The 100,362-nt window shown below is 69.5% G+C and carries 78 protein-coding genes and 6 pseudogenes; 32 read left to right on the top strand and 52 right to left on the bottom strand.

What is annotated here, in order from left to right; all coding sequences use genetic code 11:
• Together ACFYR3_RS35340 and ACFYR3_RS35335 are read right to left on the bottom strand one after the other, a co-directional pair.
• On the bottom strand, positions 1-227 hold a 227-nt coding region (locus ACFYR3_RS35340; protein WP_389286014.1), incomplete at its 3' end, for a transposase.
• Between the two features lie 467 nt (positions 228-694).
• Complete coding sequence (locus tag ACFYR3_RS35335; protein ID WP_389286012.1) at positions 695-904, bottom strand: hypothetical protein; 210 nt, start codon at positions 902-904, stop codon at positions 695-697.
• 273 nt (positions 905-1,177) lie between these two features.
• On the opposite strand from ACFYR3_RS35335, the gene ACFYR3_RS35330 reads away from it, so the two are divergent.
• Entirely contained in the window at positions 1,178-1,735 is a 558-nt protein-coding gene (locus tag ACFYR3_RS35330; RefSeq protein WP_389286010.1) for a gluconokinase, read from the top strand.
• A gap of 896 nt (positions 1,736-2,631) precedes the next feature.
• Here the strand turns inward: ACFYR3_RS35330 and ACFYR3_RS35325 are convergent.
• Together ACFYR3_RS35325 and ACFYR3_RS35320 are read right to left on the bottom strand one after the other, a co-directional pair.
• On the bottom strand, positions 2,632-4,392 hold the full coding sequence (locus ACFYR3_RS35325) for a cation:proton antiporter (protein WP_389286008.1): 1,761 nt from the start codon (positions 4,390-4,392) through the stop codon (positions 2,632-2,634).
• A gap of 532 nt (positions 4,393-4,924) precedes the next feature.
• Positions 4,925-6,188, bottom strand: a pseudogene (locus ACFYR3_RS35320) (glutamate decarboxylase); the annotation flags it as partial.
• 259 nt (positions 6,189-6,447) lie between these two features.
• Between ACFYR3_RS35320 and ACFYR3_RS35315 the strand changes: the two are divergent.
• A pseudogene (locus ACFYR3_RS35315) lies at positions 6,448-6,612 on the top strand (type I restriction-modification system subunit M N-terminal domain-containing protein); the annotation flags it as partial.
• Between the two features lie 78 nt (positions 6,613-6,690).
• Here the strand turns inward: ACFYR3_RS35315 and ACFYR3_RS35310 are convergent.
• Positions 6,691-7,677: an aldose 1-epimerase family protein gene (locus tag ACFYR3_RS35310; RefSeq protein ID WP_389286006.1), complete on the bottom strand. Its 987-nt coding sequence runs from the start codon at positions 7,675-7,677 to the stop codon at positions 6,691-6,693.
• 348 nt (positions 7,678-8,025) lie between these two features.
• On the opposite strand from ACFYR3_RS35310, the gene ACFYR3_RS35305 reads away from it, so the two are divergent.
• From ACFYR3_RS35305 to ACFYR3_RS35290, 4 genes are all read left to right on the top strand, one after another.
• On the top strand, positions 8,026-8,868 hold the full coding sequence (locus ACFYR3_RS35305; RefSeq protein WP_389286004.1) for an SDR family oxidoreductase: 843 nt from the start codon (positions 8,026-8,028) through the stop codon (positions 8,866-8,868).
• Between the two features lie 6 nt (positions 8,869-8,874).
• Complete coding sequence (locus ACFYR3_RS35300) at positions 8,875-10,212, top strand: NAD(P)/FAD-dependent oxidoreductase (RefSeq protein WP_389286002.1); 1,338 nt, start codon at positions 8,875-8,877, stop codon at positions 10,210-10,212.
• 87 nt (positions 10,213-10,299) lie between these two features.
• Positions 10,300-11,799 (top strand): cytochrome ubiquinol oxidase subunit I, encoded by a 1,500-nt coding sequence (locus ACFYR3_RS35295; protein ID WP_389286000.1) that lies wholly within the window; start codon positions 10,300-10,302, stop codon positions 11,797-11,799.
• Positions 11,796-12,839 carry a cytochrome d ubiquinol oxidase subunit II gene (locus tag ACFYR3_RS35290; RefSeq protein WP_389285998.1) on the top strand — a complete coding sequence of 348 codons (1,044 nt, stop codon included), beginning with the start codon at positions 11,796-11,798 and terminating at the stop codon, positions 12,837-12,839. The genes ACFYR3_RS35295 and ACFYR3_RS35290 overlap by 4 nt, the downstream gene beginning before the upstream one ends.
• A 20-nt stretch (positions 12,840-12,859) precedes the next feature.
• Here the strand turns inward: ACFYR3_RS35290 and ACFYR3_RS35285 are convergent, their stop codons facing one another.
• From ACFYR3_RS35285 to ACFYR3_RS35275, 3 genes are all read right to left on the bottom strand, one after another.
• Positions 12,860-14,440, bottom strand: a complete 1,581-nt coding sequence (locus ACFYR3_RS35285) for a GMC oxidoreductase (RefSeq protein ID WP_389285996.1) — start codon at positions 14,438-14,440, stop codon at positions 12,860-12,862.
• A gap of 205 nt (positions 14,441-14,645) precedes the next feature.
• Entirely contained in the window at positions 14,646-15,587 is a 942-nt protein-coding gene (locus tag ACFYR3_RS35280) for a cyclase family protein (RefSeq protein ID WP_389285994.1), read from the bottom strand.
• Between the two features lie 3 nt (positions 15,588-15,590).
• Positions 15,591-17,414: a glycoside hydrolase family 15 protein gene (locus ACFYR3_RS35275; RefSeq protein ID WP_389285992.1), complete on the bottom strand. Its 1,824-nt coding sequence runs from the start codon at positions 17,412-17,414 to the stop codon at positions 15,591-15,593.
• A gap of 532 nt (positions 17,415-17,946) precedes the next feature.
• Here ACFYR3_RS35275 and ACFYR3_RS35270 point away from each other — a divergent pair.
• Positions 17,947-18,663, top strand: coding sequence for a hypothetical protein (locus ACFYR3_RS35270; protein WP_389285990.1), 717 nt, complete (start codon positions 17,947-17,949; stop codon positions 18,661-18,663).
• Here ACFYR3_RS35270 and ACFYR3_RS35265 read toward each other — a convergent pair.
• Positions 18,617-19,843 (bottom strand): cation:proton antiporter, encoded by a 1,227-nt coding sequence (locus tag ACFYR3_RS35265; protein WP_389285988.1) that lies wholly within the window; start codon positions 19,841-19,843, stop codon positions 18,617-18,619. The genes ACFYR3_RS35270 and ACFYR3_RS35265 overlap by 47 nt on opposite strands.
• A gap of 523 nt (positions 19,844-20,366) precedes the next feature.
• Between ACFYR3_RS35265 and ACFYR3_RS35260 the strand changes: the two genes are divergently transcribed.
• Together ACFYR3_RS35260 and ACFYR3_RS35255 are read left to right on the top strand one after the other, a co-directional pair.
• The gene (locus ACFYR3_RS35260) at positions 20,367-21,788 is read left to right on the top strand and encodes a glutamate decarboxylase (protein WP_389285986.1); all 1,422 of its coding nucleotides are present in this window, start codon (positions 20,367-20,369) and stop codon (positions 21,786-21,788) included.
• Between the two features lie 36 nt (positions 21,789-21,824).
• Positions 21,825-22,486, top strand: a pseudogene (locus ACFYR3_RS35255) (class II glutamine amidotransferase); the annotation flags it as partial.
• A 213-nt stretch (positions 22,487-22,699) separates the two neighbouring features.
• Here ACFYR3_RS35255 and ACFYR3_RS35250 read toward each other — a convergent pair.
• On the bottom strand, positions 22,700-23,653 hold the full coding sequence (locus ACFYR3_RS35250; RefSeq protein ID WP_389285984.1) for a DUF389 domain-containing protein: 954 nt from the start codon (positions 23,651-23,653) through the stop codon (positions 22,700-22,702).
• 743 nt (positions 23,654-24,396) lie between these two features.
• Here ACFYR3_RS35250 and ACFYR3_RS35245 point away from each other — a divergent pair.
• Positions 24,397-24,642: a hypothetical protein gene (locus tag ACFYR3_RS35245; protein WP_389285982.1), complete on the top strand. Its 246-nt coding sequence runs from the start codon at positions 24,397-24,399 to the stop codon at positions 24,640-24,642.
• Between the two features lie 295 nt (positions 24,643-24,937).
• Here ACFYR3_RS35245 and ACFYR3_RS35240 read toward each other — a convergent pair whose 3' ends face one another.
• The 4 genes and pseudogenes from ACFYR3_RS35240 to ACFYR3_RS35225 all read right to left on the bottom strand — a co-directional run bounded on the left by ACFYR3_RS35240 (position 24,938) and on the right by ACFYR3_RS35225 (position 27,980).
• Positions 24,938-26,467 (bottom strand): helix-turn-helix domain-containing protein, encoded by a 1,530-nt coding sequence (locus ACFYR3_RS35240; RefSeq protein WP_389285980.1) that lies wholly within the window; start codon positions 26,465-26,467, stop codon positions 24,938-24,940.
• Between the two features lie 230 nt (positions 26,468-26,697).
• The gene (locus ACFYR3_RS35235; protein ID WP_326784988.1) at positions 26,698-26,892 is read right to left on the bottom strand and encodes a DUF4236 domain-containing protein; all 195 of its coding nucleotides are present in this window, start codon (positions 26,890-26,892) and stop codon (positions 26,698-26,700) included.
• Between the two features lie 96 nt (positions 26,893-26,988).
• A pseudogene (locus ACFYR3_RS35230) lies at positions 26,989-27,372 on the bottom strand (carotenoid oxygenase family protein); the annotation flags it as partial.
• Between the two features lie 53 nt (positions 27,373-27,425).
• Entirely contained in the window at positions 27,426-27,980 is a 555-nt protein-coding gene (locus tag ACFYR3_RS35225) for a hypothetical protein (RefSeq protein WP_355851395.1), read from the bottom strand.
• A gap of 90 nt (positions 27,981-28,070) precedes the next feature.
• On the opposite strand from ACFYR3_RS35225, the gene ACFYR3_RS35220 reads away from it, so the two are divergent.
• Positions 28,071-28,583, top strand: coding sequence for a PadR family transcriptional regulator (locus ACFYR3_RS35220; RefSeq protein WP_389285977.1), 513 nt, complete (start codon positions 28,071-28,073; stop codon positions 28,581-28,583).
• Here the strand turns inward: ACFYR3_RS35220 and ACFYR3_RS35215 are convergent.
• The 11 genes from ACFYR3_RS35215 to ACFYR3_RS35165 all read right to left on the bottom strand — a co-directional run bounded on the left by ACFYR3_RS35215 (position 28,576) and on the right by ACFYR3_RS35165 (position 39,217).
• Positions 28,576-28,950 (bottom strand): hypothetical protein, encoded by a 375-nt coding sequence (locus ACFYR3_RS35215; protein ID WP_389285975.1) that lies wholly within the window; start codon positions 28,948-28,950, stop codon positions 28,576-28,578. The genes ACFYR3_RS35220 and ACFYR3_RS35215 overlap by 8 nt on opposite strands.
• Positions 28,947-30,188, bottom strand: a complete 1,242-nt coding sequence (locus ACFYR3_RS35210) for a TniQ family protein (protein WP_389285973.1) — start codon at positions 30,186-30,188, stop codon at positions 28,947-28,949. The genes ACFYR3_RS35215 and ACFYR3_RS35210 overlap by 4 nt, the downstream gene beginning before the upstream one ends.
• 9 nt (positions 30,189-30,197) lie before the next feature.
• Positions 30,198-31,220 carry a TniB family NTP-binding protein gene (locus ACFYR3_RS35205; RefSeq protein WP_389285971.1) on the bottom strand — a complete coding sequence of 341 codons (1,023 nt, stop codon included), beginning with the start codon at positions 31,218-31,220 and terminating at the stop codon, positions 30,198-30,200.
• Positions 31,217-32,962 (bottom strand): Mu transposase C-terminal domain-containing protein, encoded by a 1,746-nt coding sequence (locus tag ACFYR3_RS35200; protein WP_389286022.1) that lies wholly within the window; start codon positions 32,960-32,962, stop codon positions 31,217-31,219. The genes ACFYR3_RS35205 and ACFYR3_RS35200 overlap by 4 nt, the downstream gene beginning before the upstream one ends.
• Positions 32,856-33,341, bottom strand: a complete 486-nt coding sequence (locus ACFYR3_RS35195; RefSeq protein WP_389285969.1) for a TnsA-like heteromeric transposase endonuclease subunit — start codon at positions 33,339-33,341, stop codon at positions 32,856-32,858. Before ACFYR3_RS35195 ends, ACFYR3_RS35200 begins: the two co-directional genes overlap by 107 nt.
• 5 nt (positions 33,342-33,346) lie before the next feature.
• Positions 33,347-33,712 (bottom strand): hypothetical protein, encoded by a 366-nt coding sequence (locus ACFYR3_RS35190; protein ID WP_389285967.1) that lies wholly within the window; start codon positions 33,710-33,712, stop codon positions 33,347-33,349.
• 255 nt (positions 33,713-33,967) lie between these two features.
• On the bottom strand, positions 33,968-34,777 hold the full coding sequence (locus ACFYR3_RS35185) for a leucine-rich repeat domain-containing protein (protein WP_389285965.1): 810 nt from the start codon (positions 34,775-34,777) through the stop codon (positions 33,968-33,970).
• 60 nt (positions 34,778-34,837) lie between these two features.
• Entirely contained in the window at positions 34,838-35,011 is a 174-nt protein-coding gene (locus ACFYR3_RS35180; protein WP_389285964.1) for a hypothetical protein, read from the bottom strand.
• A gap of 518 nt (positions 35,012-35,529) precedes the next feature.
• Positions 35,530-36,582, bottom strand: a complete 1,053-nt coding sequence (locus ACFYR3_RS35175; RefSeq protein ID WP_389285962.1) for an ATP-binding protein — start codon at positions 36,580-36,582, stop codon at positions 35,530-35,532.
• On the bottom strand, positions 36,579-38,108 hold the full coding sequence (locus ACFYR3_RS35170) for a Mu transposase C-terminal domain-containing protein (RefSeq protein ID WP_389286020.1): 1,530 nt from the start codon (positions 38,106-38,108) through the stop codon (positions 36,579-36,581). Before ACFYR3_RS35170 ends, ACFYR3_RS35175 begins: the two co-directional genes overlap by 4 nt.
• A gap of 356 nt (positions 38,109-38,464) precedes the next feature.
• A complete protein-coding gene (locus ACFYR3_RS35165) occupies positions 38,465-39,217 on the bottom strand; it encodes a TnsA-like heteromeric transposase endonuclease subunit (RefSeq protein ID WP_389285960.1) in 753 nt (250 codons plus the stop codon).
• A 304-nt stretch (positions 39,218-39,521) separates the two neighbouring features.
• Here ACFYR3_RS35165 and acnA point away from each other — a divergent pair, with 304 nt between their 5' ends.
• Together acnA and ACFYR3_RS35155 are read left to right on the top strand one after the other, a co-directional pair.
• Positions 39,522-42,236: an aconitate hydratase AcnA gene (gene acnA / locus ACFYR3_RS35160; protein ID WP_389285958.1), complete on the top strand. Its 2,715-nt coding sequence runs from the start codon at positions 39,522-39,524 to the stop codon at positions 42,234-42,236.
• A 471-nt stretch (positions 42,237-42,707) separates the two neighbouring features.
• A pseudogene (locus ACFYR3_RS35155) lies at positions 42,708-44,230 on the top strand (sensor histidine kinase).
• 114 nt (positions 44,231-44,344) lie between these two features.
• Here ACFYR3_RS35155 and ACFYR3_RS35150 read toward each other — a convergent pair.
• Positions 44,345-44,731: a hypothetical protein gene (locus ACFYR3_RS35150; RefSeq protein WP_389285956.1), complete on the bottom strand. Its 387-nt coding sequence runs from the start codon at positions 44,729-44,731 to the stop codon at positions 44,345-44,347.
• Positions 44,732-45,072: 341 nt separating this feature from the next.
• Here ACFYR3_RS35150 and ACFYR3_RS35145 point away from each other — a divergent pair, with 341 nt between their 5' ends.
• On the top strand, positions 45,073-46,218 hold the full coding sequence (locus ACFYR3_RS35145) for a lytic polysaccharide monooxygenase (protein ID WP_389285954.1): 1,146 nt from the start codon (positions 45,073-45,075) through the stop codon (positions 46,216-46,218).
• 239 nt (positions 46,219-46,457) lie between these two features.
• On the opposite strand, the gene ACFYR3_RS35140 is transcribed toward ACFYR3_RS35145, so the two are convergent.
• Entirely contained in the window at positions 46,458-46,652 is a 195-nt protein-coding gene (locus ACFYR3_RS35140; protein WP_389285952.1) for a hypothetical protein, read from the bottom strand.
• A gap of 167 nt (positions 46,653-46,819) precedes the next feature.
• On the opposite strand from ACFYR3_RS35140, the gene ACFYR3_RS35135 reads away from it, so the two are divergent.
• Positions 46,820-50,098 (top strand): GH92 family glycosyl hydrolase, encoded by a 3,279-nt coding sequence (locus tag ACFYR3_RS35135; protein WP_389285950.1) that lies wholly within the window; start codon positions 46,820-46,822, stop codon positions 50,096-50,098.
• A gap of 488 nt (positions 50,099-50,586) precedes the next feature.
• Here the strand turns inward: ACFYR3_RS35135 and ACFYR3_RS35130 are convergent, their stop codons facing one another.
• Positions 50,587-54,411, bottom strand: coding sequence for a GH92 family glycosyl hydrolase (locus ACFYR3_RS35130; RefSeq protein ID WP_389285949.1), 3,825 nt, complete (start codon positions 54,409-54,411; stop codon positions 50,587-50,589).
• A 487-nt stretch (positions 54,412-54,898) separates the two neighbouring features.
• Here ACFYR3_RS35130 and ngcE point away from each other — a divergent pair, with 487 nt between their 5' ends.
• From ngcE to ACFYR3_RS35085, 9 genes are all read left to right on the top strand, one after another.
• The gene (gene ngcE / locus ACFYR3_RS35125) at positions 54,899-56,350 is read left to right on the top strand and encodes an N-acetylglucosamine/diacetylchitobiose ABC transporter substrate-binding protein (protein WP_389285948.1); all 1,452 of its coding nucleotides are present in this window, start codon (positions 54,899-54,901) and stop codon (positions 56,348-56,350) included.
• Positions 56,351-56,432: 82 nt separating this feature from the next.
• Positions 56,433-57,365, top strand: coding sequence for a sugar ABC transporter permease (locus tag ACFYR3_RS35120; RefSeq protein WP_355851371.1), 933 nt, complete (start codon positions 56,433-56,435; stop codon positions 57,363-57,365).
• Between the two features lie 15 nt (positions 57,366-57,380).
• Entirely contained in the window at positions 57,381-58,319 is a 939-nt protein-coding gene (locus ACFYR3_RS35115) for a carbohydrate ABC transporter permease (RefSeq protein WP_389285947.1), read from the top strand.
• A gap of 240 nt (positions 58,320-58,559) precedes the next feature.
• Positions 58,560-59,759: an ROK family transcriptional regulator gene (locus ACFYR3_RS35110; RefSeq protein ID WP_356782655.1), complete on the top strand. Its 1,200-nt coding sequence runs from the start codon at positions 58,560-58,562 to the stop codon at positions 59,757-59,759.
• A 121-nt stretch (positions 59,760-59,880) separates the two neighbouring features.
• Positions 59,881-60,987 carry a sugar ABC transporter substrate-binding protein gene (locus tag ACFYR3_RS35105; protein ID WP_389285946.1) on the top strand — a complete coding sequence of 369 codons (1,107 nt, stop codon included), beginning with the start codon at positions 59,881-59,883 and terminating at the stop codon, positions 60,985-60,987.
• A 247-nt stretch (positions 60,988-61,234) separates the two neighbouring features.
• The gene (locus ACFYR3_RS35100) at positions 61,235-62,026 is read left to right on the top strand and encodes an ATP-binding cassette domain-containing protein (protein WP_328552899.1); all 792 of its coding nucleotides are present in this window, start codon (positions 61,235-61,237) and stop codon (positions 62,024-62,026) included.
• On the top strand, positions 62,023-63,345 hold the full coding sequence (locus tag ACFYR3_RS35095) for a sugar ABC transporter permease (RefSeq protein WP_389285945.1): 1,323 nt from the start codon (positions 62,023-62,025) through the stop codon (positions 63,343-63,345). The genes ACFYR3_RS35100 and ACFYR3_RS35095 overlap by 4 nt, the downstream gene beginning before the upstream one ends.
• A gap of 227 nt (positions 63,346-63,572) precedes the next feature.
• Positions 63,573-65,504: a 1-deoxy-D-xylulose-5-phosphate synthase gene (gene dxs, locus ACFYR3_RS35090; RefSeq protein WP_355851356.1), complete on the top strand. Its 1,932-nt coding sequence runs from the start codon at positions 63,573-63,575 to the stop codon at positions 65,502-65,504.
• Between the two features lie 147 nt (positions 65,505-65,651).
• Positions 65,652-67,175, top strand: a complete 1,524-nt coding sequence (locus ACFYR3_RS35085) for an amino acid permease (protein WP_356782645.1) — start codon at positions 65,652-65,654, stop codon at positions 67,173-67,175.
• A 348-nt stretch (positions 67,176-67,523) separates the two neighbouring features.
• On the opposite strand, the gene ACFYR3_RS35080 is transcribed toward ACFYR3_RS35085, so the two are convergent.
• Complete coding sequence (locus tag ACFYR3_RS35080) at positions 67,524-67,898, bottom strand: NTP pyrophosphohydrolase (RefSeq protein ID WP_389285944.1); 375 nt, start codon at positions 67,896-67,898, stop codon at positions 67,524-67,526.
• Positions 67,899-68,012: 114 nt separating this feature from the next.
• Between ACFYR3_RS35080 and ACFYR3_RS35075 the strand changes: the two genes are divergently transcribed.
• Positions 68,013-69,029, top strand: a complete 1,017-nt coding sequence (locus ACFYR3_RS35075) for a hypothetical protein (protein ID WP_389285942.1) — start codon at positions 68,013-68,015, stop codon at positions 69,027-69,029.
• Positions 69,030-69,328: 299 nt separating this feature from the next.
• On the opposite strand, the gene ACFYR3_RS35070 is transcribed toward ACFYR3_RS35075, so the two are convergent.
• The 5 genes from ACFYR3_RS35070 to ACFYR3_RS35050 all read right to left on the bottom strand — a co-directional run bounded on the left by ACFYR3_RS35070 (position 69,329) and on the right by ACFYR3_RS35050 (position 76,215).
• On the bottom strand, positions 69,329-71,464 hold the full coding sequence (locus tag ACFYR3_RS35070) for a 3-hydroxyacyl-CoA dehydrogenase NAD-binding domain-containing protein (protein WP_356782642.1): 2,136 nt from the start codon (positions 71,462-71,464) through the stop codon (positions 69,329-69,331).
• On the bottom strand, positions 71,461-72,687 hold the full coding sequence (locus ACFYR3_RS35065) for an acetyl-CoA C-acyltransferase (protein ID WP_356782641.1): 1,227 nt from the start codon (positions 72,685-72,687) through the stop codon (positions 71,461-71,463). The genes ACFYR3_RS35070 and ACFYR3_RS35065 overlap by 4 nt, the downstream gene beginning before the upstream one ends.
• 458 nt (positions 72,688-73,145) lie before the next feature.
• Positions 73,146-74,423, bottom strand: a complete 1,278-nt coding sequence (locus ACFYR3_RS35060; RefSeq protein ID WP_355851339.1) for a ribonuclease D — start codon at positions 74,421-74,423, stop codon at positions 73,146-73,148.
• A gap of 170 nt (positions 74,424-74,593) precedes the next feature.
• Complete coding sequence (locus tag ACFYR3_RS35055) at positions 74,594-75,256, bottom strand: response regulator transcription factor (protein WP_019073943.1); 663 nt, start codon at positions 75,254-75,256, stop codon at positions 74,594-74,596.
• Positions 75,257-75,537: 281 nt separating this feature from the next.
• The gene (locus ACFYR3_RS35050) at positions 75,538-76,215 is read right to left on the bottom strand and encodes a DUF3000 domain-containing protein (protein ID WP_355851336.1); all 678 of its coding nucleotides are present in this window, start codon (positions 76,213-76,215) and stop codon (positions 75,538-75,540) included.
• Positions 76,216-76,400: 185 nt separating this feature from the next.
• On the opposite strand from ACFYR3_RS35050, the gene hemE reads away from it, so the two are divergent.
• On the top strand, positions 76,401-77,468 hold the full coding sequence (gene hemE / locus ACFYR3_RS35045) for a uroporphyrinogen decarboxylase (RefSeq protein ID WP_355851333.1): 1,068 nt from the start codon (positions 76,401-76,403) through the stop codon (positions 77,466-77,468).
• A 19-nt stretch (positions 77,469-77,487) separates the two neighbouring features.
• On the opposite strand, the gene ACFYR3_RS35040 is transcribed toward hemE, so the two are convergent.
• Positions 77,488-78,306: a rhomboid family intramembrane serine protease gene (locus ACFYR3_RS35040; RefSeq protein WP_355851330.1), complete on the bottom strand. Its 819-nt coding sequence runs from the start codon at positions 78,304-78,306 to the stop codon at positions 77,488-77,490.
• 212 nt (positions 78,307-78,518) lie between these two features.
• Between ACFYR3_RS35040 and ACFYR3_RS35035 the strand changes: the two genes are divergently transcribed.
• The gene (locus ACFYR3_RS35035; protein ID WP_355851327.1) at positions 78,519-78,851 is read left to right on the top strand and encodes a hypothetical protein; all 333 of its coding nucleotides are present in this window, start codon (positions 78,519-78,521) and stop codon (positions 78,849-78,851) included.
• 402 nt (positions 78,852-79,253) lie between these two features.
• On the opposite strand, the gene ACFYR3_RS35030 is transcribed toward ACFYR3_RS35035, so the two are convergent.
• Together ACFYR3_RS35030 and ACFYR3_RS35025 are read right to left on the bottom strand one after the other, a co-directional pair.
• Positions 79,254-80,693, bottom strand: coding sequence for an FAD-dependent oxidoreductase (locus ACFYR3_RS35030; protein WP_389286018.1), 1,440 nt, complete (start codon positions 80,691-80,693; stop codon positions 79,254-79,256).
• 33 nt (positions 80,694-80,726) lie between these two features.
• Positions 80,727-81,785, bottom strand: coding sequence for a DUF4349 domain-containing protein (locus ACFYR3_RS35025; RefSeq protein WP_355851479.1), 1,059 nt, complete (start codon positions 81,783-81,785; stop codon positions 80,727-80,729).
• Positions 81,786-82,064: 279 nt separating this feature from the next.
• On the opposite strand from ACFYR3_RS35025, the gene hemG reads away from it, so the two are divergent.
• Together hemG and hemQ are read left to right on the top strand one after the other, a co-directional pair.
• Positions 82,065-83,555, top strand: coding sequence for a protoporphyrinogen oxidase (gene hemG, locus ACFYR3_RS35020; protein ID WP_389285937.1), 1,491 nt, complete (start codon positions 82,065-82,067; stop codon positions 83,553-83,555).
• A 4-nt stretch (positions 83,556-83,559) separates the two neighbouring features.
• Positions 83,560-84,291, top strand: a complete 732-nt coding sequence (gene hemQ, locus ACFYR3_RS35015; RefSeq protein WP_355851321.1) for a hydrogen peroxide-dependent heme synthase — start codon at positions 83,560-83,562, stop codon at positions 84,289-84,291.
• A 217-nt stretch (positions 84,292-84,508) separates the two neighbouring features.
• Here hemQ and ACFYR3_RS35010 read toward each other — a convergent pair whose 3' ends face one another.
• From ACFYR3_RS35010 to ACFYR3_RS34975, 8 genes are all read right to left on the bottom strand, one after another.
• Positions 84,509-86,089, bottom strand: coding sequence for an alpha/beta hydrolase (locus ACFYR3_RS35010; RefSeq protein WP_389285935.1), 1,581 nt, complete (start codon positions 86,087-86,089; stop codon positions 84,509-84,511).
• 121 nt (positions 86,090-86,210) lie between these two features.
• Positions 86,211-87,026, bottom strand: coding sequence for a TIGR04222 domain-containing membrane protein (locus tag ACFYR3_RS35005; RefSeq protein WP_356782638.1), 816 nt, complete (start codon positions 87,024-87,026; stop codon positions 86,211-86,213).
• 133 nt (positions 87,027-87,159) lie between these two features.
• Entirely contained in the window at positions 87,160-87,927 is a 768-nt protein-coding gene (locus ACFYR3_RS35000) for a DUF4142 domain-containing protein (protein WP_389285933.1), read from the bottom strand.
• A gap of 302 nt (positions 87,928-88,229) precedes the next feature.
• The gene (locus ACFYR3_RS34995) at positions 88,230-89,609 is read right to left on the bottom strand and encodes a DUF692 domain-containing protein (protein WP_389285932.1); all 1,380 of its coding nucleotides are present in this window, start codon (positions 89,607-89,609) and stop codon (positions 88,230-88,232) included.
• A gap of 153 nt (positions 89,610-89,762) precedes the next feature.
• The gene (locus ACFYR3_RS34990; protein WP_355851307.1) at positions 89,763-90,551 is read right to left on the bottom strand and encodes a DUF4142 domain-containing protein; all 789 of its coding nucleotides are present in this window, start codon (positions 90,549-90,551) and stop codon (positions 89,763-89,765) included.
• Positions 90,552-90,664: 113 nt separating this feature from the next.
• Positions 90,665-91,276 carry a TIGR03086 family metal-binding protein gene (locus tag ACFYR3_RS34985; RefSeq protein ID WP_389285930.1) on the bottom strand — a complete coding sequence of 204 codons (612 nt, stop codon included), beginning with the start codon at positions 91,274-91,276 and terminating at the stop codon, positions 90,665-90,667.
• 204 nt (positions 91,277-91,480) lie between these two features.
• The gene (locus ACFYR3_RS34980) at positions 91,481-92,125 is read right to left on the bottom strand and encodes a TetR/AcrR family transcriptional regulator (protein WP_389285928.1); all 645 of its coding nucleotides are present in this window, start codon (positions 92,123-92,125) and stop codon (positions 91,481-91,483) included.
• 70 nt (positions 92,126-92,195) lie between these two features.
• The gene (locus ACFYR3_RS34975; protein WP_355851299.1) at positions 92,196-92,567 is read right to left on the bottom strand and encodes a DUF4267 domain-containing protein; all 372 of its coding nucleotides are present in this window, start codon (positions 92,565-92,567) and stop codon (positions 92,196-92,198) included.
• Between the two features lie 86 nt (positions 92,568-92,653).
• Between ACFYR3_RS34975 and ACFYR3_RS34970 the strand changes: the two genes are divergently transcribed.
• Positions 92,654-93,232 carry a TetR/AcrR family transcriptional regulator gene (locus ACFYR3_RS34970; RefSeq protein WP_389285926.1) on the top strand — a complete coding sequence of 193 codons (579 nt, stop codon included), beginning with the start codon at positions 92,654-92,656 and terminating at the stop codon, positions 93,230-93,232.
• A gap of 133 nt (positions 93,233-93,365) precedes the next feature.
• Positions 93,366-94,184 carry an SAM-dependent methyltransferase gene (locus ACFYR3_RS34965; RefSeq protein WP_355851293.1) on the top strand — a complete coding sequence of 273 codons (819 nt, stop codon included), beginning with the start codon at positions 93,366-93,368 and terminating at the stop codon, positions 94,182-94,184.
• A gap of 178 nt (positions 94,185-94,362) precedes the next feature.
• Here the strand turns inward: ACFYR3_RS34965 and ACFYR3_RS34960 are convergent, their stop codons facing one another.
• On the bottom strand, positions 94,363-95,286 hold the full coding sequence (locus tag ACFYR3_RS34960) for a helix-turn-helix transcriptional regulator (protein WP_355851290.1): 924 nt from the start codon (positions 95,284-95,286) through the stop codon (positions 94,363-94,365).
• A 128-nt stretch (positions 95,287-95,414) separates the two neighbouring features.
• Positions 95,415-95,645 carry a DUF397 domain-containing protein gene (locus ACFYR3_RS34955; RefSeq protein WP_355851287.1) on the bottom strand — a complete coding sequence of 77 codons (231 nt, stop codon included), beginning with the start codon at positions 95,643-95,645 and terminating at the stop codon, positions 95,415-95,417.
• A gap of 283 nt (positions 95,646-95,928) precedes the next feature.
• Here ACFYR3_RS34955 and ACFYR3_RS34950 point away from each other — a divergent pair, with 283 nt between their 5' ends.
• The gene (locus tag ACFYR3_RS34950; protein WP_355851284.1) at positions 95,929-96,402 is read left to right on the top strand and encodes a hypothetical protein; all 474 of its coding nucleotides are present in this window, start codon (positions 95,929-95,931) and stop codon (positions 96,400-96,402) included.
• A gap of 115 nt (positions 96,403-96,517) precedes the next feature.
• Here the strand turns inward: ACFYR3_RS34950 and ACFYR3_RS34945 are convergent, their stop codons facing one another.
• The 5 genes and pseudogenes from ACFYR3_RS34945 to ACFYR3_RS34925 all read right to left on the bottom strand — a co-directional run.
• Complete coding sequence (locus tag ACFYR3_RS34945; RefSeq protein ID WP_355851281.1) at positions 96,518-97,267, bottom strand: peptidyl-tRNA hydrolase; 750 nt, start codon at positions 97,265-97,267, stop codon at positions 96,518-96,520.
• 175 nt (positions 97,268-97,442) lie between these two features.
• Positions 97,443-97,649 (bottom strand): hypothetical protein, encoded by a 207-nt coding sequence (locus ACFYR3_RS34940; protein ID WP_389285923.1) that lies wholly within the window; start codon positions 97,647-97,649, stop codon positions 97,443-97,445.
• 89 nt (positions 97,650-97,738) lie between these two features.
• Positions 97,739-98,605 carry a polysaccharide deacetylase family protein gene (locus tag ACFYR3_RS34935; protein ID WP_389286016.1) on the bottom strand — a complete coding sequence of 289 codons (867 nt, stop codon included), beginning with the start codon at positions 98,603-98,605 and terminating at the stop codon, positions 97,739-97,741.
• Between the two features lie 27 nt (positions 98,606-98,632).
• The gene (locus tag ACFYR3_RS34930) at positions 98,633-99,805 is read right to left on the bottom strand and encodes an aminoacyl--tRNA ligase-related protein (protein ID WP_389285921.1); all 1,173 of its coding nucleotides are present in this window, start codon (positions 99,803-99,805) and stop codon (positions 98,633-98,635) included.
• Between the two features lie 181 nt (positions 99,806-99,986).
• Positions 99,987-100,362 (bottom strand): annotated as a pseudogene (locus ACFYR3_RS34925) (slipin family protein); the annotation flags it as partial.

The following is a 100,362-nucleotide window of genomic DNA, read 5'->3' as shown; positions in this document are numbered from 1 at the left end:
GGCTCCCATCGCAGCCGCCCCGGCGGCACAGTCTTGACCAGGGAAATGATCCGGGACCGCTCCTCCTCGGTGATCCGCCGCTTGCGGCCCTGCCCACCCAGATCATCCAGTCCCTGCAGACCCGATCGGTTGAAGCGGTGCACCCAGCATCGGACCGTCTTCTGGCTACAGTCCAGCTCCACCGCGATCGCCGGCACCCGCAGCCCCGACCAGCTCAGCTCGATCATCCGGGCCCGTATCACCACATCCCGCGGTGCCTTCCGTGCCCGCGCCAGGCGACGGACGACAGCCCGCTCGTCCTCGTCACGCTCCGGCCGTGCCCATAAAACCATCGCCCAGCACCCGCCCCCGAGCACCCTCAACTACCCCGCCACCAGGACATATACCCAGCTAAAGAGGAATCCAGCACTAGCGGTGTTATGCGCTACGCGGATGGTGGGGGCCTGACGGCTGAGCGACGGGCTGCACGTGAACGGATCCGGCTGGAGGCCGGGCGGAGGTTCGCACGAGGTGACAGGTCCTCGGACATCGCCAAGGACCTGCGGGGGCTCAGTCAAGATTTCCGTGACGGGGTGACGAAGCGTCATTCCGGTGGCACGGTCTGTCGTGTGTGATGACTTGCTGGGCATCGTGTTCCCGCACCTGGAGAAGGTGCAGGTGGAACGCGTGTGGGTGGAGGACGGCGTGGTGCGGGTCAAGGCCGGCACCCTGGACGGTGCGCTTCCGTGTCCGGCGTGCGGTGTTTGCTCGCCCGGGCGTTGCAGAGCGTGACCTCCGGAGCCACGTGCGGCAACAGGTCCTCCACCCCCGCGCTCAGAGATTGCACCACCCGCAGCGTCGGCAGCCGCCCCAGCACGGGCACCGCCGCGCTGGTGCGGGTGTACGGGACGACGAAGAACTCCACGGCCTCCAACGCGCTGTCCGCCGGGGCAGGGCCACGGCCGTCCCAGACGACGGCTCGCTACCCCTCGGGCAGCCCGCCGAGCTCCCGCGGTGCGAACGGCAGCAGCGCCCTGGCGCCGGTGGGATCGCCGGCTGCATCCGTCATGCGGACCTCCATGCCCCGGCCGCCCGGCGATCCACTTCTCGGGGTGTCAGGCGGCGGTCGGGCTTCGTTAGGACGACAGTGGATATGACACCAATGTTCCGGCAGTCGACGCAGGGAGGCCCACGCAGCATGGTCAGGGAAGTCCTCGGCAACCGGGTGGTGATCGTGATGGGCGTGTCCGCCTGTGGCAAGACGACCGTCGGCCGCCGGCTGGCGGAGAGGCTCGGCGTGCCGTTCGTCGACGCCGACGACCTCCACTCGGCCGCGAACCGCGCCAAGATGGCCTCCGGGCGGCCCCTCGACGACGCCGACCGCCGTCCCTGGCTGGCCGCTGTCGCCGAATGGATCCGCACCACCGCCGACCGGAGCGGCGGCGTCATGGCGTGCTCGGCGCTACGGCGCGAGTACCGGGACCGGCTGCGACCGCCGGGCGCCGAGGTGTGGTTCCTCTACCTGTCACTCGACCCCGCCGTGGCGCTGGAGCGGATCACCGCCCGGCGCGGGCACTTCATGCCCCCGGAGCTGCTCGACTCGCAGTACCGGCTCCTGGAGCCGCTCCAGCCCGGTGAGCCGGGCACCACGGTGGATGCCTCCGGCAGCACGGAACAGACCGTCCGGGCGGCGCTGCGTGTGCTTGCCCAGTCCTCCCACGGTCCGGCCGCCCCGGCCCACCCGCATCGTCCGTGAGATGCCGGCCGGGCAGGCCTGTTGTAATTTGCAAGAGACGGGACTTGTTCTGCCGGGCGGTCTCGGGTGCTCCAGATCGATACCCTCAGTAGCCGGAGATCAGCGCTACGACGTCATCATCATCGGCACCGGCGCAGGCGGCGGCACCCTGGCCCACCGACTGGCCCCGACCGGGCGAGCGCATCCTTATCCTCGAACGCGGTGACTACCTGCCCCGCGAGCGCGACAACCGGGACCCACCGCGGTCTTCGTCAAGGGAAAGTACCGCGCCCCGGAATTTTGGTACGACAAGGAGTTCCCGCCGGAAGGCAACTACTACGTCGGCGGTAACACCAAGTTCTACGGCGCCGCACTGTTCCGGCTGCGCCCAGAGCACTTCGGCGAACTGCACCACCACGGCGGGATGGCCAGGTGATCTGCGTCGATCCGGCCCTGGAACACGACAACGTCTCGATGATCACCCGCGCCGACGTGCGCCGGCTGTGACCGACCTCTGAGGCCGGACCGTCACCGTCGTGGTCGCGAGCTCGGCGACGGCACCACCGCCACCTTCTCCGGTGACGTCGTGGTGGTCTCCTGCGGTGCCGTCAAGTCCGCTGTCCTGCTCCTGAGGTCGGCCAACGACCGGCACCCGGACGGGCCTGGCCAACAGGTCCGGCATGGTCAGCCGCCATTACATGCGGCACAACAACCTCGCTCTGATGGCGGTTTCGAAGGAACTGAACCCCAACGTGGCCGTCCTCGTGATCGTCCTCGCCCTTCGCCTGCAGCGGCGGTTCTGGCGGCGCGCGACTCGTCGAGCCACGGCCGCGGGGCATTGATCATAGCTCCACCCCGGCGGTACGTCTGAGAGCACCGGGCGCAGTCACCCACCCCAGGACATGTACGTCAGCGGCCTACGCAGAGCCGTGCGGTACGGGCCCGAGGAGCACGAGATTGTCGCTCTTCGCCGGAATGACCGCCTGCGCCGCGGTGACCGGTTCAAGTCGGCCGTCGGCCCGGACGACGAACAGCAGCTCGTGACCTGGGGGGACCGGTTCGGCGGCCGGGTGCACGAGAAAGCGGGCCCCTTGCTCGTGGCGAGCCTCCAGTGCGGTCCGGACGAGGCCGGGTCCGAAGAGCACGCCGCCGCCGGTGTACGGGGCCATGATGCCCTCACCACCGGGCGGCGCCCCGATGCGGTACACCGGGCCGTCAAGGCTGTCCTGCACGACCACCGAGGCGAGCGCGTTGAGGTCGTCATCGTCCGTGAGCAGCAGGGCGGTGGTGACGCCCTCCAGGCTGGCTGTGGGGTCGGTCGCCGCGGCGAGGAGTTCCCCGGCGGCCAGCTCGATTCCCGCCGCCTTGATCCGGGCCCTCTCCCGAGGGAGTCCGGACCACATCAACACGTCCAGGCCGGCCGCACCGAGCGACCGCGCGAGGTCGATCACCCAGGGGGCGGCGCCCACCAGCAGGGGCCGGGTTCGGGCGGACTGGCCGACGCCCAGGCGCACGGCCACCGGCCTGGCGGTCAGCGCGTAGACCAGGACGGTCCCGACGATCACGAGGAAGGTGATCGGAAGGATCTTGTTGGCACCGGACAGCCCCTTGTCGACCAAGGCGCCGGAGAACGTGGTGGCGGTGGCGGCGGCGACGATGCCCCGGGGTGCCATCCAGCCGATGAACGCCCTCTCCCGGGAGGCGACGTCCGTCCCGGCCGCCGCGACGAGGGAGACCACCGGTCTCACCACCAGGACGAGAGCGGCGACGAGGGCCAGCGAGGGGAGGAGTACGGAGGCGACGGCCTCCGGCGCGACCGAGGCCGAGATGGAGATGAACAGCAGGCCGATGACCAGTTGGACGACGGTCTCGAAGAACGGGCGGCGCGCCGGCATGTCGTACCCGGGCAGGTTCGCCACCGCGACGCCGGTGAGGATCGCCGCGATGAGCCCGGTGTCGTCCAGCAGCGCGTCGCAGCCCGCGGATACCGCGACCACCGTGGCCAATTGCGCGAGCGTCCCGAGCGTCCCGCCGAGCCGAAGTCGGCGCAGCGTCAGCCACAGCAGTGCGACACCGACCAGGCCGCCGGCCAGCCCCACGGCCATGCTCCCGAAGAACATGCCGAACCGGTAGCCCTGCCGTTCCTGGGATCTGATGACGATATGGAAGACGACGGCACCGAGGATCCCGCCGAGCGGGTCGATCAGGGTCCCTTCCCAGGTCAGGATCCTCCGCACCCGGTCGGTCGGCCGGGCGTGGTCGAGCAGCGGGCCGACGACCGTAGGCCCCGAGACGACGAGGATCACCCCGATCATGGCCGCCACCTTGAACGGGACGTCGAACAGCGCGGCGGCCAACCCGAGACAGGCTCCGGCGGTGATGGGGATGCCCAGCACGATCAGCCGCGTCACCACGCTCCGGGTCTCGCCCCTCAGATTCTGCAGATCGAGGCCCAGCCCCGCGTCGTAGAGGATCACGGCAACCGCGAGCGACACCAGGGCCGAGAAGTCGGGAGCCAGCCGATCGGGGTGGACGATGTCGGTGAGCGCCCCGGCCGTGAAGCCGACGGGCAGCAGCACGATCAGTGAAGGGAGGTGCAGCTTGCTCGCCAGGATCTGCGAGCCCACCGCGAGTGCGACGGTCAGTCCGATGCCCAGCAGGATCTGCTCTTCGGCCACGACGGTTCTGTTCCTTCCGGAAGCGAAAAAGGCTCCGCACTGGTCTGGGCCCGCGCGCTCACCACGTTCCTGCGTTCCCGCCACCTGGCGCTGTAGGCGATCAAGGCGTCCGCCACGGGCCTTCCGGAGTACACAGCCCACAGCCCTCTCCAACGCCCTGCCGCCCTGAGCAGACAGACGGCCGCCACACCCTTGGTCCACAGCCCACAGCTGGCTGCCTCCTCACTCCGCTCACCCGGCCGCGCCCGGAAGTCCGGCTGAAGCCGGAGGAGATTGAGGCGTCGAAGCAGGTATGCACCGACGGACGCGGCATCCACCTGCCGATGGTCGCTGGCGTCGATCTCGTGCTCGATGCGCCGACCATCGCCGGCCGCACACGATCGAGGGGCAGTCCCCTGAGGATCGCCCCTGACCGCCCTGGCCCATTAGACCCACCACACAGCCTCTGACCAGGCAAAATTCCGAAGCCCAGCTGGAGTGCCAGGCGCCGGTCGGGCGCATGGCGGCTGACACCCGCGCCGCCGGGCTGACAATGGTGGAAGCTAGTGCGGTCGGCGTCGTGCGGGTTGCCCTGGTCGAGGCGCTTGATAGCTCCGCGCATGTCGTCGACGAGGAGTTCGATCTCGTCGCGGTCGACGCCGTGCCGGGCCAGGACTCGCTGGATGATGGTCTCCTGGCGGTCCGGCGGCAGCGGGTACGAGGGCACCTGCCAGCCGCGCATCCGCAGCTGGTCGGAGAGGTCGTACAGGCTCCAGCCGACCGAGTCGGGCCCGTCTCGGCGACCTGCCGTGCAAAATGCTGCGCGCCGTGTCCGCGCAGGCCTGGTAGACCCGCCGGTACCCCTCGCGGCCGAGCCGCAGGAACATGAAGTACTGGGTGACGACCTGCCCGCCGGGGCGGGAGAGGGCCAGGGCCGGCATGTCCGCCCAGGTAGTCGACGTGGAAGACCAGGTCGTCCGGGAGGGCTGCCCCACAGCGCCCAGCCGACGCCGAGCGGGGCCATCCCGTACTTGTGGCCCGAGGCGTTGATCGAGGAGACCCGCGGCAGCCGGAAGTCCCAGACCAGGTCGCGGTGGAGGAAGGGCGCAATGAACCCGCCAGAGGCCGCGTCCACGTGCAGCGGCACTTTAGGCGGTCTCCACCTGCAGGCGGTCCAGCCTGGCCACGATCTCCGCCACCGGCTCGTAGGTACAGGTGTAGGTGACGCCGAGGATCGCGACGACGCCGATGGTGTTCTCGTCGACGTACTCGCGTAGCCGGTGCGGCTGCAGGCCGGTCGCACCGGGCTCGACCGGGACCTGGCGCAGTTCGACGTCGAAGTAGCGGGCAAAACTCTCCCAGCAGACCTGCGCCGGGCCACAGACCAGGTTCAGGCGGTCGGTCGACTGGCCGGCGGCGCGCCGCCGGTCCCGCCACCGCCACTTCAGGGCGAGGCCGCAGAGCATCGCCGCCTCGCTGGAGCCGGTGGTCGAGCAGCCGGCCGCGTTGGCCTCGTCGGCGCCGACAGGGTGCGTGCCACAGGTCCGCGAGGATGTTCACGCAGCGCGACTCGATCTCCGCGGTCTGCGGGTACTCGTCCTTGTCGACGATGTTCTTGTCCAGGCACAGGTCCATCAGCCGACGGACCTCGTCGTCCGACCAGGTCGTGCAGAAGGTCGCGAGGTTCTGCTCGGCGTTGCCGGCGGCGCAGGGGAGTCCGGCATGGACCGCTTCGGCAGCGGGCGCTCGCTCAGTGGCGAGGCGAAGATGTCGACGGCCGGGTCGGCCTCCGGTTCCTGAGCTTTGTGCAGTGCCACCGGCCACCTCACGTATCGATCCACAGGTCCGTATCGGACACTACGGACAGGTTCAACGGGTGGCACGCGGGTCTAGGCCATCTCGGGGCGTGGCGCGGCCGGAAGCGGGCCGGCCCGCGGTCCATGTGAGGGATCAGTTTGCCCGTATCGCGGTGCCGCTCCATGAGCGAGCGGACGCGGCACTTGCGGAAAATCGGGTGCTTGAGGCTCTAATCACAACGGAATTGACGCAGATGGCCGAGCAACCGAAGGGCAAGAGGTGAGGCCGGTGCCGTCTCGGGGAGAACCCACGCCGGTCAGGGAACTGATCTGGAGAGCTGCGGACAAGCTGCGCGGCCGCATGGATGCGGCCGAGTACAAGCACGTCGTACGCGGACTTCTCTATCTCCGGTACCTCTGTGTCGACTTCGAGGAGTCTCGTCGACAGCTTGGCGAGGGCGTCGCGGATGATCCGGTTTGCCAGGCGAAGCCCACGCCGGCCCGCCGCCCGACGGGGGTGCGGTCACCTGCGCCACGGAGTGATACCCCAGCGCATCGTGTGGTGGTCACCTGGCTCGAGGGCGACGATCGAGGTCCCGCTGGCAAATGCGTTCGGCGGGCAGGACATAGGTTCGACGGCGAGGGCACGGCGCCTCTCCGGCCCCGGGAGCGTGTCACCGGTGTAGATCTGGAGGTACTCAGCGCCCTCGCCGAGCCAGAGGTCCGCACCGTGCTCGCCGGAGGGGTGAGCCAGGCGGACCACTGCCCGCCCCTGTGCATCCCGTAGAAGCGAACCGAACGGGCTGTCCAACCGCGTGGCGCCGATGGCCCGCGGCTCGCGGAAATCGTACGGGGTGCCGGCGACGGGCTCCTCCGCCACCGGAAGCCCGCGTTCGTCGGTGCGCAGCCATGTCTGCGCCGGCACGGTCAGCACCACATCGTCGACCGTGCCGGTGCCTACGGTGAGGTAGGGGTGCTGGCCGACACCATAGGGCGCGACGTTCTCGCCCCTGTTCCATGCGGTCAGGGTGACCTCGAGGCCGGCGTCATCCAGCACGTACTGGGCGCGGACCTGGAGGTGAAACGGATAGCCGGGCTGCGGCCACACACTGGCCTCGCACACGGCGCGACTGGTATCGGATTCGACGACCTGCCATGAGACCCAGCGAAGCAGTCCGTGAATGGCGTTTCCGTGCTCGGGCTCGGACAACGGCAGCTGCAGATCCTCGCCACGCCACTGGTAGCGTCCGGCCCCGACCCGGTTCGGCCACGGTACGAGGATCTGGCCACGCCCGCCGGTGATTCGGTCATGGGCGTCGAACCCGTGGAGCACCTGGCTGTCGCCGATGGTGTATGAGCGCAGGGCTGCTCCGAGTTCCACCACGACCGCAGTGTGGTCGCCGTGTCGCAAGGTCAGCTGACGTCCGGTCTGGTTCGCGTGCACGTGTCGAGAATGCGAACGCTTCCGGGCCAGTGCAAGCGAGACGCGGGACACCGGCGGAATCGTCATCGGTGTTCACCTCATCGGGCTGCCGCCGAACGGCCTGCACCGGCCGCACCGCAGGCGTCCCGCACACATACGGACGGGCGGAGGCGCAGTGCCGCAGCACCCCTCTGATCCTGCTCCCGGCCTGCGTAGCCGAGGTCGATGGGGATTGGTCCGTCCCGGTGACGCGGCCGGACGAAAGTGCGCCTGCCTGGTGCGCCTGTCCGTCTGCCGCCCGCACAAAGTGCTGTTGTTTGGGTTCTGCGCCGCGGCGGCTCGGATGCCTGCCCTCGAGCGCCCGGCCAACCGAATGCCCATACCGGGCACGCGCACATCGAACTATGCCCTCTGAATTACACCCAGGGAGAGATCATGGCCGCAGGAAACGCCGACGAGCCCCGGGGGACGTCGTCCGCACAGCTCCTCAAGGGGCAGAGGGCCCTGGTGACCGGTGCCAACTCCGGCATCGGCCTGGCAACTGCTGTTGCCTTGGGCCGGGCCGGAGCGGATGTCGTAGTGAACTACGTGGTCGACGCGGACGCGGCCGAGAAGGTCGTCGAGCAGATCAAAGGGTTTGGGGTCCGCTCCTACGCTCATGAAGCCGACGTGTCCAACGAGGACCAGGTCGTCGGCATGGTCGACCGGATGGTGAACGACTTCGGCACCATCGACATCATGGTGGCCAATGCCGGCCTCCAGCGGGACGCGTCGGTGACGGAAATGACGCTCGCCCACTGGCAGAAGGTCATCGACGTCAACCTCACCGGCCAGTTCCTGTGCGCACGGGAGGCTGCCAAGGAGTTCATGCGGCGCGGAATCGTCCCGGAGGTCTCGCGGTCGGCCGGCAAGATCATCTGCATGAGCTCGGTCCACCAGATCGTTCCCTGGAGCGGTCACGTCAACTACGCCTCCTCCAAGGGCGGTGTGGGCATGCTGATGCAGACCCTTGCCCAGGAGTTGGCCCCCAAACACATCCGGGTGAACGCGGTCGCGCCCGGCGCGATCCGCACGCCCATCAACAAGGACGCCTGGGATACCCCGCAGGCTGAGGCCGACCTGCTCAAGCTGATCCCGTACCGCCGCGTCGGCGACCCGGAGGACATCGCCAACGCCGTCGTCGCCGTCGCCTCCGATCTGCTCGACTACGTCGTGGGCACCACCTTGTACGTCGACGGCGGGATGACGCTCTTCCCCGGCTTCGCCACGGGCGGCTGAGCGCTGATGGAAGATCATGTCACGCCCCGACGGGTGGTGATCATCGGTGGTGGGTTCGCTGGACTGTTCGCTGCCCGTGCCCTGCGACGTGCACCGGTCGCGGTGACCGTGGTCGACCGCCGGGCCCACCACCTGTTCCAGCCGCTGCTGTACCAGTGCGCGGCCGGGATCCTGTCGGAGGGCCAGATCGCGCAGCCGCTGCGTGCGGTCCTGCGCCGCCACCGCAATGTGAGCTGCCTGCTCGCCGAGGCCACCGACGTGGATCCGCGTGCCAAGGTGGTGCACGCGCGGCGGCCCGACGGTGGGGCACTCGAGCTGCCCTACGACGATCTGATCGTCGCTGTCGGCATGCGCCAGTCCTATTTCGGGCACGACGAGTTCGCCGCGCACGCGCCTGGCATGAAGACCCTGGATGACGCCCTCGACATCCGCCGCAGGCTCTACCGGGCCTTCGAGATGGCCGAAACGGCCACCGACCCCGAGGAACGCCGGCGGTGGCTCACCTTCGCACTCGTCGGGGGCGGTCCGACCGGTGTGGAACTCGCGGGACAGATCAGGGAGATCGCCGGTCACACGCTCGACCGGGAGTTCCGCACGATCGACTCCGCCCAGGCCCGGGTGCTGCTCTTCGAAGGATCCGACGAGGTGCTGGGCGCTTTCGGACCTCACCTCGCCGACCGTGCGGCCCGGACCCTGCAGCACCTCGGCGTGGAGATCCACTTGGGCACGATGGTCACCGCCGTCGATGCGGACGGGCTGACCGTGAAGGACAGGAGCGGCGGGAGCACCCGGTTCGCGGCGCGTACGGTGCTGTGGACGGCGGGTGTCGAGGCCCCGCCCATCGCCGGGGCGCTGGCGCGGGCCACCGGAGCGACCCAGGACCGGGCCGGGCGCATCGCGGTCGAACCCGGCCTGACCCTCGAGGGGTACCCGAACATCTACGTCACGGGCGACGTGATGAGCCTCGACCGGCTGCCCGGCCTGGCCGAGGTCGCCATGCAGACGGGTGCGTACGCCGGCCGTGCCGTGCGCCATTTCGTGGAGGGCAGGAAGCAGCCCAAGCCCTTCAAGTACGTGGACCTGGGCAGTGCCGCCTACGTCTGCCGCGGGAGAGCCGTCGTCAAGGTCGGCCGGCTGCACCTGTCGGGCCTGACGGGCTGGCTGACCTGGCTCCTGATCCACATCGCCTTCCTCACCGGATTCCGCAGCAGGCTGGGAGCGGTGCTGAGCTGGGGTGTCACCTTCGCCTCGAGCGCGAGGCGCGAACGCGCCTTCACGATGCCCGACCGGGACGCGCCGAACGGATCCCTCCCCGGAACGAGGGCGTCGTCCCCTCCCTCCTGACGTTGTTCCTGGCCGGTCCGCGCCGGCGGTTCCTTGGCCGTTCCTCCTGAGCCCCCACTGCGCGCGGGGCAGACCATCGAGGCGCACATGCTCAGCACGCTTGTCCATCTGGCGGAAACCACCACTCCTCCCCAGCTCCTGCCGGCTCGTGAGCAGATGGCCTTCACACTGGCCATGCACATCCTGCTCGTACCGTTCGGAGTCGCGCTCCCGTTCATCACGGTCCTGATGCACTACCGGGCGCTGCGCCGCAACGATCCCGTGGCCCTGCTCCTCGCCCGGCGTTGGTCCGCGGTGATGGCGGTGCAGTTCGCCATCGGCGTCGTCACCGGCACCGTCCTGTCGCTTGAGTTCGGCCTGCTGTGGCCCGGGATGATGGGCCGCTGGGGCGACGTTTTCGGCCTCGGCTTCGGCGTGGAGGCGTGGGCGTTCTTCCTCGAGGCCGTCCTGATCGCGGTCTACCTGTACGGCTGGCGCCGGCTCAAGCCGTGGACGCACTGGTGGCTGGCCGTGCCTCTGCCGTTGACCGCGATGCTGGGGGCGTTCGGCATCGTCGCGGCCAACTCCTGGATGAACACCCCCCAGGGCTTCGACCTGGATTCCCAGGGAAACCCCGTAAACGTCAATGTGCGGCAGGCGATCTTCACGCCGATGTTCGGCCCCGAATACTGGCACTTCGTAGTTGCCATGTTCATGACCGCCGGTTATGTGGTCGCCGGCGTGTACGCGGTCGGATGGCTGCGTGGGCGACGCGACCGCTACCACAAGCTCGGCTTCACCGTCCCGTTCACGGTCGCTGCGATCCTCACCCCCGTCCAAGCCTTCCTCGGCGACTCGGCCGCTCGCGCCGTCTTCCACAAGCAGCCGACCAAGTTCGCTGCCATGGAGATCGTCTGGAAGACCGACACCCACGTGCCCGAGTACGTCTTCGGCCGACTGAACGGCAACGGGACGATCTCCGGCGGGATCAAGATCCCGCAATTGGACTCCATGCTCGCCGGGTTCAAACCCAGCACCCAGGTGACCGGTCTGACCGCCGTGTCCGCCGCCGACCGCCCCACGCCGACGCAGGCGACCATCGTGCACTGGACCTTCGACATCATGGCCACGATCGGCAGCGTGCTGATCCTGCTCGCACTCTGGTACGCCTGGCTCTGGTGGCGCCACCGGGATCTGCCGCTGAACCGCTGGTTCTTCTCCTGCGCCGCGCTCGCGGGAGCAGCGTGCCTGGTCACGGTGGAATGTGGGTGGATCACCACGGAGGTCGGTCGCCAGCCGTGGATCGTCTACCACAACATGCGGGTGTCGCAGGCCGTCACCTCCACCCACGCCAGTGGGATCTGGACCATGTTCGGCATCGTGATCGTCGTGTATGTGGCCGTGTTCGCGGCCTTTCTGGCAGTCGTTTTGAAGATGCGCAACCGCTGGCGCATGGCCGACGAAGGCGCGGCGATGCGGGGGGCGATGCGGGGAGCGCTCGATCCCGAGGCCGACACGCCTTACGGGCCCAGAGGAGAGCCGGTACCCGAAGAAGCCGGGGCAGCGCTCAGCGGCGGGTCCGGTACGACGTCGGGCGGCACCCGATGATGGCCAACGTCATCGCCTGGCTGCTGGTGGTCGCGATCGCCGCCTACGCCTGTGCCGGGGGCACCGACTACGGCGCCGGCTTCTGGGACCTGCTGGCCGGCGGCGCCGAGCGCGGCAAACGGCCCCGATGGCTGATCGACCACGCCATGGCACCGGTCTGGGAGGTCAACAACGTCTGGCTGATCTTCATCCTGGTCATCATGTGGACGGGCTTCCCCGCGATGTTCCAGGCGGTCTTCGAGGCGCTGTGGCTGCCGATCGCCCTTGCAGCCGTCGGTCAGGTACTCCGTGGCGCCGGATTCGCCCTGCGCAAGCCGACCCGTCGACTGGCCCAACAGCGTGTCTACGGTGCGATGTTCGCGATCTCGTCGCTTCTCACGCCGTTCTTCCTCGGATCGGTGCTCGGAGGCATCGCCTCCGGGCGGGTAGCGGTGGGCACCCCCGCGTCCGCGGACGCCTGGGCCAACCCGACCTCGCTCCTCGCGGGCCTGCTGGCCATCGCCGCCACCGCCTTCCTCGGTGCTGTGTTCCTGTGCTCCGACGCCCGGCGGTTCGGGGCGGAAGACCTCATCGACTACTTCCGCCTGCGGGCGTGGATCGCCTTCGCGGCCCTCGTCATCCTGGCTCTGGTGGCCCTGCCCGTCACCCGGGACGACGCACGGTACGTCTGGGACGGCCTCACCGGCGGCCTCGGACTGCTGATGGTGATCCTGGCCGCTGTCTGCGGCCTGGCCACGGTGCTGCTCCTGGCGCGCCGGTTCCACGGCTGGTCCCGCTACACATCGGTGGCGACCGTCGCACTGGCCGTGCTGGCCTGGGGCTTCGCCCAGCGGCCCTATCTGCTGCCGACCTCGCTCACGGTGTCCCAGGCCGCCGGGGCCTCGCACAGCATGCGCTGGCTGGTGATCGTGTCACTCGTCGCGGTCGTGCTCGTCGGGCCGGCACTGGTGCTGGTCTACCGGCTCGACACGAAGGGCCGGTTGGAAGAGCTCACCGACACCGACACCTCGGCTGCGGGGATGCCCGGGGACAACGTGTAGTGCAGCCCCGGGCACATCCGTCACTTCATCCGCTCGATCAGGTGGTCGCCGACCCGCAGGGCGTTGGCGATGGCGGTCAGGGACGGGTTCACGGCCCCGATGCTGGGGAAGAAGCTCGTGTCGACCACGTACAGGTTGTCGAGGTCGTGGGCCTTGCAGTTCAGGTCGAGGGCCGAGCTGTCGGGGTCCGTGCCGAAGCGGACCGTGCCGGCCTGGTGGGCGGTGGCCCCGATGGGCAGGCCCTTGTGCAGGTAGATGCTGTGGTCCAGCAGGCGGTGCGGGTGCATCCCCAGGTGTCCGAGCATCTTCTCCAGTTTGTGCTGGAGGCGTTTGACCCCAGCGATGTTGTTCTTCTCGTCCAGCGCCAGATGGATGCTGTCGTCCTTGCCGAGGGTGACCCGGCTCTCGGCCAGCGGGAGGTCCTCCCCGCACAACCAGAAGTCGACGGCGTGGTGCGCGAGCACCTCGAACGGCATGTCGGGCGAGATCGCGGCGGCCCAGCGCGGCGCATTGCCTCGGACCTGGTCGGCGTCGGACTTGCCGAGCATCTGGATGCCGCCGAGCGGGTAGTCCCAGTCGTCCGCTCCCAGGTACCAGTCGTTCAGCGCCAGGGTCTTCTGGAACTTCGTCGGATTGGGCTCCTTGGACACGGCCATCAGCGCCACGTTGTTGTGCCGCATGTAGTGCCGCCCGATCACGTCCGAGCTGTTGGCCAGGCCGCGCGGGTGCTTGTCGTTCGCCGAGCGCAGCAGCAGGACTGCGGAGTTGACGGCGCCGCACGCGACGACCACGATGTCGGCGCTGAACGTCTCGGTCGTCCCGTCCGCGAGTTCGGCGACGACCCCGGTGACGGTGCGTCCGCTCGGGTCGGTCTCCAGGCGCCGCACGTCGGCGTTGGTCACCATCGTGACGTTGTCGTATTTCAGCGCGGGGTCGACGCAGAGCACCTGCGCGTCGGACTTGGCGCCCATCAGGCAGGGAAAACCGTCGACCCGGTCGCAGCGGATGCAGACGCTGTCGTGGGTGGCCCTGCCCTTGTCGTCCTGGGTGAGGTTCACGCCGATGGGCAGGTGGAAGGGGTGCAGCCCCTGTTTCTCCAGGTCATCGCTGAGCTGCTGGATGCGCGGTTCGTGCTCCACCGGGGGGTGGGGGTAGTCACCGCTGACGGGTCCCTCGGTGGGGTCCTCGCCGTGCCGGCCGTGCACCAGGTACAACTGCTCGGCCTGTGTGTAGTACGGCTCCAGGTCCTCGTGGCGGATCGGCCAGGCGGGTGAGATGCCGTCATGGTGGCGGATCTCGCCGAAGTCCTCCGGGCGGAGCCGGAACAGAGCGGCCCCGTAGAACTTGGTGTTGCCCCCGACGTAGTAGTTGGTCTCCGGGGGGAACTGCTGGCCGTGCTTGTCGTACCAGAACTCCGGCGCACGGTACTTGGCCGTGATGAAGACGGCGGTGGAGTCCCAGTTGTCGCGTTCCCTGGGCAGGTAACCGCCGCGTTCCAGGATCAGGACCCGCTTGCCACTGGGGGCCAACCGGTGGGCGAGCGTGCCGCCGCCCGCGCCGGTGCCGATGACGATCACGTCGTAGTGCTGCTTGTCGGCCATGCGAAAGTTCCGTTCTGAAGAAGTCGATCGGCCAGCTGTACCCAGCGCCTCCCGATCGGCCCTGGTGGAATGCCGTGCCGACCCGTATCGCCCCCTCGCGTTCCATCTCTGTTTTCAACGTATCGGGTGGCGCATGCGGCGGCGACCCGAGGAAGACGGCGTGGGGGCGTACTCGTCTGGTTCACGACGGCCGAACCGGACGGCGTCACAGGACAGCGATGGGGTTGACCGGCGAGCCGGTGGCGTGCGGCAGCCTCAGCGGGGCGATCACACACAGGAACGACCACCGTCCCTCGGCTTCGCACGCCGGTGCCAGGTCCTCGAACTGCAGGTAGTCCAGAAGGTGTAGGCCCATGGCGTGGACGGCGACTACGTGGACGGGGAAGTCGATGCCCTCGACCGAGCTCGGGGCGGTGTCGTTGTTGCCGTCGCCGCCGAGCACGGCGACCCGCCGGTCCGCCAGGAACTCCAGCGCGGCCGGATGGAGACCGGCGCGGGCTTCGGCCGCGTGCCAGGCCCCGAGTTCTGCACGGCGCAGGCGGTGGCCGACCCGGACGAACAGCAGATCACCCGCGCCCACCCGGACGTCCTGGGCGGCTTCAGCTCCTTCCAGGTCGTCGGCGGTCACGTCGTCGCCCGGTTCGAGCCACCGCACGCCCCGCAGCCGCGGGATGTCGAGCAGCACACCGCGCCCGACGATGCCATCGCGTGCCACCTCGACGGACAGCGCCGCGGCCCCGCCTTGCGAGACGGTGCTCGCTGACACGTCACCATGCAGCGTGCCGTCGTAGACCACATGGCACAGGGCGTCGAGGTGGCTGTCGGCGTCGCCGTGCACGTTCATCGCGAAACTGTCCCTCGCGAATGCGAGCCCGCTCGCTGCGGGATCCGGCTGACCGAGCATCACATGTCTCGCGGGCTCGGGATTGTCCGGGCCCGGTGACCACTCCACCGGAGCGGCGAGCGTGACCGTCCGGCCGGTGCGCACCTCACGGGTCGCGGCCACCACCTCCGCAGGAGTCACCGCCACCAGGGCACCCCGGTCGCCCGCGGCCCACGCATTACGAGCAAGCAGGTTACGGCGAAGGGTGTTGAACTCGGCCGCCCCCAGCCTCCGCCGTCCCGCATGAACGGTACGGTTTGCCATCGGTCAGCGCCCGTGCTCCGCGTCGAGCGCGGCATCGAGGGTGGTGGCGGCCATGATCAGCGACAGGTGGGTGAACGCCTGGGGGAAGTTGCCCAGTTGCTCACCAGTGGGACCCACCTCCTCGGCGAAGAGACCGACGTGGTTGGCGTAGGTCTGCATCTTCTCGAAGGTGTAGCGGGCCTGCTCCAGCCGTCCGGCGCGGGCCAGCGCATCGACGTACAGGAAGGTGCACAGGCTGAAGGTGCCCTCCGAGCCGCGGAGCCCGTCCGGGGAAGCCGCCGGGTCGTAGCGGTAGACGAGGCTGTCGGAGACGAGTTTGCGGTCCATCGCATCCAGGGTGGACAGCCACATCGGGTCCTTCGGAGCGATGAAGCCGAGCATGGGCATCATGAGCAGGGAGGCGTCCAGGACATCACCGTCGTAGTGCTGGACGAAGGCCCCCTCCTTCTCGCTCCATCCGCGGTCCATGACCTGCTCGAAGATCGTGTTTCTCGCGGAACGCCAGGTCTCCAGGTCAGCGGGCCTGCGGAAGCTCTCGGCCAGGCTCACTCCATGGTCCAGGGCGGCCCAGCACATCACCCGGCTGTAGGTGAAGTCCTTGCGACCGCCGCGGGTCTCCCAGATGCCCTCGTCCGGCCGGTCCCAGGCACCCGACAGCCAGTCCAGCGTCTTCGTCAGTGCCTTCCAGCCGTGGTAGGTGGCGTGCGGCCAGAGTTCGCGGCCCATGGACAGGGCGTAGAAGGTCTCTCCGTAGATGTCCAGCTGGAGCTGGTCGGCGGCGCCGTTGCCGATGCGTACCGGGGAGGAGCCGCGGTAGCCCTCGAAGTGCTCGAGCGTCTCCTCCGGCAGGTCGGGACTGCCGTCGATCCGGTACATCGTCTGGAGCGGTTCCCCGTCCACCTTGCCCTCACGTTCGCGCAGCCGGTCCACCATCCAGTGTGTGAAGGCGGTGGCCTCGTCGACGAAGCCGAGGTCCAGCATGGCCCGGACCGACAGTGAGCCGTCGCGTATCCAGGTGAACCGGTAGTCCCAGTTGCGCTCACCGCCGACCTGCTCGGGCAGGCCCATCGTGGCCGCGGCGATCAGGGCCCCGGTGGGGGCGTAGGTCAGGAGCTTCAGAGTGATCACCGAGCGGTGCACCAGCTCCGGCCAGCGCCCGCGGTAGCGGGACTTACGCAGCCAGTCATGCCAGAAGCCGGTGACCTCCTTCATCTGCGCCCTGATTCCTTCGGGCGTCGGGGGCTCCGGCGCCTCGCCGCCCGGTGCGCAGACGGTGAAGACGACGCCACCGGACTCACCGGCGTTCAGCCGCACCCTGCCCCGCACGTCCTGGCCGTCCCGTTCCAGAGGGAAGGTGCTCTGCAGGTGGGCGTCCATCGACGGAGCACGGAACAGGGAGCTGTTTCCATCGACTTCGAGCCGGTGCTCGGCCCGGGCGTAGTCGAAGCGGGGTCGGCATTCCAGCGTGAATTCGACAGAGCCCCGCACGACCCGCACCAGGCGGATCAGGGTGTGGCGGTCGGTGGCCTTGCCGGCCCGGTCCGGCGGCATGAAGTCGACCACCTCGCCGACACCGTCCGGCGACATGAACCTGGTCACCAGGACGGCCGTGTCGGGGTAGTAGAGCTGCTTGCAGGTTCCCTCGGGGTGCTCGGGTGCCAGCCGGAAGAACCCGCCGCCGTCGTGGTCGAGCAGGGCGGCGAAGACGCTGGGTGAGTCGAACCGGGGAGCTGCGAACCAGTCCACGACGCCTTGCGCCGAGACCAGTGCGGCGGTTTGCAGGTCACCGACCAGACCGTGATCAGCGATGGGGGGATAGCGATCCATGGCTGCTCCAATGTCTCGATCCCCCCTCTCCACCATCGAACAATCCGGTGAACCCTGCTACCCGACACGGTCGGCCGCCCATCCCGCCGACTACCCGGGCGCGACACCTGTGTGGCGCAAGGTGTTCGACCGCGGGACTCGCTGCGGCCCGCATCGGCGCGGGCCGAAGCGACCGCGCCCCCAGCGGCGGCACCACTCTCGTCTTGCCGAGGCCGTCCGACCGGTAGTTACCGACCGTGTCCGCTCATGCGCAGAAACGAAGCCAAGGGATCACGGGCAGCGGTGCCGGACCAAAAACGGAGGCTGTCGATGGGGATGCTGCACGTCCGCCTGGTGACCCCCTCTGACCTCACCCCGCACGTTCTCACCTTGCTGACCGGCGGTGAACACGTCTTCCACCTCCTCGTCCTCCCCGGAGCAGTGCGCAAACCCGAGGGGGACGCGATCGAGTGCGACGTCCTGGTCGGCGCCGCCGACACCGTGTTGCGCGGTCTGCGCGAACTGGGACCCCAGGACCGCGGGTCCCGTCGGAGTGGGCTTCCTGGCCGGCGTCGGCACCGGAGTAGTCGGCGGCGCGGCCGGTATCGCCCTACTGTGGGGAATGTTCCGGGTGTTGCAGCTCGGCGAGGTGCTCGGCACGACGGCTCAGCTCGCAGCCGTCATCGGTGTGGCGGCGTTCTGCGACGTCCTGCGTGACGACTCCGGACTCATCGCCGCCGTGATCATGGGTTTGGCCGTCGCCAACCTTCCCGGTTTCGACGTCCCGCCGCGGCGACCGTTCTTCGAAACCATCGTCAGCCTGATTCTCGGCCTGCTCTTCATCTCGATCTCGGCCACCGGCGCCCTGCATTCGCTTCGCCACGTCGTGTGGCCCGCACTCGGACTTACGGCCTTCCTGGTCCTGATCGTCAGACCGTTGGTCGTGCCGATCGCCGGCACGGACCTGACGCGCGGAGACCGGGCATTCATCGGCTGGATGGCCCCGCACGGCATCGTCGCGGCCTCCACCGCTTCGACGTTCTCCGCCAGCCTGGCGGCCAAAGGCATCGGTGGCGCATCAAAGATCCTTCCCGCGACGTTCATCGTCATCGTCGCGACGGTCACGCTCTACGTGCCTGTTTCCGAAGTCCTTGAAGTGATCCCATGGTGGGACCGGGCAGTCGGAACTGCTCGAGCTCTCCCCGCGGCGGCGGGCACCGCGTTCAGCGCGACTTTTCGTCTCGGTGCTCGTCAGCCTCCGGGGCGGTGACGCCCAGTCGCCGGGCGACGGGGACAGCTGTCAGGCCGTACAGCGCGACCGTCGCCGCGATCACCAGGAACGTGGCGGGGAGGATCTTGGAGGCGCCTTTGATGCCTGCGTTGACGAGGCCTTCCGAGAAGGTGGTTGCGCTGGCCGCGGCCACGATGCCGCGCGGTGCCATCCACGCGATGAAGGTGCGTTCACTGCCTGGGAGACCGCTACCGAGCGTTGCCAGCGAGGCGGCGAGAGGGCGGGTGAGCACTACGAGGACCGCGACGAGTCCGAGCGTCGGGAGAACCACGTGGTGCAGGGACGCTGGGGTGACTGTGGAGGAGATGGAGACGAACAGCAGCCCGATGATCAGTTGGACCAGCGTTTCGGAGACAGGGCGGCGCTCGAACCGTACGACGCCGGGCAGGTGGACGACCGCCAGTCCCATGATGATCGCGGCGATGAGCCCTGTGTCGTCGCGGACCATGTCACAGGCCGCGGCCACGGCGACGACGGCCGCAAGCTGCCCGCAGTTGCGGAGTACGTCGCTGAGTTGGAGCTTGCACAGCAGCAGCCACAGCAGCATCGTCCCTACGACGGCGCCGGCCAGGCCGACGCCGAGGCTGATGGCGAATTGCGCCACCTGACCGCCGAAAGAGTCGCTGTGGTCGAGAACGGCGGCGAATACGACGGCTCCCAGGAGCCCCCCGATCGGGTCGACCAGGGAGCCTTCCCAGGTGAGAATCTGCTGGAGTCGGTCCTTCGGCCGGACGAAGGCGAGCAGCGGGCCGACGACCGTCGGCCCCGAGACCACGAGGATCGCACCGAGCACCACCGCCGCATCTCCGGACATTCCGAGCAGGGGCACCGCGAGCAGAGCGGCGGTTGCCCAGGACAGGCCCACACCGAGCATGATCAGCCTGATGACGACGCGGCGCATGCCGCCCGGGAGCTTGCGCGGGTCCAACCCGAGCCCGGCATCATAGAGGATCAGCGCCACGGCCAGTGACACCAACGGCTGGAAGGCGGCGCCCAGCAGCCGGTCGGGATGGATGTCGTCGGTCAGCGCCCCCGCGATGAAGCCCGCCGGCAGCAGGACGATGAGTGCCGGTACGCGTACAAGGGCTGCGATCACTTGTGAGCCGACCGCGAGCACGAACGTCAGGCCCACGCCAAAGAGGATCTCGTCAGTGGTCACCGCTCGCTCCTCTCCTCACCGTGCGGGTCATCGGGCCCACGCAACAACGAGCCTCCGCCTCGCTGGCCGGCTTTTGGCGTCACGGGGCCCGTGGCTCGATGAATCGCCACCTGATGGGACCAACCAACCGGGCGCGCTCGCCATGGCGATGCCCAGCTCCGGATGATGAGCAGTGGGTGGGGCAGGTCGGCCGCCCGGGAATATCCCGGGGCTCGACCAGAGAGGCGGGCGGGTGCAGGCGACCGGCTGGGACGCCTCACGTTCCGTCAGGTGGGCGGCTGTCGCGTCAGGGGGGCGGTGTCCAGAGCGACACGGACATTATTCGCAATTAGCCCCATTGTTTGCGTTATGGTCAGCGTGTCATGGAAGTGATGTCCGAGCCGGCCGGCCCGGGTGGACGGCGCACCTCGGACGGCAGTGCTCATCCGGGTTGGCGGGTGCGCTGCCGGGGGCCCGAAATGCCATACCGATCAGCGAACCCGCAGAACACCACGGGGACAGCGCAGAAAGGGCGGAAACGCGTATGACCGTGAGGCACCCGCGCAAGGAGAGCCGGGACCTGGAGATCAACCCGCTCTTCAGCCGAGAACCCCTTCGCGTGCCCCGGTACGCGCTGCCGGCCGGGGAGATGCAGCCGGACACCGCCTACCAGGTGGTGCACGACGAACTGATGCTCGACGGCAACGCCCGGCAGAATCTGGCAACCTTCGTCTCGACCTGGGCCGAACCCCAGGCGCTGCGCCTAATGGCCGAGTGCGCCGCGAAGAACATGATCGACAAGGACGAGTATCCGCAGACCGCGGAACTTGAGACCCGGTGCGTACACATGCTCGCAGGGCTCTGGCACGCCCAGGACCCGCACCAGGCGATGGGCTGCTCGACCACCGGATCCAGCGAGGCGGCCATGCTGGGCGGGCTGGCCCTCAAACGGCGCTGGCAGCACCGCCGCCGCGCCGAGAACAAGCCCACCGACCGGCCCAACCTCGTCATGGGCATCAACGTCCAGATCTGCTGGGACAAGTTCGCCGACTACTTCGAGGTCGAACCCCGCTACGTGCCCATGGAGGGCGACCGCTACCACCTCACGCCCGACAAGGCGGTCGAACTGTGTGACGAGAACACCATCGGCGTCGTCGCCGTGCTCGGTTCCACCTTCGACGGCAGTTACGAGCCCGTGGCCGACATCGCCGCGGCCCTGGACGACCTCCAGTCCCGTACCGGCCTGGACATTCCCATCCATGTCGACGGCGCCTCAGGAGCGATGATCGCACCCTTCCTCGACCCGGACCTGGAGTGGGACTTCCGGCTGCCGCGGGTCGCCTCGATCAACACCTCCGGCCACAAGTACGGCCTCGTCATGCCGGGCGTCGGCTGGGCGCTGTGGCGCGACAAGGACGTCCTCCCCGACGACCTGGTCTTCCACGTCAACTACCTCGGCGGCGACATGCCGACCTTCGCACTCAACTTCTCCCGGCCCGGCGCCCAGGTCGTCGCCCAGTACTACAACTTCTTGCGCCTGGGCTTCGACGGCTACCGGCGGGTCCAGCAGACCTCCCGTGACGTCGCCACCCGGCTCTCGCGGGAGATCGCCGGCCTCGGCCCGTTCGAACTGATCACCGACGGCAGCGAAACCCCGGTCTTCGCCTTCCGGGTACGCGAGGGCATCGACCACTTCACCGTCTTCGACGTCTCCGCCGCGCTGAGCGAACGCGGCTGGCTCGTGCCCGCCTACACCTTCCCCAAGAACCGCACCGACCTCGCCGTCCTGCGCATCGTCGTACGCAACGGCTTCGGCCACGACCTGGCCGACCTGCTGCTCGAAGACCTGCGCCGCGTCCTGCCCCGGCTGGACAAGCAGCACGCACCGCATCACGACGAGGATGACACCGGCAGCTTCGCTCACGGCGCGGAGACCAAGAACCCACTCCACCCGGGCCGGCACTGACCGGGGCCGCGGATCCCCGACCTGCACGCTGATCATGTGACAGCAGCGGCAGGCCGCCCGTCCACCACGAGGAGGAACCCACGTGCCGGCTGCGGTCTCAGCAGCGCCCCGCAGCGCGCCCACGCCACCTTCTCGCTGCTGGACGCCCCCGACAGCCTCAGCCGGCAGAGCCGCCGCGACCCGGACGGCACCGGTCTTGGGTAGTTCGCCGCCGACGGGACCCCGCACGTCGACAAGGCACCCATCGCCGCCTACCGGGACCGCGCCTTCGCTCAAGAGGCCAGGCAGGAAGAGTCGGCGACCTTCCTGGCGCATGTGCGCTTCGCCTCCACCGGCAGCCTGGTACACCCGCAACACCCAACCCTTCGAGCAGGACGGGCCGCTCTTCGCGTACAACGGGGTCATCGAGGGCCTCGCCACGCTCGACGACCACCTGGCCGAGGACCGGTCGCTGGTCCACCGGCGACACCGACTCCGAGCGGTTCTTCGCCCTCATCACCCGCGAGACCCGCAAACACGGGGGCGACGTCGGCGCCGGCATCCGGCACGCCGCCCGCTGGATCGCCGAGAACCTGCCCGTCTACGCACTTAACCTGATCCTCATCACCTCGGACCAACTCTGGGCACTGCGCTACCCGGACACTCATGACCTGTACGTCCTCCAGCGCCCGGCGGGCGGACAGCACGGCAGCCGGCATCCCGGCCGCCGCTGTCGCTCGCAATTCCGACGGCCCGCAGTGGACCTCAAGGCGTACTACTCGCAGTGACCGCGAGGACCGCTGGGTGCGTCACGCACGGCAGCACGGCCTACTGCCCTGATTAGGCTACGCCGGGGACTCGACGTAGGCCTGCTGAGCCGGACCCGCGCCACCTCCAGGCCGTCGGCCGCTGACGTGCCCTTTCGCCTCCTGCTACTTCCCCGGCGCTGCGGCGGTGCGGCGACTCGCACGCCGCCAGAGCCGTCGTTGCAGGCGGAGGGTGAGGAAGCCGACGATCACGAGGACGGCGACGTTCAGGAGGAGCTGGAGCAGCGAGCCCCATGCCTCGGACCAGTTGGCGAAGGCGAGCGAGACGGCGATGTCCGAGGCGGCAGGAATCGTGGTCACGGAGATGAAGACGCCGAGGAGGGCACTCGCATGAGCCTCGGTGAGCGAGACGATGCCGACGATCCCGGCGAGGGCGGCCACGACCAGTGAGAAGAAGTTGGGCGTGTCGATGAGCTGGGAGACAGGCCGCACGCCCCGCTGGAATGCGTCCGACTCGAAGTGAGCACCCCGCGACAACACGGCAAAACCGAAAGTGACGATGATCGCCAGCAGGAAACCGACCGTCAGCGCGCGTGTGCCGTCGCGCACCCTGCGGCGGTTGCCGCGGTCGAGCCCGAGGGCGACGCTGGAGATCGCGTTGTACTCCGGGCCGACCACCATGGCGGCCACGACGAGGATCTGGGAGTTCGACATGATGCCGACCGAACCGATGACCCCGGCGATGACCAGGAACAGGTAGAAGGAGGGAAGGTAGGTCCCCTCCGCCCGGATGTGGGCCTCGACCGCGGCCCACAGTGGTGTGTGGACGAGCGTGCTGGGCTCGTCGGCCTCGACCTGCTCCGCACGCCGCGAGAACATCATCTCGACGTCATCGACGGCGATCGACCCCATGCGGTCGATCTCCAGTTCGCGCAGGCTGCCCAGTACTGCGTTGGCGGCGCCCTTCATCACATCGCATTCGAGCGCGTCGCCGTCCGGCGTGTGCGCCGACCCCCTCAAGACCACGAGGTTGAGAACGTGAGGGTCGGCGGTGAGCAGGTCGATGGCCCGCTGGGTCAGCACGGGTGGCATCACCATCCTGAAGTGGATCAGGTCCATCCCGGCCTCCAGCTGTCGGGAGCCAACGCTGCCGACGTCTTCGCAAGGTGTATGAGATTGCCGGTGCGAGACGGTCGGCATGGAGCCGAACCGGCGTGCAGCCGAGCAGCCCCTAGACATCCCGCTCCTCGTGCCGCAGGACGGCAGACTCGGCGAGGGGAGCCCACGCGGTCGGCGCGGGTGCGTGGCATCCTCCCGGCGAGTGTCATCGCGAGGACGGAACTCCGCGGCGACGACGAATCACGGCACGTCCGACGAGCAACTTCAGACACCCGTCATGCTAGGCACCGCTCGAACGCGCGTGGGCGGTACGCCCCGGCATCGGCGGTGCCGTTCATCCGATCGGCCGTATGGCCGCGGGCAAGGACTCGGTCGCTGCTGGGGCCATGGTGCCAACGAGTGGCTGAAGGTCAAGGAGTCGACGCTCAGCGCGCTGGCGCGGAAGCTGGCGGTCCCGAGTGGATGCGCGCCGCGCTTGGGCGAGGCGGCAAGGAGTGCGAACGGGCAGGAAGCGACTCGGGAACGCGCTGCTCACACGACTTGGAAGTCATCGCCGAGCCGGGGACAGACCGGGGACTTTTCGGGGACTTTCCGCCGCGTAAGCAGGGAAGGCCCTGACAGTGCTGAAAGGCGCGAACGCGCTGGTCAGGGGCCACCTCCTCAGCACTCGATGATGTTCACCGCGAGCCCGCCCCGGGCTGAGAGCGGACGCGTACGTCGAGGCCAGCAAGGTCATCAAGCCCATGAAGGAATCCTGCGCGGACATGTTCGTCAAGTACAAGGAGACGGCCCATTCCGTTGGCAGGCCCGACGACGGCAGCACGCGTTTCCCTGCTCGTCTCGACGCGCTCCCGGGCAGGGGCGTCGCGAATGCTGTCGGCGGGCCCCTCGGTCAGCAGATCGCCGACCCAGACGTGGGAGTCAGCCGGATGATCGAAGGAGCGCCGGTGCGCGTGGAGTCCGGGCTGGAACTGGCCGTAGCGGTGTAGTGCGCTTGATGCGCGTGCGCGGCGAAGGCTGAACTCCGAATCTCAGGAACGCCAGTGGCGCCGTCGGTGCGGACATTGCGAGGCCCCTTTGGTGAGCACTCTCCGTGAAGGCTGACGGGCACTCAGATAGCTCTGATGCATCGTCACCAATTTAAGATCATCTTGCACGCGCGTTGCGCAAGGGGATGAAAAACGGCGATGATCAATGGAGGGACCCGTAAGTGTGTAACGGCAGGTCAGCAGGCATTTAGGAGTGTCGTGCCCCTCATCTCCTAGGGGCACGACACTCCGCCGATCAGATGTCCCGGAAGATCTCGATCTGCGCGCCGATCGAGTTCAGGCGCTCGGCGAGATCCTCGTAGCCGCGGTTGATGACGTACACGTTCCGCAGGACCGAGGTGCCGTCGGCCGCCATCATCGCGAGCAGGACGACCACTGCGGGCCGCAGCGCGGGCGGGCACATCATCTCGGCGGCGCGCCAGCGGGTCGGGCCCTCGACGAGCACCCGGTGCGGGTCGAGGAGCTGGAGCCGGCCGCCGAGGCGGTTGAGGTCCGTCAGGTAGATCGCCCGGTTGTCGTAGACCCAGTCGTGGATCAGCGTCTTGCCCTGCGCGGAGGCCGCGATGGCCGCGAAGAACGGGACGTTGTCGATGTTGAGGCCCGGGAACGGCATCGGGTGGATCTTGTCGATCGGCGCCTCCAGCTTGGAGGGCCGTACGGTCAGGTCGATCAGCCGCGTACGGCCGTTGTCCGCGAAGTACTCGGGCGTACGGTCGTGGTCGAGGCCCATCTCCTCCAGAACCGCGAGCTCGATCTCCAGGAACTCGATCGGCACCCGGCACACCGTCAGCTCCGACTCGGTGACCACGGCGGCGGCGAGCAGGCTCATCGCCTCGACCGGGTCCTCGGAGGGCGAGTAGTCCACGTCGACGTCGATGTTCGGCACACCGTGCACGGTGAGCGTCGTGGTACCGATGCCCTCCACCCGTACGCCCAGGGCCTCCAGGAAGAAGCACAGGTCCTGGACCATGTAGTTGGAGGACGCGTTGCGGATGACCGTGGCGCCGTCGTGGCGGGCGGCGGCGAGCAGCGCGTTCTCGGTGACCGTGTCCCCGCGCTCGGTCAGCACGATCGGCCGTCCGGGTGTGACGGACCGGTCGACCCGGGCGTGGTAGAGCCCCTCGGTCGCGGCGATGTCGAGGCCGAACCGGCGCAGCGCGATCATGTGCGGCTCGATGGTCCGAGTGCCCAGGTCGCAGCCGCCCGCGTACGGCAGTTTGAAGGCGTCCAGGCGGTGTAGCAGCGGGCCGAGGAACATGATGATGGACCGCGTACGAATGGCGGCCTCGGCGTCGATCGCCTCCATGTCCAGCTCGCTCGGCGGCACGATCTCCAGATCGACCCCGCCGTTGATCCACCGGGTGCGGACACCGATCGAACCGAGGACCTCCAGAAGGCGGTACACCTCTTCGATCCGGGCCACCCGGCGCAGCACCGTGCGCCCCTTGTTCAGGAGCGTCGCGCACAGCAGCGCGACACAGGCGTTCTTGCTGGTCTTGACGTCGATCGAGCCGGACAGACGACGCCCGCCGACGACGCGCAGATGCATCGGACCCGCATAGCCGAGCGAGACGATCTCGCTGTCCAGCGCCTCACCGATTCGGGCGATCATCTCAAGGCTGATGTTTTGATTGCCGCGCTCGATGCGAGTGACGGCGCTCTGACTGGTGCCGAGCGCCTCGGCAAGCTGCGACTGTGTCCAGCCCCGGTGTTGCCGGGCGTCACGGATGAGCTTGCCGATACGTACGAGGTAGTCGTCTGCCATGGCGCGACCGTATATCGGATGTGAGATAAAGAAAAATGGAGCGCGGCCTTCCGTGTGGCCGGGTTCACGAGGCGGTGTTCGAGGGGGAGTTCGGGTGCCCCGCACCGGCGCGGCGGCGACGCCCGCGGCGTGCCGGGCGCCGCCGCGAGCCCATGTCGCCGCCGATGAGTGCCGCGAAGGGGCGCTTCCGTGACGGTTCGTCGATACTGGTGCTCTATGTCGCTATTGGGTCACTTTGCCTTGCGCGTCGTCTTGCGCCACCCGAACGGCCCCGGCAGGTCCATCGACGTCGTCCGGCGTCCGGTGCTGCTGTGTGTGCGCCTCGGCCCGTTCTTTCCGCCCGAGGTGATGGACCATGACTTGCGGTTGATGTTGAGCCGCAGTCCCGGAAGGATGCGGAAGCTCTTGCGGAAGGTGAGCGGCATGGGTGCCCCCTGCGGGTCGGTCGCGCCGGGACGTTCCCGGCGGACACCGGGTACCCCGAAACGGCTCCGATGTGCCTGCTCCTCGGTTTCGGTGCGTCAACCTCCGCCTCGAGGGGACGAGTTGCCCCCTGGGGTGGTGTCGGATTCCGGCCCGGGGGCTGGGGCGGGCATCCGGAGGGCGGCGAGGGTCCGGCCCGCGTGCCGGATGACGTGGGTGTTGGCCGGGTCCGCGGCGAGGTCGCGGTGGCCCTGGCCGTCGTAGGTCCGGGCCCCGTCGGTGAAACTGCGGGTGCGCACCCGGCGGTTGAGGTACGAGACGGCCCGGCCACCCTCCAGCCGGACGCCGTGGATCATGCCGTCGCCGAAGAACCGGTGTCCGGAGGTGGCGTCGGCCGGGTTCGGACCGTTGCGGAGGTACCAGCCGGTCGGCGCGGCCGGGATCCGCCCGGTCACCGGCAGGTCGTACGCGGTGAGTTCTTCGCCGACCGGGGCTTAGTTGCCCGCCAGGTGGGGCCGGCCCTGTTGCGCGGAGGTCATCGGGCAGCGGCCTTGGCCTGGACGTGGGCGACGTAGCGGACGGTGAAGATCATCGGGAGGGCGAAGCCGGCGACCTGGACGAGCGTGGCGGGGGTCGAGTGGGCGTTTCCGGAGTGCGCCACGAAGGCGAGCACGACAGCGGTCAGAGCGAAGGCCGCGGTCCAGACGGCGGTGATGATGACGTTGGTCCGGATGAACGGCTTGAGCCCCCAGACCTCGCGCGGGGTGGTGCGCTTGGCGATGCCCAACGTGAACGGCTTGCCGATGGCCAGCGAGACCCCGGCGATGACCGCCAGTGTGCCCGCGGACAGTGCCGCCGAGTAGTCGTGCACGTCCGAGTCCGGGTTGGCGAAGGCGATGGCGGCCAGCACGGCGAAGAAGACCGCGGAGCCGACCTCGATGATCAGCGCGTCGAATCCGGCACCTGCCCGTACCTGCTGGACGATCACCGCCACCGCGACCACCAGGGCTGCCAGCGCCGCCCACTGCCAGTTCCCGGAGGGCAGCACGGCGAAGACGATCCACGGGAGGAAGGTGCGCAGGTAGGACATGAGGTCTCCGCTTCAGTGTTTCCGTTCCGACGTGTCGAAACTAGAAGGTCTACTACCGACATGTCAATAGTGGAATGTAGACTGTGGGGCATGAGCCTTCGACACGCGCTGCTCGGGCTCCTCTCCGAGCGCCCCGCCAGCGGCTATGACCTGCTGAAACTGTTCGAGACATCGCTGGCCACCGCCTGGCCGGCGACCCAGAGCCAGATCTACACCGAGCTGACCAAGCTGGCGGGCGCAGGGCTGATCACGGTGGCGGCCGAGGGGCCGCGAGGCCGCAAGGAGTACGCCCTCACCGACGAGGGGCTGGCCGAACTGCGGCACTGGCTGACCGAGACCAAACCGCAGCGGAACACCCGCAGCGACATTCTCCTGCGGGTGTTCTTTCTCGGGGTGTTGACGCCCGAGCAGGCCCGGGGCTACCTCGCCGAGCTCATCGAGCTGTCCGACCAGGGGTACCAGGGTCTGCGGCGGCTGGAGGAGTCCGTCGACTGGGATGACGGCAATCTTTCGGTCTACGGCCGGATCGCCCTGGAGTACGGCCTGCGGTTCAACGCCATGCGCCGCGAGTGGGCCGAGTGGGCGGCCGGTCGGATCACCTGACGACCGGCGGACCGGCGGGAGTGCTGCGGGGACCGGACTCCCGGTCTGCCAGGGCGTGGTGGGCCACCTCGCTCGTCTCCTCGGCGAGGCGGACGAGTGTCACGGGCGACACCTCGGCGTACGGCGTGACGGGCCCGGGGCCCCAGCCGGTGCGGCCGATCGGCACCCCGGCGTGCTCATCCCGCACGACCGGGTTCACTGTGCTGGAAGCCGAGAAGGCCGGGATCGCCGTCAAGTCGCGATGGGCCGCCGAGACCGGGAGCCGCCGGTCCTGCCCTCGCCGCTCCGTATCGGGCAGGCGTGTCGCCGTGACCGGCTGATGCCGGGCGATGCGGGCCTTCTTCGCACGGCCGGTGTCCTGTGTCACCGAGTCGTCCCTGACGCGGTCGCTCTGACCTGCGATAAGGAATCTTGAATGGCGAAGTGGCCTTGAACTGCGGGTGCCGCCGCTCGGAGATGCGGAGAGTTTTCGCCAGTGGATCTTGCTGGATCGGCAGGATGCTTGGCGAGTACTGCTGCAGCGAGTCCGATGGCGTCGGGGTAGATCGCGGCGTGTGTGTAGGTGTCGAAGTTGGTCGGGATGCCGCGTTGGTGATTGTGGGTCTGCAGTGCGAGGAGCCGGTATCTCCAGTGGTGCGGGACGGCGGCTGGGGAGGCTGGCCAGGGTGGGACGGCTTCGACCGCGGTTTGGTGGGCGAGGGTGAGTTGCTGGGGTGTGCAGTGGCGTAGGAGGCGGTTCGCCCGGTGTTGGGCGGTGGTGATCTCTGGGCATATGGAGAGGTCGAGGTGGGGTTCTCCGAGATCGCTGAGCCAGATTCCGTGCCGTGTGCAGACCTTGTGGTGGATCGGGAGGTGGACGGGGACGGGCTGGCGGATGCCGAGGCGGGCCGTGCACTGGTGGCAGGCGGTCGTGGCTCGGGCGGGGCTTTCGTCGGTGCCGAAGGCGGGTAGTGCGTGGGCCAGGCCGGCCGGTGTGGTGCTGGTGAGGTGAGCGAGTTCGTGCAGGGCCTGGGTGGCTGCGGGGGCGAACATGTGGTGCTGGGCTCGGTCGTCGATGTTGTTGGTCTTCGTGGAGAACCAGGTGGGTAGTGCTGCCAGTACCTCGGTGACGGTGAGGTGGTTGGCGTGGGCGATGCGGGCCAGGTAGGAGTTGAGGGTTTCTCCTGTGATCGGGGCGACTCGCTGCGGCAGCACCGGTGTGCGCTCCGGCCTGCGGGCGAGCGTGCGGGACGCCCCGGATGGGATCTGGGGACCTTCCTCCTTGGAGTTGGTGTCCTGGCGGTCGGCCAGGACCGGCAGGCGGTGCCGGCGGGTCAGCTCGCGGTAGAGGGTTGCTCGGCTTCCCTGAAATCCGAGGTCGGCTACTTCTTTGAACAGGGCACTGGTCCGCAGGTGCGGATCTTCGGCGAGTCGCTGACGGCAGTATCTGGCGAGGGGTTCGGTGAGCAGGCTTGACCGTGGAGTCCGAATTCCCGGCGTTCTGAGGCCGCTGATGTAGTCGCGGACGGTTTGGTGGCTGTGACCGATGTGGTCAGCGATGGCCTGCACCGGCCATCCGGCCGCGTGCAGGGTGAGGATTTTCTCGGCTCGTTCTCGGGGCAGCATGGGTATTGATCACGTGGCGGGCGGCCGTGGGGACTGGGAAGTGAAATCGGCGTCGACGGCGTCGAGGCCCTTCTTGGTGATCTTCTCGCTGCCGTCCAGGACCGCGTTGATGGCGGCGCCGCGGATCAGCCAGAGCAGGCTCCCGATCATCCCGTGGGTTCGCTGGTGCAGGTAGCGGTCGAGCTTGGTGAGGGAACCGGGCCGCTGGCAGTGGAGCCGCAGGCTGTCCTCCAGGGCGGCGATCAGCGCGGTCCACTGCTGGTCCTGGCCGAACGGTCCGGTGCGGACCATGCCGAACCGGCCGGCGATCTGTTCTCCGCGGGCGCCGGAGAGCAGTCCGGTGCGTTCCAGGCTGATTCCGGCGTAGACGAAAGTGGCCGGGATACGTTCGGAAAAGTACTTCAGAGTGTCGGAGGCTTCGGCACCGGCGCGTGTGGCGGTGTTGAGGTTGTGGAGTTCGTCGACTGCAACGAGGGTCACATGGGCGTCTGTACTGACGCCGCAGACCGCGTCGGCGATGTCGGTGATGTTGCTCCTGGCGGAGATCGGCAGGTCGAAGAACCGGGCGAACTCCATCGCGATCATCTTGGGGGTGGCTGCGGGTGGGACGGTGGTGTAGATGACCGGGATGTCGCTGGAGGAGTTCGGGTGACGCCGTCGGTGGATCACCTCGACGGTCTTGCCGAGCTGGGTGAGCGCGGTGGTCTTGCCGGTTCTGGCGGGGCCGGACACCATCAGGCCGCATCGTCCGTAGTGGGCGTTCTTGTTCATCTGGATCAGGCGGCGGCCCGAGGTGATGACCTGGCGGATCGCGGGAGTCTGGACCACCAGCAACCGTGAGTGGTGGTCGATGCGGTCATCGTCGTAGCAGGCTCGTTTGTCGTCCGCGAGACCTGACCAGATCGCCTCGGGCAGCAGCTCCGGCACTGCGGGTATCTCGGTGACGAACCCGCGCCAGCCCGGCAGGGTCGTCAGCTGCAGATGCCCGTACCCGTCTGCGGGATCCCCGCCCTGCCCCGTCTCCTGGTTCACCACCGCTTGTCCGCTTCGGTAAACGGGTCGAAGATCGGCATCGGTATCACCTTGGCGATGTTCTCCTCGGGAGCGTCGTCGGCCGGGTCCGCTTGGCCGTCGGCAACGCGGTCGGCAGGGGGCACCTTGGGCGCGATCGGGGTGGAGGGCGGACTGGACTTGGTGCGGGCGGCGACGCGCCGGTCCCGGCGGCTGAGTCCGGCTCTTTTGCCCGCGTCACCACGGTCAGCGGGTCCCTGATGGGCTCGTCGCAGCAGATCTGCGACGGCGTCGGCGAGTTGCTCCTCACTCGCTCCGGGCAGGGTGCGGCGGGTGTGGTCCCAGGCCAGTTCGCCGAACGGGGCGGCGACGCGGTGCAGTTGTTTCCAGAACAGGGTGATCCAGCCGCTCTTCCGGTGGTCACGGACCCAGACGCGGGACACGTCGTAGGGGTCGTAGTGGATCTCCCACAGATCCTTGCGGTCCTTGACACCTGACCGCTGCTGCCGCAGCGGGTTGAGGGCCTGGTCGTCGTAGGTCCGGTGTTTGATCTTCACGCCGTAGGCGTTGATCGCCCGCCAGGTCGCGGGCAGCAGCTCGATGTAGTCGTCGGCCGACAACGCGACCGGGACATAGCCGGCTGTCTCGACGAGGGCGGCGTACTTCTCGTTCGGGCTGAACATCCGCCCCGGGTGAAGGGGGTCGCGCAGTCCGTCGTGGGGCCGGCTCTGCCAGACCACGATCCACTCGTCCAGGAGTTCCTGCAGTTCCAGCAAGGACCAGAGCGGCTGCTGTTCGACGTGCCGGCCGCGGCGTTCGGCGTTGAAGCCGGTGTAACCGGCCAGGAACTGGGCGAACAAAGTTCCGACCGAACCCAGCATCCGCTCGATGTGGCCCTTCTCCCAGCCCGATGCGTCGTGCACCGGCTGGAAGTTGATGCCCAGGAAGTTGCAGGAGGCCCGGAAGTTGCGGGAGATGAACACCTTCCCCTGGTCGACCACGATGGTCTCGGGGACGATGACCGGCCGGGCGGCGGCGTGCTCCAGACGCGCGTCGATGTCTAGCAGCCGCCTGAACGGCAACGCCGAGCGAGACATCGCCAGAGCCTGGGCCCAGCCGGGCCGCATCGGCTCGGGGGTGACGGTGCGGGCCAGCAACACGCTGGCGTCCACGGACTTGGTCGTCGGCCGCAGCACCGCCGCGGTCAGGCTCCTGGTGGCCACATCGATCATGCCGGTCAGATCCACTCGGGCGGGGACCCCGTCGTCCAGGCGGACCAGTACGTCCAGCGGGGTGGAGTCCATTTGCATCAGCTCGCCCGGCGCCGCCGCACTTCTTTCGCCGAAAGGCCCGTCGGGGCGGTCCGCCAGCGACCGGCGGGTGCGGGCCGATCCGGTGGTGTGCTTGCCCGCCGACAGTTTCTCCAGCAGCCGGTAGAGACTGCGCTGGGACGGCAGCTCCACCGCACCCCGGCCGTGCTCCGCCTCCAGGATCTGACCGGTCCGCCAGAACAGGTAAGTCGCCGTCCGGGTGGAGCCCTGGGCAGCCTCGGCGACCGCCTTCTGCATCGCCTCCACCACCAGCGTGTCCACCCGGCCGTGCGCGCTGACGGGCTTGGCGGACCGGTGGTCAACCATGCCGACCACTCCGCGGGCCTCATAGCGGCGGCGTCGCTTGGTGATCGCACTTGGCGTCACCGGCCGCCCCGCAGCGGTCAGTTCCGCTGCCTTGGCCTGCTCGCGGCGGGTCAGCGGCACGGACATCGACCACGCGAGCACGGCCGTCGGCAAGCCGAACGAAGTAGTCCGGGGCATGGCGCCGCTTCTCCTTCCCGTCATGCCAGTGCAGCCAGAACGGCTGCGAAGCGATCCCCACAACATCAGGATCGAAGTCCAGCAGGATCAGCCGGTCCTGCTCCAGCCACGACTCGAACCCCACATGGCGTCCCGTTGATGCCGCCCACCACCAGCCTGGGAAATGCCCGAGTCCGCGCGACCAGCGAAACGACCGGACCGGAATTGCCTCCTCCCACGCCAGCCCGTGGCACTGAGGCAACGGGACAACCCGCTCGTCGTAGCCCCCAGTACCGCCGAAGCGGAGCGTGAACCCACCTCCGGCCGCTTCACGCTCCGATGCAGCCACGACGCTCACCCGATCAGCTCGCCCAGCAGTTCGTCATCCACCCGCAGCGGCGCGAGCAGGTCGCGGACGTATGCCTCCCGCTTGATGACGGACGCGACTGTCCACCATTCGCCCAGTCCGGCCAGGTGGCTGCGGATCCTCTCCACCCTCTCCGGGTGCCCGGCCGCGTCACGCCAAGCGGCCCAGTTCTTGGCCGGCTCCGCCGCTTCCAATGCGTCCACCAGCTTGTGCTGGACCGAAGCGATGAACGGGCTCCCGAAGTACACATCCTCCGGACCATCAAACTTTCGGTCGAACAGCATCTTGTGCACGGCCCGGACCTCGTCGATCGAGTCCAGATGTACCAGCGGTATGACACCGTCTCCGGCCACGAGCCCACATCCCCGGTCTGAGCAACCACGTACCGAGGAAACCGTAGTGGCAACAGAGTGGGTTTGAGCAAGATTCACTGACAAAGAGGAAGATCGACTGTCACAGGACAGCCGGACAAATGACTCCGGGCGGACATGAGGGCTGTCCTTTGACAGTGAAGTTAGTCGTCTGGGTCGCGCTGACCTGCCGCGACTAAGTTGGTTGGCAAACGATCACGTGAGATGGGTCGCGGTGTCGGCGGTCACGTCGGCTGGTCAGTCCCAGTCGGACGCCGGCTGATCGACTCGTCCGCCTGTGTGTGGTGTGGGGATGTAGCCCTTCGCACCGGCGGGCAGTTCGGCGACACACGCCGACGAGCAGGCGCTGACCAGCAAAGGAAGCACGTCGGTGGCCACTCGTAGCGAGATCCACACCTGATGGAGTCCGCCTTGTGCGATCGGATGGTCGCAGACACTGCAGCGATGGATAGCGGTGTCGCCCCATCGCCGGGGATCCAGGTTCTCCAGATCGAGGTCCGTGACGGAGTCGTGGGCAGGCTGAAGTCTCGGGAAGGGCGGCCGCAGCTTCTCGTTGCCGAACAACGCGCGCGTGCTCACTGTGCTGCGGGTCAGCTTCCGGCATCGGGTGATCTCGTAGGGGAACCAGTGCAGCCGGTATGAGGTGTAGGGGGTGAACTCCTCCAGGCTGGTCATGGATCCGATCTCGGGCGGGATGCGAACCAAGTTGCTGCCGTAGAGCACCAGGTGTTTGACAGCCGTCAGCTTGGCGATGCTCGGGGGCAGGGTGATGACCTGCCGCCGCTCTTCCGGGCTCAGCTCGGTGAGGGGACGGAACTCTTCGCGCCCGTCGGCGATGGCCTCATCGACCAGCTCTAGCAGCTGCTGCCAGCCCGGGGCGGAGGTGTCCTGCCGTTCGGTGTGGAACCCGACGCGGGCTCGCGGTTGCGGCCTGGACTGGTCGAAGCACGAGCACGCGTCCTGGCGGGGCCCCCGCCGCTCCGGGGCTGGATCTGATGTGTCGCCCCAGCGGTTCACGTAGAGCCTCGGTTTTTCCTCGTCCGTCATGGCTCCCAAGATACGGAGGTTGCTGGGGGCCGCTTCAGTGACTATGCGGGCGAGAGAGACTCAGGGGCGAACGCTTGCGCGGAGAAGCTGGCGCTGCTGATGGGGAATTGCGTGACGTTCCACATGCGGACGGGACCGGAAGTAGACGTTGATGGAGGAGTAGGACACGGAGACGTCGTGGTCGTCCATCAGCCGGTTCCAGATCTCTCGGAGATCGAGGCGCTGGGCGAGCATGGCGTCAATCAGGGTTCGTGTTGAGTCGTTGATCGCGGGGGCGGGCCGTCTGACTGGCTGCCCCGTCTTGGGACCTTTCCTGGACCTGTAGGGGCTCGGAGCTGGCATTTCCAGGATGGTGCGGATGGTCTGGGAGGGCAGTTGGTGGCGTCTGGACAGGTCGCGGATGGTCGCGGTCCCGGACTGGGCAGTCTCGTGGATGCGGAGGGCCAGGTCCGGGCGGTCGGCCAAGGGGACGTTGCTGGGGTAGCGGACGTTCGGCTTAGTGCGTCGGCGTGGCGATGCGACGTCGGCCAGGGCTCGTTCGAGTGAGCGTCTGGGGCGGCCGGAGACTGCTGCGAGGCGGGAGAGACTGGGTTTGCCGAACCAGAACGGTGGGCCGCAGAGGAAACGGTGCAGGTAGCTGGGCTTGAGGTGGTTGGCTCGAGCCAGGCGCCGGATGAAGGAGTCGGTTGTCTCTCCGAGCCGCGGCGGAACCTGGATGGGAAGCAGGGCAGGTCGGTCAGTTGGCACGCGGGTCACTTTCGGGCCGTCTTCTTGGACGGGGACGTCGTCGCGGTCTCCGCGGCGTGGTCCAGGGGGATCGCGTCGATCGCTTCTTTGGTCACACGCTCGGTGCCATTGAGGATTGCGTCGATCGCGGCGCCGCGGATCGCGTGAGACAACGCTCCGATCATGCCGTCGGCCCGGTTGTGGAGGTGGCGGTCCAGCTTGACCAGGCTCCCCGGCGGGTGGTCGTGCAGGAGCAAGGTCCCCTCCAAGGTTGCGACCAGCCTCTTCCATTCGTCTCCGTAAGAAAACGGGCGGGTGGGAACGAGGGTGAACCGGCCCGCGATCTGGGCGCCCCGCGTGCCGGCCAGGAGTTCGCTTGTCTCCAGGCCGATGCCGGCGTAGACGAACGTTGCGGGGATGCGCTCCGAGAAGTACTTCAGGGTGTCGGAGACCTCGCCGCCGGCCCGCGTGATCTGCGAGACATTGTGGATTTCGTCGACGAGCACGAGGCCGGTGCGAGTGTCGGTGCAGACGCCGACCACTGCCTCGATGATGTCCGTCATGTTCGAGCGGCCTCGGACGGGAAGGCCGAGGAAGCGGGCGAACTCAGCGGCGACCATGCGGGCGGTGGCCGCGGGCGGGACGGTGATGTAGAGAACCGGGATGCGGTCGGCGATGTTCGGGTGCCGGGCCCGGTCGAGGAGTTCGTGGGACCGTCCGAGCTGGGTGATGGCGCTGGTCTTGCCCGTGCCGGGAAGCCCGGAGACCATCAGGCCGCGGCGGGCACTGATCGCATGCCGGTTGAGCAGGACCAACCTGCGGCCACAGATCACCGTCTTCTCGACGAACGAGGTGGCGACCGTGAGCATGCGGGCGTGATGGCCGAGTCGATCGTCGTCGTAAAGGTCCCGGGCGGTGGGAGAGAGCTGTTCCAGGTCCCCGGGAGACAAGAGGACCGGGGGCTCGGGGGAGCTGTCGATGAACCTCCGCCACCCGTCCAATGTGGTGAGCTGCCGGTTGGCATCGGCGTCGACCTCCAGCAACGCGGTGTGTCGGGCCGCTAGTTCAGGGGTGGTCACGAACGCCTCCAGGGATTGGCGAGCGGGTCGAACAAGCCCAGCGGGACGACCTTGGCCAGGCCAAATTCCGCATCGTCCTCTGGCGGCACCTCGGTGACTGGCGGGTCAGGATTCGACCGGTCGGTCGTGGTGGCCCGGGTGCGGGCAGCGACGCGGCGGTCTCGCCGGGAAGCCCTGGCCGGACGGCCGTTCTCCTCTGCGGGGCCGTCGTGGGCTCGCTGCAGAAGGGCAGCGGCGGCATCGGCGATCTGTTCCTCACTCCCACCGGCCACTTGTTCACGGGCGTGGTCCCAGGCCATCTCGCCGAACGGGACGCCGACGCGGTGCAGGTGCTTCCAGAACACCGTGATCCACCGGTTGGACTCGTCGCGGCGGTTCCGTACCCAGATGCGGGAGACGTCGTAGGGGTCGTAGTGGATCTCCCATAACCCCTTCTTCGCCGCCACCCCGGAGTGCTGACGGCGCAAGGGAGTTAACTCGCAGGCGTCATAGGTGCGGTGGTTGATCCGGATGCCGTAGGCGTTGATCGCCTGCCATCGTTCGGGCAGCAACTCGATGTAGTCCTCGCCGCTGAGCGGGGCCGGAACGTAGCCGCACGACTCCAGCAGCGTCGCGTACTTCTCGTTTGGCGAGAACGCCCGCTTCGGGGAGTCCGGGTCCCGCAGTGCATCGTGCGGGCGGTTCTGCCAGACGGCGACGGTCCACTCCTCCAACAAACTCTGCAGCTCGGGTAGGGACCACAGCGGCCCGTTCTCCAACCCCCGGCCCCGACGGTCCACCGACCGGCCGGTGTAGCCCGCGACGAACTGCGCGAACAGTGTCGCCACCGACCCCAGCGTCTTCTCGATCGCGCCCTTCTCGAAGGGCGAAGCCTTGTGAGTCGGCTGAAGACTGATGCCCAGGTAGCGGCAAGAGGCACGGAAGTTGTTCGAGATGAAGACCTTCCCGTGGTCGCAGACGATCGTGTCTGGCACGATCACCGGCTTCGCAGCTGCGCGCTTCAGCCGATCGTCCAAAGCCAGCAGCCGCCGGTGCGGCATCGCCGACCTCGACATCCGAAGGGCCTGCGACCAGCCAGGACGCATCGCCTCTGGAGTGATGCTCCGGGCCAGGAGAGCAGAAGCGTCGGCCGCCTTCGTCGTCGGTCGCAGCACCACAGCGGCCAGTGACCTGGTCGCCAGGTCGATCATGGCCGTTAACTCGACCTTCTCGGCAATCCCGTGGTCCAGCCGCACCAGGACATCCAGCGGAGTGGAGTCGATCTGCATCCACTCGCCTGGCGCGCAGGCCGGCACCTCGCCGAACGGACCGGCCGGACGCGCGTTCACCGAACGGCGCGTGGTCGCCGAGCCCGTCGTGTGAGTGCCGGCCGCCAGCTTGTCGAACAGCCGGTAGAGCGTGCGTTCGGACGGCACCTCGACACCTTCCGCGTCGTCGCGTGCGGTCAGGATCTGTGTCGCCCGCCAGACCACGAAGCCGATCGTCTTCGACGACGCCTCGGCGGTCTCCTCGATCGCCTCTCGCATCGCCTCGACCACCGCCGGGTCGACCCGGCCGAACGACGGCATCTGCTTGGCCGACCGGCCATCGGCCAGGCCGACCAGTCCGTCGCGCTGGTAGCGCTGGCGCCGCTGCTTGACGCCGCTGGCCGTCATCGCGTGCCCGGCCGCCGTCAGCTCGGCGGCCTTGGCCCGCTCCCGCTGAGCCAGCGAGTTCCGTTGCGGATCGAACTCCGGCCGTCGCACCGTCCCCGCAGGAGCATCCGCCGGCAAGCCGTCCAGAACCTCCAGAATGTGCATCTCCCACCAGCGGGCCTGTTCAGCAGCAGTCTCCGGGAATTCCGCGATCCTGCCCGTCGGAGGAACCCGCCGCCCTTTCCCCGTCACCGTCCACCTCCGTCCGCCAAGCGCACGATGGTGGACGGCCCCAGCAACTCGACCGCCAGTCCCTCGGCGGCCACTTCCTGGAGCCAGAGGAGATGGAACAGGGCGGGGAGCGTCTCAAGCCGGTCGCCGGCCGCATCCGCCCCGGACATCAACGGGACCGGGGCCGCGAGAACCTCCCGGAGCCGGTCCACGACCGGTTCGCGCCAGCATCGCGGGTTCCGGTAGCGCGACAGCCACCGGACATTCGCCACCAGCACCGCCTCCGGCACCCCGACCCGCTCGAAGCCCCAACCGGCCAGGCCGCAGGCCATGCGCGTCACCTCGAACGCCTCCGCGTCCTTCGGCTCGATCCGCTCATCGGCGCGGACATCGACGACCATCGCCGAACCGTCCGCGCGGCGTACGAAGTAGTCCGGCGCGTGACGACGCTCACGCTCGCCGTCGTGCCAGTGCAGCCAGAACGGCTGCGAGGCGATCCCCACCACCTCGGGATCGAAGTCCATCAGCACAAGCCGGTCCCGCTCCAGCCACGACTCGAAACCGACGTGCCGCCCGGTCGTCGCCGCCCAGTACCAGCCCGAGAAGTGACGCTCGCCACGCGACCAGCGAAACGGTCGTACTGCGGGCACGTTCTCGAATCGCGCCGTCGCGCAGTCCAGCAGCGGACGCCGCCGACGCTCGCGTACGGCATCCACGTACGACAAATCGACGTACGGCTCCGCAAGATCCACCCCGACCGGTACGGCCACCCAGCACCCCCAGTGCGTCCCCTCGTACGACTAGGTTCACTGGCAAAGAAGGCGAAACGACTGGGTTCGTTGTCAAACGACTCGATTGGATGACAGCGGACAAGGGCGCCCGGACATGACCTGTCCGCCCCCATGCATTAGAGTTATCTCGACATCGAGATATCTGCCGAGGCGTACCGCAGCCGCACTGCGTCGTCCATCCAGCGGTAAGGGTTACCTAACTTAGCCTTACCTTAGCGGATCGGCCATGACGTCGTGGCGGCAGGATGCGGTGGGAACGCGCACATCAATGAAGGAGACTGTCGTGTCGGCGAACAGCTTCGACGCCCGCAGCACGCTGCAGGTGGGCGACGAGTCGTACGAGATCTTCCGGCTGGACAAGGTGGAAGGCTCGGCTCGCCTTCCGTACAGCCTGAAGGTGCTGCTGGAGAACCTGCTCCGCACCGAGGACGGCGCGAACATCACCGCCGACCACATCCGGTCCATCGGCAACTGGGACTCCCAGGCGCAGCCGAGCCAGGAGATCCAGTTCACGCCCGCCCGCGTGATCATGCAGGACTTCACCGGCGTGCCCTGCGTCGTCGACCTCGCCACCATGCGTGAGGCCGTCAAGGAGCTCGGCGGCGACCCGGCCAAGGTCAACCCGCTCTCCCCGGCCGAGCTGGTCATCGACCACTCCGTCATCGCCGACAAGTTCGGCACGAAGGAAGCCTTCGGCCAGAACGTCGAGCTGGAGTACGGCCGCAACAAGGAGCGCTACCAGTTCCTGCGCTGGGGCCAGACCGCGTTCGACGACTTCAAGGTCGTCCCGCCGGGCACCGGCATCGTCCACCAGGTGAACATCGAGCACCTGGCCCGTACGGTCATGGTCCGTAACGGCCAGGCGTACCCCGACACCCTCGTCGGCACCGACTCGCACACCACGATGGTCAACGGCCTGGGCGTGCTCGGCTGGGGCGTCGGCGGCATCGAGGCCGAGGCCGCGATGCTCGGCCAGCCGGTCTCCATGCTGATCCCGCGTGTCGTCGGCTTCAAGCTGACCGGTGAGCTCACCCCGGGCACGACCGCCACCGACCTCGTGCTGACCATCACCGAGATGCTGCGCAAGCACGGTGTCGTCGGCAAGTTCGTCGAGTTCTACGGCGAGGGTGTGGCCGCCACGTCGCTGGCCAACCGCGCCACCATCGGCAACATGTCGCCGGAGTTCGGCTCCACCGCCGCGATCTTCCCGATCGACGGCGAGACCATCAAGTACCTCAAGCTCACCGGCCGCTCCGAGCAGCAGCTCGCGCTCGTCGAGGCGTACGCCAAGAAGCAGGGCCTCTGGCTCGACCCGGCCGCCGAGCCCGACTTCTCCGAGAAGCTGGAGCTCGACCTCTCCACGGTCGTCCCCTCGATCGCCGGCCCGAAGCGCCCGCAGGACCGCATCGTCCTCGCGAACGCCGCCGAGCAGTTCAAGAGCGACGTGCGCAACTACGTCGCCGACGACGACGAGGCGGGCAAGGAGTCCTTCCCGGCCTCCGACTCCCCGGCCGCCGCCAACGGCGTCCCGTCCAACCCGGTCACGGTCACGGCCCCCGACGGCTCGACCTACGAGATCGACCACGGTGCGGTGACGGTCGCGGCCATCACCTCCTGCACCAACACCTCGAACCCGTACGTCATGGTCGCCGCCGCGCTCGTCGCGAAGAAGGCCGTGGAGAAGGGCCTGACCCGCAAGCCGTGGGTCAAGACCACCCTCGCCCCGGGCTCCAAGGTCGTCACCGACTACTTCGACAAGGCGGGGCTCACCCCCTACCTCGACAAGGTCGGCTTCAACCTCGTCGGTTACGGCTGCACCACCTGCATCGGCAACTCCGGCCCGCTGCCGGACGAGGTCTCCAAGGCCGTCAACGACCACGACCTCGCGGTCACCTCGGTCCTCTCGGGCAACCGGAACTTCGAGGGCCGTATCAACCCCGACGTCAAGATGAACTACCTGGCCTCCCCGCCGCTGGTGGTCGCCTACGCCATCGCGGGCTCCATGAAGGTGGACATCACCCGCGACGCGCTCGGCACCGACACCGAGGGCAAGCCGGTCTTCCTGGCCGACCTCTGGCCCTCCGAGGCCGAGGTCAACGACGTCGTGGCGAACGCCATCGGCGAGGACATGTTCAACAAGTCCTACCAGGACGTCTTCGCGGGCGACGCCCAGTGGCAGGCGCTGCCGATCCCCGAGGGCAACACCTTCGAGTGGGACCCGCAGTCCACGTACGTGCGCAAGCCCCCTTACTTCGAGGGCATGACGATGGAGACCACCCCGGTCTCGGACATCGCCGGTGCGCGCGTCCTCGCCAAGCTCGGCGACTCGGTCACCACCGACCACATCTCCCCGGCCGGTGCGATCAAGGCCGACACCCCCGGAGGCAAGTACCTCACGGAGCACGGTGTCGAGCGTCGTGACTTCAACAGCTACGGCTCGCGCCGCGGCAACCACGAGGTCATGATCCGCGGTACGTTCGCCAACATCCGCCTGCGCAACCAGATCGCGCCGGGCACCGAGGGCGGCTACACCCGCGACTTCACGAAGGACGGCGCCCCCGTCTCCTTCATCTACGACGCCTCGCGCAACTACATCGAGCAGGGCATCCCGCTGGTCATCCTGGCCGGCAAGGAGTACGGCTCCGGCTCGTCCCGCGACTGGGCCGCCAAGGGCACCGCGCTCCTCGGCGTCAAGGCCGTCATCGCCGAGTCGTACGAGCGCATCCACCGCTCGAACCTCATCGGCATGGGTGTCCTGCCGCTCCAGTTCCCGGAGGGCGCCACGGCCGAGTCCCTCGGACTGACCGGCGAGGAGACCTTCTCCTTCACCGGCGTCGAGGAGCTCAACAACGGCACCACCCCGCGCACGGTGAAGGTCACCACCGACACCGGCGCCGAGTTCGACGCGGTCGTCCGCATCGACACCCCCGGCGAGGCGGACTACTACCGCAACGGCGGCATCATGCAGTACGTGCTGCGCAACCTGATCCGCAACTAAGCGGTCCGGTAAGGCAGTTGCAAGGCCGCCCTGCGGCAGTCGCAGGCCGGCTCCAAGGCAGTTGAGGGCCGCATCCCCGGTGACGGGGATGCGGCCCTTCGCCGTTGCCTTCGCCGTCGCCCCGAAGTCGGTTTCAGGACATCGGCGTTGCTCAGGTGGAACACAGGGTTCCCCCAGCGGGCCGGGACAGGATTGCCCCATGTCTGGTGCTTCCGGGGTCCTTGTCGGCCGTGTCCGTGTCCGTGTGTCGATCGTCCACGACGAGCCGGTGCTCAACGGACCGCTGTCCGCCGCCGTGACGGCGGCGGGCGGGAGATGAGTCCCCTCCCCGTCACGCGCCGACTGCGGGAGCTGCTGCGCGGGCGGTTCCCACACACGCGGTCCTTGCGTACGCGACCCCCGCACACGCGATCCCTGTGCACGCGCCTCTTTGTCCTCATCGGGCTGGCACTCGTCGCCGTGTGCGCGACCATGGCGTTCACCACGGTCCTCGCGCAACGCGCCTACCTGCTCGGCGACTTGGACCGACGGGTCGGAGACGCGGCCGAGCGCAGCCGGGACGGCGTCCTTGGCGGTCCGGGCGTGGGTCCGGGCGTGGGTCCCGGCGTCGGGACGGACCTCGGGACGGACCTCGGGTTCCCCGACGCACGGGGGCAGCCCGTCGGCACGATCTCCGCCCGGCTCGACGACGGCGGGGCCGTCGTCGAGGCCAAGGTGGTGAGCCGTTCCGGCGCGCCGCGCGATCTCGGCGTCGCTCAGCGCTCCGCCCTCGCCGGCATCGAGCCGGACGGCTCCCTGCACACCCGGACGGTCCCCGGGCTCGGCACCTACCGTGTCACCGCGCTCGGCGGCGGACGGCCCGTGCTCACCGCCCTCCCGATGGACGACGTACAGGACATGATCAGTCGTCTGGCCGTGGTCGAGGGCGTGGTGGCGGCCGCCGGTCTCACCGTCGTGGGCAGCGTCTGCGCGGTCGTCGTCCGGCGTCAATTCCGCCCGCTCGGACGGGTCGCCGCCACGGCCGTCGAGATCTCCCGGTCGCCGCTGGGACACGCCGAGATGACCGGCCTGACCCGGGTACTCGAACGGGACGCCGGCGCCGGCAGCGAGGCAGGCCAGGTCGGCGCCGCGCTCAACCGCCTGATCGACCACGCCGAGACCTCCGTCGCACAACGCCTGCGAGGCGAGGAGGAGTTGCGGGAGGAGAAGCGCCGCGGCGAGGAACGCATGCGCCGCTTCCTCGCCGACGCGAGCCATGAACTCCGTACGCCGCTCGCGTCCATCGCCGGATACGCGGAGCTGATGGACCGGGGCGCCCAGTGGCTCGAACCGGCGCTGGCCTGGCGGCGGGTGTCCGCCGAGTCGGCGCGGATGACGGGTCTCGTCGAGGACCTGCTGCTGCTCGCCCGGCTCGACGAGGGGCGGCCGTTGGGGTCGTCGGAAGTGGACCTGGCGGCGCTGGTCACCGAGGCGGTGTGGGAGGCGCGGGCCACGGGGGAGGACCACACCTGGCAGCTGGACCCGCTCCCGGACTCCCCGGCCCTGGTGGCCGGCGACGAGGCCCGGCTCCACCAGGTGGTGGCGAACCTGCTGGCCAACGCCCGCGCGCACACCCCGGCGGGCACGACGGTCGTCGCCACAGTGGAGGCCACCGGCATGTACCGCACGATCCGGGTCCGCGACGACGGCCCCGGAATCCCGCCCACCCTGCTGCCCAGCGTCTTCGAACGCTTCACCCGCGCCGACGCCTCCCGCTCCCGCGTCTCTCCCGGACACGGCGGCTCGGGCCTCGGCCTGGCCGTCGCCGCGGCGATCACGACGGCCCACCACGGCCGTATCCACGCCGAGAGCGCCCGGGCCGTACGGAGTTCACCGTCGAACTCCCGGCCGCCGCAGCCCGTGCCCCCGTCGCGGGCCCGAGGGGTCCGGACCCGGAGGAGTGCGTACCCGTGCCCCGGACCGCTGGGGAAGCCGTCGTCTTCCACCGGAGGTGAGCGCGAACGGCTGACGGGCCCGTCAGCCGTTCCGCACGGACCCAGGGAGACACCCCCTGACGCCCCGGTCCGCAGGGGCCGTCGCGCGGCAGGTCCGGACCGACGGCCCCGTCCTCAGAACCAGCCCACCGCCTGCCCGAGCAGGAAAGGAGCCGGGACGAGAGCGGCCATGCCGAGCCAGGGACCCACCGGGCGGCCCTCCTGGAAGGGCATCAGGACGTCCACCACCAGCACCATGCCGAGGACGAAGCCGCCGCCCAGCACGGCGCCGGCGATCAGGCCGAGGGCGTTGTCGGGTGTCTCCCGGTGGCAGCCGAAGGGGCCACCGCAGTCGACGGACGGGAATCGGGTCAGCAGCCACCGCACGCACAGGCCGGGAACGATCCCCACCCCTCCGATCAGCAGGTTCGCGAACGCGGCCGCCGACAGGGCGCGGCCACCGCCGCGGCCGGCGCACACGGTGCCGCTCCGGCGACCCCAGCCACGGTACGAATCCCGCACCGGTCCACCTCCTCCCGAACTCCCGTTGATACGACCCGTTTTCACAGGTAGAGGGCGCGGGCCCCCGCGAGGTTCCGGGAACGCGGACTCGCGCCACGGCCGCACCCGCCACGTGAGGGGATGCAGGCCCACGTGCTGCCCACGTGCGGCCCACGTGCGGCCCACGTGCTGCCCACGGGCGGGCCGCGTGCGTGCGCCGTGCGCGAGGCGTTTACAGGGGTTCCTGTGCGCGCTACGTTCCGCATGAGGTGGGAGCGCTCCCATATGGGCGGACCGGAACCTGCTCCCGGGGCCGCTCCCATCTCGCCCGACCCGCACGGTCCCGCGAAGGAGTGGTTGTCATGCACTTAACAAGACCGCACTTAACGAAACCGCATTTAGCGAGGCCGCATTCGGCGAGCCCGCAGTCGGCAGGACTTCGACGGCCGCTCTCCCGATCGCGGCTCGCCGGCCGCCACCCGTCCCCCTTCCTCGTCCTGCTCGCCCTGCTGGCCGTGCTCCCGGCCCTCGCCCTGATCGTCGTGACGGGCGGCCGGGCGGAGGCGCACGGCACCCCCATGAAGCCCGGCAGCCGCACGTTCCTTTGCTGGCAGGACGGGCTCACCGACACCGGCGAGATCAAACCGGTGAACCCGGCCTGCAAGGCGGCGCAACAGGTCGGCGGGACCACGCCGTTCTACAACTGGTTCTCGGTGCTGCGCTCGGACGGCACGGGGCGCACCCGCGGCTTCGTCCCGGACGGTCAGTTGTGCAGTGGCGGCAACCCCAACTTCTCGGGCTTCGATCTGCCGCGCTCGGACTGGCCGTTGACCCATCTCACCGCGGGCGCGACCGTCGACTTCGCGTACAACGCCTGGGCGGCGCACCCCGGTTGGTTCTACGTCTACATCACCAAGGACGGCTTCGACCCGAACGAGGCGCTCACCTGGGACGCCATGGAGGACCAGCCGTTCCTCACCGTCGACCACCCGCCGCTCAACGGCACCCCGGGCACGGTCGAGGCCAACTACTCCTGGAGCGGCAAGCTGCCGGCGGGCAAGTCCGGCCGGCACATCATCTACATGGTGTGGCAGCGCTCGGACAGCGCGGAGACCTTCTACTCCTGCTCCGACGTCGTCTTCGACGGCGGCAACGGCGAGGTCACGGGCATCCACGATCCCGGCAACCCGACCGAGCCCCCGCCCGGCGTGTGCTCGGCGCCCCGGCGCACCACCAACAGCTGGCCCGGCGGCTATCAGGCCGAGGTGACGGTCACCAACACCGGCGATGTCCCGATGCTCGGCTGGATGGTCGACTGGTCGCTGCCGGGCGGTCAGTCGGTCGCCAGCCTGTGGAACGGCAACGCGACCTACAGCGGTCAGGACGTGATGGTGCACAACGCCGACTGGAACGGCTCACTGAATCCCGGCGGCAGCTCCACGTTCGGCTACGTCGTTTCGGGCTCGGGTGACGATCCGTCAACGACCCTGCCCTGCCGGGTCGGTTGAACAAGCAACGCTCGGGGCGGACCGGGTGGGTGGGTTCGGACCCGCCCGGTCCGCGAGCCCGGACGGGTCGGGGGAGGCCCTGCCCGGGATGGTGCGGCTTGTGGCGACCGGCGTGCACGACAACGTTGTCGAACGGTCTGCGCAAGACTCTATCGCCTCAACGGACAACGATGTCAAGCAAGTTGACAACCGGCTCGGGCGCCGCGGGCCGCGTCGACGGGGTGCGTCATCACGGTGTGTCACCGGGATGACGCGGCGGGCGAGTCCTTGGTGGCGCAGGCGGGATGTGCGGCGGGCGGGTCCTTGGTGGTGCGGGCGGTGTGTGCGGTGAGCGTGTCCCTGGCGGCGCAGGCGGTGTGTGCGGTGAGCGTGTCCCTGGTGGCTCCGTAGGTGCCCGTGTACCCGTGCGCCCGGCGCGACGCCCGCGGCCCCATCGGGGTGCGTGCTGGGGTCCCGACGCCCGCGGTGCCATTGGAGTGCGTGCCGGGCGCGTCCCCGGTGGCGCAGGCGGTCTTCCGTGGTACCCGTGGCGCACGTTACTGTCCCTGCGGCTTGTGCGACCTGTGGTGCGCGACCCGTCCGAAGGAGGAGGGGCCGCGTCATGCGTTTCCGTCCGTCATCCATCCTGCTGGCCGTCGCCCTGACGGTCGCCGGCGCCACTCCGGCGCTCGCCGCACCCCCGTCGGGTCCACCGGAGCTCGTCCAGGACCCCACCGCGTACGTGGACCCGCTCATCGGCACCAAGAACGGCGGCAATGTCTTCCCAGGTGCCGTCACGCCCTTCGGCATGCTCTCCTGGAGCCCGGAGAACACCCGCGGGGACGCCACCCGCACGGCCGCGCCCGGCGGTTACCAGTACGACTCCACGCGCATCCGCGGCTTCAGCCTCACCCACATGTCCGGAACGGGATGCGCGGGCGGCAGCGGCGACATCCCGTTCTTCCCGTATGCCGGTGAGGTCACCTCCTCCCCGGCGAGCGACGCCAAGGACGCCGTCTACGCTTCCGGGTTCGCGCACTCCGACGAGCGGGCCGAGCCCGGCCACTACAAAGTGGGACTCGCCTCCGGAGTGACCGCCGACCTCACGGCGACCGCGCGCACCGGCTCGGGCCGCTTCACCTTCCCCGCCGACAAGCCCGCCTCGCTGCTGATCCGCACCGCCAACTCCGAGGTCGGGTCGACCGACTCGACCGTGCGGATCGACCCGGCGACCCGTACCGTCTCCGGTTCGGTGACTTCCGGGAACTTCTGCGGCTACCTCGACCCAGAGGGCCAACGCTCCTACTACACGCTGTACTTCACCGCGCGCTTCGACCGCGACTTCAAGACCACCGGCACCTGGCAGGACGACCGGCTGAGCCCGGGAGCCACCGAGGCGACCGGCGGCACCGGAGGGTTCGGACAGGGCGGCCGTCCCGTCGCGGGCAAGGGGGCGGGCGGCTATGTGGAGTTCGAGCCCGGCACCGACCCGGTGAACGTCAAGGTCGGTATCTCGTACGTCAGTCAGGAAGGCGCCGCAGCCAACCTCGCGGACGAGAACCCGCCGTCCCGCTCCTTCGCCTCCGTCCAGCGCGCCGCCCACCGTGCCTGGCGCGATCGGCTCGGCGCGATCGGCGTCGGCGGCGGCACCGACAGCGACCGCACCACCTTCTACACCGCGCTCTACCACGCCCTCCTGCACCCGAACGTCATCAGTGACGCCGACCGCAGATACCGGGGCCCCGACGACAAGGTGCACACCGTGAGCCGGGGCCACGAAGCGCAGTACGGCACCTTCTCCGGCTGGGACGTCTACCGCTCCCAGGTCCAGCTGCTGACCCTGCTGAACCCGGACACCGGCTCCGACATCGCACAGTCACTGCTCGAACTCGCCCGGCAGAACGGGGGAGTCTGGGACCGCTGGCTGCACGGCGCGAGCGGCACGCACGTCATGAACGGCGATCCGTCAGCCCCCGCCCTCGCGGGCATCCGCGCCTTCGGCGGCACCGACTTCGACCTGCGCGGCGCGCTCGGCTCCCTGGTGAGGGCGGCGACCGTACCGACCGAAGGGGACCTCTCCGCGGCGGGCAAACCGGTGCTCTCGGCCGGCCAGCGCCCCTCGCTCGACAAGTACCTCGAACACCACTACATGCCGTCCGTGTCCAACGCATGGGGCGGTGCCGCCGAGACCCTGGAGATGTCCGGAGCGGACTTCGCGATCTCCCAACTGGCCAAGGCAGCCGGGGAGAAGAAGACCGCCGCCGACTTCGCCGAGCGGTCCCAGTACTGGCAGAACAACTTCAACATCGCGGCCGACCCCGGCGGCGGCTACATCGCCAACCGCAAGGCCGACGGAAGTTGGGTCACCGGCTTCACCCCTTCGACCGGCAACGGCTTCGTGGAGGGCACGGCGGCCCAGTACACCTGGATGGTGCAGCACGACCCGGCGGGCCTCTTCGCCGCCATGGGCGGGCGTGCCAAGGCTCTCGACCGCCTCGACACGTTCTTCCACGACGCGGACGGCGGCTGGGCGTTCACCGGCAGCGGCGGCGACAAGTCCGAACTGGACAACGAGCCTTCGGTCAACGTGCCGTACCTGTACGACTACGCGGGCGCGCCCTACAAGGCTCAGGAGACCGTCCGCGCGGCGATGACCCGGCTGTGGTCGACGCAGCCCGGCGGCATCCCCGGCAACGACGACCTCGGTGAGATGTCGTCCTGGTACGTCTTCTCCGCGCTCGGTATGTACCCCCAGGTGCCCTCGCGCGCCGAACTCACCCTGTCCTCACCGCTGTTCCCGAGGATCGAGATCGAGCGCCCCGGCGGCGCCGACATCGAGATCCGGGCCCGGGGCGCGGCGGCGGACGCCCCGTACGTCCAGTCGCTGCGGGTCGACGGCCGTAGCAGCGAACGGCCTTGGCTCCCGGCCTCGTTCGTCCGTGACGGCGGCACGCTCGACTACACGCTGTCCGCCACGGCCGACAAGAGCTGGGGCGGCACCGAGACGGCCGCGCCGCCTTCCTTCCGCACGGGCGAGCAGCCGTACCAGATCGGGGTGGGCCCGACCGCGGCGACGCTCGCGCCCGGCGGCAGCACCGCGCTCGACATCCGTGCCCTCGCCCTCGGCGGTGGCGCCGGGCCCGAGGTCCGCTTCCACGTGGACGTGCCCGCCGGCGTGACGGCGACGCCCGCCGAGGGCACCGTGACCGACGGCGCCCAGCGGATCGCCCTCACCGCCGCCGACGACGCCGAGCAGGGGTTCTACGACGTCAAGGTGTCGGTGACCTCCGCCGACACGTCGTACGCGCAGCCGGTGGCCCTGACGGTCGCGGCCCCGGGATCCCTTCTCGCGGCCTACAACAACACCGGTGTCTCCGACGACACCGGCGACCACGCCGAGGCCGACTACGACGGCGGCGGCTGGAGCTACTCCCGTCAGGCCCTCGCCGACGCGGGCCTCACCCCGGGCAGCACGGGCACGGTGGACGGTCTCGCCTACACCTGGCCGAAATCGCCGTCCGGCCGCCCCGACAACGCCTCGGCGACCTCGCAGAGCATCGAACTGACCGACCCGGCAAGCCGGTTGTCCTTCATCGGCAGCGCCGTGAACGGCAACCAGGAGACCAGGGCGACCGTCACCTACACCGACGGCAGCACCGACTCCGTCGACCTGTCCTTCACGGACTGGACCGTCGGCGGCGGGGGCGGCACCGTCCAGTACGGCAACGAGACCATCGCCAGGACCGCCTACCGCAACGTCGCCGGCGCCGACAAGGACCCGGTGGCCACCTACATCTTCGCCACCAAGCCCTTCACGGCACCGGCGGGCAAGACCGTCAAGAGCGTCACCCTTCCGGATGACGCGGATCTGCACGTCTTCACCCTCGCGGTGAGCCCTTGAACCGTTCCTCAAGACTGAGCAGGAGTGAGCCCTTTCAGCCGCACGCTCCGAACGGTCTTGAACGTACTGGTCCCCGGCGTACTCAACCTCGGGGCGGCGACACACATCCTGTGCGTGGTCCAATCCCGAGAGGCCAGTTCCCTGCACGATCTGGCCAATTAGGTACGGCCAGAGGCGACGGGGAGGCCCTGAACCATCTCTCTGGTGGAGCAGGGGCCCCGCACGCCGACGCCGTACCTGACTTCCCACATCGCACGATCACGCTAACCCGGTCGGCCCAGGACTCCGCAAGCCCGCGAGCCGACCACCACACGAACGAGCTAATTCGGCCTCGTGCGCACTCCCCGACGAGCAGTTGCCAACCCTTCGGTCCTTGAACCCTTCAGCCGGTGCCCCCTTGGGCCGGTGAACCGGTGAGCTGATCCATCCGTGAACGCGGGGCGGGCCCGGAGTCTCCTCCGGGCCCGCCCCTTTCCCTTCGGTCCGGCTCAGGCCAGCAGTTCCACCTCCGCGAGGGTCGACTCGCCGTCGAGAACGAGCCGGTAGTGGGCGTACGAGCCCGGGTCCGCGACGGTGAACGCCCGGGTCTGTCTGTCCCAGGGGAAGGACTCACCGGAGCGCTTGTCGAGGTCCGTCCACGTCGTCCCGTCCGAGGAACCCTGCAGGGTCCACCCGGTCGGAGCCTTGGTGTGGTCCGAGCACGTCAGCGTGTACTGGACACCCTGGGTGGCGGCGCCGACCGGCAGGTCCACCGAGGTGACGGAAGCGTCCGTCGCCGAGGTGTTGTCGAAGAGCGCGCCGTCTCCCTTGAGGACGTCCGCGCGCGGCGACGGCACCTTGTCGTCCTCGGTGACCGACACCGGTGCCGCGTCCTTGCCGGTGCCCCACGAGGACGGCGTGGCGCCCATCTCGAACTCCAGCACTCCGCCCCGGGTGATCAGCGAGTGGGGGAGCGAAGTCGAGTTCCACCGCTTGCCGTTGAACCGCACGCCCTGCACGTACACGTTCTTCGCGCTGTTTCTCGGGGCCTTGATCACCAGGTCGTGACCGTTCTCCAGGTGGACCGTCGCCTTCGTGAACAGCGGGGAGCCGATGGCGTATTCGCCGCTTCCCATCACCAGCGGGTAGAAGCCGAGGGAGGAGAAGAGGTACCAGGCCGACTGCTCGCCGTTGTCCTCGTCGCCGTGGTAGCCCTGCCCGATCTCGCTGCCGGTGTAGAGCCGGGAGAGGACCTCGCGGACGTTCTTCTGGGCCTTCCAGGGCTGCCCGGCCGCGTCGTACATGTAGTTCACGTGGTGGGCCACCTGGTTGGAGTGCCCGTACTGGCCCATCCGTACGTCCCGGGCCTCGGTCATCTCGTGGATGACCCCGCTGTACGAGCCCACGGTGTCCGGCGAGGCGGTCTCGGGAGTCGCGAAGTACGTGTCGAGCTTCTGCGCGAGCGCACTGCGGCCGCCGTACAGGTTCGCGAGGCCCCGCGAGTCCTGCGGCGCGGTGAACGCGTATCCCCAGCCGTCGGTCTCCGTGTAGTCGTAACCCCACACGCGCGGGTCGTACTTCGCGGAGTCGACCCGCCAGTCGCCCTTGGCGTCCCGGCCCTGGAAGAAGCCGGCCTTGGAGTCGAAGAGGTTCACATAGTCCTGGGAACGGTTGAGGAAGTAGTCCGACTCCTCCTTGTAGCGCTTCTCGCCGGTCTTCCTGTAGAGCGCCTTGCCCATCTCGGCGATGCCGTAGTCGTTGACGTAGCCCTCCATGGCCCACGACAGGCCCTCGCCCGTGGCGGTGCTCGTGTAGCCGAGGAAGGGGGAGGTGGTCATTCCCTTGCGGCCCACGCCGGAGGTCGGCGGGACGACCGTCGCGTTCTTGAGCGCCGCCTCGTACGCCGACTTCGCGTCGAAGTCGACGCCCTTGACGTACGCGTCCGCGAACGCCACGTCCGACGAGGTGCCGGTCATCAGGTCCGCGTAGCCGGGCGAGGACCAGCGCGATGTCCAGCCGCCGTCCTTGTACTGCTGCACGAACCCGTCGACCATCTCACCCGCCTGACCGGGCGTCAGGAACGAATACGCCGGCCAGGTCGTCCGGTAGGTGTCCCAGAAGCCGTTGTTGACGTACACCTTGCCGTCGACGATCTTCGCGCCGGTGTGGGTCGGGGTGTCCGGACCCGGCATCGGGGAGAACGGCGAGGCGTACTGGTACTTCGAACCCACCTTCTCGAAGCCGGAGTTGGGGTACAGGTACAGCCGGTACATGCTGGAGTACAGCGTCGTCAGCTGGTCCGGCGTGGCGCCCTGCACCTCGACCTTGCCGAACAGCCGGTCCCACTGCTTCCGCGCGCCCTTCCTGACCGCGTCGAACGACGTGCCGTCCGGGATCTCCTGGCTCAGGTTGTCCTTGGCCTGGTCGATGCTGATGAGCGAGGTGGCCAGGCGCAGGGTGACGGTGTGGTCGGATCCGGGCTTGAACTTCAGGTAGCCCTTGACGCCGCTGGAGCCGCCCTCGGTCACCGGCGCGTCGAACACTCCGTAGACGAAGAGCCGGGTGGCGCCGGTCGACAGGCCGGACTTCACGTCCGAGTAGCCGGTGACGACACCCGCCGAGGTGTCCAGCGTCAGCCCCGCCTGCTCGGTCACGTTGTCGAAGATCACGCTCGCGTCCGCACCCGGATAGGTGAAGCGCAGGGCGGCGGCGTGATCGGTCGGCGCCATCTCCGCCTTGAGACCGTTCTCGAAGGTCACGCCGTAGTAGTACGGCCGCGCGGTCTCGTTCTCGTGCCGGAAGGCCAGTTCGCGGGCCGTGCGGCCGGTGTCCGGGGCGCCGGAGGCGGCCGACGGCATCACCTGGAAGGTCTGCCGGTCACCCATCCAGGGGCTCGGCTCATGGCTCGCGCTGAACGCCTGGATGGTGGGCAGATTGTCCGCGTTGTTGGCGCGGGCGTAGTCGTACAGCCAGCTCAGCGAGCCCGCGTTGGTCACCGGCGTCCAGAAGTTGAAGCCGTGCGGGACGGCCGTCGCCGGGAAGTTGTTGCCGCGCGAGAAACCGCCGCTGGAGTTGGTGCCGCGGGTGGTCAGCGCGTAGTCGGCCAGGTGCGCCTTGGGCTCCTCCGGGGCGGCCCGCTTCAGGGAGACGTCGTCCAGCCAGCCACGGAACTTCGCGGGGCCCTTCGGCGAGTCGTACGCGAGGAGGATCCGGTCGACGGTCTTCCCGGCCGCGACGGAGCCGATCCGCGAGGTCACGTTGTTCCACTGGTTGACGTACAGCACCTTGGACGCGCCCTGGCCCTGCGGCGTCAGGGCGAATCCGTGCTGGTCCACGGCGTCCAGATCGCTCAGCGAGGTGCCGTCGGTGAAGACCAGGTCCACGGACACGTTCGTGGCGTCGTAGTCCCGGTCGCCGTCCGCCATCGAGGGGAAGATCCGGTAGGCCAGTTCGGTGTCGCGCCGGACGGCGACGTTCACGTCGAAGACCTTGTTGTACGAGTAGGCACGGCCGTCACCCTTGTGGGTGCCGGCGTAACGCAGCGCCCGCTTGCCGGTGAAGCCCGCGCCCGCCTTGGCGGTCGGCGAGCCGCTCGGCCCCCGGTCCACCAGCGAGAGCATGTCCTTGGGCGTCGGGTCGTCGCTCTGGCCCGTCGAGAACTGGACATCGGCGATCTGGAGGATGTCGCCGCCGTTGTTCTTGGTGACATCGAGCCGGAAGTGCTGGTACTCGACGGGGCTTTGGATGTCGTACGTCTTGGTCTGGAACCGCTCGCCGAAGGACACGCCGGAGCGGGTGTCGAGGGCCTTCCAGTCCTTGCCGTCGGTGGAGCCCTGGAGGGTCCAGTCCTGGGGGTCGCGCTCGTCGTGGTCGTTTGCGGAAGTGATCGCGTACGTGACCACCTTGACCGGCGCGTCCAGGTCGAACTCCGCCCAGCCGGTGGGCTCGAAGGTCAGCCACTTGCTGCTCGACTCGCCGTCGACGAGGTTCTCCTTGACCTCGCCCGCGCCGGTGTTCTCGCCACTGGCCCGCACGTCGGTGACATGGTCGGTCACATTGCCGGGGATGCCGGTGCTGTAGCCGCCGTCGACCCCGGAGGATCTCTTCGTCCCGTCGGGCGCCGTATCCACCGTGTTGAGCCAGTCCGGGGCCGGATCGCCCGATTCGAACGAGGAGCTGAATTCCCGGTCGGCGGCCGCCGTTCGGGCGGGCAGGGCGACCGCCACGCCCTGCGAGGCCACTAACAGCGAGAGGGCTGCCACCCCCAGCGCCGTCGAGGAACGCCGTCCGGTCCGACGCGTGGAACTCTGTCTGTACCGAGCTCTGTGCTGCATGCGCGAGCACCCTCCCTGCACCTGGACAACGTTGTCAAAATCGATGCGCAAGGACCATTTGGGAGCCAAGTTGACAGCGCTGTCAAGGGTGTTGGGTGTGGCATCCGGGGCCAATACCGCGTGACGAACCGTGCATTGAGTTCATTGCGGGAGGTTGGCCTCCTGTGGATCTTCGCCGGGGTGGTCCGGGGCTGCCCCATATTTCCGGGAGGTCTCAACTCGGAAAAGACCGACGGGCAAACCTGCATTCGATCTTGCTCCGCTGGCGGGAAGTGGACTATACCTGTCGCGTCCGGCAAGTCGATCGACTGGCGCTGGACAGGCAGGACCCAGGGGGGAATTTCGAGGGACGGCGGACCGTGGTCCATACACCTACTGCCGATTCGTCCCACTGAATCCCCCATGCACGACCCCAGCTTGACCTAACCGCGGTGCCGGGGAGGATCCGGTTCACCGCCTGAGTCCTGGAGAAGGCGAGGACTTGAGCATGGGATCCACTTCCGCCGAGAACAGCAACCCCGAGGGTGTCGGCCGGCGTGACCTGATCAAGAGGTCGGCCGCACTCGGTCTGATCACCGTCCCGACGATGAGTTTCCTGTCCGCTTGTGCGAGCGGCGGGGGCAATGACGACAACTCCGGCGACAAGGGCACCGGCAAGACCAGCAAGGACAACCCCTTCGGCGTGAAGAAGGGCGGCGGCAAGCTCGACGTCGTCGTCTTCAAGGGCGGCTACGGCGACGACTACGCCAAGGCCTGGGAAGCGGCCTTCGACAAGAAGTGGGGCTCCAAGAGCGCCCACACCGGTACCCAGGAGATCACCGGCAAGCTCCAGCCGCGCTTCAACGGCGGCAACCCGCCGGACATCGTCGACGACTCGGGCGCCCAGCAGATCAAGCTGGACGTGCTCTACAAGAGCGGCCAACTCCTCGACCTGGCCGCGGTCCTCGACGCCCCGTCCATCGACGACCCGACCAAGAAGGTCCGCGACACCCTGATCCCGGGCACGCTCGACCCGGGCCTGCAGGGCGGCAAGGTCGTCTCGCTGAACTACATCTACACGGTGTGGGGCCTGTGGTACTCCGGCAAGCTCTTCAAGGAGAAGGGCTGGGAGGTGCCCAAGACCTGGGACGCCTTCCTCGCCATCTGCAAGGACGCCAAGTCGCAGGGCATCGGCGGCCTCGCGCACCAGGGCAAGTACCCGTACTACATCAACGTCGCCATCATGGACCTGATCGCCAAGCAGGGCGGTCTGGACGCCATGAAGGCGATCGACAACCTCGACCCCAAGGCCTTCGTCGGGTCCGACGCCGCCCAGGCGGCCGTCGAGGCGATCTACGAGGTCGTGGAAAAGGGCTACTTGATGGCCGGCACCAACGGCCTGACCCACACCGAGTCGCAGACCCGGTGGAACCAGTACAAGGCCGCGTTCATCACCTGTGGCTCCTGGCTGGAGAACGAGCAGCTCAAGCAGACCCCGGCCGACTTCGACATGAAGTTCATGCCGATGCCCAGCCTGTCCGGCGACAAGCTGCCGTTCGAGGCGATCCGGGCCGGTTCCGGCGAGCCGTTCATCATCCCGGCGAAGGCCGCGAACCTGCCCGAGGCCAAGGAGTTCATGCGCTCCATGCTCTCCAAGGAGTGGTCGACGCTCTTCGCGCAGAAGGCCAACTCGCTCACCATCCTCAAGGACGGTGTGTCCGACGGCGTGACGCTGCGTCCCGGCACGCAGTCCACCGTCGACGCGTCCAAGGCGGCGGGTGACAACACCTTCAACTACCTGTACCCCAACTGGTACAGCGAGATGGACGTCTCCATCCAGAACGCGTCCAACGAGCTGATGTCCAAGCGCATTCAGCCGAAGGAATGGCTGAAGCGGGCCCAGGCAGCGGTCGACAAGGCGGCCAAGGACCCGGAGTCCAAGAAGAACCACCGCGACTGATCACGTAAAACCCGGAACATCAGGGGCACGCGCACCCGGAGCACCCGGGTCACGCACACCCGGAACACCAGGGCAGGATGCCATGCGAAAAGGGCAGTACCGGTTCGTCGCGGGGTTTCTCCTCGCACCTTTGGCGCTGTATCTGATCTTCGTGATCTGGCCTTACATACAGACCATCGGTTACTCCTTCACCGACTGGAGGGGTCAGTCGCAGACGTTCAGTTTCGTCGGCCTGGACAATTACAAGGCGTTGTTCCAGGACGACGTATTCCTCGAAGCGATCTGGCACAACATCCTGTTCCTGGTGTTCATCCCGGTGATCACCATCCTGCTCGCCCTCTTCTTCGCCTTCATGGTGAACGCGGGCGGGCGGGGTGGCGCCGGTGGCGTACAGGGCGTCGCCGGCTCCCGCTTCTACAAGATCGTGTACTTCTTCCCGCAGGTGCTGTCGCTCGCGATCGTGGCGGTGCTCTTCGGGGCCCTCTATCGCAGTGACAGCGGCGGTCTGCTCAACGGCCTGCTGATCAAGCTCGGCCTGGTCGACGGGAACAACCCCGTCGAGTGGATGAACGAGCCCAACCTGGTGCTCTGGTGCCTGATGGCGGTCGTCGTCTGGCACGGCGTCGGCTTCTACCTGGTGCTGTTCTCCGCCGCCATGCAGTCCATCCCGCGGGACATCTACGAGGCCGCGCTGCTGGACGGCGCGAGCCGTGCCCACACCTTCTTCCGGGTCACCCTGCCCCTGCTGTGGGACACGGTGCAGACCGCCTGGGTCTATCTCGGCATCATCGCGATGGACATGTTCGTGCTCGTCTCGACCACGACCCAGGGCACCGGGTACGGCGGCGGGCCCGACCACCACAGCGAGGTCATGGCGAACGTCATGATGCGCAACTTCCTCTACTTCGGAAAGAGCGGCTACGCCTGCGCCATGGGCGTCGTGATGCTCCTTCTCACCCTGATCCTGTCCGTGGTCACGCTGCGCGCCACCCGCCGCGAGCGCATCGAGTTCTGAGCGGGAGACACGACTATGAGCGCACCCATCACCGAGCCGACGAAGGTCGACGGCGCCGGAGTACCCCCGCAACGAACCGCCAGGAAGGCCCCGCCCCGGCCGGGTGACAAGCGCACCGAGGGCATGGCCCTCAACGTCTTCTCGCACGGGTTCCTCGCCCTGTGGGCGGTCCTGATCATCCTGCCGCTGCTCTGGCTGGTCCTGAGCTCCTTCAAGACCGACGCGCAGATCGGCGGCTCGGCCCTCGGCTGGCCCTCCAACTGGCAGTTCGACGTCTTCACCCGGGCCTGGAACAAGGGCATCGGCGACTACTTCGCCAACACCCTGATCGTCCTGGTCTTCTCGGTCCCGCTGACCATGCTCCTCGGCGCGATGGCGGCCTACGTCCTGGCCCGCTACGAGTTCCCGGGCAACCGGCTCGTGTACTACTTCTTCGTCGGCGGGGCCATGTTCCCCGTCTTCCTGGCCCTGGTGCCGCTGTTCTTCATGGTCAAACGTCTCGACATGCTGAACACGTACCAAGGCCTGATCCTGGTGTACGTCGCGTACTCGCTGCCGTTCACCGTGTTCTTCATGCACGCCTTCTTCCGGACACTGCCCACGGCGGTGTTCGAGGCGGCGGTGCTCGACGGGGCCTCGCACACCCGGGCGTTCTTCCAGGTCATGCTGCCGATGGCCAAGCCCGGACTGCTCAGCGTCGGCATCTTCAACGTGCTGGGTCAGTGGAACCAGTACATCCTGCCCTCGGTGCTGATGCAGCCGCAGACCAGTTCGGATCCGGAACGCTACGTTCTGACCCAGGGGCTCATCCAGCTCCAGCAGCAGCAGGGGTACGCCACCGATCTTCCCGTCCTGTTCGCCGGCGTGACGATCGCCATGATCCCCATGCTGATCGTCTATCTGTCCTTCCAGCGCCAGGTCCAGGCAGGTCTCACCTCGGCGACCCTCAAGTAACGATTCGCCCCGTTCTTCGCCTACGCCACCTCCGCTCCGGGGGTGGCGTACGCGTGTCCGGCTGCGGCCGGAAATCGAACCTGAGGATGGACCCGATTTTCGTCAAGGACTTGACTGCGGTAACCCGTTCAGCGGAGCTTGGAGTTCACAACTTGTAAGTGACCGGGGTCCCGTTGTCGTGACCCAGATCACACGGGTGGCATCGGGGCCGCCCGGCTGAGGGCAGGAGTGGATGAGTCGATGGAGACTCCGGGGTCGCAGTCTTCGCTGCACCGAGCCAATTTGGAGCGCGTCGTGCGAGCGGTGCGCCTGGCGGGCTCGCTCACACAGGCGGAGATCGCGAGGGCGACGGGCCTATCGGCCGCGACCGTTTCCAATATCGTCCGTGAACTCAAGGACGGGGGAACGGTCGAGGTCACACCCACTTCGTCCGGCGGTCGCAGAGCGCGCAGCGTGTCCTTGAGCGGGGACGCGGGCATCGTCATCGGTGTCGACTTCGGGCATACGCATTTGCGCGTCGCGGTCGGGAATCTGGCCCATCAGGTGCTGGCCGAGGAGTCCGAGCCGCTGGATGTGGACGCCTCCGCCGCGCAGGGCTTCGACCGGGCCGAAGAGCTGGTCAGCCGCCTGATCGCGGCAACCGGGGTCGACCGTTCCAAAATCGCCGGCGTGGGCCTCGGCGTGCCGGGCCCCATCGACGTGGAGTCGGGGACTCTGGGGTCCACGTCGATCCTGCCGGGCTGGACCGGCGCCAGGCCCGCCGAGGAGCTGCGGGGGCGGCTCGGCGTGCCCGTCTACGTGGACAACGACGCCAATCTGGGCGCGCTCGGCGAGATGGTCTGGGGCAGTGGGCGCGGGGTCAGGGATCTGGCGTACATCAAGGTCGCCAGCGGTGTCGGGGCGGGACTGGTGATCGAAGGCAAGATCTACCGCGGTCCGGGTGGCACAGCGGGAGAAATCGGGCATATTACACTGGACGAATCAGGCCCCGTCTGCCGTTGCGGCAACCGCGGCTGCCTGGAGACCTTTGCGGCGGCGCGCTATGTGCTGCCGCTCCTCCAGTCCAGTCACGGGACCGATCTGACCATGGAAGGCGTGGTCAGGCTGGCGCGGGACGGAGATCCGGGCTGCCGTCGGGTGATCGCCGACGTCGGCCGACATATCGGCAGTGGAGTCGCCAATCTCTGTAATTTGCTGAACCCGAGCCGGGTGGTCCTCGGCGGCGATCTCGCCGAGGCCGGAGAGCTCGTTCTCGGGCCCATCAGGGAGTCTGTCGGCCGCTACGCGATCCCCAGCGCCGCACGTCAACTCTCGGTGCTGCCAGGGGCGCTCGGGGGGCGCGCGGAGGTGCTCGGAGCGCTCGCTCTCGCACTCAGCGAGATGGGCGATTCGACCCTTTTGGACGGCTCGCTGTCCGCCGTTACACCTGCCTTCACTTAGAGAACGAAACACGCCGTTGCCAACCCGTTAAGTATTTACTTCTTGACGTCGCACGGGTGGCCGAGTTGACTCCAAACCACCTCGGCCGCAGCGTTGCGGCCCTGTCAGGGAGGCACCACCAATGAACAACACGATGCGTAGAGTCGTCATCGGTACCGCCGCTGTTTCCATGGCCCTTTCGGTGGCCGCCTGTGGCAAGGCCGGCGACAAGAGCTCCAGCGACAGCAGCAGCAGCAGCTCTTCCTCGGGCAGCAAGACCATCGGTCTCCTGCTCCCCGACAGTGTCACCGCGCGCTACGAGAAGTTCGACCACCCGCTCTTCGAGAACAAGGTCAAGGAGCTGTGCCCGGACTGCAAGGTCCAGTACGCGAACGCGGCCGGTGACGCCGCCAAGCAGGCCCAGCAGGTCAGCACCATGATCACCCAGGGCGTCAAGGTCCTCGTGATCAGCGCGCAGGACTCGGCCGCCATCAAGTCCTCGATCAAGACCGCGGTCGACAAGGGCATCAAGGTCGTCGCGTACGACCGTCTCGCCCAGGGTCCGGTCTCGGCGTACGTCTCCTTCGACAACCAGAAGGTCGGCCAGCTCCAGGGTGAGGCGCTGCTCGCCTCGCTCGGCTCCAAGGCCACCCCGAAGTCGAAGATCGTCATGATCAACGGTGACGACGCCGACCCGAACGCCGGTCAGTTCAAGGCGGGTGCCCACAAGGCCCTCGACGGCAAGGTCGACATCGCCTACGAGCAGTCCGGCCTCTGGAAGGACACCGTCGCCGCCCAGAAGATGTCCGCTGCCATCACGCAGCTCGGCGCCAAGAACATCGCGGGCGTCTACTCCGCCAACGACGGCATGGCCGGTGGCATCGCGAACACCCTCAAGGGTGCGAAGATCAGTGGCATCCCGCTGACGGGTCAGGACGCGGAGCTCGCGGGTATCCAGCGCATCGTCGCCGGCACCCAGTCCTCCACCGTCTACAAGGCCTTCAAGCCGGAGGCGGACGCCGCTGCCCAGCTCGCGGTCAACCTGCTCGGGGGCAAGGACATCAAGTCCCTGGCCACGCAGGAGCTCACCAGCGGCTCCGGCGACAAGGTGCCCTCGCAGCTCCTGGTCCCGGTCTCGGTCACCAAGGCCAACATCAAGGACACGGTGATCAAGGACGGTCTCTACACCGTCACCGACATCTGCACCGCGGACTTCGCCAAGGCCTGCAAGGCTGCCGGCCTCCAGTAAGCACGACCCTCTCGGGCGACCTCCGCACAACGGGTGGTCGCCCGAGTTTCGACCGCTCAGCGGTCTCGCGAACCTGTCCGACGCCTGCTCCACCTTCATACCCCGCTGCGGGGCGGGCGTCGGATGGATCCGTTGCGAAAAGCGACGGATTCGCGCATGTTCATCTTGTAAACCTTGTGCATTTCGCACATCCCTCCGCGCCTCTTAGTTCGAGCGCGGCATCCCCGCCGGTCAGGCGGCGAAGGAGATGGTTCACGTGTCCGCTACGCCCGTGCTGGCGTTGCGCGGAGTCTCCAAGCGATTCGGTGCTGTGCAGGCACTCACCGATGTCGAGCTGGAGGTCCACCCCGGAGAAGTGGTCGCCCTGGTGGGCGACAATGGCGCAGGAAAGTCCACCCTGGTCAAGACCATCGCGGGCGTCCACCCCATCGATGAAGGCGTCATCGAGTGGGACGGCCAGCCCGTCAGCATCAACAAGCCGCACGACGCCCAGGGACTCGGCGTCGCGACCGTCTACCAGGACCTCGCCCTGTGCGACAACCTCGACGTGGTCGGCAACCTCTACCTCGGTCGTGAGCTGCTGCACCGCGGCGTCATCGACGAGGTCACGATGGAGCAGAAGGCGCGTGAGCTCCTCAGCACACTCTCCATCCGCATCCCGAGCGTGCGTATCCCGATCGCGAGCCTTTCCGGCGGTCAGCGTCAGGTCGTGGCCATCGCCCGCGCCCTCATCGGCGACCCCAAGGTCGTCATCCTCGACGAGCCGACCGCCGCGCTCGGTGTCGAGCAGACCGCGCAGGTCCTCGACCTGGTCGAGCGGCTGCGCGAGCGCAACCTCGGCGTCATTCTCATCAGCCACAACATGGCTGACGTGAAGGCCGTCGCGGACACCGTCGCCGTCCTGCGCCTGGGCAAGAACAACGGCTCCTTCTCCGTGAAGGACACCAGCCACGAAGAGATCATCGCCGCGATCACCGGAGCCACGGACAACGCCGTGACCCGTCGTGCGGGGCGTCGCAACACGGAGGCCGCAAAGTGAGCGACACGTCCAAGGTTTCCAAGGCGGAGGCCGAGGTGGAGCACCAGAACACGGTGGCTCCCTCCGACGACCCCACTGCCGCTCCCGTGTCGGTCGTGGACCCGCGTCTGCTGGTCCGCGAAGAGGGCCTCAAGGGCTACGTCACCGAGTTCAAGCGCAAGATCAAGGGCGGCGAGCTGGGCTCGCTGCCGGTCTTCATCGGCCTGATCATCATCTGGACGATCTTCCAGACGCAGAACAGCCGCTTCCTCAGCGCCGACAACCTGTCGAACATCAGCTACTTCATGTCGGCCACCGGCATGCTGGCCATCGGCCTGGTGTTCGTCCTGCTGCTCGGTGAGATCGACCTCTCCGTCGGCTCGGTCAGCGGCCTCGCCTCCACGGTCTTCGCGGTGTTCGTGGTCAACCACGGCGTGAACGCCTGGCTGGCCCTGTTCCTGACCGTCCTGACCGGTGCCGTCATCGGCGCGATGCAGGGCTGGTTCTTCGCCAGGATCGGCGTGCCCGCCTTCGTCGTGACGCTGGCCGGCTTCCTGGGCTGGAACGGCCTGATGCTGTGGCTGCTCGGTACGAGCGGCACCATCAACATCCCGGCCGAGAGCGGCCCGGTCCACCTGCTCGGCCAGAGCTCGTTCTTCATGGACCAGGCTGTCGTCGGTGCCTACCTGCTGGCCGGCCTCGGTGTCGTCTCGATGCTCGTGGGCTCGTTCATCGACCAGCGCCGCCGCAAGGCCGCCGGTGTGCCCTTCCGGCCCACCAGCGAGATCGTGCTGCGCGTCGGAGCGCTCGCCGTGGCGTCGTTCACCGCCGCCGCCGTGCTGAACAACGCCTCCGGTGTCTCCAACGCCCTGGTGATCTTCCTCGCCTCCCTGGTGATCGTCGACTTCGTGCTGCGTCGCACCACCTACGGCCGCAAGATCTTCGCGGTCGGCGGTGGCATCGAGGCGGCCCGCCGTGCCGGTATCAGCGTGTCCATGGTCCGCATCACCGTCTTCGCCATCTCCGGCGGGTTCGCGGCGGTCGGCGGTATGTTCTTCGCCGGCCAGACCGCGAGCGCCACGCTGAACGCCGGTGGCGGCAACACACTGATGCTCGCCATCGCGGCGGCCGTCATCGGTGGTACGAGCCTCTTCGGTGGCCGCGGAAACGTTTGGTCGGCCCTCCTGGGCATGCTGGTCATCCAGTCGATCCAGACCGGTCTCGACCTGCTCAACATGAACACCTCCATCCAGTACATGATCACGGGTGCGGTGCTCCTGGGCGCGGTCGTCATCGACTCCGTCTCGCGGAAGAGCCAGAAGGCCGCGGGCCGCGCGTAACACTCCGCGGGGAACGCCGTAGCACACCCGCGGCGGCGTCCCTGTGAAAGACCCTGTGCCCGGCGCCGGTGACGGCGCCGGGCACAGTCACGTCCGGACGGGAACACGTGTTCCCGTCCGGTTGGGCCGATCGTGTGGCGTACATCGCCAGGCCCGGCCCGCGCCCGCAAAGGCGGAACATTAGACTCGACCAAGCCCGGCAACAGCTCTACTGCAAGGAGGCACGGGTGCCGCTGCTGACCCGCATCAGGGGACCGCGCGATCTGGACCGGCTCAGCCTGGAGCAGCTGGACCAGCTGGCCGGCGAGATCAGGACCTTCCTCGTCGACGCGGTCTCCAAGACCGGCGGCCACCTCGGCCCCAATCTCGGTGTCGTGGAGCTGACCATCGCTCTGCACCGCGTCTTCGAGTCGCCGAAGGACAGGGTGCTGTGGGACACGGGCCACCAGTCCTACGTCCACAAGCTGCTCACCGGCCGACAGGACTTCTCCCGGCTGAAGATGAAGGGCGGCCTGTCCGGCTACCCCTCACAGGCCGAGTCCGAGCACGACATCATCGAGAACTCGCACGCCTCCACGGTCCTCGGCTGGGCCGACGGCCTGTCCAAGGCCAACGAGGTTCTCGGCAGGAACGACCACGTGGTCGCCGTCATCGGTGACGGCGCGCTCACCGGCGGCATGGCCTGGGAGGCGCTGAACAACATCGCCGACGCCAAGGACCGCCCGCTGATCATCGTCGTCAACGACAACGAGCGTTCGTACGCGCCGACCATCGGCGGCCTCGCGAACCATCTGGCGACCCTGCGCACCACCGACGGCTACGAACGCTTCCTGGCCCGCGGCAAGGACCTCCTGGAGCGCACGCCGGTCGTCGGCAAGCCTCTCTACGAGACCCTGCACGGCGCCAAGAAGGGCCTGAAGGACTTCATCGCCCCGCAGGGCATGTTCGAGGACCTCGGCCTGAAGTACGTCGGCCCGATCGACGGGCACGACATCGAGGCACTGGAGTCGGCCCTCGCCCGCGCCAAGCGCTTCGGCGGCCCGGTCATCGTGCACTGCCTCACCGAGAAGGGCCGCGGCTACCAGCCCGCCCTCCAGGACGAGGCGGACCGCTTCCACGCCGTCGGCAAGATCCACCCCGACACGGGCCTGCCGATCGCCTCCTCCGGCGCCGACTGGACCTCCGTCTTCGGCGAGGAGATGGTCGAGCTCGGCAAGGAGCGCGAGGACATCGTCGCGATCACCGCCGCGATGCTCCAGCCGGTCGGCCTCGACCGGTTCGCCAAGGCATTCCCCAAACGGGTGTACGACGTCGGTATCGCCGAGCAGCACGCCGCCGTCTCCGCGGCGGGCCTCGCCACCGGCGGACTGCACCCCGTCTTCGCCGTCTACGCGACCTTCCTCAACCGCGCCTTCGACCAGGTCCTGATGGACGTGGCCCTGCACAAGTGCGGCGTCACGTTCGTCCTGGACCGCGCGGGCGTCACCGGCACCGACGGCGCCTCGCACAACGGCATGTGGGACATGTCCATCCTCCAGGTCGTCCCGGGCCTCAGGCTCGCCGCGCCGCGCGACGCCGACCAGGTCCGCGCCCAGCTGCGCGAGGCCGTCGAGGTGAAGGACGCGCCCACCGTGGTGCGCTTCTCCAAGGGCGCGGTCGGCCCGGCCGTGCCCGCCGTGGGCCGGATCGGTGGCATGGACGTCCTGCGGGAGCCCGGCACCGACGCGCCCGACGTGCTGCTGGTCTCCGTCGGCGCGCTCGCCCCGATGTGCCTGGAGATCGCCGCACTCCTCGACCGGCAGGGCATCTCCACGACCGTCGTCGACCCGCGCTGGGTCAAGCCGGTGGACGAGGCCATGGCCCCGCTCGCCGAGCAGCACCGCGTGGTCGTCACCGTCGAGGACAACTCCCGGGTCGGCGGTGTCGGCTCGGCGGTCGCGCAGGCGCTGCGCGACGCGGGCGTCGACGTCCCGCTGCGCGACTTCGGCATCCCGCCGCGCTTCCTCGACCACGCCTCGCGGGCCGAGGTCATGGCGGAGATCGGTCTGACCGCGCCGGACATCGCCCGGCAGGTCACCGGTCTCGTCGCCAAGCTCGACGGCCGGTACGAGCGCACCGCCGCACAGGCCATGGACGCGGTGGAGACCGCGCGCGACTGACGCGGTCACGCAGGGCCGATGGGCCGGTTTCAGCACCCTGTACGGGTGGTGAAACCGGCCCATCTGCGTGAACCGGGCCGCGTCGGGGGATACGTGCTACCTGCCCTCTCGATCATGTCGAGGACGACAAGCGTGGGAGGTACGTCCGTGAGCAACACCCTCTTCAGGACGAAGAAGGTCGAACAATCGATCTTGGACACTGAGGAGCCGGAGCACGCGCTCAAAAAGACGCTGTCCGCTCTGGACCTCACCGTGTTCGGTGTCGGTGTCATCATCGGCACCGGCATCTTCGTCCTCACCGGCAAGGTGGCCAAGGAGAACGCGGGACCGGGAGTCTCGCTCGCCTTCGTCGCCGCGGGGGTCGCCTGCGCGCTGGCGGCCCTGTGCTACGCGGAGTTCGCCTCCACCGTCCCGGTCGCGGGATCCGCGTACACCTTCTCCTACGCCTCCCTCGGCGAACTGCCCGCCTGGATCATCGGCTGGGACCTGGTCCTGGAATTCGCGCTCGGCACGGCGGTGGTGGCCGTCGGCTGGTCGGGCTATGTGCGCTCGCTGATGGACAACGCGGGCTGGCACATGCCCGAGTCGCTCAGCGGGCGGGACGGAGCCCACGGGTTCGGCTTCGACATCCTCGCCGCCGCGCTGGTGCTGGTGCTCACCGCCATCCTCGTCGTCGGCGTGAAGCTCTCCGCCCGGATCACCACGCTGGTCGTCGCGATCAAGGTCACCGTCGTCCTGATCGTGATCATCGCGGGCGCCTTCTTCATCGAGGGCAAGAACTACGATCCCTTCATCCCCCCGGCGCAGGCCGTGGAGGCGGGCAGCGGCATCAAGTCCCCGCTGATCCAGCTGATGTTCGGCTGGGCGCCGACCAACTTCGGCGTGATGGGCATCTTCACCGCGGCCTCCGTGGTGTTCTTCGCCTTCATCGGCTTCGACGTGGTCGCGACCGCCGCCGAGGAGACGAAGAACCCGCAGCGGGACATGCCACGCGGCATTCTCGGCTCGCTCGTCATCTGCACCACGCTCTACGTCCTCGTGTCGATCGTGGTCACGGGCATGCAGAATTACAAGAAGCTGTCCGTGGACGCCCCGCTCGCCGACGCGTTCAAGGCCACCGGGCACCCCTGGTACGCAGGCGTCATCAGCTTCGGCGCCGCCATCGGACTGACCACGGTCTGCATGATCCTGCTGCTCGGCCAGACGCGTGTCTTCTTCGCGATGAGCCGGGACGGACTGCTGCCGCGGTTCTTCTCCCGCGTCCACCCGAGGTTCCGCACCCCGCACCGGCCGACGATCCTGCTCGGTGTGATCATCGCGATCCTCGCGGGCTTCACCAGCCTCAGCGAGCTGGCCGAACTGGTCAACATCGGCACGCTCTTCGCGTTCATCGTGGTCGCCGTCGGAGTCGTCATCCTCCGCCGCACCCGCCCCGATCTGCCCCGCGCCTTCCGCACCCCGCTGGTGCCCTGGGTGCCGATCCTCTCGGTACTCGCGACGCTGTGGCTGATGCTGAACCTGCCCGCGGAGACCTGGCTGCGGTTCGCGATCTGGATGGTGATCGGCATCGTCGTCTACTTCCTCTACGGGCGCTCGCACAGCCGCCTCGGCCGGCACGAGGAGACGACACTCGGCGAGATCCGCAACCCACCCGGCGGCACCGCCGGGTAGCCGACCCGCCCTGCCCCCGGCCCCGTACGTCCCGCTCCGGCCGGGGCTGCGGGGCCATGTGGCGCGCTCGTACGCCCGCCCGCTTCCCGCTGCCGGCTTCCCGCTGCCGGCTTCCCGCTCCGGCGGTGCGCGGGCCGGTGTCACGGGGGCGCCTTGGACCCGGTCCGGCCGTCGCGACGCGCGCCGGTCACCGGGGCCGCGCAGGGGCGGGCGGCGGATGCGACACCGCGCTGGTGGGCAACGTCGGCGCACGCGGCGCACGCGGTGAATGCGCGCGCACGGCGAAGTCGGCGAGGTCTGCTCGGGGCGGTGGTGCGGGGCGGTGGTGGCGTACGTCCGGACCGGCGGTCAGGGGCCGGGGCGTACCGTGCGCGGCCCGGCCACCTCCGCGCCCAGTTCGCCGACCCGGCGTCGCAGTTCGCGGTCGGCCGTGACGACCAGACAGGCGCGGCCCCGGGCCTCGGCCACCAGCTCCACGATGCGGTCGTCGCCACTGCCCGGAGCCTCGACGACACGGACCCCGGGGACGGAGTCCACCCCGCGCGCCGCGCCCTCCACCACCAGGACGATCTCCAGCGAGCCCGGGTGACCGGGCAGTCCCGGCTCGGCGAAGTCCGCAAGCCCGTCCCTGAGTCGCCCGGCGGCGCCGCGACGGTCCCGCCACCAGCCGTCCGGCACGGAACCCACCACGTTGGCGCCGTCCACGATGAGCAGAGTCGTCATGCGCTCACCCTGCCAGAACGCCCCTCCGCCCGGCGCCGCGTCACGACGGACGATGCCTCGGCAAACGGCACGCCCCTGATTACCGAGCGGCCCGCCCCCGATTAAAGTGAAGCGGTGAACGTCGACTGGCTCATACGCGGCCGCGACGGCAGGCTCGGTGCGTACCTGCTGTCGGAGGCCACCGTCCGCTGCCGGGCGGAGCGCGGATCCGGTGGCCCCTGGGACCCTCCGCGCACCGTGGGCGGCGACCAACGCCTGCACTCCGTACTGGCCTTGGGCCAGGGCCCGGATCGCTACACCCACCTGGTCTCCTGGCGTCCGACGGTCCGCGACCAGTCGGGCCTCGTCCACTCCACCCACTTCCGGCCGGACCTCGCCGCCCTCGACTGGAGCCCGATCGGTCACCCCGACCGCAGCGGGGACCGGACGGGCAACCCCGCCGTCGCGGTCGACGCGCAGGGACGCGCCCATGTCTTCGTTCGCAACAAGGGCGGCGGAGTGAGCATGATCGCCCAGAAGGAGAAGGGCGGCTGGGGGCCCTGGTGCGACCTGAAGGGGCATGACGTACAGGGGGATCTGGCGGCGGTGACCGGGGCCTCGGGCCGTGTCGAGCTGTACGCGGCCGTCCCTGGCGGTGTTCTGCACTGGGGTCAGGAGGAGGCGGGCGCGGAACTCGCCCTGGACGAGGCGCTGGAGGCGCCGGTCCGACCGGGCAGCCTGCGCGCGCTCGCGACCTCCGCGGACTTCACCACGCTCTTCTTCACCGACGGTTCGGGCGATGTGTGCGCCTGGCGTCCCGGCACCAAGCCGGTGGCCCTGCTGGCTTCGGCCGGCCCAGGCCCCGTCTGCGTCATCCGCTGCGAACTCGACGGCCACGACTGCACGTTGCTGGCCCAGCGTTCGGCGAGCGGGCGGGTGGCCTTCGCCGCCTATCCGACCGAGGACGAGTCGGCGGGCGCCTGGTGGACGGAGTCCGGGCCGGAACTCCCCGCCGACGCCCTGCTGTCGCTGGCGGAGGACGAGGAGGGACGTGTGGTCGCCGCGACTCTTTCTCCCGGCACCGGCGAACTCCGCGTCACCCGCCGCAAGGACGAGCCGGGGATCGCCCTGGAGGCATGGCGGGCGGTCTGACACCGAGGGCCGGAGCGCACTGGAGTGCGCACGCCAACACCGCCGTGCCGAAAGCGAGTACGGCGGTGGGGCGTGCCAACCGGTGGGCGGATGTGCGCAGTCGGGCTCCGATGGGGAGCCCGCCCCGCGTGCTGAGTCAGGAAGTCCCGCCGGTGGCGGGCGACTTCCTCGCCGACCAGGGGATCTCGGAGTACGTGCGCAGCGCCTTCCGCAGGGTCGAGGCCTGACGCCTCGGCCTCGAACGAGAAAGAGGGCCTCCGCCCGAAGCGGAGGCCCTCTTCACGTGTGCCGTACGGCCGTTACGCGGGAACCGAAGCCAGTCCCTGCTCCAGGAAGCGCTTCCCGGTCACCCGCTCGGAGACGCCCTCACGGTCCAGGTACGGCGTGATGCCGCCCAGGTGGAAGGGCCAGCCGGCGCCGGTGATCAGGCAGAGGTCGATGTCCTGGGCCTCGGCGACGACACCCTCGTCGAGCATGAGCCCGATCTCCTGGGCGACCGCGTCGAGGACCCGGGCGCGTACCTGCTCCTCCGTCAGGACGACGTCGCCCTGCTGGAGGAGCGCGGCGACCTCGGGGTCCAGCTCCGGCTTGAAGCCGTTCTCCGCGGAGTAGACGTAGAAGCCGCGCTTGCCCGCCTTGACGACGGCCGCGAGGTTCGGGGAGACCGTGAAGCGGTCCGGGAAGGCCCGGTTGAGGGTCTCCGAGACGTGCAGACCGATCGCGGGACCGACCAGTTCGAGGAGGACCAGCGGGGACATCGGCAGGCCGAGCGGCTCGATGGCCTTCTCGGCGACGTCGACCGGGGTGCCCTCGTCGATGACGTTCTGGATCTCGCCCATGAAGCGGGTGAGGATGCGGTTCACGACGAACGCCGGGGCGTCCTTGGTGAGGACCGCGGTCTTCTTCAGCTTCTTGGCGACGGCGAACGCCGTGGCCAGCGAGGCGTCGTCGGTCTGCTCGCCGCGCACGATCTCCAGGAGCGGGAGGATCGCGACCGGGTTGAAGAAGTGGAAGCCCACGACCCGCTCGGGGTTCTTCAGCTTCGACGCCATCTCGCTCACCGACAGCGAGGAGGTGTTCGTGGCGAGGATCGCGTGCGCCGGGGCGACCGCCTCGACCTCAGCGAACACCTGCTGCTTGACGCCGATCTCCTCGAACACGGCCTCGATGATGAAGTCCGCGTCGGAGAAGCCCTCGGCCTTGTCCAGCACACCGGAAACCAGGGCCTTCAGGCGGTTGGCCTTGTCCTTGTTGACGCGGCCCTTGAGCAGCAGCTTGTCGATCTCGGCGTGGACGTAGCCCACACCCTTGTCGACGCGCTCCTGGTCGATGTCGGTCAGCACGACCGGCACCTCGAGGCGGCGCAGGAAGAGCAGGGCGAGCTGCGAGGCCATCAGGCCCGCACCTACGACGCCCACCTTGGTGACCGGACGCGCCAGCGACTTGTCCGGCGCACCCGCCGGACGCTTGCCGCGCTTCTGGACCAGGTTGAAGGCGTAGATGCCGGAGCGCAGTTCGCCACCCATGATCAGGTCGGCGAGCGCCACGTCCTCGGCGTCGTACCCCTTCTGCAGGTCGCCGTCCTTGGCCGCGGCGATGATGTCCAGCGCGCGGTAGGCGGCCGGGGCGGCCCCGTGCACCTTGCTGTCGGCGACGGACCGGCCGCGCGCGACGGCCTGGTCCCAGGCCTCGCCGCGGTCGATCTCCGGGCGCTCGACGGCGATCTCGCCCTTGAGGACGGCGGCCGTCCAGAGCAGCGACTGCTCCAGGAAGTCCGCGCCCTCGAAGAGCGCGTCGGCGATCCCGAGGTCGTAGACCTGCCCGCCCTTGAGTTGCTTGTTCTGGTTGAGCGAGTTCTCGATGATCACCGAGACGGCCTTGTCGGCGCCGATCAGGTTCGGCAGGATCGTGCAGCCGCCCCAGCCGGGGACCAGACCGAGGAAGACCTCGGGCAGCGAGAAGGCCGGCAGGGCCGCGGAGACGGTCCGGTACGAGCAGTGCAGACCGACCTCGACGCCACCGCCCATCGCCGCGCCGTTGTAGTACGCGAAGGTCGGGACCGCGAGGCCCGACAGGCGCTTGAAGACCTCGTGGCCGCCCTTGCCGATGGCGAGCGCGTCCTCGTGCTTCTTGAGCAGCTCGACGCCCTTGAGGTCGGCGCCGACCGCGAAGATGAACGGCTTGCCGGTGACGCCGATACCGACGATCTCGCCGGCCGCGGCCTCCCGCTCGACCTGGTCGATGGCGGTGTCGAGGTTCGCCAGGGACGCCGGGCCGAAGGTGGTCGGCTTGGTGTGGTCGAAGCCGTTGTCCAGCGTGATGAGGGCGAAACGGCCCGCACCGAACGGCAGGTCGAGGTGGCGAACGTTCGCGGACGTCACTACCTCGTCGGGGAACAGCTCGGCTGCGCCCTTCAGGAGTTCAGCGGTGGTCACTTGTCGCCTCCGGCGTCCTTGTGGTGCGGGTTCTCCCAGATGACCGTGGCGCCCATGCCGAAGCCGACGCACATGGTGGTGAGGCCGTAACGGACCTCCGGCTGCTCCTCGAACTGGCGGGCCAGCTGCGTCATCAGACGGACGCCGGAGGAGGCGAGGGGGTGGCCGTAGGCGATGGCGCCGCCGTACTGGTTGACGCGCGCGTCGTCGTCGGCGATGCCGTAGTGCTCCAGGAAGGCGAGCACCTGGACGGCGAAGGCCTCGTTGATCTCGAAGAGGTTGATGTCCTCGATCGACAGACCGGCCTTGGCGAGGGCCTTCTCGGTGGCCGGGATCGGGCCGTAGCCCATGACCTCCGGCTCGACGCCCGCGAAGGCGTACGAGACCAGGCGCATCTTGACCGGCAGGCCGTTCTCGCGGGCGAAGTCCTCGGAGGCGAGGATCGAGGCGGTCGCACCGTCGTTCAGACCGGCCGCGTTACCGGCCGTGACCCGGCCGTGGACGCGGAACGGGGTCTTCAGGCCGGACAGGTTCTCCAGCGTGGTGCCCGGACGCATCGGCTCGTCGGCGGTGACCAGGCCCCAGCCCGTCTCACCGACCTCCGGGTTGGTGTTGCGCACCGAGATCGGCACCAGGTCCTGCTGGATCTTGCCGTTGGCGTACGCCTTGGCGGCCTTCTCCTGCGAGCGCACGGCGTACTCGTCGGCGCGCAGCTTGGTGATGGTGGGGTAGCGGTCGTGCAGGTTCTCGGCGGTCATACCCATGAACAGGGCCGACTCGTCGACCAGCTTCTCGCTGACGAACCGCGGGTTCGGGTCCACGCCCTCGCCCATGGGGTGGCGCCCCATGTGCTCGACACCACCGGCGATGACGGCGTCGTACGCGCCGAACGCGATGGATCCCGCGGTGGCGGTGACGGCCGTCAGGGCGCCAGCGCACATGCGGTCGATGGAGTAGCCGGGGACCGACTGGGGGAGCCCGGCGAGGATGCCGGCCGTGCGGCCCAGGGTCAGACCCTGGTCACCGATCTGCGTGGTCGCGGCGATGGCGACCTCGTCGATCTTCTTGGGGTCAAGACCGGGGTTGCGGCGCAGCAGCTCCCGGATGGCCTTCACGACGAGGTCGTCGGCACGGGTCTCGTGGTAGATGCCCTTCGGGCCCGCCTTGCCGAACGGGGTGCGGACGCCGTCTACGAAGACGACGTCCCTGACGGTACGAGGCACGATGGCTCTCCTCCAGATGCGGGATGGCACTGCTGCGCGGACACACGCCTGAGCGCGCGCTCAGCACCCATGCTACTTACGAGTAACCAACCTGCCCAGTCCCGAGGCCGGGAGCGGCGAAGGTCACATCCGAAAGCCCTCGGTGCCTTGGCCCGGCCCGCCGGGCACGAGCGTCCGGCACCGGCGCGCCGCCCGGGGCCCGCCACGTCGGGGTCGCGCAGGCGGCGGGGGTCGCGGCCTACGGTCCGGTCCGGGTACGGCCGCGCCGGGCCCGGTGTCACGGCGCTTCGGTGCGGCCGGATGTCCAAGAAGCCGGGCAGCGCGTCCGGCGGCCCAGGATCTTGGCGTGATCTCGTCGCCCGTTCGACGGGTCGGTTCCGCTTCAGGGACCCGTTCGGCGTAAACCGAGCGTACGGAGCACTTGGAAACCCGCCGACGGGGGCGGTCGAACGGCGGTCCTAGACGGTCTTCAGGGACAGCGCGGTCACCAGGACCGGCGTGACCAGTTCGACCTGCCAGGGCCGCGCCCCGCAGGCGGTGAGCGCCGCGCCCACGGACTCCGCGTCCGGTGTCGTCGGCGGCTCCCAGCACACGCGCCGCACGGTGTCCGGGGTGATCAGGTTCTCCTGCGGCATGTTCAGCTGCTCGGCCAGCGCCGATACGGCGGCCCGCGCGGCGGAGAGCCGGGCGGCGGCGGCCGGGTCCTTGTCGGCCCAGGCCCGCGGCGGGGGAGGCCCGGTCACCGGCTGCCCGGGCTGCGGCAGCTCGTTGTCCGGCAGCGCCTTCGCCCGGTCGACCGCGGCCTGCCACTGCTCCAGCTGGCGCCGGCCCATGCGGTGTCCGAAGCCGTTCAGAGCGGCCAGGGCGTGCATGTTGGCGGGCACGGCCAGCGCCGCCTCGACGATCGCCGCGTCCCCGAGCACCTTGCCCGGCGAGATGTCCCGGCGCTGCGCGACCCGGTCCCGGGTCTCCCACAGTTCGCGTACGACAGCCATCTGCCGGCGGCGGCGCACCTTGTGCATCCCGGACGTACGGCGCCAGGGGTCCTTGCGCGGCGGCGCGGGCTCGGCCTGCGCGATCGCGTCGAACTCCTGCCGGGCCCACTCCAGCTTGCCCTGCCGGTCGAGCTCCTTCTCCAGGGCGTCGCGGAGGTCGACGAGGAGCTCCACGTCGAGCGCGGCGTAGCGCAGCCAGGGCTCGGGCAGCGGGCGCGTCGACCAGTCGACGGCCGAGTGCCCCTTCTCCAGGACGAAGCCGAGGACGCTCTCGACCATCGCGCCGAGGCCCACCCGGGGGAACCCGGCCAGACGTCCGGCCAGCTCGGTGTCGAAGAGGCTGGTGGGAATCATGCCTATCTCGCGGAGACAGGGCAGGTCCTGGGTGGCGGCGTGCAGCACCCATTCGGCCCCGGAGATCGCCTCTCCGAGACCGGACAGGTCGGGACAGGCGACGGGGTCGATGAGCGCGCTGCCGGCGCCCTCACGGCGTAGCTGCACCAGATAGGCGCGCTGGCCGTACCGGTACCCGGACGCGCGTTCGGCGTCGACGGCCACCGGGCCGGATCCGGCGGCGAAGGCGGCGATCACCTCGGCGAGCGAGGCATCGTCGACGATCACGGGCGGAATGCCTTCTCGGGGCTCGAGCAAAGGGGTCGGCGCCGATTCGACGTCGTCCGGAGGGCCGCCTCCGGTGGTTCGCAGTGAGCTGTCTGCTGCGGTCTCTTGGGCGTCGGTCACCTGTCAAGAGTATCTGTGTATGGACAACGCCCGCCGACGGAACGTTCCGTCGACGGGCGTCTGATGGTCGTAAACCAGTCAGGTACGCGCAAGACCCGGTTCACACGCCGGGGAAGCGGCCACAGGGCTGGGGAGGCGTGAGGCAGGGCGCGGTGGTGTCGGGGGAGGGATCAGTGGATGATGCCGGTCCGCAGGGCCACCGCGACCATCCCGGCGCGGTCGCCCGTGCCGAGCTTGCGGGCGATGCGGGCGAGGTGGCTCTTGACGGTCAGTGCGGACAGGCCCATGGAGACGCCGATGGCCTTGTTCGACTGGCCCTCCGCGACCAGTCGAAGGACCTCGACCTCTCGGCCGGACAGCTCGCGGTAGCCGCCCGGGTGGCTCGGGGCACCCGGGGGGCGGCGGTGCATACGGGCGGCGGCCGAGCCGATGGGCGCGGCGCCGGGCCGGGTGGGGAGCCCGACGTTCGTACGGGTGCCGGTGACGACATAGCCCTTGACGCCGCCCGCGAGGGCGTTGCGCACGGCACCGATGTCGTCGGCGGCGGAGAGGGCGAGGCCGTTGGGCCAGCCCGCGGCTCGGGTTTCGGAGAGGAGGGTGAGGCCGGAACCGTCCGGCAGGTGGACGTCGGCGACGCAGATGTCACGCGGGTTGCCGATTCGGGGACGGGCCTCCGCGACGGACGACGCCTCGATGACGTCGCGCACTCCGAGCGCCCACAGATGGCGGGTGACGGTGGAGCGGACCCGGGGGTCGGCCACGACCACCATGGCGGTCGGTTTGTTCGGGCGGTAGGCGACCAGGCTTGCGGGCTGCTCGAGGAGAACGGACACCAGGCCTCCTGGGGTGCGGGACGGGACCGGCTCTGGGGGGGGCGAGCCAGGACGAACCGTGCTTTCAAGGTCACAGACGTCTTCGGCATCAAACCCATCGACCTTTAGAGAATGATCACGATGTGATGAGTAACAATCCGTGCAATTCGGACACGCGATCGATCATCCGAAGATCGAACCGAGTCGTTCCACGTCGATACGCGGCCGAAAGTGGTCGTATCGACATTCGGCCGGTAAGGAAACGGAAAGGGCGCGCGCGTCGGCGCGCGCCCTTGTGGGGGTCAGCGGGACTGTGGTCCCCGGCGCTGCGGCAAGGTGACCACCGAGGCGTCACCCGGAGTCACCGGCGGCAGTCCGGCGATCTGGCACAGCAGGTCGCACCAGCCCGCGAGGTGCGCGGCGGTGTCCGGGACGCCGCCGAGTCCCTCCCGGGGTGTCCACGACGCGCGGATCTCGATCTGCGAGGCGGCCGGGCGCTCCGCGAGCCCGCCGAAGTAGTGCGAGCTCGCGCGCGTGACGGTGCCGCTCGCCTCGCCGTAAGAGAGACCGCGGGCCTGGAGCGCGCCGGTCAGCCATGACCAGCAGACCTCGGGGAGCAGGGGGTCGGCGGCCATCTCCGGTTCCAGCTCCGCGCGGACCAGGGTCACCAGACGGAAGGAGCCCTGCCAGGCGTCGTGCCCGGCCGGGTCGTGCAGCAGGACGAGGCGGCCGTCGGCCAGATCCTCGTCGTCGGCGACGACCGCGGCCTCGAGCGCGTACGAGTACGGAGCCAGGCGCTGCGGTGGTCGCGTCGGGTCGATCTCGATGTCCGGCCGCAGCCGCGCGGCCTTCAGCGCGTCGACGGCCGCCCGGAAGGGCAACGGGGCCGTCTCCGCCGCATTCCTGTCCTCCTCCTTCTTCTCCTTCGCGTCGTCCATTCCGCCAGCGCCGTCCGACAGTCGTCCCTGAGCCGCAGCCATGCCGGGAAGATTAAGGGGAACGGAGCCCGCGCGCAGGGAGAGACACCCGTGCGTGGGACCCCTGTCCGGATCGTGCCGCGCGGACACCGCCCCGCGGGCGGCCCGTCCGCAGGGCCCGAGCCGGGGCGGCGGGCGCACCGGAGCCCGGGACGGGGATGCCCGTGAGCCGTGGGAGACTTTCCGTCGTGAGCGCCAACCACAGCCCCGCCGGGCAGCAGCCGACAGTCACGTACGAGTCCGCCTTTCTCAAGGCGTGCAGGCGCGAGCCCGTGCCGCACACGCCCGTCTGGTTCATGCGGCAGGCCGGTCGCTCACTGCCCGAGTACCTCAAGGTGCGCGAGGGCATCCCCATGCTGGAGTCCTGCACGCGGCCCGAGCTGGTCGCCGAGATCACCCTCCAGCCGGTGCGCCGGCACAGCGTGGACGCGGCGATCTACTACAGCGACATCGTCGTCCCGCTGAAGGCCATCGGCGTCGACCTGGACATCAAGCCGGGCGTCGGCCCGGTGGTCCAGAACCCGATCCGCACCCGCGCCGACCTGGCCCAGCTGCGCGATCTGACCCCCGAGGACGTCTGGTACGTCACCGAGGCCATCGGGCTCCTGACGGCCGAACTCGGCGAGACCCCCCTCATCGGCTTCGCGGGCGCGCCGTTCACCCTCGCGAGCTACCTCGTGGAGGGCGGTCCGTCCAAGAACCACGAGCACACCAAGGCGCTCATGTACGGCGACCCGCAGCTGTGGGCCGACCTGCTCGACCGCCTCGCCGAGATCACCTCCGCCTTCCTGAAGGTGCAGATCGAGGCGGGCGCGAGCGCCGTGCAGCTCTTCGACTCGTGGGTCGGCGCCCTGGCCCCCGTGGACTACCGCCGCTCGGTGATGCCCGCGTCCACCAAGGTCTTCGACGCCGTCGCGTCGTACGGTGTGCCGCGCATCCACTTCGGCGTCGGCACCGGTGAACTGCTCGGCCTCATGGGCGAGGCCGGTGCGGACGTGGTCGGCGTCGACTGGCGCGTCCCGCTCGACGAGGCCGCCCGCCGCGTGGGCCCCGGCAAGGCGCTCCAGGGCAACCTCGACCCGGCGGTCCTGTTCTCGACCACCGAGGCCGTCGAGACCAAGACCCGCGAGGTGCTCGACGCCGCCGCCGGTCTGGAGGGCCACGTCTTCAACCTCGGCCACGGCGTCCCGCCGAGCATGGACCCGGACGCGCTGACCCGCCTGGTGGAGTACGTCCACACGCAGACGGCGCGCTAGGGCTCCCGTACCCGCCCGCTCACCAACTGTGCCGCGCCTGTCTGCCGAACAGCAGGCGGCGCGGTTCCGGTGGTGGCGGGGTGCCGGGGCGCAGCGGCCAGGCCAGGAGCATGCCGGCCAGGAAGCCGACGACGTGCGCCGCGTAGGCCACGGTGCCGGCGGCGGGCACGGCGGCGCCGGACGAGTACGCCGCCTGGAGCACGAACCAGAAACCCAGCACGAGCCACGCTGGCAGCCGGAGCGGCAGGAACACCAGGAACGGCACGAGCACCCAGACCCTGGCTCTCGGATACAGCACCAGATAGGCGCCGAGGACCCCGGCTATCGCCCCCGAGGCGCCGATCAGCGGGTCGCCCGAGTCGTCGTTCACCAGGGCGAAGCCGTACGCCGCCGCGAAACCGCAGGCCACGTAGAACAGCGTGAAGCGCACATGTCCGAGCCGGTCCTCGATGTTGTTGCCGAAGATCAGCAGGAAGAGCATGTTGCCCAGCAGATGCAGCCAGCTCCCGTGCAGGAACATCGCCGTCAGCACCGACAGCGGCGGCGACTTGTCGTAGCCCGGCGGACCCACCGCACAGCCCGACCCGTGCGGCCCACCGCCGACTTCCCCGGTCGGCACCAGCCGGGGCATCCGATGATGGATCAGTTCCTGCGGCACGGCCGCGTAATGGTCCATGAACGCGTGCAGATGACACAGCTGCGACTGGGCGCTGTCCCCCGCCACCGATCCGGCGAGGCCGGGGGTGTAGAGGAACACGAGGACATTGGCGGCGATCAGCGCGTACGTCACATAGGGCGTGCGCCGCACCGGGTTCACGTCATGGACGGGAATGACCACGAGGAAGTACTGCCCCCGATGTGCGGGGTGAATCCGCGCTCGGCCGCGCCAGGGGGGTGCGCCCAACTGCCCGGCGGCCGACGCGGTTTCCCGTCGAACACACTGAACACCTGTGCCCCCGCGGCCGTATGTCTCCTCGACCGCCCGCGCCGCGCCGAAGACGCGCCGCGGGTACGACGACGCGACGACGTGAAGACGTGAGGACACAGGCCATGAGCGACCGAGTTACTCCTCCGATGCATGCCCTGCCCGACGGCGAGGCGGAAATCGCCCTGGTGCTGCACCTCCCCTGGGAGGACGTCGCCGCGCTCGGCCAGGAGGCCGGACGGCTCGCGGCCCGGATGCAGCGGCCCGTGACCCTGGACGAGGCCGTCAGCCACCGCCTGCGCTCCTCCCGTTCGGCGGCGCACGCGAAGCCGGCCCAGACCCCGCCCGCGGTCACGGCGGCCGGCTCGGTCTCCTCGCTGCCGCCCCGGCCGCCCGCCGAGCAGGCCCGGCAGGCGATAGACCGCATCAACGGGACGGCCGGGCACGAGTCCGCCTAACCGGCGCGCGGGCCGCCGCACGCGCCGTCGGCCAGGTGCGCCACCCGCCAGGCAGGGCGGCCGACGCGCCTTCCCGTGCGTGCGACGGGGGGTCGTTCTGTGTGGTGCCGCGGCTGCGACAGGGCGCCGTGGGGTGTGTTCCCGCGCCCGGGACGGGGCGCCGTGGGGTGTGTCGCCGTTCCCGTGACGGAGTGCCGTGGGGTGTGTTCCCGTGCGTGACAGGGCCCCGTGCTGTGTGGCTCCGTGCCCATGACGGCGCGCCGCGCTCCGTACTTCCCGCGCCCGAGAGGGTGCGTCGTGCCGTGTGCTCCCGTGCCGGTGACAGGACGCCGTGCCCCTGTGTTCCCGTGCCCGGGACGGGGCGCCGTGTCGCATCCCCCCGCCCGTCACGGGCGGGACCCGTCATCGGTCGCCGTGCCGCACCTTCGACACCGCCTTGCGGGCCGCCACCAGGACCGGGTCCCAGACCGGGGAGAAGGGCGGCGCGTAGCCGAGATCCAGCATCGTCATCTGTTCCACCGTCATGCCCGCGGTCAGCGCCACCGCCGCGATGTCCACGCGCTTCGCCGCGCCCTCCCGGCCGACGATCTGCACGCCGAGCAGCCGCCCCGTGCGGCGCTCCGCGAGCATCTTCACCGTCATGAAGGCGGCGTCCGGGTAGTAGCCCGCCCGGCTCGTCGACTCGATGGTGACGGTCTCGAACCGCAGGCCCGCCCGGTGCGCGTCCTTCTCGCGCAGCCCGGTGCGGGCGATCTCCAGATCGCAGACCTTGCTCACCGCCGTGCCGACGACACCGGGGAACGTGGCGTATCCGCCGGCCACGTTGGAGCCGATCACCTGCCCGTGCTTGTTCGCGTGGGTGCCCAGCGCGATGTGCCGCTCGCGCCCCGAGACCAGGTCGAGCACCTCGACGCAGTCGCCGCCCGCCCAGATGTTCTCGTGCCCGCGCACCCGCATGGCCAGATCGGTGAGCAGCCCGCCGTGATCGCCGAGCGGGAGCCCCGCCGCGCGGGCGAGCGTCGTCTCGGGGCGTACGCCGATGCCGAGCACCACCACGTCCGCCGGGTACGTGGCGTCGTCCGTGACGACCGCGCGGACCCGCCCTCCGTCGCCGGTGAGGAACGCGGTGACCTCGGCGTCGTCGACCATGGTGATCCCGAGGCCCTCCATGGCGGCGTGCACCAGGCGGCCCATGTCCGGGTCGAGCGTGGACATGGGTTCCTTGCCCCGGTTGACGACCGTCACCTCGTAGCCGCGGTTGATGAACGCCTCGGCCATCTCCACCCCGATGTAGCCCGCGCCGACGACCACGGCGCGGCGGCCCCCGGTCACCGCCAGCGTGTCGAGCAGGGCCTGCCCGTCGTCCAGCGTCTGCACGCCGTGCACGCCCGGCGCGTCGGCGCCCGGCAGATCCGGGCGGACCGGACGCGCGCCGGTCGCGATCACGAGTTTGTCGTACGACGTCCACGCCTCGGCCCCGGTGTCGAGGTCCAGGGAACGCACCCGGGCACCCGCAGTGTCGATCTCGGTGACCTCCGTACGCATGCGCAGGTCGATGGCGCGCTCACGGTGTTCCTCGGGGGTCCGCGCGATCAGCCGGTCGCGTTCGGGGACGTCGCCGCCCACCCAGTACGGGATACCGCACGCCGAGTACGACGTGAAGTGGCCCCGTTCGAACGCCACGATCTCCAGCTCGTCCGGACCGCGCAGCCGGCGTGCCTGTGACGCGGCGGACATGCCCGCCGCGTCACCGCCGATCACAACCAGTCGCTCCCGGGCCCGCGCCCTGCCGCCCGTGCCATTCGTGCCACCCGCACTGCCCGTACCGCTCGCACCGTTCATGCTCATGCGAACACGCTACGGGGGCACGGCACTTCAGTCCTCCTTGCCACCTGCCGAGGACCCGTCGCTCGCGGGCGGGGCGGCCTTCGGCGCGGCCGTGGTCCCCGAAGCCGGACCGGAAGCCGGGTCCGAAGCCGGGCGGGACGCCGGAACCGGGGCCGCCGACGGACTCGCCGCGGGACCGGCGGGCGTACCGGAAGCCACCGTCGGGGCCGGAACCGAAGCCACCTCCGGGGCCGGGCCGCGGCGCAGCCGGGGGCTCACTCCGCGCGTCCACACCAGGGCGATCAGGGCGAGGACAGCCGCGAAGGGGAGTACCGCCCCGATCGCCAGGGCCAGCCACCGCACGATGGTGACCAGCACGTTCCAGCCACCGGAGAGCGCGTCCAGGAAGCCCGGGTCCGCGTCCTTCTGCGCGGCCTTCTTCACCGGGGTCTCGGACAGCGAGAGCGTGATCGTGGCCAGGCTCGTACGGTCCTTCAGTGTCGCCTGCTGGGCGAGCAGCGCCTCCAGGTCGGACTCCCGGCTGCTCAACTCCCCTTCCAGGGCGACCACATCACTGAGCTTGGTCGCCTGGTCCATCAGTTCGCGGACCCGGGCCACGCTCGCGCGCTGCGACTTGACGCGGCTCTCCACGTCCACGACCTGATCGGTGACGTCCTGTGCCTTGGCCGTCCGCTCGACGACCTTGCCGGCGCCCTCCAGATCGGCGAGTACCTGGTCGTACCGTTCGCTGGGCACCCGCAGGACGACGCGGGTGCGCTCGTGACCCCGCCCGTCGCGGGTGGTGGTCTCGGCGCCGACGTAACCGCCGGCGTTCTCGGCCGTGGCGCGGGCGTCGTCCAGAGCCTTGGGCACCTCCTTGACCACGACGGTCAGCGAGGCGGTGCGGATGATGCTGTTCGCGGTCACCTTGGTCGGGGCGGCCTTGGAGCCCTTCGAGCCGTCGCTCCCCGCGGCACCCGGCGCCACCTTCTCGGCGCCGGCGCCGGCGTCGTTCGCGCTTCGTGCGTCCGGGGCGGCCGGCTTGCTGTCGGCGCTTCCCGTCGCATTGGCGCCGCATCCCGTCAGCGCGAGCGCGGACACGAGCAGCACCCCCGCCACGACCCGGGCGGGGCGGACGCGAAGGACAGGCAGTACCGGTGATGCGGATGAGACGGACGGGACAGGTGAAGCGGCTCGTAGCGGATGTCCGGAGCTGCGTGTGTGCATGCGGGCCTACCCCCAGGGTGGTGACGACTGACGGTTCTTCGACGCCGGAGGAGTACGGGACGTTGGCGGGATCCGGTCCCGATGCGGTCACGGTCCGGACTCGCGCGGGACACCGGGCTCCCTGCCGGAGGTGTCGGTGCGGTTTGAGAAGGTGGAGTCATGCGCGAAGAGGACACTCGTACCCGTTCGGAACACGTCGTGGTCGTCGGCGGAGGCATCGCGGGGCTGGCCGCCGCCCACCGCCTGCTGGGGCGGGGCGCGCGCGTCACCGTCCTCGAGGCGTCGGACCGCCTCGGCGGCAAGCTGCTGACCGGCGAGATCGCGGGCGCGCGCGTGGACCTCGGTGCCGAGTCGATGCTGGCCCGCCGCCCGGAGGCCGTGGACCTCGCCCGCGAGGCCGGACTCGGCGACCGCCTCCAGCCGCCCGCCACCGCGACGGCCTCCCTGTGGACCCGCGGAGTCCTGCGCCCCATGCCCAAGGGCCATGTCATGGGTGTCCCCGGCAGCGCGTCCGCCGTCGCTGGCGTCCTCTCCGAAGAGGGCCTGCGCCGCATCGAGCGCGACGCCGACCTGCCCCGCACGGAGGTGGGCGAGGACATCGCCGTGGGCGAGTACGTGGCGGCACGCCTCGGCCGCGAGGTCGTCGACCGTCTCGTCGAACCCCTCCTCGGGGGTGTGTACGCGGGCGACGCCTACCGCATCTCGCTGCGTCTCGCCGTCCCCCAGCTCTACGCCGCCGCCCGCACGCACACCTCCCTCACCGAGGCTGTGCGCGAGATCCAGGCCAAGGCGGCCGCCGCCGGGCAGACCGGCCCGGTGTTCATGGGCATCGACGGCGGAGTGGGCCGACTGCCGCTCGCCGTCGCCGAGTCGGTGACGGCACGCGGGGGCGAGATCCTCACCGGGACACCGGTGACCGAACTGCGCAGGACCGCGCCGACCGGGCCCGGCACCGACGAGTCGGCGCGCCCGGCCTGGCGCGTCGTCGCCGGAGACCGGGTCCTGCACGCCGACGCGGTCGTCCTCGCGCTGCCCGCCCCGGCCGCCGCCGCGCTGCTGCGGGCCGAGGCCCCCGCCGCGGCGGCCGAGCTGGCCGCCGTGGAGTACGCGTCGATGGCCCTGGTGACCCTCGCCTACCGGAGTGAGGGCATCACCCTCCCCGAAGGAAGCGGTTTTCTGGTGCCGCCGGTCGACGGGCACACCATCAAGGCGTCTACCTTCGCCTCCCGCAAGTGGGGCTGGATCGCCGACCAGGACCCCGGTCTGCTGGTGCTGCGCACCTCCGTCGGGCGGTACGGCGAGACGGAGGTGCTCGGCCGCTCCGACGACGACCTCGTCCGGGTGTCCCGGCACGACCTGCGGGAGGCGACCGGACTCGACGCCGTGCCGGTGGCGACCCGGGTGACGCGCTGGGACGACGGACTGCCCCAGTACCCCGTCGGCCACCACGCGCGTGTGGCCCGCGTCCGTGAGCACGTCGGCAAGCTGCCGGGCCTCGCGGTCTGCGGCGCGGCCTACGACGGGGTCGGCATCCCCGCCTGCATCGCGTCCGCGTACGCCGCCGTCGACCGGATCGACGGCGACGCCCGTGCCCTGGACGCGCTGCGGGCCAACCCGGTGCAGAGCCTGCACGGCGGCGCGGGAGAATAGCCCCATGAGTGACGACGCCCCCACCACCGAGTCCGGCAGGGTCCCGAACAAGGGCAAGCTGGCCAAGGACCTCAACGAGGCCATCCGCTACACCCTGTGGTCCGTCTTCCGGCTGAAGGACGTGCTGCCCGAGGACCGCACCGGCTACGCCGACGAGGTCCAGGAACTGTTCGACCAGCTCGCCGCGAAGGATGTCACCGTCCGCGGCACCTACGACGTGTCGGGGCTGCGGGCCGACGCCGACCTCATGATCTGGTGGCACGCCGAGACCAGCGACCAGCTCCAGGAGGCGTACAACCTCTTCCGCCGGACGAAGCTGGGCCGCGCCCTGGAGCCGGTCTGGTCGAACATGGCGCTGCACCGGCCCGCCGAGTTCAACCGCTCGCACATCCCGGCGTTCCTCGCCGACGAGACGCCCCGCGACTACGTCAGCGTCTACCCCTTCGTGCGCTCCTACGACTGGTACCTGCTGGCCGACGAGGACCGCCGCCGGATGCTCGCCGACCACGGCAAGATGGCCCGCGGCTACCCCGACGTGCGCGCGAACACGGTCGCCTCGTTCTCGCTCGGCGACTACGAGTGGATCCTCGCCTTCGAGGCCGACGAGCTCTACCGCATCGTCGACCTCATGCGCCACCTGCGCGCCTCCGAGGCCCGGATGCACGTCCGCGAAGAGGTGCCGTTCTACACCGGCCGCCGCAAGGACGTCGCCGAGCTGGTCGCGGGCCTCGCCTGACCGTCCCAGCAAAAAAGAGGCGGGCGCCCCTCCGGGGACGCCCGCCTTCAGGTTTTCGGGATCCCTGTCAGGGCGCCTCCCGGACGGTCTTCGCGGTCCCGGAGTGCTCGGCCGCCCTGGACGACGCCGTGCCCCTCGCCGAAGCCGCGCCCTTCGCCGACTTCGCCTGCTTCGCGCCCTTCGTCCCCTGGGCGCCCCCGGCACGGTCGACCGGTGGCTACGGCGTCGGCTCCCGGCGTGGTGCGCACGCCGCGCTCCCCTCGGGGAGCCGGCCCTCCAGCAGGTAGGCGTCCAGATAGCCGTTGACGCACTTGTTGGGGCCACCGGCGATCCCATGGGTACCGGCGCCGTTCTCGGTCACCAGCACCGACCCCCACAGCCGCCGCTGCAACTCCTTGGCACCGTCGTACGGCGTCGCCGCGTCCCGCTCGGCGGCCAGGATCAGCGTCGGGGGCAGCTCCCCGGGCAGCGTCCGTACGTCGAGCGGCTTCTGCCGCGGCGCGGACCAGTAGGCGCACGGCAGATTCATCCACACGTTGTCCCAGGTCTCGAACGGCGCGACCCGCGCGAGCCGGGTGTTGTCGCGGTCCCAGGTGCGCCAGTCGGTCGGCCAGGGCGCGTCGTTGCACTCCACGGCCGTGTAGACCGCGTTGCCGTTCTCCTGCTCGGCGGCCGCCTCCGGATGCGGTCCGGCCACCTGGATCAGCGGCTTCGGGTCACCTTTCAGATAGGCGGACAGCGCCAGCGCGCGCTGCGGCCAGTAGTCGTCGTAGTACCCGGCCTGCAGGAACGCGCCCTGCAACTGGGCGGGTCCCACCTTGCCGCCCGCGGGCGAGGCGGCCAGCCGCTCCCGGGCCTTCTCGTAGGAGCGCTGCACCTCCTCGGGCGTGCGGCCGAGCTTGTACACCTTGTCGTGCCGGGCCATCCACGCGCGGAAGTCCGCCCAGCGGACCTCGAACGCGGCCGACTGGTCGAGGTTGTTCTGATACCAGACCTTCTCGGGTGCGGGGTTCACCGCCGAGTCGAAGACCATCCGGCGTACGTGCGAGGGGAACAGCGTCGCGTACAGGGAGCCGAAGTACGTCCCGTACGAGGCGCCCATGAAGGTCAGCTTCCGCTCGCCGAGCGCGGCGCGCAGCACGTCCAGGTCACGGGCGTTGTTGAGCGAGGTGTAGTGGCGCAGGGCGGCGCCGGAACGCCGGGCGCAGCCGCGGGCGTACGCCTTCGCCTCCGCGATCCGTGCCTTCTTGTACGACTCCGAGGGGACCGTCGGGGACTGCGAGGGTGCCTTCGGCGGGCGCTTGGGGTCCCGGCAGGACAGCGGCGCGGAGCGGTCGACGCCGCGCGGGGCGTAGCCGACGAGATCGTACGCGGCCCCGATCCGCTTCCACTCGGGGAGGAAACCGATCAGTGGGAAGTACATGCCGGAGGCGCCGGGACCGCCGGGGTTGTAGACGAGGGCGCCCTGGCGCGGCACCTTCCGCTTCGAGTTGTGCGGGTCCTTGGCGGTGGCCTTGACGCGGCTGACGGTCAGTTTGATCCGCTTGCCGTCGGGGTGGGCGTAGTCGAGGGGCACCGTGACCGTGCCGCACTTGAGGTTGGCCGGCAGATGCTCCTCCTTCGCGCACGTGCCGAAGCGGATGCCGGCGGCCGCGGCGCGCTGGGCGGCGACGGCGGTGCCGCGCGCCTCCGCGGGGCCGGCCGGGCCGGGCCGGGCCGGTGCGCCGCCCGCCGGAGCGGCGAGGAGCCCGGTCAGGAGCAAGGACCCTGCGGTTCCGTGGAGGACAGCAGCTCTCATCGCGAATCCCTTCAGCGCGCGGCAGCGACAAAAGGGATGCTTCGTTCGGCAGTTGGCGAAGTAAAGCACCGGCCGCCGGTGTCGGCGCCAATGACCCCGATGCGCCCCCCTGGGGCGCCCTTCAGCCCCCTGGGGTCCAGCCGGCCCCCTGCCGCCAGGCGCCGTGGCCGGTGCCGTGGTCCCGGTGCGTCAGGGCCGCCCGTACTTCCGGCTCGCCGATCGCGCGAATGCCGCGTACGGCGACGGATGTGAGGTACGTACGGTCGTCGCCGGATGCGTCGGAGTGCCGGGCCAGGGTGCCGAGCAGCCGCTGTCCGGCCGGGGAGGCCCAGCGGGTGTAGGGGTGCACCTCGATCCGGGCGATGGCGAGACAGCTCACCGTCAGAATGAGCGGGAGCATGAACCAGACGGCCACCGGAACCTCGCTCCCGGGGGACTGCCCAGGCAGCAGCAGGGCCGTGGCCGCCAGCGCGAGGACCGCGGCCGCTGCGGCCCGGACCTGGCGGACGGCCTCCGCGACGGTGGTGCGGGCGCCGTCGGGGACGGCGAGGCCGGCCGCGACCAGGTGGTCCGCGAGACGGCGTACCGAGTCGGCGCCGGCGGTGGTGGCCCGCACCGGCGCTATCCGGGACTGGCCCTCCGGGCCGATGGCTCCGATGACGGAGCGCTCCATGTCGTCGCGCCCGCGCGGATCCACCACCGTCGCCCAGCCGGTGTGCGCGAGCAGCAGCCGATGCTGCCGGGCCATCGACACCAGGGTCAGATCGGCCACCCGGGCCGGGCCGCCGGACAGGAACGCCGCCTCGTACAGCGTGAGGTCGTGCCCGCGCGGCGCGTCCGCGTCGAGCGTCGCGGCGTGCACGGCGGCCAGGCACAGCCGGGTGCAGGAGATGGCCGTGGCCGCCCAGGCCAGGAGCAGGAGAAGGACCCAGAACATGGCGTTTTTCTATGCGAAGTACCGGGTTGGCGCCATGCCTTATTCACTATGTGGGACGGAGCCGTTGTGGGTATGTGACGTTCCGTTTGCCGGGCGGCGTCACGGGGCGTCCGAGGCTGTGCGGACACGCGATCTAGGAAGCTGACGTCGGGTTGGGGCGCGCGGCGGCCGGTGGGAGTGGGTAGCCCGAGGACGGGGCCACCGGGACCGGCGACGACGGGGACCGGACCGGGTCGGGCGGCGCGGGGGAGTTGGTGAGCGGCGGCGGGCTCGCGGTCGCCGTGTCCTCGGCGAGCGCGTCGAAGTCCACGTAACCGGTCGATTCCAGGACCTTGATGTGGTCGAGCACGGTGGTGTTCGCGTCGTCGGCGAGATCGCGTACGAGCGAGTTGCGGGTGTTCGCGCGGACCTGGGCCACCAGGGCGAAGACCTTGCCGTGCGCCTTGCGCAGGATGTTCGCGAAGTCCTGGTCGTACTCCGTGCCGTGCGCCGCGCTCAGCGTGGTCAGCCACTGACGCTGCTGCGGATTGGGCTGGTTGGGCAGCTCCAGGCTGAGCCGCGCGGCGACGTTGCGGACACGGGCGTCGAGGAACGTGTGCCCCTCGATGAGGTGCTCGCCGGCCGTCCGTACGGCCTGGGTGGTGCCGCGCTCCTGGGCCTGCTGGCCCGCCGGCAGCTCCCAGAGCCCGGCCAGCCGGACCCTGGTGACGAAGTCCCGGTCCAGGGCCGAGAGCGGACCGAACGGGGTCGGCACGGTCTGCGCGTTCAGGGTGTCCAGGCCGGTGCCGGCGCGGTCCGCGTACGACCAGATCGGAAAGGCCAGCGCGACCAGGGTCGCCAGCAGAGCGGCGATGATGAGCCCTGTTCCACTGACCGATCCGGTGCGGTTGTTGGATCGCATGGTGCCTCCTGTTGCGGCACCGCACGCTAATGCGCTTCGGGTGCGGGTTGGCCTGCTACTGCGGGTGCTACGCCAACTGCCGTACGGGAAGAATGGATTGAGCGGAGGGTGGAAGGCGTTGGTTGCGGGGGTCCGGGCGTACGTCATACCGCCCTGAAGCGTCAGGAAGTGGACGCGCGCATCACCTTCACAAGGAGCGGTGTTACTCCGGGCACACTCTGCGGATGTGGCGTGTCGGGGTGTCCGGTCAAGGCGGCGCGCCGCGGCCGGCGTGCGGGTGGGGACCCGGCCGGCGCGCTTGTTCAGCGGCCCAGCAGCGCCCTGCGGGTGGCGCGGGCCAGCCGGGCCACGGAACGCCCCGACAGCGGGGCCGGACCCGATCGCTCCAGCCACCAGTCGCGCAGCCGCCGTGTCTCCGCGCCCTCCGGGAGTCCCGCGAGCAGAAGATGTTCGGCGAAGTCCAGGGCGTCGCGCCGGTACCCGCCGGCCATCGGATGCCGCTGCGCGTACGCGAGGAACGCCGGTCGGTAGCCGTCCGCCAGGATCTCCGGCAGCTCCGGAGCCACCTTCGACACGACGTCCGCCCGCTTGGCGGCGAGGGCGCGCGCCTGCACCCCGAGCCGTACGCGGTCGAAGCCCTCGGGCACGGGAGTCCCCGCGACGAGCGCGGACAACAGGGCGGCCTGAGCCAACGCCAGCCGCTGCCGGGCGGCGCCTTCGGCGCCGGTATCGGTTCCGGAGCCCGTGCCGGAATCCGTGCCGGAATCCGTGCCGACCGAGGTGTCGGGCCCGGCTTCGGAGCTGCCCACCAGGACGGCCGCGCCCCGCTCGGTCGCTCCGGTCGCGGCTCCCGCACTCTCCAGTGTCCGCCGGATCGCGGTCAACTCCCGCTCCAGTTCCGCCGGTTCGGGGAAGTTCTCGTCCCGTTCGAGGAGGACCCCCGGCGGGGACACCCGTGATGCGAGGTCGGCGAGGATGTCGAGAACGGGCCGCGGAACCGGATGGGCGTGACTGTCGTGCCAGACGCCGTCACGTTCGAAGCCGCCGGCGACGTGGACGTAGGCGATGGCCTCGACAGGCAGTTCGTCGAGCGCCTTGGCGGGATCCTCACCCCGGTTGACATGGTTCGTGTGAAGGTTGGCCACATCGACGAGCAGCCGGACCCCGGTGCGGTCGACCAGGTCGTACAGGAACTGTCCCTCGGTCATCTCCTCTCCGGGCCAGGAGATCAGCGCGGCGATGTTCTCCACCGCGAGGGGGACGGGCAGCGCGGCCTGAGCCGCGCGGACGTTCGCGCACAGGACGTCCAGCGCGTCCCGGGTGCGCGGAACCGGCAGCAGGTGCCCGGCCTCCAGCAGTGGTGACGCGGTGAGCGGGCCCCCCGCCCGGACGAACGCGATGTGTTCGGTGACGAGCGGAGAACCCAGCGCCTCGGCGCGTTCGGCGAGCGCGACGAGCCGGGACTCGTCGGGCCGGTCGGCGCCGCCGAGACCCAGGGAGACCCCGTGCGGCACCACCGTGACGCCCCGCTCGCGCAGCCGCAGCAGCGACTCGGGGACATGGCCGGGGCATACGTTCTCCGCCACGGCCTCGACCCAGTCGATGCCGCGCATGCGCTCCACGGCCTCGGCGATCTCCGGCCGCCACCCGATTCCCGTACCCAGCCGCGTCTGCTGCCGCATGTCCCCTCCTCCATAACGGCCTCGACCGGGCCTGCTTGCGTGTCGTTCCCCCACGACGGCCCGTGTTCCGGCGTGACGGAGTCATGGCCCCGGGAGCGTGGGCCGAACCCACCGGGGCGGACGTTCAGAGCAACATTTGAGGTTCCGTGCCGGCTAGCGGAGCACGTTGTCAGGGTCAGAGGGTTCCGGACGGGCGGTGTTCACCTCGCCGGGCGGCAGCGCCGACGGGCTCGACGAGACGTCGACACCGCTGCCCGGCCGGACGGGCGGCGCGGAGGCGACCGGCACGCCGATGACCGGCGGCGGGGGACCGGTGGGGCTGGCGGTCGAGGCGGCCGCCGTGTCGTTCGCGATGGCGTCGAAGTCGACCTCTCCGGTCTTCTCCAGCACGGTGATGTGGTCGAGCACGGTCAGGTTGGCGTCGCTGGCCAGCTGCCGCACCAGCGTGTTGCGTGTGCTGTTGCGGACGGCGCCGATCGCCGGAAAGATCTTGCCGTGCGCGGCGCGCAGCAGATTCGCGAACTTCCTCTCGTACTCCTTGCCCGTCGCCGCGCTCAACTCCTGCAGCCAGCCCTGCTGTTGCGCGTTCGGCTGGTTCGGCAGCTCGACGTTGAGCTGGGCCGCGACGATCCGCACCCGCTTGTCGAGGTCGGTGTGCCCGACGATCAGATGGTCGCCCGCCTCCCTGACGGCCTTGGTGGGCGACCGCTCGATGGCCTGCTGTCCGGCGGGCAGTTCCCACAGACCGGCCAGCCGCACCCGGACGATCAGATCGCGGTCCGAGGCGGACAGCGGTCCCCAGCGGGTGTTCACCGTCCCGGCGGCGAGGTTGGCCTGGCCCGTGCCCGAGCGGTCGGCGTACGACCACACGGGGAACGCGAGCGCTCCGAGGGTGGCGGCGAGCGCCACGATGACGAGGACGCTGCCATTGATGCGCCGCAAAGGTGCCTCCCGAGGCAGATCAATTGATCATTGGATACCAACTCTTGGCCAGTGCTTGGTGGTACGTGCGGGGAGGCTGTGCAGTTCAATCGGCGCGACCGGGTCCACGGCAGTCAGCGTGCCGACGGCCATGCGTCCGGGGTGCGGCCAAGCAGTCGCAGTGCCTCGGTCAGGGGATTCGATCCGGAGGACACCTCCAGCGCGGGCGCGAACGCGAAGCCGGGGCCTCTGCGTGCGGGATCCGCCGGGACGCGGCGGGCGACGGCCGCCGCCGCTTCGAGGGCGGGGCCGGGGAGTTCGAGGCCGACGCCCAGAGACGCGGCCACGTCCCACGCGTGCACGACGTAGTCGATGAAGTGAAAACCCAGGGCGACGCGACCGGGGAAGGAGCTCCCGAGTTCCGGCAGGTCGAACTCCCGCTCCGTGACGCCCGGTTCGGCGAAGGCGGCGAGCACCGTCGGTACCGCCGCCCGATATGCCTGCCCGGGGTCGCTTCGGTGTGCCGCGGTTTCCCGCCAGTGCGCGGCCTCCCGGCCCGCGCCGCGTGCGGCCGCCGCGAACCCGTGGTGCTGTGCGGTCATGTGCGCCACCAACTGCCGCAGTGTCCACCCGGCGCAGGGTGTGTCCCGGTCCCAGTCGGCCGGCCGGGCGGTTGCGACGACCCTGAGCGATTCCTGTACGGCGATCCGGTCGAGCTCGATGATGTCCGCTCCGCTGATGGTCATGGGCGATGTCCTCCTGGCTGTCCGCTGTCGAGGTACCGCGCGGCCGGGGCCCGTTTCGGGCGGGGCGTCTCGGCCGGGTTCCGGTGGTCCTGAGCATAAAACTGAGCGAACGGTCGTGCTATTTATTTTGGCGGAACACCGCGGAATTTCGCCGAACCTCCCTGAACAGCACGGCAAGTGTCTTCGCGTCAGTTCTCTTGCTGGTCAGGAGAGTTCGGGTACCCGGGACGGATCCGTCGCCGCCGCGCGCAGTCGCGAGGTGATCGCGACGCCGGTCCTGCGGTAGGCGGTCGTTTCGTCGTGCAGGACGGAGAGCGCGTTGGCCGTCTCCATCAACGCGACCAGCTCGAAGGCGAGTTGGGCGGCATCCGTGTCGGAGCGGAGTTCACCGAGGTCGCGGGCCTCGACGACGGTGTGCTCGACGTGGTCCGCCCAGGCCCGCTGGGCCCGGGCCACCGCGTCGTGGACGGGGCCGGGCCGGGCGTCGAACTCGGCGGCGACCTCGTAGAAGAAGCAGCCGCCGGGGAAGACCCGGCTCCGCGAGTACTCCAGCCAGAGCTCACACAGCCGCCGGACGCGGGCGACGCCGGCCGGGGTCTCGGCCGCGGGCCGGTTCACCCGCTCGACGTGGATGCGCGAGGCCTCGCGCACGGTGGCCAGTTGCAGCTCCTGCTTGGATCCGAAGAGGGCGAAGACGCCGCTCTTGCTGAGCCCGAGCTCGGTGGCGAGGCGTCCGACGGACAGCGCCTCGAGTCCTTCGACCGAGGCGATGTCGACCGTGCGGCGGAGGACCGACTGCCGCGTGCGGTTGCCGCGTTCGACCCTGCCGTCCAGCCGGGTGCCGGTCATCCGGACCTCCCACCTTCACGTTTGTCGGCCAAGCGTAGCCCGACGGGCGCGGGGGGCCCGTCGGGCCGTGTCAGGCGGCGAAGAGCAGAGCGGCGCTGACGAGGACGAGTACGGCGGTGGCGAAGTGGATTCCGAAGGCGACGGCCTTCGTGCCGCCGTGGCGCAGCACTATCAGGGTGTCGCCGAGCGGCACCAGGGCCACGGTCAGCATGAACCAGGCCTCGGCGCCGGCACCGGCGAAGGCCAGCAGGGCCAGGCCCATGACGCCGAAGACGGCGTCGCGCAGTCCCTTGATCTCCAGATAGGCGGCGTCGCCGTCCGGCTTGGCCGGAACGCCGTAGCCGGTGGCGGCCGCCCGCGGCCGCGCCAGGAACCGCGCACCGATGAACAGGACGAGGAGGTCGAGCGCGATGGCCAGGCCGTAGGCAGTGGGAGTGAGCATGTCGGATCTCCTTGCTAGCAGCGCTAGGGACAAGAATGAAGCTAGCATAGTGACGACATGAATTCTAGCGATGCTAGAATATCGCCATGTCGATCCAGGCACGCCGAGAGAGTGAACGCGCGGAGCGCGAGCAGCTGATCGTGACGGCCGCCCGCGAACTGGCCGAAAACGAGGGCTGGGGCGCGGTGACCACACGTCGGCTGGCCGCCGGGATCGAGTACAGCCAGCCGGTGCTCTACAGCCACTTCAAGGGCAAGGACGCCATCATGGCGGCGGTCGCGGTGCAGGGCTTCGCCCAACTGGCGCAGGAACTGCGGTCCGCGCGCGCGGCGATGACCGACCCCGGTGCGGCCCTGGCCGCCGTGGGCGCGGCCTACACCGACTTCGGTGAGCGTCGGCCCGCGCTGTACGACGCGATGTTCACGCACATCGTCGACCTGCCGTTCGCGACCCCCGAAGCGGCGCCCGCCGTGCGGGACGCCTTGGGTGAGCTGCGGGAGGCGATCCTGCCGCTCGCCCTGGACGACGACCCGGGCATCCTCACCGAGACCTTCTGGGGCGGTCTGCACGGTCTTGTCGCGCTGATGCGCGGCGGACTTCTGCCCCGCACGGGGCACGACCGGCGGCTGTCCCTGCTGATCGGCCATTTCGCGCCACCCGGCTGAACGTGGGCGCGGGCCGGCAGCAGGGCCTTTCCCGTGTCCTTCGTTCGGGGGCTGGTAACGCCAACTTCCGTTTCCCTAATATGTATTGTCGGTCGGGCCAGTCGGGTTGGCGCGACACGGATCTGGGGGAACGATGCAGCCTGGCGAGCAGCTGTCCACATCGATCGATGCCACGGTGCCCACGGCCGCGCGCATGTACGACCACTACCTGGGCGGCAAGGACAACTACGCCGCCGACCGGGCGGCCTGTGAAGAGCTGGACAAGGTCGTGCCCAGCACGCGCGCGCTGGCGCTGAACAATCGGCGCTTCCTCCAGCGGGTCGTCAGGACGCTGGCGGACGGATACGGAATCAGGCAGTTCCTCGACCATGGATCCGGCCTGCCCACCCAGAACAATGTGCATCAGGTCGCCCAGGCGGTCGACGAGGCTTCCCGGGTGGTGTATGTCGACGTCGATCCGATGGTGCTGGTGCACGGCCGGGCCCTGCTGGACCAGAACGACCGTACGGCCGTCATCCACGCCGACCTGCGGGAGACCGAGGCGATATTCTCCCACCCCGACACCCAGCGGCTGATCGACCTCTCGGAGCCGGTGGCCGTGCTGTTCAACTCGGTGTTCCACTGCATCCCGGACAGCGACACCGACGGTCCCCTCGCCGTGATCGGCCGCGTCGCCGAACGGCTGGCGCCCGGCAGCTTCATGGTGATGTGCCAGTTGGTCAGCGAGGACCCCGAGGTCCGGAAGTTCGTCACCGACTTCATGGACACGGCGACGCAGGGCCACTGGGGTCGCGTGCGCCAGGAGAAGGATGTCGCGGAGTTCTTCGACGGTATGGACGTCCTCGAACCCGGACTCGTCGAGGTGTCCACCTGGCGACCCGACACCGACGTCGTGCCGCGCCAACTCACCCAGGAATGGATCGAGTTCGGAGGGGTCGGCCGCATCCGCTAGGGCCGCGGCCCAGGCCCGAGGTCGGTCCGGCGGATCGTGCCCCCATCCGCGTGTGCGGTGTGCGGCAGGATCCGCCGTGCGGGCCCTGTCGCGGCGCCATGACATCGCATGACCCCTGTACGTCCTCATGGGTGCGACGCGACGCGCCGCCACCGTCGTGACGTGGTGGCATGACCCGTCAGTGCGAAGCGCTGTAGCGCTGGTCGACCGTGTCGCGCAGGAGCGCCAGGGACGCGCGCGGGCTGAGTGCCTCGTCGGCGAGCCGGTCCAGCACCACCCGGTACTCCTCCGTCTCGTCGCGGTCCTCCAGGAAGTTGGCGCTCCTGATGTGCTCCAGGTAGACGATGTCGGGCAGTTCGACGCCGCCGAAGCGTAGATACGTGACGGGGATGGCCGGTGCCGAGGCGTTCGTGACGTCCAACGGCACGATCTGCACGATCACATGGGGACGCTGAGCCATCTCGATGAGGTGCTCCAGCTGAGCGCGCATCACCTCGCGGCTGCCCAGGATGCGGAGCAGTACGGACTCGTCGACAACGGCCCACAGATGAGGGGCGTCCGTCCGGTTCAGCAGCTCCCGTCGGCGCATCCGCAGCTCCACCCGGCGCTGGACCTCGCCGGCCGGCGCCGTCGGCAGACCGCGTTCCACCACGGCCCGGGTGTAGTCGGGAGTCTGCAACAGGCCCGGAACATACTGGATCTCGAAGGTACGGATGGTGGTGGCCGCCTCCTGGAGCCCGACCAGCCGGTCGAACCACTCGGGCATCAACCGCTTGTCGTAGCGCTGCCACCACCCCGGCTCCCCGGCGCGCTTCAGGAGTCTGAGCAGGACCGACGCCTCGTAGTCATCGGTCCCGTACAGCTCGAGCAGCGCGCGGACGTCGCCCTCCGTGGGAGGCCGGCGGCCCTTGCCCGCCTCTATGCGCGACAGTTTCGCCGCGCTGAACCCCAGAGACCGCGCCGCCTGCTCCTGGGAGAGGCCCGCGTCCTCACGGGCGCCGGCCAGCTGAACGCCGACCAGCATCTTCAGCAGAGTAGGGGCGGGCTCCGCCCGGCTCAGATACGGTTCGAGGCGGGAGACGCGGGGTGACTCGACGGACATCCTGACTCCCAGTCGACCGGCAGAAGACAGCCAAAATTATCGCACTGCGCCTGACTCTGCCGCATGGGGAGACAGAAGTGGACAACTATCCTTCCACTTCAACGGAGTTCGGAGAATCAGGGACCGATTCACAGCAGGTGGTCGAACTCCCCCTCCTTCGCGCCGGCCAGGAACGCGGCCACTTCCGCCGGGGTGTAGACGAGGGCCGGACCGTCCGGGTCGCGGGAGTTGCGTACCGCGATACCTCCGTCGCCCAGAGCGGCCACCTCGACGCAGTTGCCCTCGGCATTGCTGTGCCTGCTCTTGATCCAGCGGGCGCCCAGCGAGCTCGCCCGCACTCCGTTCGGCACTGATGGCACCAACGCACTCTCCTTGCTGACGTTCCACCACGTGTGCGCCCGCCCGGTCGCGGGCCCGGCCGGACCTCACGTGGCCCCTGCCTCCCTCCGTCTTCATGCAATTTCTCGTGCAATTGCACGAAGGCGCTGTCAGCGTGGATAATAGCCGTGGCGTCAACCTCGTTTCCAGCGCCATGTGCTGACGTCGTATCAAGGACTCCCCTCGGGGAGCGTGATCGTCCGGGACGGGCTGTCGGCCCGCCCGCGCACCTGACACTGTCCGACGCCTTCGGAGGGAGCGGAAATGGCAACACCACTCAGGAACCTGGAACGCGTGTCGTGGGACGAGATAAAGGACTCCAAGGGGTCGGCGGGAGCCATCCCGGTCCTGCTCAACACCGTTGCCTGGGGTGACGCGGCAACGGCCAGGGCCGCACTCCAGGACTTGAGGGAACGAATCTGCCAGTACGGATTCGTCGTGGAGCAGGCGACGGCCGCGACCGTCCCCTTCCTCTGGGAACTCGCCGAACTTCCGCAGGTCACCTGCCGTGTGCAGATAATCCAGCTCCTGAAGGACATCGCGGACGCCCGGCAGTGGGAGCGCACGGCCGCCGCCTATCCCAAGCTCCTCAACCGCCGTGAGAACTGGGTGGGTTGGGAGCGCGAAGCCCGCCAGGCCGTACGCGCCCACCGCGGCAGCCTCCAGCACCTGCTCGCCGAGCCGGACACCGAACTCGTCCGGGTCACGACGGAACTCGCCTCCACGCTGGCCGACTGACGTCCCCGGACCCAGCGGCCGGGCGCCGGTGCGCATGCGCACGACGTCAAGCGCGCTCCGGCGCACGCCTGGAGCCGAGGCGAGCGCCTCGGTGCCACCTCCTGTCGGCCCGCTGTCAGCCCGCCGAGTCCGGTGCGCGTTCCGGCAGGGCGCCGACGCGGTCGTGTCCCTCGACGGCGACGGTCAGTCCGGGTGCGATCTCCGTGAACCCCGCGTCACGCACCAACGGCAGCTCCGAGGTCGTTAGTTCACGCCAGCGGGCCGGATCGGCGGTCCGCACGGACAGGGCGAAACCCGCGTCGCGCCAGGCGGTCCGCTCCTTCTCCGACAGCTCCCACCAGGCCAGTTGGGCGCCATGGCCGGTCTGGGCCATCGTCTTGCCGGCCGACATGTCGAGTTCCGGGTTGAGCCACAGCACGGGCGCTGCCGGATCGGCCGGTGCCGGGGGCTCCGGATCGTCGAGGTCCGTACCGGACACCTGGAGTCGAGCCAGGTCCTTGGGCCAGGCGTCCAGCGGCACCGGCGGAAAGACCCGCACCTCCGCGGACCCGCCCGTCACCGTGATGCCGGGCAACGCCTCGGCCCGCCGCCACTCCGCTCCGCGCGCCCGCCGTACGACCTTGCGGATCCGGGCGTCCTGCCAGTCCCGCATCGCCTGCGCCCACTCGCCGTCCCCGAGCGAACGCTCGTCGCTCAGGATGGTCAGCACGGCCCGCGCCGCGGTCTCCAGCGCGTCGGTGCGCGCCGGGGGAGAGGCCTTCTCGATGTGCACGACCAGCGGCAGCACGAACTGCCGTGCCTTGTCGCGCACGGTGGGCTCGGTACGGAACGGGCTGTCGTCGGTGGAGGTCGGGTCGCTGCTCACACCCACCAGTCTGCCAGGCGGAAGATCCGTTCCGAACGGACGGTCCGGTACCTGCGGAGGCCGCCCCCGGTCGTTCTCGCGGGCCCACCGGACCCCCCGACCCATTAACCTGCGACCCCCGCCGCGCCGCCCGCCCGGCGGTACTGCCCGCTGCCCGCTGCCCGCACCACGCCGGTCAGCCCGAACACGCGGTGCGCTGTGCCTCCTGCCATGCGCAGACGGGGCACAACGTGATCCCCTTGTGAGACTCCGGGTACTCGGTGGGCTCACGGCACAGTATGCATTCCGCGTACGGTGGCCCGGCTTGCCCCGCCGCGTCGAGGGCCTGGAGGGACTCCCCGGCCGGCCCGTCCGCGTCGATCGCGCAGTAGTCCTCGCTCATGCCTCCAGCTTAGGAGCGGCGGGCAGCCGGGGAGTACGAGGGGACGGAGATCCGGGGAGTAACAAGGAGCGGGTGAGCGGTGGGGCTGCTCAGTGCCGTCCGCCCGCGGCGGCGATCAGCTGAGACACCTTCACGAACCGGAAGCCCCTGTGACGCAGCTCGGGAATGATCGTCCGCAGCGCCTGTTCGGTCGCGGGCGCCGCGCTGCGCGTGCAGTGCATGACGACGACGGACCCGGACCGCACGCCGTCGAGGACCTGTTGTGCCACGGCGTCGGCGTCCGTCGCGAACGCGTCCCCGCTCACCACGTCCCACTGCACGGCGGTGACCCCGCTTGCGCTCAGCGCCCGCAGCGACCGCTGGTCGTAACACCCGCCGGGGAAACGGAAGTAGGGCATCGCGTCCCGCACCCCCGCTTGCCTGAAGGCGGCGTACGCCCGCTCCACGTCCGCGCGCATCCTGTCCTCGGACATGGTCGGCAGCCCGTAGCAGTCGTCCGTGAAGGCGTAGTGGCTGTACGAGTGGTTGCCGATCTCGAACAGCGGGTCCTGTCCGATGTCCTTTGCCTCCCGTGGGTACTCGTCTGCCCAGCGGCCCGTCATGAAGACGGTCGCGGGCACCTTGAACTTCTGCAGCGTCGCGATCAGTTGCGGGTTGTCGAAATGCTCACCGGCCGCCGCCCGCGCCCCCTGATCCGCCGTCATGTCCGCGTCGAACGTCAGAGCGACGGTCTTGGCCCGCGTGCGCGGCGCGTTCTTGAAGACGGGGGTCAGCCCGGCGGGACCGGGCGCGAGCGTGGGTGGTGGCGAGGTCGTGGCGATGGTGGCGGTGGTGGCGGGCGCGCGGTGTCCCCGGTGGGCGGCATCCGGGCTCGCCGGGCTGCCGCACGCGGCGAGTGCGGCACCGAGGGCTCCCACGGCGCAGGTCGCGGCGATGCTCCGTACAGAGAGAATCATCATGTGACGATATGCAAATAAATGTGACTATTCAGCCATCGTGGAGGGTGAGCCGTCCGTATGCGGCCCCGGAGTCACCCGCCTGGGGCTCCGTCCGGGGCCGCGCTCCGCGTGAGCGGTCGCGCGGTCAGTCGCGCGGACGGTGGGGCGGGGGCCTGGCGGCTCGCCCCCGCCGCGCGAGCTCAGTCGGTCTGCTCGGTCTGCTCGGCCAGGTCGAGCAGACCGACGCTGCGGGATTCGATCTGCCGGCCGATGCGGTGCAGGATCTCGTCGGCCGGCCGGGGATCGAGGCGGCGGCCGTCGCGCAGGCGCAGGGCGATCAGGTCGGCGGCTGAGATGCGCGACGGTCCGTTCCAGGCTGCCGATCACACTGCGGTGCACCATGACCGGCCGGTGCTTCTCGCCGTCGGCACCGATGTAGTGCAGATCGAAACGCTCCGGCTGGTGGAAGTCGACCTGGACGGTGGAAAGGGTGGCCTCGCGGCCCGCCGGGTCGGTGATCTGTACGTCGATCTTGGGCCCGTAGAACGCGGCCTCGCCCTCGACGGCCTCGTACGCCACACCCGAACCGTCGAGGACCTCGCGCAGCAGCGCGGCCGATCTGCGCCACAGCTCCGGATCGGCGACGTACTTCCCGCCGGGGCCCGGCAGCGACAGTCGGTAGCGGGCCCCGGCGATGCCCATCGCGTCGTACGCGTCGCGGATCAACCCGAGTGCGGCGGACGCCTCTTCGGCGACCTGGTCCGAGGTGCAGAAGATGTGCGCGTCATTGAGCTGGATGGCGCGCACGCGGGTCAGGCCGCCCAGCACGCCGGACGGCTCGGAGCGGTACATGGCACCCAACTCGGCCATGCGAAAAGGGAGTTCGCGGTAGCTGTGCGGGCGGGACCGGTAGATGAGCGCGTGGTGGGGGCACAGGCTCGGTCGCAACAGCATCTGCTCTCCGCCGAGTTCCATCGGCGGGAACATGTCGTCGCCGTAGTGCGACCAGTGCCCCGAGATCTCGTACAGCTCCTTCTTGCCCAACACCGGTGAGTACACGTGCCGATAGCCCGCCCGCCGCTCGGCGTCGCGGACGTACTCCTCCAGTGCGTACCGCACGGCGGCGCCGTCCGGCAGCCAGTACGGCAGGCCGGCGCCCATCAGCGGGTCGGTGTCGAACAGGCCGAGTTCGCGGCCGAGTCGGCGGTGGTCGTTCATGGTGCTCTCCTCGCTTGCGGAGGGCGAGCGACCACACGGCGAAGCCCCGGGGCACTCGCCCCGGGGCTTCGACTCACATCAGCGGTCAGCGCGCCGGGACACTCTCCGGCGTCGTCGTGTTCAGTGCGGCACGCTTCATGGCCCTCACGCTAGCAGCGGGCCCCCGGGACGGGTGCGGGATTTATCCCGCGGGCGTCTCCGGTGCCCTCCCGGACCCCTCTACTTCCCCGGACCCGTCCGAATTCCCGGACCCGTCGGGTTCCCCGGGCTCCTTCGGCGTCCCGGGCGCGCGCAGGAGCCCGAACGCGTCCGGGACCCCGAGCCCGTCCGTGTCCGCGAACGCCTCCGGAAGGCCGAGCGCCTCCGGCACTCCGTTGACCCGGTCCGGCGCGGCGGGAGTTTCGACCGGCTCGACCACGGGCGGCACCTCGCTCCGCGGCGCCCGCTGTGACTCCGCCACCACCGGCGGCTGTCCCGACTGCGCCCGTTCCAGGAAGCGCAGCAGTTCCACCGGGAAGGGCAGGACGAGTGTGGAGTTCTTCTCGGCCGCGACGGCC

The organism is Streptomyces sp. NPDC005784 (assembly GCF_042871525.1).
Taxonomy (GTDB): domain Bacteria; phylum Actinomycetota; class Actinomycetes; order Streptomycetales; family Streptomycetaceae; genus Streptomyces.
Note: the sequence above shows the minus strand (reverse complement) of the source record. Positions and strands in the feature narration are given on the sequence as shown.

Coding starts and splice junctions, on each gene's coding strand:
- ACFYR3_RS34980 (WP_389285928.1), bottom strand. CDS start 92,125: ATGACCGGCACCCGGCTGGACGGCAGGGTCGAACGCGGCAACCGCACG.
- ACFYR3_RS35130 (WP_389285949.1), bottom strand. CDS start 54,411: ATGCAGCACAGAGCTCGGTACAGACAGAGTTCCACGCGTCGGACCGGA.
- ACFYR3_RS34935 (WP_389286016.1), bottom strand. CDS start 98,605: ATGATTCTCTCTGTACGGAGCATCGCCGCGACCTGCGCCGTGGGAGCC.
- ACFYR3_RS35290 (WP_389285998.1), top strand. CDS start 11,796: ATGATGGCCAACGTCATCGCCTGGCTGCTGGTGGTCGCGATCGCCGCC.
- ACFYR3_RS35120 (WP_355851371.1), top strand. CDS start 56,433: ATGCGAAAAGGGCAGTACCGGTTCGTCGCGGGGTTTCTCCTCGCACCT.
- ACFYR3_RS35245 (WP_389285982.1), top strand. CDS start 24,397: ATGAAGGAATCCTGCGCGGACATGTTCGTCAAGTACAAGGAGACGGCC.
- ACFYR3_RS34950 (WP_355851284.1), top strand. CDS start 95,929: ATGGCAACACCACTCAGGAACCTGGAACGCGTGTCGTGGGACGAGATA.
- ACFYR3_RS35300 (WP_389286002.1), top strand. CDS start 8,875: ATGGAAGATCATGTCACGCCCCGACGGGTGGTGATCATCGGTGGTGGG.
- ACFYR3_RS35035 (WP_355851327.1), top strand. CDS start 78,519: ATGAGCGACCGAGTTACTCCTCCGATGCATGCCCTGCCCGACGGCGAG.
- ACFYR3_RS35105 (WP_389285946.1), top strand. CDS start 59,881: ATGAACAACACGATGCGTAGAGTCGTCATCGGTACCGCCGCTGTTTCC.
- ACFYR3_RS35225 (WP_355851395.1), bottom strand. CDS start 27,980: ATGTCCTACCTGCGCACCTTCCTCCCGTGGATCGTCTTCGCCGTGCTG.
- ACFYR3_RS35185 (WP_389285965.1), bottom strand. CDS start 34,777: ATGACGGACGAGGAAAAACCGAGGCTCTACGTGAACCGCTGGGGCGAC.
- ACFYR3_RS35200 (WP_389286022.1), bottom strand. CDS start 32,962: ATGTCCGTGCCGCTGACCCGCCGCGAGCAGGCCAAGGCAGCGGAACTG.
- ACFYR3_RS35240 (WP_389285980.1), bottom strand. CDS start 26,467: ATGGCAGACGACTACCTCGTACGTATCGGCAAGCTCATCCGTGACGCC.
- ACFYR3_RS35135 (WP_389285950.1), top strand. CDS start 46,820: ATGCGTTTCCGTCCGTCATCCATCCTGCTGGCCGTCGCCCTGACGGTC.
- ACFYR3_RS35180 (WP_389285964.1), bottom strand. CDS start 35,011: ATGCTCGCCCAGCGCCTCGATCTCCGAGAGATCTGGAACCGGCTGATG.
- ACFYR3_RS35080 (WP_389285944.1), bottom strand. CDS start 67,898: ATGACGACTCTGCTCATCGTGGACGGCGCCAACGTGGTGGGTTCCGTG.
- ACFYR3_RS35330 (WP_389286010.1), top strand. CDS start 1,178: ATGGTCAGGGAAGTCCTCGGCAACCGGGTGGTGATCGTGATGGGCGTG.
- ACFYR3_RS35145 (WP_389285954.1), top strand. CDS start 45,073: ATGCACTTAACAAGACCGCACTTAACGAAACCGCATTTAGCGAGGCCG.
- ACFYR3_RS34940 (WP_389285923.1), bottom strand. CDS start 97,649: ATGAGCGAGGACTACTGCGCGATCGACGCGGACGGGCCGGCCGGGGAG.
- ACFYR3_RS35250 (WP_389285984.1), bottom strand. CDS start 23,653: ATGGACCTGATCCACTTCAGGATGGTGATGCCACCCGTGCTGACCCAG.
- ACFYR3_RS35100 (WP_328552899.1), top strand. CDS start 61,235: ATGGTTCACGTGTCCGCTACGCCCGTGCTGGCGTTGCGCGGAGTCTCC.
- hemQ (WP_355851321.1), top strand. CDS start 83,560: ATGAGTGACGACGCCCCCACCACCGAGTCCGGCAGGGTCCCGAACAAG.
- hemG (WP_389285937.1), top strand. CDS start 82,065: ATGCGCGAAGAGGACACTCGTACCCGTTCGGAACACGTCGTGGTCGTC.
- ACFYR3_RS35285 (WP_389285996.1), bottom strand. CDS start 14,440: ATGGCCGACAAGCAGCACTACGACGTGATCGTCATCGGCACCGGCGCG.
- ACFYR3_RS35310 (WP_389286006.1), bottom strand. CDS start 7,677: ATGACGATTCCGCCGGTGTCCCGCGTCTCGCTTGCACTGGCCCGGAAG.
- ngcE (WP_389285948.1), top strand. CDS start 54,899: ATGGGATCCACTTCCGCCGAGAACAGCAACCCCGAGGGTGTCGGCCGG.
- ACFYR3_RS35000 (WP_389285933.1), bottom strand. CDS start 87,927: ATGCGATCCAACAACCGCACCGGATCGGTCAGTGGAACAGGGCTCATC.
- ACFYR3_RS34975 (WP_355851299.1), bottom strand. CDS start 92,567: ATGCTCACTCCCACTGCCTACGGCCTGGCCATCGCGCTCGACCTCCTC.
- ACFYR3_RS35050 (WP_355851336.1), bottom strand. CDS start 76,215: ATGGCTGCGGCTCAGGGACGACTGTCGGACGGCGCTGGCGGAATGGAC.
- ACFYR3_RS35305 (WP_389286004.1), top strand. CDS start 8,026: ATGGCCGCAGGAAACGCCGACGAGCCCCGGGGGACGTCGTCCGCACAG.
- ACFYR3_RS35005 (WP_356782638.1), bottom strand. CDS start 87,026: ATGTTCTGGGTCCTTCTCCTGCTCCTGGCCTGGGCGGCCACGGCCATC.
- ACFYR3_RS35010 (WP_389285935.1), bottom strand. CDS start 86,089: ATGAGAGCTGCTGTCCTCCACGGAACCGCAGGGTCCTTGCTCCTGACC.
- ACFYR3_RS35140 (WP_389285952.1), bottom strand. CDS start 46,652: ATGGGGCCGCGGGCGTCGCGCCGGGCGCACGGGTACACGGGCACCTAC.
- ACFYR3_RS35280 (WP_389285994.1), bottom strand. CDS start 15,587: ATGGCAAACCGTACCGTTCATGCGGGACGGCGGAGGCTGGGGGCGGCC.
- ACFYR3_RS34930 (WP_389285921.1), bottom strand. CDS start 99,805: ATGAACGACCACCGCCGACTCGGCCGCGAACTCGGCCTGTTCGACACC.
- ACFYR3_RS34960 (WP_355851290.1), bottom strand. CDS start 95,286: ATGTCCGTCGAGTCACCCCGCGTCTCCCGCCTCGAACCGTATCTGAGC.
- ACFYR3_RS35170 (WP_389286020.1), bottom strand. CDS start 38,108: ATGCGAGAGGCGATCGAGGAGACCGCCGAGGCGTCGTCGAAGACGATC.
- ACFYR3_RS35275 (WP_389285992.1), bottom strand. CDS start 17,414: ATGGATCGCTATCCCCCCATCGCTGATCACGGTCTGGTCGGTGACCTG.
- ACFYR3_RS34965 (WP_355851293.1), top strand. CDS start 93,366: ATGCAGCCTGGCGAGCAGCTGTCCACATCGATCGATGCCACGGTGCCC.
- ACFYR3_RS35210 (WP_389285973.1), bottom strand. CDS start 30,188: ATGCTGCCCCGAGAACGAGCCGAGAAAATCCTCACCCTGCACGCGGCC.
- ACFYR3_RS35235 (WP_326784988.1), bottom strand. CDS start 26,892: ATGCCGCTCACCTTCCGCAAGAGCTTCCGCATCCTTCCGGGACTGCGG.
- ACFYR3_RS34970 (WP_389285926.1), top strand. CDS start 92,654: ATGTCGATCCAGGCACGCCGAGAGAGTGAACGCGCGGAGCGCGAGCAG.
- ACFYR3_RS34985 (WP_389285930.1), bottom strand. CDS start 91,276: ATGACCATCAGCGGAGCGGACATCATCGAGCTCGACCGGATCGCCGTA.
- ACFYR3_RS35220 (WP_389285977.1), top strand. CDS start 28,071: ATGAGCCTTCGACACGCGCTGCTCGGGCTCCTCTCCGAGCGCCCCGCC.
- ACFYR3_RS35295 (WP_389286000.1), top strand. CDS start 10,300: ATGCTCAGCACGCTTGTCCATCTGGCGGAAACCACCACTCCTCCCCAG.
- ACFYR3_RS35260 (WP_389285986.1), top strand. CDS start 20,367: ATGACCGTGAGGCACCCGCGCAAGGAGAGCCGGGACCTGGAGATCAAC.
- ACFYR3_RS35110 (WP_356782655.1), top strand. CDS start 58,560: ATGGAGACTCCGGGGTCGCAGTCTTCGCTGCACCGAGCCAATTTGGAG.
- ACFYR3_RS34995 (WP_389285932.1), bottom strand. CDS start 89,609: ATGCGGCAGCAGACGCGGCTGGGTACGGGAATCGGGTGGCGGCCGGAG.
- ACFYR3_RS35030 (WP_389286018.1), bottom strand. CDS start 80,693: ATGAACGGTGCGAGCGGTACGGGCAGTGCGGGTGGCACGAATGGCACG.
- ACFYR3_RS35115 (WP_389285947.1), top strand. CDS start 57,381: ATGAGCGCACCCATCACCGAGCCGACGAAGGTCGACGGCGCCGGAGTA.